Here is a 109994-nt window from a genome sequence, read left to right as displayed (position 1 = left end):
AGTGCCTCGGCCTGGTCGTGCGTCACATAGAGCGTCGGCACGCCGGCGCGGCGGTGCAATTCGACGATCTCGCCGCGCGCATGGACGCGCAGATTCGCATCGAGGTTGGAAAGCGGTTCGTCCATCAGGAAGATGCTGGGCTGCCGCACCATGGCGCGAGCCAGCGCTACGCGCTGCCGCTGGCCACCCGACATCTGCCCCGGCTTGCGGTCGAGCAGATGATCGATCTTCAAGACAGTCGCCATCTCGCGGACGTCGCGTGAAATACCGGCGCGAATATCCTTCTGGCCGGGCAGCAATGAGCCGATCACCGGCAAGCGCTGCGCCCCGCTCAGCCGCTTCATGGCCAAGGGAACCGCGATGTTCTGGCCGGCGGTGAGATGCGGATAGAGCGCGTAGGACTGGAACACCATGGCGATGTTGCGGTCGGCCGCGGCGACCGGCGACATGTCCTTGCCGCCGACGACGATTTCGCCGCTGTCGGCATGGTCGAGCCCTGCCAGAATCCGCAGCAAGGTGCTCTTGCCGCAGCCCGAAGGACCAACAAGAGCAATGAACTCGCCGGGTTCCACATCGAGGCTGATACCGTTCAGGATGGCGTTGCCGCCAAACGACTTCTTCAGGCCGCGAAGCGAGAGCGCGCTCATGATACGACCTTCTTGCGAACCTTGTGCGCCTCGTGCGGATAGACCTCCTCGACCACATCGTCGAGGACGTGAATGGTCATGCCTGGAATAGTGACGATCTCGCTGGAGATCGTGTCGCCGAAATCATGCACGACTGCACCAAGCAGCCGCTCGCCCGGCATATCGCGCTCCATGTCGCCGACGACGAAGGCCGCCGACGGGCCCCACACCAGCGACGTGTTATCGTATTTGCCTTGCCACGCCCGGTGCAGGTGACCGCTTGCAAACAGCGCGACATCGTGAGCGGCGATCAGATCGTAGAGGCGTTGGCGGTGTGCCGGGCGGATGCTCCAATAGCCGGTATCGCCCTCACCCGGTTCGTCGATAAAGAGCGGCTTGTGGGCGAAGAGCGCGACGCGCCGGTCGCCGCGGCTTTCCAGCACGGTCCGCAGCCATTCGAACTGCGCCTCTTCCTCGGCGTCGTCGAAACCCATCAGCAGGCTGTCGAGCCCGACGAGCCGCCAGCTTCCGGCGTCCTCAATCCAGTAGTCGGGGCCGACCAGCCGGCGCCAGCGCTCGAGCCGCCCGGCATTGACCGGCTGCAGCGAACCGGGCAGATGGCCGACATCGTGATTGCCGGGCACCAGCAGCATCGGCTTCGAGATTTCCTGCATCATATCCATGCAGAAGGCGATGTCGTCGTCCCTGTCGGCGCCGTCGACACTGAGGTCACCGGTGTGGATGACAAGGTCGGCGCCGCTCTGCTCGATCCAGGCGGCCAGCGGCTGCCAATTGCCGTTGAAGTGCGGCTTGGTTGGGCTGAAATGGGTGTCGGTGATCTGAACGATTTTCATGACGGCTCCACTGCGAGAGCCGACGCCGGAGAACCCCAGGCGACCAACTTCGCGTGGGGCTTCCATAGTGCCGTTACATGTCACTTCCTTAACAACATGGGGACAAATGTTCCCGCCATGCCTGCTGAACGCATAGCCTGTTTACAGCGGCCGGCCCAGAACCTGGACCATATGCCGTTTGGCACCGACAGTGACTGGCCCTGCCGTCCGCATCAGTTCGAAGCCTTGCCCATGCCAGAAGCGAAGAGCTTCTTCATTCTCGAAGAAAACGCCGAGTTCCACCCGTTCGACCTGCTGGGATTTCAGCCACCTGAAAAGATCGCGGCAGAGAACCCGCCCCAACCCTCCACCGCGAAGCCCTTTGTCGATCATGAGCAATGCGATCCACCAGCATCTCGTGCGCGGATAGTCGCGGTCGCAGGGCAGTAATCCGACGAGTGCGCCATCGATTGCTTTCAGCCCAAATATAAACTTGTCTGCTTCCGTCCGGTTTGGCGGAAAGTTCTCAAACTCCTCTTTTGCATTGGCCGCAGTGGGCGATTGACCTGTTTCCAGTATGACGTAGTCCGAGCAGGCCTGGTACAGCGGCACCAGTCTCGACGCGTCAATTCCAATCAGCCCTTCGATCTCGTATCCGCAGAGCGAAATTGGAAATGTTGTATTTTTGTCCATGAAGGTCTGCCCAGAAAGCTCGCTTACTTCACTTCGAATTGCGGATCGGTGCGGAATTCACCGCGTCGGCTGGAAATTCGATTTCAATTTGCTCGCCGCGTGGCCGGAAACCTCGGCACCCGCCCCCTGCGGCAGCACGAGGAAACGCAGCGCCGCCACCAGCCCGATGGCGCCGATCGCGAGGAAGGCGATTCGAAAATCGACGAGGCCGAGTGCTGGCCCACCCCTGGCGATCTGGGACAGGTTGAGGATCGCCGCCGCCACCGCGACGCCGAACAGCGTCGCCACCTGCTGCAGCATCGAGGACAGCGTCGCCGCCGAGCTGCGTTGCGCCGCGGCGATATCGGCGAAGGCCAGCGTGTTGAGCGCGGTGAACTGCATCGAACGCGACAGGCCGGCGATCAGCATCAACACGACAACCAGGGCCTGCGGCGTCTGCGGCGAGATCGCCGCGCAGGCCATGATCGAGGCCGAGGCGATGATGCCGTTGACGACCATCACCGAGCGAAAACCGAAACGCCGCAGCGTCGGCGTCGTCACCGTCTTCATGCCGAGATTGCCGAGAAAATAGGCCAGGATCATCATGCCGGCATCGACGGGCGAGAGGCCGAAGCCGACCTGGAACAAAAGCGGCAGCAGGAACGGCGTGGCGTTGAGCAATGGGTGCGGGGCGCGCCAGAGATGCCGCACCGCCAGCCAGCCGACGACGATCCCCGCCGCGATCAGCAGCACCGTTGGCAGCATGCCATCCTCGGGATGCGCGATGCGCTCGAGGCCGTAGAGCAGGCAGGCGAGCCCGAGCGAGGTCAGGAAAAATCCCGGCCAGTCGAGCGGCTTGGGATCGGCCTCCCGGTCGCCGGGGATGAAGCGGGCGACAAGCGCCAGCCCGACCAGCCCAAGCGGGATATTGATGAAGAAATTCCAGTGCCAGGACAAATAAGTCGTGATGAAGCAGCCGAGCACCGGCCCAACGACGGGCGCGAACAGCGCCGGCCAGGTGATCAGAGCGGTGGCGTTGAGCAGCTCGGACTTCGACGCATTGCGCAGGACGAGGATGCGCCCGACCGGCGTCATCAGCGCGCTGCCAAGGCCCTGCACGGCGCGCGCGGCGACGAATTCTGTCAGATTCTGCGAGAAGCCGCAGGCGAGCGAGGCGAGCGTGAACAGCGCGATCGCGACGAGGAAAATATTGCGCGCGCCGAACCGGTCGGCGAGCCAGCCCGACAGCGGCACGAACACCGCCATGGTCAGCATATAGACGGTGATGCCGATGCTCATCGCCACCGCCGGGACGCCGAAGGAGGCGCCCATCTGCGGCAGCGACGTCGAGATGATCGTCGAATCCAGCAGCTGCATGAAAAAGGCGATGGCGACGATCAGCGCCACGCGCCGCGCGTTTGTTGCTGCTGTCGTCGTCGGTTCGGAAGGGGCTTCGTCTTGGGAAAGAGCAGTCATGACGACCTGGTTTGAACAGCATCCGGCTGGCTCAGTCCATAGATTATCCAACAAACTTTCGTGCGGCCTGTTTGCCTGTTATGGAGGGAGTGGGGGCTCCCGAGGAACAGTGCGCGCATGAAGCCCATCTATATCGACTATCTCAATGCCCTCGACATCGACGCCCTTGCCATGACCGATGCGGAAATCATCGGCGCGGTCGAGGCCGGGCTCGTCGCGCAAGGCAAGGGCCAGACTGTGATCGAGCCGCGCGTCCATCTCGAACCCGACCCGTCCTTCCATGGTCATTTCAACGTACTGCGCGGCTATGTGGCGCCGCTCGATGCGGCGGGCGTGAAGATCGTCGGCGATTATGTCGACAACTATCTGCATGGACTGCCGTCCGAATTCGGCATCCTCAATCTGTTCGACCCGCGCACCGGCACGCCGCGCGCCATCCTCGACGCCACCGTCATCACCGACATGCGCACCGGAGCTGTCACCGCCATCGGCGCGAAGCATCTGGCGCGCAGGAATTCCAAGGTGCTGGCCCATATCGGCGCGCGCGGCACGGCCTATTGGAACGTGCGGCTGCTCGACCATCTCTTCGACTTCGACGAGATCCGCGTCCATTCGCGCCGCCCGGAAAGCCGCGACGGCTTTGCCGCCAAACTGTCGGCCGATCTCGGCAAGACGGTTACGGCGGTGGCCGATTGGGAAAGCTGCGTCAAGGGAGCCGACATCGTCGTCGAGGCCTCGCGGCTGCCGGAACCGCAGCCACTGCTCAAGACCGAATGGATAAAGCCCGGCGCGCTCGTGATACCCTACGGTACGATGAGCGCGGTGGAACTGTCGCTGACCGACATCATGCATAAGATGGTCGTCGACGACTGGGGCCAGTGCAAGAGCGGCAAGTTCGGCTCGCTGCGCGCCCATGTCGAGACCGGGCGGCTGAACGAAAAGACGCTGCATGCCGAGCTTGGCCAGATCGCCGCCGGCCTGAAGCCGGGACGGGAGAGAGACGACGAGACCATCCTGTTCTGGCATCGTGGCCTGTCGCTCTCCGACATTGCGCTCGGCAAGGCGATGCTGACCAAGGCGGGAGAAAAAGGCATCGGCCAAAGGCTGCGCTTCGCATGAGCGCGCTGGTCCTCACCGGGGCCGGTGTCGGCATTGCCGATGTCGCCACCGTCGCCCGTGCAGGGCGCAGGGTGGAAATCGGGTCGGATGTCATCGGCAGGCTGGAGAAGGCGCGAAAAGTGCTCGATCATGCCGCCGCCTCTGGCCAGCAGATCTATGGCCTGAACACCGGACTTGGCGCCAATCTCGGCACGACGGTCGAAGGCGATGCCAGCGTTTTCCAGCGCCAATTGCTGGAAGGGCGCAGCGGAGCGGTCGGCGAAAGGCTGCCGATCGAGACTGTCCGCGCCACCATGGTCGCGCGCGCAGCGATGCTTTCAGCCGGCGGCTCCGGCCTTTCGCCTGCCGTGTTCGTGGCTTTGGTCGACGTCCTCAACGCCGGCGTTCATCCGGTGATGCCATCGCTCGGTTCCATCGGCGCCGGCGACCTAGTGCTGATGACCGCGCTCGCCCGCCTGCTGATCGGCGAAGGCGAGGCCGACTATCAGGGCCGGCGCATGCCGGCGGCAAAGGCGCTGATGATGGCCCGCCTCGTCCCTGTCAGCCTGGCCCCCAAGGATGGGCTGTCGCTGATCAACGCCTCGGCGGTCTCCGCCGGCAGCGGCGCGCTCGTGGTGACGGATACGCTGTCAGCCCTTGTCCAGCAGCAGCAGGCCGGTGCGCTGACCATGGAAGGTATCGGCGCCAACCGCACCATCCTTGATCCGCGCTTGCACATGGCACGCCCGGCGGCTGGTCAGCAGGAAGCCGCAAAGGCGCTGCATGACCTTCTCGCCCGTGACGTGGCGCCCGCGCCCACCACCTTGCAGGACCCGCTATCGATCCGCTGCATGCCGTCGATCCATGGCGCACTGATCGAGGCGATAGGTCAGGCAAAGCGGGCCGTCGAGATCGAGCTCAACGCCGCTGCCGACAACCCGCTGGTGCTGGGTGATGACGGCGTGGTGATGTCTGCGGGCAATTTCCACACCGCCGCACTCTCGCTCGCCTTCGAGACACTCAGCCTGGCGATCGCGCAATGCGCCGCGGCGAGTGTGGCCCGCTTCATCCAGCTCACCGGTTCGGGCCGCAACGGCCTGCCCAAATATCTGTCGCCGGTGGGCGGCGCGTCGGCCGGTTTCGTGCCGCTGCAAAAGACGGCGACATCGATCCTGGCCGCCATCCGCCACAAGGCCAATCCGGTCATGCTCGATTTCCTGCCTGTCTCCGAAGGGGTCGAGGATCATGCGACCCAGTCACCCCTGACCGTTGCGAAATGCGCCGGGATGATCGCGCTGTGGCGGCGGCTGATCGCCTTCGAACTGATGGCCGCCGCTCAGGCCATCGACCTACGTGAAGGGTTGACGCTGGCACGACACACATCGGCCGTCCACACCGCGATCCGCAGGCTGGTTCCGGCGCTGAAGGAGGACAGGCCGCTCGGCATAGACGCCGAAGCGCTCCATGCCGCGCTCGCCGGCGGCTCCTGGCAGCCGAGCTTACGTCAGGCCGACCTTGTCCAGGAACAGGCGTAGCTCGGCCGGATCCATATGCACGATATGCCTGTCCTCGGGATAGGCACCGCTGTTGACGTCGGCGACATATTCGGAGAACGCCGCCACCCGCTCCGCTTGCAGCCGGTCATACTCGGCGGCGAAGTTGCGATAGACCTTGGAATGGCGGGGCATGTGACCACGGTTCTGGCCAAGAATATCGTCGGCGAACAGATATTGCGCGTCGCAGCCCGTGCCCGCTCCCATCGACAGCATGATGAGTGATGTCCGCTCAGAGATCGCCTTGGCCACCTCGGCCGGCACAACCTCGATCTCGGCGCCGACGGCGCCCGCCGCCTCAAGTTGCTTCACTGCTTCAAAGACCTGCATAGCGGTATCGGCGGTCTTGCCGACAGCCTTGAAGCCGCCTGTCCAGGTCGCGCGCGACGGGATGAGGCCAACATGGCCGATGACGGGAATAGCATCATCCGCCATGCGCTTGATGGTGGCATAGCCGGCGCTGCAATAGACCGCGTCGGCGCTGGCCTTGTAGAGGCGGAAGGCCCAGCGGACGAAATCATCCGCCGTGCCGATCTCGAAGAAATTCTCGCCCGGCATGGTGAACAGGCTGGGTGCCGCATCGCGGTATTGCCGGTTGAGCACCAGTTCGGGCGGCACCGAGACGATGTCGACCCCTGCCCGTTCGGCGGCCTCGGCCTCGTCCAGGGTCAGCACGCGCAGCATGGTCAGTTGGCGCTTACCCTTCATCGCGCGCAGATCGGCGACGGTCGGTCTCTTTCGGCTCATCGAACTTGTTCCTTCGTTGTGTGGGCGGGAGGCCATGTCGGCCGATCAGTCGATCTCGATCATCACCTTACCGGCCTCGATCTTTACCGGATAGGTCTTGAGATTGACGCAGACCGGCGCGCCCCTGGCGTGGCCGGTCTTGTAGTTGAAGCGACCATTGTGTTTGGGGCATTCGATGATGTCGTCCATCACCAGCCCGTCGGCCAGATGCGCCTTCTCATGCGTGCAGTAGCCGTCGGTGGCGAAGAACTCGTCATCCGGCGAACGGTAGACCGCAAAGGTACGGCCAACATGATCGAAGCGAATGACATCCTCTTCCTCGACGTCGTCCACAGCGCACGCTTCAACCCAATCGGCCATCTCGGTCTCCTCAGGACATTGGTGATCGCTACTCGGCCGCCGCCGACATATCGACCTCGTGGAACTCGCCGCGATAGGGCCTGGCCGTCGGTGGCAATTCGCGCTTGAGGTAATAGTCCTCGTATTTCAACTGCCTGAGCAGCACCGGCCAGACCTCGCGATAGGCGTGCCACATAGACGGGTTCGGCTCCGGCAAATCGTGCTTGATCAGCTCGTGCAGCCTGGGCAGCGCGTGGTACGGCACCATCGGGAACATGTGGTGTTCGACATGGTAGTTCATGTTCCAGTAGATGAACCGGCTGATCGGGTTCATGTAGACGGTGCGGGTGTTGAGTCGGTGATCGACGACATTGTCGGCAAGGCCGATATGCTGCAGCAGGCCGGTCAGCACCATGTGCCAGGTGCCGTGAAGGCGCGGCAGGCCGATCAGCACCAGCGGCACCCATGATCGCAGCGCGATCGCAAGAGCGATCGTCGCGACATAGATGGCGATATGCCAGCGGGCGGCCCCCACAGCTTTTGCCCATTCCATCTCAGGGATGTAGCTCTTCTCTTCATCGGACAGTCGGCCAAAGGCCTGACGCGCCAGCGTCGGCAGCGAATAGCGGAAGTCGAGAATGCCGGTGAAGGCCAGCGCCGCCTTCAGCAGGTCCGGCGGACGCATGACGGCGATCTCGGCGTCGCGGCCGACGATAATGGTGTCGGTATGGTGGCGGGCATGGCTCCAGCGCCATTGCACGGGATTGCGCATCAGCATGAAGGAGGCGATATGGTAGACGACGTCGTTCATCCAGCGCGTGCGAAAGGCCGTGCCGTGGCCGCATTCGTGCCAGCGCGAGTCGCTCGACGAGCCGTAGAGCACGCCGTAGACGAACAGGAACGGCACCACCCACCACGAGCCCCAGAACCAGACGATCCCGGCGGCGGAGCCCAGGATCGCCGCGAGCCAGATCGCCGTATCGCGGATCGCCGGTCCGTCGGAACGCTGCATCAATTCCTTTATCGCCTTGCGCGGGACGTCGGTGTGGTACCACTCGGCAGAGGCAAGCCCGGTCTCGATCGCCACCCTGGTGCTTTCGCCGACAAGGCTGTAATCGCGCTTCGCCATCGTCTTCTCCCGCTGGCCTCAAAGGCCGTTGGCGCGGAATTTCCCGTCCAGAAACGTCTTGGCGCGCGGCACGTCATCCTCGGTCAGATGCTCGATGATGACCGGGATGTTCGGGTGCTTTTCGCTGAGCCGCTTGAGATAGAGGTCGTAGTTGAGCGAGCCTAGACCAGGTGCGGGCAACTCGATCTCGCCGACACCACGGAATGTCAGCCCTTCATGGGCGTTCTCGTCGCCAATGTCGGCATGCTTCTCCGACTTGTCGCCGCCCGAGCGCTTGACGTCCTTGGCGTGCGCGATCCTGATCTTGTCCGCCAGCGTGTCGAACACCTGGTTCAGCACCTGGTCCATGCGATCGATGTTGTGCGCCTCGAAATAATTGGTCGGGTCCATCAACAGGCCGAGCCCGGGGTGATCGACCTGCGCGAACATTTTCACCGTCTCTTCGACCGAGCCGACGACATTGTTGACATAGGTTTCGAGCAGGAACACCGCGCCGTGGTCATAAGCCGTCCGGGCAAGGTCGGAGATCACCTTGCGGCATTCCTCGAAACCCTCTTCGGTCTTGTTCCTGGGATGATGCACCCAGTCGGATTCGGTGTTGTAGGTGCCGGTTTCGGAGATCACATAGGGCGAGCCGAAATCGCGCGCGTTGCGGATGATCTCCTTGATATAGCCGACGCGCCTTTCGCGCTCGGCTTTGTCGGGATGGATGATGTTGGTGTAGCCTGAAATGCAGCAGACCGGCAGATCGTGATCACGGAATGTATCGCGGACCTTTTTCGCCTTGTCCCCAGTGATCTGCCCGGCCGACAGGTCGATATCCCTGAAATGCAGGTCGAGTTGTACTGTGTTGAAACCGAGCGCGCGGATGCGCCTGGCGGCCTCATCCAGCTCGTAAGGGAAATAGCCTGTAAAGATACCTGCCTGCATCATGGGGTGAAGTCCTCCCGGTAAGCGATTCAGTGGCCACACCAATCCGTGGCCGGATGTTCAGTCGGCCGAGATTTCGGAGAGCCTGACAGTGCGACCTTCCGCCATCGAGCGATAACCGGCCTCGACCAGAGCCATGGTCTTGACGTTGTCGGCGACCGACAGTGCCGGTGGCGTGTCGGTCTTCACGGCATATTGAAGCTGCTCCATCACGCCGATGAAGGCGTGCGGGAACCACATCGTATCCCAGCTTGGGCTGACCCATTCACCGCCGGTCGTTTCGGTCGAGGCGTAGGTCAACGTCGAAGCCACGCCAGTCGGCCAGCCGATCGTGCCCTTGGCGACGCCCTTGGTGCCGTCGACACGCCAGTGGATGAGCTGATCGTCTCGATAGCCCTGCTGACGTGGCCCGGACCACACATCCTCCAGCGACACGGCCAGCACCCCGGAAGGGAACCGCAAGGTCGACACCGTGATGCCGTCGGAGTGCTCGAACGTCGTGCGCGGATCCTTGCGCGTCAGCGTCGTGATCTCCAAGGGATCACCGAACAGGAAGCGCAGCACGTCGAGATGATGCACGCTCATATTGGCAAGTGTAAGCCGGTCGTAATCGGCGAGGAAGGCCTGCCAGTGCGGGATCGCGTGCATGTCGATCTGCGCGAAGACGATGTCGCCGAGCGCGCCACTGTCGAGGATCTGCTTCAGCACGCGCATCGACTGGTCGTAACGCATGTTCTGGTTGACCGAGAGGATCTTGCCTGAAGTTGCCGCCTCATCGCGAAGTTTGACAGCTTCCTCGACCGAAAGCGCCAACGGCTTCTGCGCCAGGATCGCCTTGATGTGCTTCTGCTTCAGCGCATGACGGATCAACGCCGGCTGCTGGTCGGGAGGAAAGGCAAGGTCGACGATCTCGACATTATTGTCTTCGATCAGCTGCTCCGGCGTGTCGTGCACGGTCGGGATACCCCAGCGTGTGGCCACCTTCTCGGCGCTGGCCTTCGTCCGCGAGGCGATCGCCACCACTGGAAATTCGGCTTGCGCATAAGCGGCCAGGTGGCACTCGGCCATGATCATGCCGGCGCCGACGCAGCCGATCCGGTATTCCCTGACGCGCACCTTGACGTCCGGCTCGAATCCCATGCTCGCCATCCAGTCCTCCCGTCGAGGACTGGATATAACGCTATGGCCCCGGCATCGGCCAAGGCCTGCACCATCATTTCCCATCAGGACAATGGAGGTGAAAGCCGTGAAGGTTAAAAGCAAAAAGGCCGGCTCAGTTGGGCGCGGCGTCGAAAATCGCGAGGCGATGTTTGCCCTTATTGGACCGCTGCTCCCTCGGCAACCGCGGCATCGACAAAGCGGACGATCGCCTTGCCATCCTCATCAACACCGATGAAAATCCGCTCACCAGAAACAATGCCGGCAACATCACACACCACCAGCGGCATGCTGATCCCGTAAAGGAACTCCGCCACGATGGCGCCGACGGCCAGGATCGGGTCCTGCCGCTCAATGAGAATTCCGGCCGGCGCCGTGCCCCTGCGGATCGCCTCCGCCAGTACCGAGGATGAGGAGGATGAGCCCCGCCCGCTTGGCATGACCAGGATCTTGCCGGCGACATTCTGGCTGAGACCGGGATGGGAATGGTCGATGATATCGCCCGTCTCCGCATCGACGCCGCCCCAGAAGCTGAGCGGCTGCGAAAACACCAAGGCCTGCCCTTCCGCGGTGCCGGCCAGCTGAAATGTACCGGATCGCTCGACAACTTCCGTTTCCACCGGCAACGTCATAACACACTCCGCACGACATGCCCGACAGCGGCGGAACGGATGCAGTCCCTCATCTCGGCGAAAGCGACAGTCACGCCGATATTGCCCGGCGCGTAATGCGCCCACTTGCCCGAATTGGTCATCACCACGCCGTCGAGCCGTTCAAGAATCGCAGTGACATAGGTGCAGGTGTCGGCGACGGGGATCAGGCCGAACGCCTCCGTGCCATCAAGCGCGCCCTCCTCCTGCAGCCGCGTCAGCGTCGCGCGCCCGGTGTTGACATAGATCGGAATGCCCCTGCCCGGCGCGACCTCGCGCAGCATGGGCAACAGACGCGTCCATTCTTCGTGGGAGAAGTGCGGCGTGCCCAGCGACACGGCGGAGAGCGGCGCACCGTCGGCCACTCCAGACAGCCTGGCCAAAGCATGATCGATGTCGGCACGGCTGATGCGGATAGTCTCCTCGGGCGCCATGCCCTGGAATGCGTCATCAAGCGTTCCCGCTTCCGGCGTGATGCCGACCGCATGAAACAGCGCCACAGCACCTGTCGTTGCCGCCGCGGCACCCAGCGCCTTCAACTGGTCCTCGTCGCGCGGCCGCGGCAGGCCCGCGATCACCGGAATGCGGTCGCCGCTCGCTTGCCCGATGATCAGCCCGACGCCGACGAACAGGCTGTCGCTCGGTTCCGGATCGGCAACCGCCAGTTCGAACAGGATGCGGCCGCGCCGGTTTTCGCTCAGATGCAGGCCCCAGGCCGGCGCGCGTCCGGTCATGGCGCAGCACAGATCGATGAAGTCGCCATAGCGGTTGGTGCGCGCGCCGATCACCGAATTGGCGAAGACGATGGCGTTGGATTCACCCCAGGCGATCTGCTGGCCGAATCCAGGCCGAAAGCGCGTCTGATAGGGCGCGCAGGTGAAGGTCGCCTGACAGCCAAGCTCCAGATGCGCCTTCATCAGCCGCCGCGCTGGCACTTCCTCCGCTGCCGCCATCTTCACCATGCCTGGATGGATAAGGTCGAACGAGCCGACATTGAGCGTCGTCGGTACCAGCACGCGGCCGCCGCCCTCGACCAGCCGTTCGACGAAATCGAGCCCCGCCTTGCCGTGATAAAGGCAGCCATCGATGTGGGCGCCGGTGATATCGAGCAGGCTCTCGGCTCCAACCGCGTTGGAGAAGGCGACGAGGATTTTCATCGCGGCAGCGGCCGAAGGACCTTGCTCGCCGTCGAACATGGATTGATCTCCGACAGTCAATTCCAAAGTCATCGGTACTCCAGCAGCTGACTCGACAGCATGGCGGGACAGCGCCCTCCTCTGCCCTAGCGGCCATCTCCCCCACAAGGGGAGATGGGCAGCTTCGGCCTTATTGCACTTTTTGCAACGTGGAATTTCCGCGAAACCGGCGATAACAGCCGATCTCCCCCTTCGTGGGGGAGATCTCCGGCAGGACAGAGGGGGGCGCGAAGGAACGCCAATAGTTGCAGCTATTTACAGCGCCAACTATCCCGCCGCGATCAGCACCGTGCTCTCCGGCGACCAGCGCAGCACCACGTCCTGCCCTTCCGCCAGCCGGTCCATGCCGGTGTTCTGCACGATGACCTTCAGTGTCTGGCCGGCACGCTCGACGAAATAGGTGCTGTTATTGCCGGCAAAGATGCGCTTGGAGACCTGCCCTCGCAATTCGTTGGCGTTGGCGGCGTCCAGAACCCCGGCATCGGCCGCGATGCGCATGCGTTCGGGCCGCACGGCACAACTCGCCTTGGCACCGGCGGCAATCCTGTCTCCCACGCCAGCGGCGATCGCCGTCCCGTCCGGCAGGCGGATGCCGTTGCCGGTCGCGTCGCCGCGAAAGATGTTGGCGTCGCCGAGGAAAGTGGCGGCGAATTCGCTCTTTGGCCGGTCGTAGATCTCCTCCGGCGGCCCTTCCTGCACCAGCCGGCCGTCGCGCAGAATGCCTATGCGGTCGCTCATCGTCAGCGCTTCTTCCTGGTCGTGGGTGACGAAGATGGTGGTGATGCCGATCTCACGCTGGATGCGCTTCAACTCGATCTGCATGTCGACGCGCAGCGCCTTGTCGAGCGCGCCGAGCGGCTCGTCGAGCAAAAGCACGCGCGGCTTGGTGACGATCGCGCGCGCCAGCGCCACGCGCTGGCGCTGGCCGCCGGAGAGCTGGTGCGGGCGCCGGGCGCCAAGCTTGCCGAGCTGCACGAGGTCCAGTGCGCGCTGCACTTCCGTGGCGATCACAGCCTTCGCCGCGCCGCGCACCGACAGGCCGAAGGCGACATTGTCGGCAACGCTCATATTGGGAAACAGCGCATAGTTCTGGAACACCATGCCGATGCGCCGCTTCTCGACCGGTACCCGCTCGACGCTCTCGCCGCCGATGGAAATACGGCCCGAGTCGGGAAAGTCGAAACCGGCGATCTGGCGCAACAGCGTGGTCTTGCCGCTGCCCGATGGGCCAAGCAGCGCATAGAAGCCGCCATCGGCGAAATCGATGGACACATCGTCCAGCGCCTTGTGCGCGCCGAAGCTGCGCGAGACGTTCGATACCTGCACGCCGGCCATTATTTCTCTCCGCCGAATTTGAAGAAGCGCGCCGTGAGCAGCATCAGCGCCATCGACACGACAATGATGATGGTCGAGACCGCATTGATCTCGGGCGTGAAACCCTTGCGGATCGCGGCATAGATTTCGACCGGCAGCGTCGTCTGTCCCGGCGTCGACAGGAAGTAGGAGACGACGAACTGGTCGAACGAAACCGCAAAGGCGAACAGCCCGCCGGCGATGACGCCCGGCATGATCCAGGGCAGCGTGACGCGATTGGTCACCTGCCACTGGTTGGCGCCCAGCGAACGCGCCGCCTCTTCCAATTCCGGCGCGAAGGTCTGCAGCCGCGCCGAGACGACGACGATGACATAGGGCAGCGCCAGCGCGACATGGCCGAGCAGGATGGCGAACAGGCCGCGCCCGATGCCGACGCCGAAGAAGAAGATCAGCATCGCCGTGCCGGTGATCAGCCATGGAATGGCGATCGGCGGGAACAGCAGCGCCTGCAGCAATTTCTTGCCGCGAAATTCATAGCGAAAGAGTGCCAGCGACGCCGCCGTGCCGAGAACCACGCAGATGATGGTGGCGATGACGGCGATCTCGAGACTGTTCCAGGTGGCCGAGATCAGCTGGTCGTTCTGCCAGAGCGAGGCATACCAGTCCGTCGTCCACTCAAACGGCAGTTGGTAGAAGGGCGAGACATTGAACGACATCAGCGCCATGATGATGATGGGCAGATAGAGGAAGGCGAGCAGCATGAAGATGTAGAGCCGGCCGAGCCATTCCAGGATGCGGGTGGTCATCATCACGTGGCCCTCTTCAGCACCGGCGAGGCAACCGCCAGGATGACCAGCACGACGGCCAGCAGGATGAAGGAGAGAGCAGCCCCCAGCGGCCAGTTGAACACGGCGACGAACTGGTCCTCGATAACGGTGCCGTAAAAAGTGCCGGTGCGTCCGCCGAGGATGCGCGGCTCCATGAAGGAGCCGACGACCGGCACGAAGATCAGCGCGGCGCCCGCCACAAGACCGGGCATAGACAGCGGGATGATCACCCGCTTCAGCACCTGAAGCCGCGAGGCGCCGAGCGAACGCCCGGCCTCGATCAGCGAGTCGTCGATTGCCTGGAGGGTCAGGTAACAGGTCAGCACCATATAGGGCACATAGGAGTGCACCAGCCCGATGATGACCGCCGGATAGGAATACATGAGGTCGATGTTGATCTTGAACGGCAGCACGGCATTGAGCGCAGTGTCGAGGATGCCGCCCTCGCGCAAAACCATCGCCCAGGAGAAGATACGCACCAGCCCGTTCGACCAGAACGGCAGGATGACGAGCAGGAAAATCGCCTCGCGGCTTCTGCCCTTCAGTACCTTGGCCAGCACGTAGGCCGCCGGACAGCCGATGATGATGCACCACAGCGTCACCTCGAGACCGAGGCGCAGCGAGGCCAGCAGCAATGTCAGATAGAGGCTCTGCGAGAAGAAGGCGGCATAGTTGCCAAGCGTGAATGCCCATGGCTTTCCCGACAGCGGCAGGTCGGTCATGAACGAGAAGAAGACCATCGCCGAGAGCGGCAGGAAGATCGCCACGGTCAGCCAGAGATAGGCAGGCGCCAGCCACGGCAACGCCTTTCTCAGCCCGTTGCGCGATGCGATCGCACCCTGCGCTGCCATGAGAACCCTCCTCCCCAGGATTGAGGAACCAGCCGGCGCGAGCCGCCGGCTGGTCCAGACATGAACTTTACTTCACATCGACCTTGAGCTGCTGCCAAAGCGCCAGATAGGCTTCGCGCTGGGCGTCGGTGATCGGCGCCTGGAACTGGATGCGCTTGGCCACCGCAGGGTCGCCCATCACCTTGCGGTTGAAGGCATCCCCCGGCAGCGCTTCCACCGCCTTGGTGTTGGCCGAGACCGGAGCACCGACCTTGGTGACCCATTCGACATAGAATTTCGGGTCGATCATATAGTTGATGAAAGCCTCGGCGCCGGCGACATTCTTGGAGCCGACCGGAATGGAGAAGGCGTCGAGCCAGGCGACGGCGCCTTCCTGCGGGATGACCAGTGAGACCGGCAGCTTGAAGTGGGTCTTGGCGCGGTCGGCCGAGCCGCTCCAGTAAGTGCCGATGTCGATCTGGTTGGAGGCGACCATCTGGTTCCAGTCGTTCTCCGAACTCCAGAAGGTCTTGATCTGCGGCATCAGCGAGGTCAGTTTGGTCTTGACCGCATCCATATCCTTGATGTCGTTGATATTCTGGCCGGTGGCGATGGCGCCGAACTGCACCGCCTCGACAGCGTCGTCGCGGATGATGACGCGGCCCTTATGCGCCGGATTCCACATCTCGGCGATCGACGTCGGCGGCTTGTCGAAGGATTTTTCGTTGATGGCGAGCGCCGTCAGGCCCCAGACCCACGGCACGCCGTAGACCTTGCCGTCATGATCGAGCATCGGCGACCCGGCCTTGTCCTTGCTGATGTCGGCATAGTTCGGCAGCTTGGAGACATCGATCGGCTGGATCAGCTTTTCGGCCATTGCCTGGTCGTTGAAGGCGGCATTGATCATGACGACGTCGTAGAGGCCCGGATTGGTCCTGATCTTCGTCAGCATCTCCTGTTCGGAATTGAAGAAGTCGTTGACCACCTTGAAGCCGGTCGCCTTCTCGAAATTGGCGACCGCCCAGGGTTCATCGGCGCCGTAGCCTTTCCAATTGAGGACATGCACTTCTTCGGCGGCCTGGGCAGCGAAAGCAAGTGCGGAGGTGAAGACGGCGGTTGCCGTCAAGAGTGCAGTCAAGTCAGGCATGCGCATGGTTCGTTCCTCTCTGTGTTTGCCCGCTTCCGGGGCTTGTCAGGCTGTCTGATGGGCCTTCTTTGTCTGGCCAGGTGTGCCGGTCGAAGGACCGTCGACCTGGCTCAGGAAAATCTGGATCTCCGCGTCGGTCGGCGCTGACGAGCCACCATGGCGGGTAACCGAAATGGCGGCCGCCGCATTGGCGTAGCGCGCCGCCTCGAAGGGCGGCACGCCGCGCGCCAGCGCGCTGACGAAGGCGCCGATATGAGTGTCGCCGGCGCCATTGGTGTCCACCGCCGCCACCTTGAACCCGGGAATGGTCTCGGCGGAACCATCCGCCAACCGCATATGGCAGCCCTTGGCGGCGCTGCGGATGATGACGCCATCGGCTTTCGGGCAATGCTCCGCAAGCAGTTGTGCCGCAAGCGACTCGATGTCGCCGGGCCCGGCAATCTCTCGGGCTTCAGTCGTGTTGCAGCTTAGCCAGGTGGTACGAGCCAGAACACGCTTCAGGATGGGACGAGCGATGTCCGCAACGACGGGCGCCGGATCGAAGACGAAGGGAACGTCTTCCGGCAGCGCCTCGATCCAGTCGGTGAGCGCCTCGCGGCTCCCGGTATAGCTGAGCGTGTAGCCCGAGGCGAACACCCAGTCGCCCGGTAAGACAACCACGGGCGCCATCATGCCGAGGCTAAGAATGCTCTCCGCACCAGGCCAGGACACGAAGGTGCGTTCGGCATCGCTTGAGATCATCGCGACGCAATTGCCGCTGTCCATGGCAGGCGATGGCGGCGTCAGCGTCTCTATGCCCTCGGCGGCAAAGGCGGCGCGCAGGAAATCGCCATTCGACCCGCTGCCGAGCTGGCCGCCAAACACCACTGTCATGCCGGTCCGGCTGGCCGCGACCATCATGTTGAAGCCGCCGCCAGCGACTTGGGCATAGGTTGACGCCGTCTTCTCCGTGCCCGGCGCCGGCAAGGCGTCAATGCGGTAGACGTAGTCGACCACCGCGCTGCCGATATGGACGAGCCGCCCACTCATGCCGCCGCATCCTTGCCGGAGCCGGCTTTCGCCAATCGCGCCGCGACGAGGTCGCTGGCGAGTTCGCGAACTTGCTCGATGTCGATGCCGAGGAGGCGCGCGATGTGCTGTCGCGGCAACTTCGAAAGCCCGGTGCAGGCGCCGGCCATGCCGGCGGCGATGGCGCCGATCGTGTCGGTGTCGCCGCCGAGATTGGCGCTGATGACCGCCGCTTGCCAAGGATCGCCGCCCGCGACTTCCAGCACCGCGAAGGCGGCCGGAACGGACTCCTGGCTGGCGACGCCGGTGCCGACCAGGTCGGTGATCATCCGTATCGCGTCCGTCGTCGCTTTGCCCCGCACCAGATCCTGCGCCCAGACGATACGCGCGGCGATATCGCCGCCGGTCACCCAATAGCCGAGCGTCGTCCCTCGCCTCGCCGCCGCGACGGCACTGTCGGAGGCGGCGCGCCAGTCACCGCCGGAAACGCCGCGGCTGACAGCGGCCGCGACGGCAGCGGCAGAGGCAATGGCGATCGAGGTGTTGTGTGTCGCCCGGCAGGTCTCGGCCACCTTGGCGACCAAAGTCTCCAGCGCTTCGACCGGCATCATGATGCCGACCGGCGCGATGCGCATGGCCGCACCATTGGTGTCGCCGCCACGCCCCGCGTCCTCGGCTGGCACACCATTGTTGATGGCATCAATGGCGCGCTTGGTCGACGGCCCGAGCAGATCGTAGCTGCCGCGCGCCTTGACGTCACGCTCCCAGTCGAGCAGCGCATTGACCCAGCGCGTGTGGTCGAAGCGGTCGCCCGATTCGATGAGGATGCGGCCAAGCAGCAGCGCCTGTTCGGTATCGTCGGTGATGGTGCCGGCCGCCAGCCCCTTCGATACCGGATGGTCGGCAACGGGCGCGACGAAATCCTCGACATGACCGTAGAGCTCGGCGATCCGCGCCGGCGACAGAAGCTGTGTCGGCATGCCGAGCGCATCTCCCAGCGCTCCACCGATGAGAGCGCCCATGGCGCGGTCGATCATATCCGTGCGTTTGTCCGACATTGCTCAGAACCTCATATGCAGCGCGAAATGCGCGGGGTTGAGCAGACTGGTGACATATTCGATCGGCCGGTCATCAGCGGCGCGGGTCAACCTGCGACCACGCAGGAATGGCGTGCCCTCAGGGCAGCCGAGGATGGCCGCGTCCTCGGCATTCAGCATCTCGATCCCGATCCATTCCTCGCCATGATCGGGCACGAGTCCGGCGGCGCGCAGCGTCTGGTGCAGCGATCCCTCACGCAGGCCGCGCAGCGGAACGTCTTCGAGTTCCGGCGACAGCGGCAGTCGGCTGCGCTCGATCGAGATCGCATGACCGTCGCTGGCGTTGGTGCGTACACGATCGACGGCGATGAAGGACGGGCTTTCGATCTCAAGCAGCGCGGCAAGCTCCGCATCTTCGATCACCTCGAGCCGCAGCGTCCTTGTCTCGGCGTTGGCGCCGGCATTGGCCAGCGCCCGCGACCAGCCGATCGCGTCGTCGACCGGCTTGCCGTCGAAAGTCACGAAGGAGCCGATGCCGACCTTGGTGGTGATCAGCCCACGGCTCGACAGTTCCTCGAGGCCCTTGCGGACCGTGTTGCGACTGACGGAGAAGCGCTGGACCAGTTCATTCTCGCTTTGCAGGCGATCGCCGAAGCCGAGCACGCCCGAGCGGATTTCATGCTCCAGAACGGTGGCGATCTGCTCGGGCTTGCCCGTGCCGGGAGAGAGCTGAATCGCACCGCGCTTCATATGGGCACCTGTCCAGTGAACCTGTATAATCCTGTTCACTACGCTGACGCGACGGCTCTGTCAACGAGCAAGGGATGAATGCCCCGCATAACGCAGGCAAGCCGAGAGCACGGACTGGCAGGCAGCCACCGCCAAGCAGGCAACGCTCGGGCATCCCGCGGCGCCCAAGGCCGGCAAGGCGTCAACATGGTCGTCCGGAGAAAAAGAAAGCCCGCTCCGGGAAGCCGGGGCGGGCCTTGGAGGAGGATAAGGGGTGGGACCCTCTCCTCTTGTTTCCACGGGGGTGTGGACCGCCACTAGCATACCTGAATCTCGCGTGACACAGGATCACAAGCCGGCTTTTTTCATCACAATCCGGTGCGCAACGATATCAATACGATCACGAAATCGCGATCACCCACGGATCGCGCCCTTAGATGCGTCCGAGCACGACAAGGATGATGATGATCAGCAGCAGAAGCCCGAGTCCACCGCCGCCATAATAGCCGGTTCCATAGAACGGCCCGCCACCGAGCCCACTGAAGCCGCCAAGTAACGCAATGACTAGAAGGATGATGAGTATGGTGCCTAAGCTCATGATTCCCGCTCCTGTGTGCGCTCGTGCGCCGGTTAGACATCGCTTGCTGCGGTGTTCGAAGATGAGAACGCTTGAGCGGCCTTACCGTTCCGCCCCCGCGAGGCATCGCCAAGCAAGAAGGGTTCGTCGGCAAATGGCTAGCTCCACCCTCTTGGCGCTGTGATAGGCTGCGGATCGAAGGCGAGGAGCGATCATTCGGGGCGACCTGAGAAGACCCAATGACGCGGAAAGGCCGCCTGGAGCGGCGGGCTTTCCGACCGGCCGGAGGCCAGGAGAGTGCGCTTGAAAGCTCGGGCGACGGCTTCGCGGCGCGGATAGCGCCAAAACCGCGTGTCGGTCGCTGGAAGGCGACCAATCGATCCATTTCGGGCATGGCGGGGAAGCGCTGTTGGCCAATCCGACCCAACCAGGTCGGCTAACCCCTTCAGAATATCCGGTAGAACAGCCTGTAGCGTACACGTTCCATATAGGCGCGATACTCCGGCTCGGCGACCAGCAGGGCCTCCTCGCGCAGGATCCGATACAGCTGCATGTAGGTGATGACCGCATAGACCGCGAGATTGTGGAAGGAAAAGGCCGACAGCAGGTAGAGCACGTGTCCGGCAAGGTAGCCGGCATAGATCGGGTGCCGCACAAGCCTGTAGGCGCCGCCCGTCATCACGCCGCGATTGGCAGGCAGGATGGCAAAGGAGCGGCCCAGCGATATCTTGCCCCAGATGACAAACAACAACGCGATCAACTGCAGCGGTGCGGCGATGTAGACCGGAACAAGCGCCATGCCAGGTTTAAGGCTGATCAACGCTACCCCAAAACTTGCGGTTACGGAGACGATGACCGCAAGCGGATTCCAGTCACGCGTCACCGGACGTCGCGACAAAAGCAGCCAGGTGAAGGTGAGTATCTCGGAAATCGCAACCAGCGCGGTGTTGAGCCGGGTCGGATCCTCCAGGAGTTGATGGACGCCGCGATAGACAAACAGTCCCGCGCAGGCCAGGGCACAGGTGCGAAAGAAGCCTTCGCGCAGGTCGGTCAGGGTCTCGCGCTTGCGCGCCTCGGACAAAACCCCGTCCCGGTTGGCACGCGAGAGCGCTTCACTTTTTGACATAAGCAAGGCAAACACCCCGATGATCCCTCGGGGCGACCTTTGCACGCAACCATTGCCGGGCGGTTAACCGACAAGATCAGATCGGCAATAAGCGGGTCGCAATGCCCTCGACCAGCAAGCGAGCTGCGGGAACCACAATGCAAATTGTGTCCGCCATGTTGCAATTTATGCTTGCATTTCGGAACAAATAAAGAACAATAGGCGGATTACCGCTGAAGCGGACCAAGGGGTTTTCGGGGGAGGACCACCGAAATGGCGAGTTGGAAGGGCGCGGGGCTAGCCGCCGCCGCTATCATATCATTCGTGCAGGCGAAGACCTCCTCAAACCGGCGGCAGTTGGCTGGGCTTGCGGTCATCCTTGCGCTGAACGCACCGGCCCTCGCGTCAGAGAAGGACTATGCAACCTGCATTGGCGAGAGTGTCGAGCCGGACAAGCGCATAACCGCCTGCACGGCGATTGCGGAGGACACCGCGGAGCCGCCGAGCATCCGCGCCACCGCATACATCTATCGGACCGTCGCCCGGGACGACAAGCAGGATTACGATCGGTCGATCGCCGATTACAGCGAGGCGATTGCGCTCGATAACAAGCAGGCTTCGGCATACTTCAACCGCGGAGCCGATTGGTACAACAAGGGAGACAACGACCGCGCCATCGCGGATTTCAACATTGCCATCAGCCTGGAGCCGTCGGCCAGCGATGCCTATTCCAGCCGTGGCGCCGCTTTCCTGCGCAAAGGCAGCACCGATGCTGCCATTCTCGATTTCCAACAGGCGATCGAGGCCGATCCACGGAACGGCAAGGCCCATGCCGGACTCGGCACCGCCTGGGACAGGAAGGGTGATCTGACACGCGCCATAGCAGAATATGACGAGGCGATCCGCATCGATCCGAAGGACGCCGACGCCTATTTCGGCCGCAGCCGCGCCAGGACGCTCAAGGGAGACGGTGCCGGGTCGGCGGCCGATTGCCGGCGCGCCATCGAGCTCGACCCGAAGCGTGCGGGAAGCTGTGGCGAGCAGCATGCGGGGGCCGATAGCAAACCGCCCAATCCGGCGGATACGCCGAAACCGCGAGCCATTGTTCCTGATTTAAGGGCCACGCAAGACACGCTTGCCGCTAGGGCCTTGGCGGCGTCCGACCCGCGCGCGCTGGAAGCGACCCTTGGCGGCGATGCCTTTCTGGACATGGGCAAGTACGATCAGGCGATAGGCGCCTACAACCAGGCGATCTCGCTCGACCCAAACAACCGGTTCGCCTATTTTGGCCGTGGCAAGGCCTGGGCTGCCAAACGCGCTTATCAGCAGGCCATCGCCGACTACGACAGGGTTATCGAACTCGCCCCCAATTTTGCAGCGGCGCTTTTTCGCCGGGGCCTTGCAAAGGTCACGTTTGGCGACATCGATGGCGCTCTCGCCGATTGCGATCGCGCCGCCACGCTCGATCCACAGGCTCGCGACGCATTTTACTGCAAAGGCATGGCTTGGCATGCCAAAGGCGAAGCGGGAACCGCAATCATTGCCTATTCGGTGGCGATCCGGATCGATCCGAAAGATGACGCCAGCTATTACGGACGGGGCATGGCGTGGGCCGACCAGAAAGATTATGAAGGCGCCATCGCCGATTTCGACCAGGCACTCAAGCTCGATCCGGACAATGGCGACTACGCCGTAAGCCGCAAGGCGGCGGTGGCGTCACGGGAAGAACAGGCTGCCGAGCCCGCCGGCGGCACAGCCGAACCTGCCGATGTCGCTGACGTCATCAGGAATGCCGACCGGCTGACCAAAGAGCGCAACTATGACCGGGCGATCGCCGAATACGGCCGGGCCATCAAGCTCGATCCGGACAATTTGGTTGCCCATTACCGTCGCGGCGTCGCGCTGGCCAGCAAGGGCGACTATGACGGTGCCATCGCCGAGCATACACGGGCGCTCGCACTCAACCCGCAATATGGTGATGCGTATTTCAGCCGCGGCTGGGCCTGGAGTCGCAAGCACGACCCCAACCACGCCATTGCGGACTACAGCAAGGGTCTTCAATTCGATCCAACGAACGCCGCCGGTTTCTCGAGCCGCGCCGGAATGTGGATAGCCAAGGGCGACTACGACCGCGCGATTGCCGACCTCAATGTTGCGATCGCCATCGATCCGACGCTACCCGACGCGCACTTTGCCCGCGGTCTGGCCTGGGGAGACAAAGGCGATTTCGACCAGGCTCTCAGGGATTACAATCGGGCGGTTGAACTCAATCCCAAGGATCCCGAATTGCTGGCCGTGCGCGCCGCGGCGTTGTCGCTCAAAGGCGAAAAAGATCGCGCGATAGAGGGCTATACCCAAGCCCTGGCAATCAAGCCGCAGGATGTGACATCGTACGTTTCCAGGGGTATGCTCTGGGCCGACAAAAAAGACTACGACCGCGCAATTGCCGATTTCGACAAGGCGCTAAGCCTGCAGCCGGGCGATGCCGATGCCCGCAAGGGGCGCGATGCGGCGGTCGCGGCAAACAGACAAAGCGTAGAGGTCGACGAGAAGTCCGCCCCAGATCCGCGTGCGGTCTTAGCACTGTTGGAGAGCGGCGACGCCTTCTACAAGAAACGCAAATACGCTCGCGCCATCACCGAATACAGCCGTGCCGTGGCGCTCGCACCAAAGGAGGCGTCGACCTATTCGGCGCGCGCCCTGGCACGTTTGCAGAACGGCGAATACGACGGCGCATTGGCGGACTTCAGTCAGGCGCTCCAGCTCGATCCCGACTATGCTGAAGCTTACAACGGTCGCGCCCTTACTCTGGTGAAGAAGCGGGAGCCGGAAAAAGCCATCGCCGATCTTGACCGCGCGATCGCGATGAAACCGGACCATGCTCCGTATTATTTCGGACGCGGCAGCGCCTGGTACTACATGGGCGACTTCGACCGCGCCGTTGCCGATTTGGACCGGGCGATCAAGCTCGATCCCAAATACGACCTTGCTCGTCAGGGTCGAAAACTGGCGTTGGCGGCAAGGGAGAAAGCGTCTCGTTCCGACAAGCTCGCCAACGGGGCCGCCAAAGAGACGCACGATCAAGACAGCGCCCCACAAACCGACAATCAGGCAAGCGCCCTGTCGTTCTTCAAAAAAGGCCGCGCGCTGCATGAGAAGGGGGACTATGACGGCGCGATTACCGAATTCGACCAGGCGATTGCCCTCGCCCCAACATTCCATGACGCCTATTCCGGCCGCGCCTTGGCCCGATATGCCAAGCACGACTACGATCGCTCCATCGACGACTACAATCAGGCAATCGCCCTCGATCCGAATAACGCCGCAAGCTACTACGGCCGCGCTCAGAGCTTCACCATGAAGCAAGACTACGAACGGGCTCTTCCAGATTTCGACAAGGCCATCAGCCTCGCTCCGACCGAAGCGAAGATCTATGCCGATCGCGGCCTCGTTCGAATGGGCCAGCGCGACGACGCCGACGCCTACAGCGACTTCCAAAAGGCTCTCAGCCTCGATCCCAACAACCTCTACGGCTACTTTGGCCGAGGCGTCATCCGGAACAGCCGGGGAGATTATGAAGGCGCCATTGCCGACCTAAGCAAAGGCATCAAGCTCAATCCGAACTTCGACGGGCTCTATGAGGCGCGAAGCCGGGCATGGGAAGCCAAGGGCAACCACAAACGAGCCAAGGCTGACCGCAAGAAGGCGCTGAGCCTCGGGGCGAAGTGAACAAGATTGGGAGGCCGGCGGATGTCGCGGTGGAAATGGTTGCAAGTGGCGGCGGTCGTCCCGTTGAGTTTCTTTGAGGTGAAATTTCTGCCACCTCTGTTCGGCTCCGCCGGCGGCAGGTATCACCACGAGACGGTGGCGAGGCCGCCCCAGCCGATGACCACCGCCGACGTCGATGCCGAGATCCGGAAGCAGGGCCTCCAGATATTCAAGGCGATCGCCCGGGAATTTCCGGACGATTACGATGCGATGCTGCGCAAGATCACTGCCGCGGCCCAGACCGGAAGTGGAACAGAAGTGCGCAATGTCAGCAGACAGGCGGTCGCCGATCTGAGGCAAAGATATACACCGCTCCTGACTTCAGCGCCGGACAGCGAGGTCTCGCAAGCGCTTTCCGCGCAGCTCGACATGCTCAATCATGTCATGGCACGAGAAACGCCTGCCACGTGCAACAATTACCTGCGCAATGGGCCGGACGCGATCAGCGCGCCCGGCCACGATTTCCTGGCTCACCTGGACAAGATCGGTGCCACGCTGTTCAACGCCTTCGGCGCAGCCAAAAGAAGCGGTTTGCCCGCGGCCGTGCCCAGCGATCAGGACTGGTCGCTGGTCGCCGACGCCTTCATCAGAAGCGGCGGTGCGCCGGTCGAGATGGACGCCATCGCGAACGTAGACCAGGACTTTGAGGGTCTCTGCCCCGCCGTCGCGAAATTTTACGCCGCCGCCCTGTCGCTGCAAGGCGAGCCTGGGTGGCACATCAAACCGCCCTGCTCTACGCCATCGTGAAGAACTAGGCGCGGCGGCTGACGTGCCTTGACCGGACGCCGCGTTCCTTCGCTCAGGCGCCCACAAACTCGTTGGTGAAATACCCCTCGAAATCCGGCTTTTTCTTCAACGCCTTGCCATTGCCATCGAGCAGTATTCCCGACGAGAACAAATATCCGCCCATCGCCTCGACCTTGGCCTTGTCGATGGTGCCGATAGCGCCGGCGGCACTCTTCAGGAAATGACCGTCGTTCAGCGCCTTCAGCGAGGCGTGAATCAAAGCCGGATTGGTGAGCGTATCCTTGTTCGCGGCAATCAAGAGGTCGCCGGCCTCCTGCGGCTGGTCGACGGCGAACTCGTAGCCGAGCCGTGTCGCCTGGACGAAGGCGGCGGCCGGCTTTGGATTAGCCGACAGGAACGCATTGCTGGAAGCGATGAAGGTGGTGTGCTCGTCCGGCACGCCGTGGTCAGCGTAGCGGAAGCTGCGCTGCTTCAGGCCCTTGAGCCCAGCCTCCACGCCTTCCCAGGTCGAGACTTCCAGCGTGAAATCCACGGCGCTGCTCGCCAGCGCGTCATAAGCCGAGGTGCCGAGCGTCACCGTCTTGAAATCGCCCTTGCCGCCGTCATGGCGGATGATGGTCGAGATCAGCGCGTTCTCCCAGGCGCTGCCGAAACCGCCATAGGTCAGGCCGTCGAGATCCTTCGGGCTTTTGATCGCGGCGCGGTCGGCGTTGAAGACGACGCGGCCGGTCTCCGACTGGACGACGGCATAGACCGCCTTGAGATCCGCGCCCGCGCTCTTCTGCGTGAACAGGCCGAGCGCGCCGGAAATTCCGAAATCGGCGACGCGGTTGGCGACCAGCGTGCCCGAGCCGGTATCGCCATAGGGCAGGATTTCGACATCGAGCCCGGCATCGCGGTAGAAACCCTTGTCGCGAGCGACGAACAGGCCGATGTGGTTGGTGTTGACAGTCCAGTCGAGCGCGACGGTGATTTTTTGCGCTTCCGCCCTGGCGCGTGCGGCCCCGGCGAGCGGAGCCAGCGGCAGGCCGGCGGCCAAAGCCAGGAGCAGCGCCTGGCGGCGGTTGAGTTCAGTCATTTTTCTCTCCATCAAACAATCGGGCCATCAAACGATCGGGAATTCGGTTCGGCCTGCCCCAAGCAGCGTGTCGAGGATGCTGGCCTCGATTGCCGCCGCCTCGCGGGCGAGCGCTGCACTTTCGGTGCGCGGGCGCGGTAGCGGCACGGCCACTTCGGCAACGACACGCGCGGGCCGCGCCGACAGCACATAGATGCGGTCGGACAGAAGCACCGCCTCGCGCACGTCATGGGTGATGAGCAGCGCCGTCCAGCGGTGGCTCGCCCACATCTTCTCCAGCCAGCGCTGCATGGCCGTGCGGGTGAGCGCGTCGAGCGCGCCGAAAGGCTCGTCGAGCAGAAGCATGTCGCGCCGCTGCACCACGGTGCGCAGCAAGGCGGCGCGCTGGCGCATGCCGCCGGACAGTTCGGCCGGCCAGGCGCGCTCGAAGCCGGCAAGGCCGAACTCGGCGAACAGGGGCGCGACCCGCTCGCGCGCTGCCCGGCGCCTCACGCCCTGCACTTCCAGTCCAAGCGCGGCGTTGTCGATGACGCGCCGCCACGGCATCAGCGCGTCGCGCTGCGGCATGAAAGCGAAATGTCGGCCGTGATCGTCGAGCGGCGCGCCGTCGAAACGCATCTCGCCCTCGCCCGCAATCGCACCGGTCAGCAACTGGAGGAGCGTCGACTTGCCGGCGCCGGATGGCCCGAGGATAGAGACGAACTCGCCATCGTCCACGGTCATCGAGATGCCGGAGAGCACCTCGAGCGTGCCGAAGTTCTTGCGCACGTCGCGGAGTTCCAGCCGGGTCATGGCCGTTCCTCCTCTGTCGGCTCCGGCTTTGCATCGCGCCCAGCCCTTTCCCACGGCATGGCAAGGCGCTGAACGAGCACCGCCAGACCGAACAAGGCAAGCGTCAGCGCCGAACTGACGGCGACCGCGGCGAGCACCAGGTCGGGCCGGAAATTGTTCTTGGCGCTCAGCATGTAGATGCCCAGCCCCTTCGCCGCGCCGGCATATTCGGCGAAGATCGCGCCGACCACGGCATAGGTGATGGAAATGCGCAGGCCGGCAAAGAAATAGGGCAGCGCCGAAGGCAGGCGAGCCAGCCAGAAAATGCGCCATCGCCCCGCCCCCATGGCGGCGAGCATCTGGGCAATCTCTTTGCTGGTCGACACATAACCTTCGACCAGCGCCACCATCATCGGGAAGAAGGTGACCAGCGCGACGAGCAGAATCTTTGGCAGCAGCCCGAAGCCGAACCACAGCACCACCAGCGGCGCGATCGCCACCAGCGGCAAGGTCTGGCTGGCGATCAGGATCGGGAACAGCGCGCGGCGCAGCCTCGGCAGGAAATCGACCAGCGCCGAAAGCACGAAGGCGGCGACGACCGAGCAGGCAAAGCCGGCCAGCGTGGCGCGGATGGTGGGCAGCGTGTTGTCGGCCAGCGCTGCGCGATTTTCCCAGGCCTGCGCCAGCACGCGCGACGGCGCCGGCAGCACGGGCGCGACGCCGCCGAAGCGGGCGCAGAGTTCCCAGGCGGCAAGCAGCAGGGCGAAAGCGAGGGCCGCGGGGGCGGCCTTGGCGAGAGCTCGCGTGAAGGCTGATCTCCCCCCTTGTGGGGGAGATGGCCGGCAGGCCAGAGGGGGGCGCGAAGGATCGCCAACCTTCGAAACTTGTGCTGAAGGTGCTGAGCGTAACCACCTGATGGGTCGGCGGGACAGCGCCCCCCTCTGCCTTGCCAGGCATCTCCCCCACAAGGGGGGAGATAGGCCGTCACCGCCGCCTTCGCCAATCACCAAGGGCTTCGCTGCCCCCTGTGGGAGGCGGATGGGGGTAGGGACGCTTTCCCCAGGCGGATCAAACGAACCAACCACGACAATATCCTCGACGGCGCCAGCCGCCGCTCAACCCGCGGTCGGGCTGTTGGCCGAAATGGTGATGTCGAGGGTCACGTGGCCGGCGCCCGGACCGAAGCGGCAGAAGGCTTCGTTGAGCGTGGCGAAGATCGCGCCGGCATCGCCGCGCAGTTTGGTGCAGAAATGCTTTGAGCGTTCGAAGACGCCCGACTGCTTCAGGAAGTCGATGCAGCCATGGATCTCGTCCATGTGGTCGCCGGCGCCCATCACATAGAGCGAGAATTGGGCGGCCGCCGGCTGGTCGGTCGAAAGTGTCGACTGCACGGCGCGGATCGCGGCCAGCTTGCGCTCGTCGAGCGGGATTGTCGGGCCGCCGACCTCGTCGGAGCGGCAGATCGGGTCGTCCGGCTCGCCGGGGCAGCCGCGCGAGACGGCGGCCGACAGCACGCAATGCTTGCCGCTCCTCGCGGCCGCCACGAACAGGTCGCGCATGGCCGGGAACAGCACTTCGGGCGGCCCGACCAGCAGCGTCGCGATGTCGTCGGTCTCGATCCGCAGCCTGTCCCGGTAGGGATCGAGCGCGCCGAGCGCGCCCAGGATGACGCCGACGAAATCGTCGGCCATGGGATATAGGGAAATCTGTGCGCCTGAAAACATTGCCCGCCTCGCTCCGCTGGTATTACCCAGATCAGCTTCTAGGGTCTGTGGGCTTGCCGCCCCCGTCTCAGCCCCGACCGTACGGAGCACCCCTGTGGATGAGCGCGTTAAAGCACCATTCGATCGATTGGGGAAGCGGTTTTTTTCAGCGCGCTACGCCAAAAGCGTTGCGCCGGAGCAGTGGCAGCTGGCTGCGCCGGCGAGAAATTTTCCGGGAACCTTCACCTGGTCGAGAGATTGTCCCGCCAGTCGCTACGCGACGAGTTCAATGGAGACCAGCCATGTTCATGAAAATCCTCGCAGCTTCGGCGCTCACTGTCGCTCTTGCCAGTTCCGCGATGGCGCAAAGCAATAGCGCGAGCGGCAACGATGGCTCTGGCGGCAGCGGCAAGTCGGTCACTGTAGAACCGAGTACGCCAGCTTCGCCTGATGCGCTCGATCCGGCAATGACCAACAGCACGACCATCGCGCCGGGCGGATTCGACTCCAATGCGGACCAGAATTGCCCGACCAACCCGCAAGGTGCGCAGTCCGATGCCAATGGCAACGCCACGGCGCCGACCTTGAACGACAAGAACTGCGGCAAGTAAATCATTGCCAAAAACGGAGAAAGCCGCCGGGCGGACGCCTGGCGGCTTTCTCCGTTCGATATCGCTCCCAACGCTCCCGAAAGGGATTCGCACCGCATCAGGGATTTCGCCAGGTATCGGCCGAAGCGTCCTTCTGGACGCAACAAGGTTCGATGCTTTGTGCCGAAACGTTAGGACGCTGCCTTTTCGCGAACCGGCAGCCTCCAGCCGGGCCTGACGAAATGGCAGGTATAGCCGTTGGGATACTTCTCCAGATAGTCCTGATGCTCGGGTTCGGCCTCCCAGAAGGCACCGGCCGGCGCGACTTCGGTGACGACCTTGCCGGGCCACAGACCAGAAGCATTGACGTCGGCGATGGTGTCTTCAGCGACGCGCTTCTGCTCGTCGCTGGTATAGTAGATCGCCGAACGGTAGCTCATCCCGACATCGTTGCCCTGCCGGTTGCGCGTCGTCGGATCGTGGATCTGGAAGAAGAATTCCAGCAGCGTGCGGTAGCTGATCCTGGCCGGATCGAAATTGATCTCGATCGCCTCGGCGTGGGTACCATGATTGCGATAGGTGGCGTTCGGCACATCGCCGCCGCTGTAGCCAACCCGGGTGGAAAGGACACCCGGAAAGCGCCGGATCAGATCCTGCATGCCCCAGAAGCAGCCGCCGGCAAGTACCGCTCGTTCGCTCGAAGTCGCCATGTTTCGTCTCCCAAAAAGCAATTCCAGCTGTTTGACGGTTTCCCGTCAGGAATTGCGCAAAGAAAATTGAGTTGCCCCATAAATGGGCATTGCCGCCCGTTTCGTCCAGTCGCCTGGGAATGGGCGGCGGCCTCGGCCAGTGGGAACCGGACGACAGGCTTCAGCCGCGCGGATACCGCGTGCCGGGCGGAATGACAGCAAAGTTGATGGCTATTGGCGGCGCCCCGCGCGACCAGTTGAAAAGAACGGTCTTGACCGGGATGTTGTCCAGCCATGCCCGCAGCGGCAACGGTACGCCGCGACCCGACCAGACCATCAGCATGCCGTGGTCATGCAGCCGCTGGCTTGTGATCCAGGGCGCGAACTTCATATTCAGGTCAGTGAAGATCGAGGGCTTGTCATACGCGTTGAGGCCGGCCAGCATGGCCAGATTGGTATCGCCGCCGACAATGTCGAGCCGGCCAGGTGCCGCTGCGTGCCAGATCGCCTCCGCCTCGTCCGAGATCGGCTGCGCGGGCCAGCAGACAGCGTCCATGCGCCCCCTTATGTTGCAATCCGTCCAGCGAACGGCCGCATAGGCGCCTGACATGGTGACGATGCAGGTGAAGGCGCAGATCGCCAGCCTTCGCATCTGGACAGCGCCAAGCCGATGGCCAAGGAAAGCGAGCACCACGACGCCAATGAGATTGTACATCGGCGCCCCCCAGGATTCGCCGGTGCCGGTGAACAACGAGGCGACCATGATCAGCATCGCCGGCCCAAGCCCCATCCACACGAGATAGGCGAGCTTACCGCTCTCGACGGGCTCTTGCGGAGCTGGCGTGCGCCGCAGCAGCCCTGATATGGCCAGCACCAGGAGGAAACCGGAGAGCCCGGCCAGTTGGACACCGATATAGTAGAGGCGCGCACGGTGTTCGGTCACCCACGCGTCGCGGTCGGCGAAATAGGTCAGCGGCAAGAAATCGACGCGATAAAGCTCGACGGCCAGCGGCGCGGCCACGGCGAGAAAAACGGCAAGGCCAAGCCATGGCCAAGGCGTCGCCAATCGGCTGCGCGCGCGTGCGTCGGACAACAGCCAGAGTGCGCCGAAGGCAAGCAGCAGGCCGGTGGAGAACTTGGCATAGAGCCCGACGCCCGACACCAGTCCGAGCGCCAGCCACCAGCCCGGCCCGCCGCCGCGGCCGGCGCGCCAGAGCAGCCAGCAGATGGCCGCCCAGAACGGCATCTGCGCGTAGTCATGATTGAATTGCGGGGTTGGCCAGCCGAAGAAATAGACCGACGGCATCAGCAAGACTGCAGCCAGCGCACGGTTTCGCCCCAGCATGTCGCGGGCCAGCAGATAGACCAGGACGAAAGTCGTGGAGATCGTCAGCTGGGCAAGCAGATATTGCGGCCAGCGGAACGATCCGGTCAGAAGGTGGCTGGTCTCGAGCAGCCAGGCGGGCAGTTGCGGATGCTTATAGGTCAAAAGCACCCATTCGCGGCCCCACATGAAGCCTTCCACGACGTCGCCAGGCGGCGCGGGATCGACCAGCGATGGCACCACCGTCCAGCACAGGATCTGCGCCAGGCACAAAAGCGTCAGCAAATACCAGGGATGACGAAGCAGGCCACGCCAGACCGATGACGGGTCCAGGCCTGTGCCGGGCAGTCCTGCCGGCACCCAACGATCCATGGAGTCATCAATTCCCACCATGCGGCGCTTAAACCACATCGCCCAGTTTGCCGAACAGCCCTAACATCAAAGCTTACAAAAAAGTATAGCTGCGTGCCATTGCGACACCAAGATTGAGCAGGAATTTCGGCGTAACACCGCCTCCCCGAGCAAACAGCCCGCGCACCCGATCCCCTCTGAACCTCCCGGACACTCGATGCGTCACCAGCATGCCATCATCCACCACCGCGCGCTCGACTTCTGGCTGGCGCGTGCCGCGGTGCTTGTCATCATCTGCCTGCAGCTTCTGGTCATCAACGATCTTTCCTTCGGCCCGCGCTGGCTGGCGCCGGCCCTGGAAGCTGCCCTGCTGGTGCCCCTGTCGGTGGCCACTGCCTGGACGCAGGTCGCCACCCAGAAGGCGGTCGAGGAGGAGCACTGGTATCTGGTCGGCCGGTTTCGCGTCATGATCCGCAGGACGGCCCTGGTGATGACCGGCGTCGTCAGCGTCATGAATTGCGGTTCGCTGGTGTTCCTGGTGCGCGCGCTGCTGGCGGGCCATGCCGGCTCCAGCGGCCAGACGCTGTTGGTCGATGCGCTCAACATCTGGGTCACAAATGTCATCGTCTTTGCCTTGTGGTTCTGGAGCACCGACCGCGGCGGGCCGCCGACCTGCGGCCTCGTCGCACGCGCGCATTCCGATTTCCTGTTCCCGCAAATGGCCCTGAGCGACCGCGAGATCCGCGACTGGCTGCCGGGCTTCGTCGACTATTTCTTCCTGGCCTTCACTAATGCGACGGCGTTTTCGCCGACCGACACCTTGCCGCTCTCGCAACGCGCCAAGCTGCTGATGATGGCGGAGGCGACGATCTCGCTGCTGACGATCGCGCTGGTCGCGGCCCGCGCCGTCAATATTCTCGCCTGATGCATCTCGCCCAAAGCTGGCCACGGCTTTGGGCGTTCAAACGCGACGCGATCTAGGCGCAGAACACAAAATAGCCCGCCCGCGAGCCGGAGCGGGCTATTTTGGTTGTCTTGATAGTTGGAAGTGGGAATGGCACGCTGATGGTTGGCAACCATCCACTGCCTCAATCGGTGCCCAGATCAAGTTCGAAGACCACCTGGTCGCGCAGCGGAATGCCATCTATGAGCAAGCCTTCGGGATAGCCGGTGGCCGGCCCAAAGGCGTCCTTGACTATACTGGCCATCCGAAAGCCCAGGCGCTGATAAAATCGCAGATTGCCGATATCGGCGGTTGCCGTTGACACAATCAGGTGCCTGCCACCGCGCTCGCGGCAGTAGGTGATTGTCGCCGCGACAAGGGCCCGGCCCAGCCCTTCGCCCTGCCGCGCCTGGGTGATCGCAATGCTCTTGAGCTCGAAGGTGGCGGCATCGCCTGTATCGATGATCAGCGCATGGCCGACGATCTCGTCGCCCGCGCGAGCGACCACCACCTCGCCCTCTTCGATATAGCTTGCGACTTGCGTGGGTGAATCGTCGGCAAGGGCAAACAGCGGCAGCAACGCGTCGCGATTCCCGTCATATCGTTCGATGTGCATTCGCGGGCCTGTTCTGGATCAATGCCACTGCCAGTTCGGCAGCGTTGCGCGGGGATATAGCAGCGGCCGATCAGGAGCCACAAACGCAAAAAGGCCCGCCCCGGCGAACCGAGGCGGGCTTCAATCGACCGGGCCGTCAGACACGGTTATCGACGCTGGCAGAACCGGGGCTATTCCTCCGGGGCTGGCCTGAATTTCCGCACGATCACCTCGAACAAAATATCAGATATCCACATGGCGCAGACGCCGATAAGAAAAGCCGCCGCCAGCGTGGTCGTGTCATCATTGGCCAGCGGCAGGCCCGTGGCGCGGGAATACTGGACCACGGGCAGCGTGAGATAGGCGGCGGCGAGCGCGCCGCAAATGGGGGACGCCACCATCTCGCGCAGCTTGTACCGATGCCGTGACAGCGCGCGCAGCACGCCGCCGGCAAGACCGGCGGCGACGACCGGTCCCTTGATGCCGAGCAGGTCGAAGAAATCATGCATCATTTCATCGCCCTCGCGATGAGGAAGCCGAAGGCCATCCGGCGCCGAAAAAAGGCCAGCCCGCCGAGCAGCATGGCTGTATCCAGGGGAAGTGCCACGACCGTCATGGCTTCCACCCGCACAGTTTCTCGCCCTTGCGGTTGTGCGCCAGCAGCGCCCTGACCTCGGCGTCCGACAGCGCATCGACCGTGGATGCCGACAGGCGCAGCGGGCTGGATACCGCGCAGAACCCCACCTTGACGGTTGTGCAGCCGGCCATCACGGCCAGGACCGGCACCAGCATCAATCCCTTGCCCATGATTTGAGCTCCTTTCGCGCGGTGGCGGCCGGCAGCGCGCCGATATCGTTCTGGACCTGGTCGGCGATCTCGCGTGCCGCAGCCTCGGCTGCTGCCTGCCGGGCGCGCTCGCTGCGTTCGCCGGCCAGCCGCTGGCGAACACCCCAGCCGAATGCCGCGAGGATGGCGGCACCGATGCCCAGAATGGTTGGATTGCCGAGCAGAAAAGCCAGGAGCGCGCTCATTGGTTCGGTGCGTCCTTGACCAGATAGCCGACGGCAAAGACCGCGATCGGCAGAAGCGTGGCCCAGGTCTCGGCATCATACCAGGATGGCCAGATGTTGCGCACGAAGACGCCGGAAACCGAAACGGCCGCGGCGGCGATGGTCGCGGCCGTCAGCTTGTTGGTCGGACGGGTGGTCGGTTGGGTGACTGCTGCCATGATCAGAAAATCCCTTGCAGGGCGACGGCAATGTGGTGCCAGGCGGCATAGGCGAGCAGCAGGAAGCCGGCGATAGCTCCGCCTGCCTTGACGGCAACCGGAATCCCGGGGCGGTGCGGCGGCGCCGATGCCGGTCCGACCGCGGGCGGGTCACCGGAGGGCACTTCAACTCGAGGCGGCTGCCGGACCGGTCCAGGCGCGGGCGCGGGCTCTGCGGGCTGCGCCAGTGCGGGCACTGTCGCGGGAGCCGACATCAGCAGGGCCTGGGCCCGCACCGACCTGACGCGATCGGACCAGCCGCGCCCGAATGTAGCCCATGTCGGCAATCGCTGGAGAAACGCCAGCCGCGCATCGCAGAGTTGGTGGATGACGACGCCGGCCGGCCTTGCCCTGGCCGCGCCAACCGTGGCCGGACCGATGCGCCCGTCCTGGGAGACGCCTGTGGTCGCCTGCAGGTATTTGGTCGCCCTGCCCGGCCCGCTGTTCACGGCGAAATCGAAGACGGCATAGTCTATGCCGTCGGGCAGTTCCGCGCCGAGCACCGCGTCCCAGTAGAACCGCCGATACACCGTGGCGACCTGGGCATCGCTGATCTTCTTCAGATCAGCCTTGGTGGCGTCGGCCTTCACATAGCGCCGAAAATTCGCCAGCGTCACCCCCTTCATGGTGGCGCCACCCGGATCGGCCGGATTGTCCGACCAGCCACCCTCGGATTTCAAGACGAGCGCAAGCGCCCGCGCGAAATTGCGGTCCATGGGGATTCCTTCTATTCTCGGGGAATGGGGAATTTCAAAGTTTGAGCAGGTGCGCGACCGCGTGGCCGTGAAGCGCACCGAAGTTCAGGCAGAGACATTTGACGAAGCGGCAGCAACGCTCGGGCCGGTCAAGGTTGGGCTTGGCCGGGAGCCACCGTCAGGGGAATGGATCCGGGTGACGCAGTTCGTCAGCGGGCGGACGAAGTGGTTTCGGTCTGGCGGTTGACCTGAGCTTGCGCCGACTGCGGCGGAACGCTAATGGACTGCGGCATGAACGTAGAAGTTGCCGGGAAGCAGACCCAGACCACTGCGCGTATCGAGTTGCCGGGCCTCCTGGCGATGCGTTGTTATGCAGCTCTGGCGATCGTGCTCGTGCATTTGATAGCTTTGCCGAAGCTGCCATTGCCTGCCTATCTGAACTTCATTCCCATGAACTTCGGCTATGGCGTGCCGTTGTTTTACATTGTCAGCGCGTTCGGCCTGTTTGTCGGCTACGCCGGCGGCCTCGGGTCCCGTCTTGAATTGCGGGATTACTACGTGCGCCGCTTTCGCCGAATCGCCCCGCTTTTCTACTTCGTGATGCTGTTCTATATCCCGTTTTGCTGGCTTATGTGGGGGACGACAATCCCACTGTCTCAGTTCATCAGCTCCGGGCTTTTCATCTTCAATCTCATACCGCAGCACGTCACCGGCTTCGTCGCGGCTTCATGGTCGATCGGGGTGGAAATGGCGTTCTATGCCGTTCTGCCGGTCCTGGTTTTCGCCGTCACCGGCGTGACGCGCGCACTGCTTTTCTTCGCGGTCGCGGTGTTCGTCTCGATCAATTGGACGCTCGCTTTTCATGGCGCTCCGGAACTGACGCAATTTGCTCAGTCGTCGATCGTGGCCCACATGTTCAATTTTGCTGCCGGAATTGTCGGATACTACGTCTGGCTTATTCTGCGCCGGCGCTCGCCGGTGACAGGCGCGCTTCTCCTTGGCGCCGGTCTTCTGGCTATAATTTGTTTGATCTGCTTCCCGGCTTTGTTCGGCGCGCTCGGGCCGGGCGTGAGGACTGTTTGGGCGGCGGCTTTGGCTGCCGCGGTTGTTGGTGTTTCCGTGCATCCGGTGAGATGGTTCGTGAACCCTGCCGCGAAGCTCCTCGGCAATGCCAGCTTCAGCCTTTACCTGTGGCATCCGGTCATCATCACGATCTTCGATCGATGGGGTGTCTATCGCGCGATCTATACCGTTCGCAGCGAAGGGCTGGTGCCCTTCCTTGTCTCGTTGCTGGCGACGCTGGCCGTGTTGGTTCCGCTTGCTCTTGCGAGCTATCGATATATCGAGCGGCCAGGCATGCGTTGGGGCGCAGCCGAGCGCGCCCGCCCCGTTCCTACAGGCTCGCCCGCCAAAGCACACTGACCGTCGCGGCGACGTCGGCGTTTGTCGCCGGGTTCTTCAGCCGGACCTGAATATTGGTCGAACTCACCGACTGGACGTCGACCGATTGCGCCAGATCACCAAGCAGGTTGACCGAAACGCTATGCGGAGTCCCTGAGAGCCCGTGCGCGATGTTGGCGTTGCCGCTGGCATCTGTGGTCACGCTTTGAGTGCCATAGCCTTCGAACTGTCGGGAACCGTAGAACCGAGCCGAGCCGTCCGCGTCAGTGACCGTCCCGGTGACCGATCCGCCAATGAAGCTGTTGCCGACTGCGCCTGCCAGGTTGTTGATATCCCTGGTGACGGCGCCACTCATGGCGATGATGTCGAAGGTGTTCGAGGACCCTCCGGACCTGACGTTGAGATTGGTGCCGGCGCCCTTCAGATTGCAGCGGACGTATGAATGATCTGCCCACATGTCGATGCCGAAAAGCTGGCTCGCTTTGTTCGCAAGGGGATTGTAGTCGACGTGAACAACCGCATCCCACGTCGTGCCTTGCAGCGTGCATGCAACGGAAGCGTCCGGCGGATTGTAAACTTCCAGATAAAGCCGGTTGTCCTTTATGATGTGCGTCCCATCGGCCGTAGTGCCGAATGGCTGGGTGCCAGCATCCCGGCTGATTACTGAAAAATCACACTGATGAATGGTGCCAACAACACTCAAGGAGGCAGCGTATTTGCTGCCCTTGTCGATCACTCTGGCCTTGACGTTGTAGACGTCCAGCGTGCCCGTTGACCTGGTGTTAATACCCAGACCAGCGCCCTTGCAGGCCGCTGTCACCGCGTCAATCGAAATATTGTACATCGCGCGGTTGCTCGCGCCTGAATTGAATAGGGCGACGCCAACGCCGGAGACCGAGCCAATGTTTCCCACCACTGCTAAGCCGGTGACGGTGATGTCGTGCGAATCTGCGGTGTCGGACTGAATTACAAAAACGTCATCGCCGCCACAGTTCAGTCGCAGGTCCGAAAGTGTTCCGAACGAGCTATCCGCTATATGCAGAGCGTCGGTTGCGCTGCGGATGGCAGGGTTATAAACCTCAAGGTTCTGGATGCTGAAAGTGGTCACCAACTGGAGCCGCACGGACCATACGACCGATTGTACGCTGTGGATGTTGTTTATGCTAACTCCGGAGCAGTTGTAGAACCACAGGTTCATACCCAAGGCCTGGGTGACGATCGCAGCCTGGTTCCCGTCCAGCCCAAAGTCGGCAACCGAGATATTCGATGAAGCTGCCGCAAAACTCGTGGTCACGAGAACGCCGGTATTGGCATCCTTGGTCTTCAGCTTCGACACGTACATGCCATGGCCGGAGAGCTTCACGTTGCTTTTCAGCAGGATGCCGTAGGTATTGCCGCTGCTTGTCCCTCCGTTGCCGATAATCGACGTTCCAGGCGCCAGTTTGACTTCGCCGCCGCCGAGGAAGTTGGCCACGGAGATTGCCGCATTGATGGCCGTTTGGTCTTCAGTCACGCCATCGGCCACCTGACCGAACCACTTCGCCTGCAGCGGACCCGTGAAGCCGCGAACCCAGGCGCCAGCCGTAGCAAGGACAGCCGTCGCCTTGACGTAGATGCCTTCCTGGGTGTCGGCGGCGATGCGCGCGGAATAGTCACCGGAGAAAAAAGCCCATAGGCTGCCGTCGAATAGCGCCCATGTGTCTTTTGTCGTATCGAGCGCCTTCATGGCGGCGCGCGTTGTGACGTAGGGGACTACATCGAGCAGGTCCCGAACATCAGCGAAGCGCTTGGCGTCATATACCGTGTTGCCGGCATTGCGCACCAAAAGAGTGTTAGCTGCAGGCGACGGAAGATTGATGCTGGACGCCGAGGCCGCCGCCGCGCTGGCCGACCCGGCCGCCGCCGTCGCCGAGTTCCCGGCGTTGGTGGCGGATGTCGAAGCCGCCGTGGCGGAACCGGCCGCTGCCGTGGCGCTATTGCCGGCACTGGTCGCGCTGGTGGACGCGGCCGATGCGCTTCCGGCCGCCGCCGTTGCGGAGTTGCCGGCGTTGGTCGCCGACGTTGCGGCATTGGTCGCGCTCGCAGAGGCGGCGCTCGCCGATCCTGCCGCCGCTGTGGCGCTGGCCCCGGCAGATGTGGCGGCAGTCTGCGCGTCGGTCACAGCGGTATCGGAGAAGTAGAAGACAATCGAGATAGGCGTGTCGCCGATCACCGGGTCCAGCGTGTTGAAAACGAAGGTCTTCCCAGCGTTGGCCGTTCCTTCCTGGACGTGAACGGTGGTGCCCTTCTGCACGGTGCGCGCTGACCGCGCATCAGCAGCGCGGAACCACTGCCCCTCCGACACCGTGCGGATACCGTTTTCTGACCCATCGGCCTGGTCCTTGACCAAGATGCGATCTCCGACGGCGGTTTGCACGCCATCGATCACCAGTAGGCCGCCGGCGTCGACGTCGATGTTGGCCGTGGTCGCCAGGCGCACGGGTTCGCGTTCGCCGGTCAACAGGCGAACGGCGGCAGTTGCAGGTCGGGCCATAAGGCAATCTCCATGAAAAAAGCCTCGCGAAAGCGAGGCTTGGAAAGTTCTGGGTAAGGCGGCGCGCGCCGGCAATTTGTTAAAATGGAACGAGCGCGTTCATGGCCGAATTGTTGAATTTTCGTTGGACGCTTGGATGGTTTCGACTACAACCATATCGAGGTAGTTTGATCGACCCACAACCATAGGGGCGTCGTTGAGGTCGCTCATTCTCGCCGTGATGATGTTGTTCACGTTGCCATTTGGTCCGGCTCGGTCGGACGGCCTGGATCAGGCGGAGATCTGCCCCAAAGGTGTGCTCTTCAAATCACTTGAGTCCGGGGCAGTCGTAACCGTCATGCGACATGGGTTCGGCTACGCCTACTTCACGATGGAACGCGATCACTTGCAGCCAGCCATGGCGGCGGAGATCCTGACGAAGGAAGGCGAGCATCGATTCATCTATGGTCCGATGCGCTCTTATATGTTGCGGTGGACCCGGAAATCCTCAAAGACTTCACCTGGAGACCCGAAGACGGAGACGATCCCAATGCTTTCTACACAATCAGGGCCGATGACAGCGAGGAAACACTATTCACTCTCAGCTATATCGGCAGCGCTCCTTGGTTCAGAGCAAGCCAAAGATGGGCTCCAGGGCAGCGCTCGGCAGCGCCCGCATTAAATTGCGGCGGATCCTGACCCAACGTTCTTCCAGCGCCCCGCGAGGAACTCGCCACATGTTCGAGTTAGCCCTTAAGGGACCATATCAGCCACCCCTAAGGTTTACCGAAGCCCCGGGCGGAAGTCCCTTTACCTTGGCTATGACCTGCCCCATTATGTGCCAATAAACTTCCAAATCCGACAGTTCCTGGTTCGAGATGTCGTCTTCCCCACCGAGGAAAAGTGGCCTCTTATAGCCAATGCACTGGTCATAGCCAGGTTGCGCACCGCCGGCCGCCAGCCAATCCTCCAAATATATGTTGGCAGACAGCGCTGCGTCAGGATTTTCCACCACCAATACGTCATGGAAAGTCACGATATTGTTGGGAATTTCAAGCGCTTCGGCTGTACCTGGCTCAAACAGAACCACTCCAGGCTGTCCTTGCTCGAGTCTCTGAGAGTCGAGTGCAAACGCAGAGCCCTGCCAATCGTAGCCAAAGCAGGTTATCCGTCCAGTGAACCCGGGAAAGCCCAGGCAGACCCTCTCGTTCCATCGTGCCACGTCTTGCGCTCGGATTATCCTGTACAAGCCATGCCGGAACGACGCGCCGCCGAAATCTGCAAACAGTTCGTTCAATCCAGGCACTTTCGTATCGAGAGAAAAAGTGCCTGCATCGGCCGTCACCTTGCTGTCCGCCGGAAAGTTTTTTCGGAATGTCTCAAACATTGCGGTCTCCAATCGGTCCGGAACGGCGTCATTCACCAAGTTAGCTCACCAGGCAGGCGACGTCCCGCAAAGCTCAATTTCGCTATCCTCCATCGTCGACCCGTTTGATGGATGCGGAAGGGAGACCCAGCTCATCGAGCACATCGAAGGCACGCTCCGAGATCACGAGATTTAGCTTTTGGTTGATACCGAAATCGTCGTGACCTGCTCTACCGTCTACTTTGAGCCAGACGAACAGAGGGAGCTTAACGTCGGGCTGCAGCTCGTGAAACTCCTCTGATGTGGTAATTTCCGCATGAGCGAACGTGGCGCCAGTGACGCCGATAGCAAGCAACCCCCGTTTGGCTTCTTCGACAACGAGGAAACAAGGAAAAGAGGTAACAAGCGCGTCGCCGAACCACCCCTCAACTCGATAAATAAGCTTGCTTACGACAGGAGGGTGGACGCTGGTGTCCATGATAGTGCCCTCGCCCAGTCCGCCGGCGACGTCAGGCTTAACTTCATAATATCTCATCATTCACCTATTGGCGGGTCGAACAGATGCCCATACTTCTTGTCTAGCTGGGTTGCGTAGTCAAGCACTTGCTGGCGGGTTGCCGTCACGTGCGCTTTATAGAATTCGTTCCACTCAGATCGAATGACTTTCTGATGCAACTTCGCGTCGAATTCTTTACGGATACCGCGAAGATTTTCGACTGAATGCATCTCCTCATCCGTGAAAAGTCCGGGATATTTTTGAAGAACACCTTGCTCCACACTATGATGGACCACATAATCACTTATATCTAGTGTAGGATTCGCGTCAGAGAATGTTTTCCGATAATTTTTCGATTTGGACCATCCAACCTTGGCGCCGGCATACTTAATTGCGGAGGGGTCCCTAGCAAGTAACGAGGCCAGTAACGCAGTTTCAACAGCGCTTTCCGATATCTCACCGCGTTGCGTCCTACGGCGCGGAGCTTGTGGCGATGTCGACCGAGCGATGGCTTGCTGAAACCGAAGAGTTTCAGTGTCGACTCCTCGAACAAGAGCGTCGCCCCCTTCGACAAGCTCGGATGGGCGTTTCGAAAATATGGAGAGGCTCTCTGCCCAGGGTTTGGCAATCTTCCCCGCGCGTTGCAGGGCAGCGGCCGCCAACCTATCGGCAGGAAACGCTCCCGCAGCATTAAGCAGTGCTTGGCCGTAGTTGCCATCCAGCGCCGAATTCGCAGCTTTTTCCAGTGCGAACGACGCGCCTAATGGGGTGAAATCGGCTACAGAAATTCCGTCTTCGCCGAGCCCATCGGAGCCCACGAGCTTTTGCGCAAGGAAACGCCGCAAACTTCCGCGTTCGCTATCGCCGGCGATCAATCCTCCAAGCCACTCCTGACCGGTCGGGATGTAGCTGGTAAGTTCTGCCTTTGCTCCCGATTGCCCGGGCTCGACGGTGTTCGCCAAGTCGAGCAGGCCCATCGGGTCAACAACTGCAGCCCTAAATGAGCTGTTCGCGATGTCGCTATCTGCGTGCGGCGCGCCCGTTTGAATCAGATGGGCAAGCACCGCCTTGTGCGCTGCTTGATTCGGTAGTGCCGCGAACACGTTGCGTAGCTCTACGTCCTCGCCTTGCTGCGGCCAGGTCTTGTCTTTGAGTTTCCCGACAAGGCCTCCAGCCACGGAACTAGGCAACGGCTGAACGGTCTCGAAACCCAATTGCTGCTGGGCGGCGATCGAGCCGATGATTGCCGCCTGATAGTCTTCCGGCTTCGACAGATTGTTCCAAGCCGCATCGAGGTGCGCGAACGTCTTGCGGACATAGCCCCCGGGATCGCCTTGCCTGACCTTGAATGTCAGATCGGCGGCAGTGGCGATGGCATCATGACGTGCCTTGTCTTCCTCCGGGTTCGTGCTGTCCCCCCTTGGGGCAGAATCTCTGACCCTGGCTCGGATGGTCTCGTTCGACATCCAGCGCATGTCGTAGAATTGCCGACTGACATCGATCGCCCGATTGAAGCCCTGGAAGCGCCTGACGCCTTCGGTGGCGCCATAGAGAGCGACGAACTGCTCGGGGGTCGGTGTAGGGCCGGAATAGATTCCAGTGTCCCTGATGGCGGCCGGGGCGTTTTGCTCGGCCAGGCCGATGCTGGTGCGCATTTCGACTTGCTGGGCGGCGTCGGCAGCCTGGGCTTGCCGCGCCAAAGCCGGCCAGTCTTCAGGCGGAATGTCGTCTCGGAAAGCCTGCGCCACTCGCTCGTCTGGCGTAGGCTTGCCGAGGCGGTCGCCTTTTGACGCAGCAGAACTTGTGGCACTTGCCTGCTGACCACCAATCACCTCTGCCGTATCGTCCTTCGTCCGGCTTCCAGCCTGTGCCGCGCCCAGCATCTCGACGGCCCGCTTCGGATCCTGGGCGATGATCGCCTGGATCAGCGCCTTGGCCGTGTTGGTGCGCCAGGCGGCTTCCGCCGCTTGCCGGGCAAGCGGGTTGCCGATCTTGGCGATCAGGGCGGACCCGCTCCGCCGGATCGCCTCGAAGTTTGCAGTTTCGTTCGGGTCGCTTTTTGCGATGGCGCTGGTGGACATGGCGTCGACCTTGGCCCACTCGGCCAACTCATAATCGTCGCGCCGCTGAAGCTGCCGCTGCGCCATGCGGTCAGAGCCGGCCTCGCGCAGCGCTTCCTTCTGTTTGGCAAAGTTGGCTCGCTGGCTCTTGGGTATGTTGGGCAAGACGGCATCGAACAGCGTGTCGAACAGGCCTGTCTTCACCACGCGGCCGGTGCGCGGATCGACCTGGCCATACATGGCGTCGTGCAGGCCGGCGCCGTCGGCCGGCGCGTTGGCCGTCACCTCTTCTTCCGCCTGCGCGATCTGGCCGTTGAACCGGCGCCGCGCCAGTTCGGCGTCGAACGCCTCCTGCCGCTCCGTCATCTGCCGGTGGTGCTCGGCGAGAGCGGAAAGGCCGTCGCCAAAACCCTGCATGGCGGCGCCGACCGGCGAGCCCTGGGGGTATTGCGGCGCGTTGCCGGTATCGAGTCGGCGCTGGCCGACGGAGAGCGGAATGATGTGCACCATTTTAATAGAGTCCCGAATAACCGCCGACGATGGCCGCGCTCGCCCGAGGCGAAAGTGTCGAACCGCCGAGGGTCACTGCCTTGGCTGGATCGTAGATTTTGGAGAGGCCACCAACGAGCGCACTGCCGGCGTCAAAGATCGAGCCCGTCATCGCCTGCTTGCCCTGGAAGCGCGAGATGGCGGCCTGACTGTTGAGGTTGTTCTGGCGCAGCTGCGAGTTGTACTTGATCGAGCCGAGGTCCATCTGGCCTTGCCTGGCATTCGCCGCCAGCACCTCGGTCGGCGAGCCCGCGATGCCGACGCCGGAGGCGCCGGCCTGGGCGCGCGCCTGGGCTTGCAGAAGATCCTGCTTGTGGCGCTCCTGGCTCTGCTCGAAGGCAGCGCTTTGCGCCTCGGCCTGTGCCTGTTGCTCGTAGGCCTTGGCCTGGTAGTTGGCTAATTGCTGCTGCTGGACGCCTTGCATCAGGGCGCCGCCGGCCGAAATGGCCGTACCGAGAAGGGCTAATGTGCACATGGTCAGCCTCGTGTGGATGCGGGAACGGGTTTTCTCTTCGCGCCCGCCAGTGGCGCGCGAAGCGAGGGGCGCGGGTCGAGCGCGCCGCCGGGGCGGATCAGCGAAAGCAGGATCCGGTCGGCCTGCAGGCCGGCGCGGCTGAGCCGCGCCGGGGCCGCGGCGCGTGGGCCGGCCATGGCGGCGCGGCGCGTGGCCGCCAGATTGGCCTTGAGGTCGCAAAGCCCGGCGGCATCGAACAGGCCGTTGGCGGTGCCGATGGTGCGGATCAGCGCATCGGCCTCGAACAGCTCCTGGCGCAGTTCCTCGACCAGCCGGCGGACGGCGGACCAACGCTTGCCGAGCAATGCGGCCTTGGCGCCGGTCTCCCCGCCCAGCGCCTCGATGTCGGCGCGCGCCTCGGCGGCGGCAGCGGTATCGCGGCGCTCGTCCGCCGCGGCGATGGTCTTTTCCAGCACCGCGATCGCCTCGTTGTTGTCGTCCACGGCCGCGCGTGCCGCGGCGAGGTCGCCGTCGCCGAAAACGGCGCGGTCTTCCGCTTGCCGCAGGCTGGGCCGGTTGGCGATGGCAGCGCTGAGGTCGGTGTCGAGCAAGGCGATGACGGCCGCGAAATCGGCAGCCGTCCGCGCCCTGCCGAGCTGTTCGGCATGGGGAGATGTCATTGGGGTATCCTTTTTGGATGAGGCGTTATCTCCCCCCTCGAGGAGGAGATGGCCGGCAGGCCAGAGGGGGTCGCCTCGCGTGGAGAGCCGGCATCTTCTTTCAAGCTAAGAGGTCGCGTCTCGCCGCACCGGCCCCCTCTGTCGCCTTTGGCGACATCTCCCCCTCGAGGGTGGAGATCAGCAGCGCCGGCCGTTAGGGCTCCGCGTCAAATACCGGGGTGAAGGCACGGATAGTGCAGGGCGTCGGATTGACATGGCGGATCCGCACCTTGCCCTGCCCTTCCCAGCTGTCGTCGATCGGCACCTCGACATTGCCAGTGAACAGCGTCGCCCTGCCATCCGGCGCGACGATCGAGGGCATGCGCACCGGCTCCCAGCGGCCGCGCATGAAGGACTGCACCTGAAGCCCCGTGGTGTCGGTTTCGAGCAGCGACAGGATTGCCTTGGCCACCTTCTTGCGGCGGCCGATGATGGAGCCGTCGCGACCACCGACATCGAGTTCCAGCGTGTCGGCGCCCGCCGCATAGGGCAGGCCGAGCTGCCATTTGGCGGCGGTCGAGCCACCCGGTAGCGTCACGGTGCCGCCGCCGCTAACGGTGAGGCCACGGTAGACCTTGCCATCGGCCAGCACATCGACGGACTGGCCGGCGAGATGCGCCGCACCACCGACCATGGCCACCACGGCGCCCGTATAGGTGAGGCCGCAGTCGACCTCGAAGGCATCGCCGATGGCGCCGTATTCGAATGGCGTGGTCTTGATCTCGATATAGCGTTTCGTCACACCGCCGATGGTGCGCTTGACGACCAGCCAGAGATCGTCATTGCCATCCTGACCGGGCGTCACGGCGGCGCTTTCGACAACCGCCCATCCCGCACCACTGAAGGCACCGCCGAGCCGATGCCGGTGCATCCCCCTCACCTCCTGGCTGGGCTGGTGGGTGTAGCCGCCAAGCTCGCCATTATCGAGCGGGAACCACAGCAGCGGGTCGGGATCGGTCTGGAAGGCCAGTTCGACCACGCCCTGCTTCGGTATATGTTCGGAAATCTGGCCGACATCGTCCGAAGTGAAACGGCTCTGCGCGGTCTGCGTCAGCTCGGCGATCGATTTGCGCGAGCGCGTGACATAGAGGAACGACTGGCCGGCATCGACCGGGCGGATGCGGGCGCAGCCGAACGTGCGCGAGCGCCGGTTCTTGAACGAGGACGGCGTCAGCGCCTCGTCTATGCCCGAGCCCGACAGAGCGCGCACGCCGCCCGACGTGCCGATCAGCAGCGCGCCGTCGGAATCGGCGATCCAGACGATGTCGTTGGCCTGACCGCCGCCGGCCTGCACGAACTCCAGCGCATCGTCATCCTTCTCGCCAAGTGCGAAATTGTCGAAGTCGCCGGTGGCGGAGGCATAGACCGAGAACTTCCGGCTGAAGGCCAGGCGTTCTTCATAGAGCGAACCGCTCTCGACATATTTGCCGGGCACGAATGTGCCGAGCCGCCAGCGGGTTATCGGCGAGAGATCTGGAAGCGCATGGCCATAGAGCCTGATCTTGACCACCGTGGTGCTGGTGCGGCCGGTGATCTTGGCCCAGCGCCACACATTGTCGCCGCCGAGCAGCCGGATGGCGCGGCCGACGTCGGTCGATTGGAACCCTGCGTCGTCATTGATGCCGACGATCGATGACGCGGTCAGGTCGAAAGGTGTCATCGTATCGCCGTTTTCAGCCATGGCCAGTTCGGCCATGCTGGTGACGGTCGCGTCACCGCCGCCGCCACCCGAAAACTTGAACCGATAATACTGATAGGTGGTCGCGTTCTGGAAATCGAAGAAACGCACTTCCGATCCCGACCAACCGATCTCGCCGGCGCGACTATCGAGAGTTGTGTAGTTTATCCCGTCATTCGAGCCTGAGAGCACCCACGCAGTTGCCATGTCGCCATTGCTGGTGACATTGTCCGTGCACGCGATCCAATAGGCGTTGACCGCCTTTCCCTGGCCGGACGGGAATTGGTATTGGACAAAGCCGCTGCTTCCGTCCCCCACCTTCACATATTGGTTGAAGTCGCGATCGAAAATCTTCCAACTGCTCGCGCCGGTTCCATCGTCCGTCACCGTCCCGCTCGGCGCGGTCGCGGATGTCATCTTCGGGGTCGCGTGACCAGTGTTGGCCGGGGTCAGCGTGGTAGCCGTTGCGTTGATGTCGTCGTAGGGACCATCGAGGAACTCGAAATCCGTCAGCGCCCAACTTGTGTGCACGGTGCGCGTCAGCACCTTGAGCGGATGGTCGCGATGGCTGATCCACATCTGGTCGGCCGATTGGACAAAGGCGAGTTCGAACAGGTCCGCCTCCAGATAGGGCGAAGCGACCTCCACAGTGCCGACGCGCGCCCCATAGGCGTAGACGCGGATATACTGGTCGCCGAATTCGAGCGCGTAGGCCTGGTCGGCCGAGAAGATGAACGGGATCAGCCGCGTCTTCTTGGCCGATGTCTTGACCTCGCCGGCGAAATAGGTGCCCCCACGCTTGCGGATGCCGCCATGCGGCAGCGTGACGAAGTTCTCGCATCTGGCGAGTGCCGCCCGATAGAAATCGAGCGACGCGCGCGCATGCAGGCGTGGCGAGATCTCGCCACGGGTGAAGACGTCCTGGACCGGATAGAGCGCCGTCATCAGCGTGCAACCCTGGTGTCGCCGCGCTGGATGGACCAGGAGGCAGTGTAGAACCGGCCGCCGCGCTGGATCGCGTTGGCGTTGAGCGCGGCGTCCAGAGCCCGGTCGTAGGCCGAGCGGGCAATGTCGATCATGCCGGATTTGTGGGTCAGCGGATGCGCCACCTTGATGGCGAGGGCCGCCACCAGCACCTCGGTGAACAGCGCGTCCCAATCGTTGGGGTCGGTGAGATTGGCGACGTAGCGGACCGTCAGCGGACCCAGCTGGTCGCAATAGATAAGACCTGCTTCCTGCCGCCACGAGATCGGCACGCCGTCCGGCTCGCCATTGTGGGTCAGCGGCAGCGGCCGCAGGCAGTCGGCCGGCAATTCATAGGCGACGTTCAGGCCGCAATCGCCGCCGGCGGTGTTTGCTCCGGCCATCGTGGCGCGCAGGATCGCGAACACCCAGGCGCATTTGGCGAGTTCGGCTTCGCGCGTCAGGTCGAAATGCAGGTTGAGCAGCCGCGCCGCCTTGACGTCCTGATCGAGACTGTCGATCGGCGCCTCGTCGAGAACGGCGAGCGCCATGTTGGCGATGTCGAGTGGTGTGATGGCCATGGCTCAGCGCCTCGCCAGTTTGTTGGAAAGGGTCATGGTGCCTCCAGGCATGAAAAAAGCCGCTGCGAAGCGGCTTGGGGTTATGGGACGATGGAGCTGCCAATCTCTTCCCCTGCGGGGAGAGGACAGAGCGAGCAGGATCACCGCGCTTCAAGCTTGCGGCATCCCTCAATGTCCGTTTGCCAGCGGATGCTGTTCCTCAGGCGATCGGGCCTCAGTAGTCTACCACTTGCTCCAGATCGGGCTGGAGAATGCCGCCAGGACGATCAAGGTAACCATCAGGAGCACGACGCCGGCCAACAGTAACGCCCAGTAGGCGAGGCGATCGCCCTGATCGGCGCGCCGCTTTAGTGCGTCATACTTCGCAAAATTGGAAATCGCGTAGAGCGAAGAGGACTTCGTCCGCCCAGCCTTTATGTCCTCGTCGAGCAATTTTCCTCCATACCAACTGAATGGCGCCGCCAGCACGAGAGCGAGAATTACGAGGAGGAAGAACCAGCCGTCAAACATGACTTTGTCGCCCAAGGAGAAGCACTCGGTACACGAATGGGACCAAAGAACAGTTAGCAGGTCGAATACAACTCAAACATTTCTGCTTGAGGGCGGGAGCGCCATCGCCCCCGCCCCTTGCCTCGGCCCTGCTAAGCCTCGGTGGTCTTCAGCGCGATGAACGTCATGTTCTTCACGCTCGACGCGGTGCGGTCCCAGTTCGCCGCCAGCGCGAGCTCCGCGTCGGTGGCGAATTCGCCGGCCGAGGAGGCGTCGAGGAAGCGGGTGCCGGGAACATGCGGCACAAAGTGCCGGCGGCCGACCATTTCGGTGACGCCGCCGCCATGGCCCTGGCGCGGCTTGCGGTCGAACTCCAGCGGCCCGCCCTCGGTGTTGACCGGAAGCTCGTTCCACAGGATCGCCTTGTCCTTGAACATGAAGGCGGTGTAGACGCCCGCCGCGACCGGGATATCGTCGTCCACCACGCAGCGCAGTCCCATGTAATAGGGGATGAGCGGCCCGCCCTGCTCGGAGGACGGCACATAGTCGATGAGGTCGGCGAGCTTCAGCGCCTTCATCTGCTTGGAATGCATCCAGATCGTCTTGAACTTGTCCGCGCGGTCGCCCATCAGATAGGCGGCCTCGATGATGTCGGTGTCGACGATGGAGGCGCCGGTGGTGCGCACCAGGTCGCCGCCGTCATTGGCGATGTTGTCGGCTACGACGCCCTTGAGGATGCCGAGCAGGGTCAGCTTGTTGGCGCGCTGCCAGTACTCGGTCTGCCGCTTGACGATCAGCTTCTGCGGATCGTCGCCGGCCAGGATCGAGGTCAGGTCCGGAACGCCCCAGGCCTGGGCACGGACGTTGCGGGCGGCGACCTCGCGGCGCGAGCCGATCTTCTTCATCTCGATGGAATCGGCCGGATCGTCATTGACCGGTTCGGAGGGGTCGTTGCCGAGGTCCTTCCAGCCGGGCATGTCGACGGAGCGGCCGCCCATCGACAGTTTCGAGGAGATGGCGGGGTCGGAAAACAGGATTCCGGCCTGGTAGATTTCGAGCGACTGCACATGTTCCTCGAAAGCGTATTGCGCATAGACGGACGGAACGATCGCGTCCGCGATACGGGTATAGGCATCTGCCATTTTTGTCTTCCTTCAGGTTTGGTTTGGCGGTGGCTGCGCCCCTCACCCAGCCTCCGCTTCGCTCGGCAGACCTCTCCCCGGCGGGGAGAGGAGACCTGAGACGGCGGTGTCGGCCTCTTCTCCCCGTCGGGGAGAAGGTGGCCGCGAAGCGGCCGGATGAGGGGCATTCGGTTACGGCTGACCTCTCGTCAGAGCGGGTTGTTCGGCATCCAGCGGTCCGGGTTCTCCCCGGCCTCGCGAGCCAGCCGCCGGGCGCGGGCGGGGTCGCTTTTCACGAGGGCTGAAATCGCCGTCAGGTTGCGTTCGCCGGAAGCGTTGCGCTTGAACGGATTGCCTCCGGTCGAACGCGCGCCGGCGTCGATCGTGTCTTCGCGGAACATGGCGTCGCCGATGGCGTGGAACGCCCTGGCGATCTGCGGATCGGTCAGCGCCCCGTCAGGCAGAAGGATGCCCTTCGCCTTGTAGGCGTCGACCAAGCCGAGCTTCTTCATAGCCCGGTTGGCGACCTCCAGCTTTTGGCGGAAGCCGTCGCTGTTGGTCGGCCCCCACTCCCGGACAAGGTCGTCATGGGTGGCTTCCACCGAGCGGGCGAGCGCCGTCTCCTGAGCTTTCGCCTGCTCGGCCATGTAGCCGACGAACTTGTCGTGATAGGCCTGCGCGGTTCTTGGCGAAGCACCCGCTTCGACCGCCCAGGCCTTGGACGCCTGAGCGAGCTCGTCCGAATAGGCGAAGTTTTCCGGCAGGCCTTCCGGCCGGCGGTATTCGACTGTCTCGGACGAGGTGAGCGGCCGCATGGTCTCGGGCAGCCGGGCATGAAAACGCTCCCAGTCTTCCCGTGACGCATCCGGGCCGGGAACGCGCAGGCTCTCGCCCTGCTGCCGCTCCAGTTCCGCATAGGATGTGAAAACCCGATCGAGGCTTTCAGGCTTGGTCCAGCCCTTGGTTTCAGCGAGCTTGCGGTTGCCTTCGGAAAGACCGTCAAACCAACTTTTGGGGTCAGGCGCGGCGGACCCGTTTTCCGCGCCTGCCGTTGGCCGTACTGGGTTGCCCGCCGGCTGCGCGCGCGCCGCCACGGACCCGGCGTCTGCCAGATCTGTCATGAGTGAGATTCCTTTGTTGAGAGTTCAAAAGAGAGCCGACGGCGACGCTGCCGATCTCCCCCCTCGAGGGGGAGATGGCCGGCAGGCCAGAGGGGGTACCCGCGCGTGGAGCGCAGACCCAATCTGCCGCCGGAGGTCGAGCCCAGTCGCGCCGACCCCCTCTGTCGCCTTTGGCGACATCTTCCCCTCGAGGGGGGAGATTGGCGCCTAGACGTTATCGCCCCAATTCTCCCACAGCAGCGTTACCGTACCCGTCACGGCAATCGTCCCGTCCGCGTCGATGTCCGTGCCGGTGGCGAACGCCAGGTTGAGGTAGAGATCGGCCGGCGTCGTCGTGCCATCCAGCGTCGCGGCGGCGGCGACATCGGCGGTCGAGGCGGTCGACAGGGCCGCGCCGGGGCCATCCAGCGTCCGCGCCGTCGAGACCAGCACATTGGCCATGGTACCGGCCAGCGTCGCGCTCGACGCCGCGGCCGAACCCAGCGACCAGGTCAGTGCCGCACTGTCGTTGATGGTGGAGGCGCGGGCGGTCAGCACGGCAAACTGCAGCCTGGCCGTGCCGCCCTTGATGCGCACCTTGCCGTCGGAAAAATCGAAGATCTTTTGGCCTGCATAGGCCAGCGCGTCCGTGACCGGCACCTGCATGCCGGCGAAGGTGAACACGGTGCGGTAAGAGCCGCCCTGCCCGGTGGTCACGGCCTTCAGGCCGAGCTTGGGCGGGGCAAGGCCGGCCTCGCGGGCGGCGGCACGGGCAAGCGTGCGGGGAAGACCACGCGTCATTCTATGTCTCCATTCTTGGTGGGAATTCGAGGGGATGCCGTCGGTCACGGCAGCTTCAGCCGACAGGTAGGCACGGCGCGAACCGCCTGACTCAATTTGCCAGCCGGCACCGCTATCGCCTTGTTCGAAAGGCTTGTTTTCGGGATCACGGTCCATCAACGCCCGAGAAACCATGTCTCACTTCGTGACGAAGCACGCCGCCGTTCCGCCGCAATGCGACCGCACTTGGCTGGACGTCGGCCCGCGTGGCCTCAAAAGGAGGTTCTTCAGATGATCATCAAGAAAGCGATTTTGGCCGTCCTCATGACCGCGGCCCTTGCCGGCTGCGAAACGCAGACCGAAGGCCAGCAGCGTGCCACGACGGGCGCCCTGCTCGGTGGCGCCGGCGGTGCGCTGGTCGGCCAGGCCATCGGCGGCAACACCAAAAGCACGGTCATCGGCGCGGCCGGCGGCGCGCTGCTGGGCGCCGTCGTCGGCTCGGCCACCACCCCTCAGCCCCGCGGCCAACAGCTCTGCCGCTACCAGGACCGCTACGGCCGCATCTACACCGCGCCTTGCGACGACCGTTACTACAACGGCAATTATTGATTTTTAGCCGCCTTCTCCCCGTTCACGGGGAGAAGGTCCCGGCAGGGGGATGAGGGGCAGCGCCAACGTCTGAAAAGCTGGCGCTGCCGAACGCTCAAGCCGCGAAATTTTCGTCCACGAACATCTCGGCAAATTTCTGTGGTGTGAGAGTTACTTCATTGTCGCGGGCGATTTCCAGGTTCCTTGCCCACATATCCCGGATTGCTGCCGGCATTCCCTCAGGCATGTGCATGGACTGGGCTATTGCGTCATGCCATTGTCCATCATCGCCATAGATTGATTGCAGTTTGGGGCCCATCTTTTTCAAGCCATCCTCCGACTCTTGAGAAAGTTCTCCGATGGCCCAGAGCACATAAAGCTCCAGCAGCCTAGCAGCGGCTGTCCATCTAACGTGGGTTGGTCGACATATTACCTCTCATGCATCATAGGTGGCGTAGTAGATAAGCCTTTCACAAATGGCCGACAGACTGGGCTTTTCCTCCTGCGACGCGACCCAGCCCTTGATGACCTCGATCGCGATGTGGATTTCGAGAAAGTATGTCAGGCCCTCTTTGGCTGCCTCGGCTGGCACCAGTGCGTCTTGCGGCCCGGTTGCAACCATTGCATCTGAATCTTCGGTCCAAGGCTCCGACACATAAATCGTGTCCTCCTCGTCAAATTCCGGCAACCGTCCAACGATATCCAACAGCCTCATTTTTTGCCCCATAAAGAAAAACCTCCTCGGCCAAGGGTCTTCTGGAAGATAGTTCCACCATCATGTTGGGATCTAGGGACAAGTTGCATCACACCGGGTTCTGCGGCGTGGTGCCAGCTGAAGCCAGTAGGCGCGGTCCGGGGAGCGAGCGCAGACGGCGCTGCGGCTTGTTGATCGTTAGCCCCTTCGCCCCGTTCACGGGAGAAGGCCCCGGCAGGCGGTTGTGACCTTGGACAAGGCGGGCAAGGTCAAGTCGGTCGCCGTCGTATCATAGGAACCACATTCCGAAGCGGCGGCGGATACGGCCCGGCAACTTTCGATCTGTCCAGCGATGTTGGCCCGTGGATCTGAGCACGTTCTAGGCATCCCGGGTCACGGCCTCCGCAAAGTCAACGCACCCCGAGACACGGTGACAGTGCACTCTTTAACCGCATGACTCCGGAAACTTGGCTCGGGGCAGGAAATGCTTCATTGTCACGCCAATTCGGGAGGGATGATGTTATGAAAGCAATTGGCCTCGCACTTGGCTTCTTGATGTTGTCGGCACCGCCTGCTCCTGCCGAGGAACCCATCGAATGGACCGTTTCCACAAGCGGCGGAAGCAAAATCGAGATTCCCGTCTTCTTTGCCGACGGCGACGCTCGACTGCTCGGCGGATTTGCCGAAAACCTCGGCACAGCGTTCGAACCGAAGGAGTATCCAGGAGTCCAACTTCGTCAATATCGTGCCGGTACCAGGAAAAAAAGCCCGTTCGAGTACATCAGCGCGGAGCTTGTTGGCAATACTGACAATGTGACATATAAACTCGACAAGCCGTCGCTTGCCGCGATTTCCGGCACAGGAATCTTCTACGGCATGTGTCAAAAAACGCGTTATTGTCACCTGTTTCGACATGGCCTGGGGCAAGAAAGATCACGCGACGTTCAAGCCAATTGCCGAACGCATCGCCCGGTCATTTCGTAAAAATCGGTGATCCGTGGGCCTACCTTTTCCGGGCGTAAGAACTCGGGGAATGCGAGCCTTCGAACACATTTATCTTTAACGTTCGAAGGGTGGGTCGAGTTTGCGGAAGTCCTCTTCAAAGCGCTCGCGCCACTCCTCTTCATCGAGCAGGTCGCCATCACTTCCAAGACTTGCGGCACTAACGCGAACCCAGGGGGAATTGCCAACCGGGGCCAGTAGCGAAAGGAAATTGTTGCGTAATCTAATTGGTAGAATTAATCCCTTCATAAGGCTCAACAATTGCAGATGGGATTCCGAAATTTTCGAGCAAATCCAGCACGCGCGCCGAGACGACGAGACTCAAGTTTTGCGCGATGCCGAAATCGTCCTTGCCCGCTTTTCCGCCTACCTTCACCCACACAAAGCTCGGGAGTTCGACAGCAGGTTGCAACTCCAAAAAATCGTCCCTATCCCACCGGAGACATCAGGCTTAACGTAGAAATATCTCATCTATCACCTACCGGCGGCTCAAACAAACGCCCGTACTTCTTGTCTATTTCGGTGATTTTATCAAGCCATTGCTCACGTGTAAATTCAGAACGCTCAATTTGCGAAGTTGTTTCCCACGAATATCTTGGCACACTTGTTCTAATGACTTCTCCATAGCCCAAGCTTGCCGCGGCTCGCCCATCAGCTTTCAATCAGAGGCAGGATCTTCTCGTCGAGGAATTTGAGGCGACCCGCCAGCATTTCGGCGTTGGCGGGATTCGCATCGACATTGACTGGTATCAGCTTCGCTACCGATTTTCCCTGGCGCGCGGCCTCGACCCACTCCTCCATAGCGCCGATATATTCGTCCAGTGCCTGGTACGGTGTCTTGGATTCGTCGCCGGGTATAAAGGCGGAAGGCACATCACCCACAATTACCCATATCCATTGGAACACTTCAGGCCTGTCAGGTGAAATTTCGAAAAGAAAGATATATATTATTCCTTCTACACCGTATCCTAGATACTCACTCTTAATCGCCTTCCCCCAATCGTAAAAATTTATATATTCACGGGCATCAGAGAGAGCGGCCTCAAGGCTGTCATGTCTATCTGGATCACCTGCCCCAAGTGGCAAACGGCTGACTTTACTGAGATCCGGATCAATCGTGCTCACAGCTTATCTCCTCGATTCTTTTTGCGGGCCCTCTTAGCCCAACGCGGGAAATCCTTCGCTTCTTTGTGACGCCTTACGTGATCTTCTTTTGTGCGAGGCCAAACATTTGATACATGATCCAACCCTTCATCGGCGAGAGGTTTCTCATGCGACAGCTCCATATCTCGACCCGTCTTAGGATCCTTGGGCCACTCTCGACCATATAGAATCTCCCACTCTCTTTTAAGAGTTCTATTCGTTTTACTGCGCTCTGTAGGGACGAGTTTTAGATCGTCCTGGTCACTGATTTTGGGACCTTCGTTCTTCGCGGAAAACGGAGCTTCCGACCCCTTTGCTTGTGCCGCATTTGAGTCGGAATTTGTTGCCGCCGTTGCCTCGTCAATGACTCGGCTTTCCGAGAGCTCAGACGCAACATTGGAGCGTTTGGCGGCAGAGCCATTCGACCCTCCGAGCAGCTTCACCGCCACTCGCCTACCAATTGCGCTAAGCCCTTCGGCAAGAACACTGCCGCCTGCACCCCAAAACGCGCCGCTGAGTACACCCTCGGGAATGCTTTCATCGGTATTGTAGGCGTATGCGCCTCCGTAAGCGCCACCGGTCGCGGCTCCCACAGCTGTTCGCGTGCCGAAGCCGGCCAAGCCACCGCCTTCCGCCGCCGCGCCGATCCCTACTCGGCCAAGCAAACCAAATAAGCCTTGCGCAACGCCATATCCTGATAAGCCGGCGCCAAGGGCTTCTCCCGCCCAACCGGCCCAACCTGCCCGGTCCTCAGCATCCTCCGTCTCGGCCTGCTCACGGCTGAGACGCTCCTCATAGCTCTCGCCCGATCCCGAGGGAGCCAGCTTCGCGACGAGCTTGTCCGCACCTCCGGCGGTCGCACCCTTGGCAATAGTCCGGCCGATATCCCCAAATGCTATGGCAGGTTGCTGCAGCCATGACATGGTGCTGTATTGAGCTTGGGCAGGATGCTCTCCGATCCAAGCCAAACCGTTTTTGAGTGCCGCAACCTGCGCTTCCAACAACTCCGGCGTGATGCTCGGATCCTGGGCGGCTCTAGCTCGCCACCGGGCTTCTGCCACCATCGAGATTTGCTTGGAAATCTCCCGGCGCGCCCTCCGGTCGCGAACCGCCAGGACAATCGAGCTCAACTCGGCAAAACGCTGGTTGAACGGCTTGCTTGGGTCGATGTATTTTGCTGCTTCCCGGTCAACCACGGTCCAAGGCAACGGCAATCTTTTATTGAAACCTAACTGTTGTTGAGCTGTTCCAGCCCACGCAATGGCTGCGTGGAAATCCTCGGGCGTTTTGACCTTGCTCCAGTCCGGAGCCTTGCCGCGAAACAATTGGCTGACATAGGCGACGGGATCGGCGTCGCGGGCCGCCATGATCAGCTGCGCAGCGCCGGCCTTTACCTCGTACCGTTCACGCTCCTCGGGTGATCCCCCCGGTCCAGGTTCGAGATCCCGGAGCTCTGCATGTATCACCTGGTTCGACAGCGGATACATGTCGGAGTACGTCTTGGCGACGTCGGTCGTTATACGGAATTGTTCGAAACGGTTAGAGCCCTCGTCGGCACCGTAGACATTGACGAAATCCTGCGCGGTCGGCTGCTCCTCGGGGTATTTTCCGGTGGCGGCGATGACAGCCGGCGCGTTCTGCTCGGCAAGCATGACCCGCGCTTTAGCACCGATCAGTTGGGCCGCGGTGGCGTTGTTGGCCTGGTCCTTCAGCGCCGCAATATCACCTGGCTTTAGGTAGGTGAGCGCGTCGAGAGGCATGGCTGTCTCGCCATCTGGCGAAGTTGCTTCGCCGAATGCCTGGGCTACCGTTTCGTCCGGAGCTTTTTGCCCTTTCGCAGCCGCTTGCTCCCCTTGCCGCGCGGTCCCCAACTGCATCCGCACCGTCTCGCCCATGCCGTCGCTCGCCACCGGGATCGCGCTCAGCATCTCGGCCGCGCGGCGCGGGTCCTGCACGATCAGCGCTTGCATGCGCGCCTTGGCGGTGCTGGCGCGCCAGGCGGCTTCCGCCTGCAGCCTGATCTGCGGATCGAGGTTCATCTTGGCGAGAAGATCGAGACCGGTCTGGCGGGTGGCGTCGAAAGCGACGGTGTCGTTGGGATCGCTTTGCGCGATGGTGTTGAGCTCGGCGACTTCGACCTTAAACCACTGGTCCTGTTCATATTGCTTGCGGCGCTGGAGTTGCTGCATCGCCATGCGCGTGGAGCCCGCGTCGCGCAGCGCTTCCTTGCGGCCGGCGAGGCCGGCGCCCACTTCAGGCGGTGTCTGCTTCACGAAAGAGTCGAACAGCGTGTCGAATTGGCCGGTCTTCACCACCTGTCCGGTATGCGGATTGACCTGGCCGTAGACGGCGTCGTGCAGGCCGGCGCCATCGGACGGGGCATTGGCCACGGCCTCGGCCTCGGTCCTGGCGATCTCGCCGTTCAGCCTGCGGGCCGCGATTTCGGTATCGAAGGCCTGCTGCTGCGCCTGGCGCCGCTCATAGTGCTGGGCGACAGCCTGCCAATAGCTGTCGAGCGGAGGCGATGCCCCGCCCGCCGGCGGGGCGTCGGCATATGCCGTCGCGTTGCCCGTATCGCGCCGGCGTTGGCGAACGGAAAGAGGAATGATGTGTACCATTGGCGTTGCCTGCCCAAACTGGTTTGAAAAAGGGCGCGGCGCCGGCGATCGCGGCACGGCCGGATCGCGCACACGCCGGCGCTGCGTTGTCCGAGGTTTTGTCGGATCGGCGTTTCCTGGAAAACCGGTAGCAGCGGCGCTACTTGTGAGGTCAATGGGCCTGGGCGGTAGCGCTACGGAGTCGCGGAGGCGTAGCGATCGCATCTACACCGCGCCTTGTGACGACGGGGGCTACCACGGCAATTGTTGAGGCGCCGGCAGCGAAACTGCCAATCTCCCCACTTGTGGGGGAGATGTCCGGCAGGACAGAGGGGGGCGCCGTAGGGCGCCAAACCCGATAGAGGTTTGACGATGCCTCACACGCCGTTGCGCACTGAGCTTGGCGAGGGCTCTTGAACTGGTTCTCCGATGGGCGGACCGCAGATCTGCGGCAACGCCAGCGGGACAGCGCCCCCCTCTGCCCTGCCGGGCATCTCCCCCACAAGGGGGGAGATCAGCAGCTTCGACGCCTCACTATCCCTCCGCCCGCGCCGCCTTCTCCAGCGCCGCCAGCTGCGTCTCGTCCAGCGTCAGGAACCCCATGATGTGCTGCACCACCTCGGCGCGGGCATTGCTGAGCGCGCTGTGCAGCTCGAAGCCTTCGGGCGTCCTGGTGCGCGCCATCCACTCGCCATAGGAAGGCCGCCGGTAGTAGCCGACTGTCGCCGTGAGGTCGGCCAGCACCATCTCGCCGTCCTCGCCGGAAAAGACCCGCAGATAGGCCTTGGTCAGCGCGTCCCGTGCTCTGGCCGGGCCGCCGGCATGACTGGCGCGGGCGAAGCGTTTGCCGCTCATGCGCCGCCCGCCACTCTGGGGCCGCCAGCCTCGCCCGGCGCGCCTTGTGGCGGCGATCCGCCCACCTGGCCGCCCTGCAGCAGACCTTGTAGGCTGTCGAGCAAGCCGCTGTCGCGCGCCTGCACGGCCGCCGGTACGGCGTCCCTGGCCACCTTGCCGGCGCTGGCGATCGCGGCCATGCCGTCCTGCGCCTGCTGGGCCTGCGCCCTGGCACTGCGCATGCCGTCCACCTCTTCCTTGCGGCGGAAGATGCGCTGCGGGCTGCGGCCGGCGCTCTGCACGATCTTGATCGCCTCGTCGCTGTCGATATTGTCCATGACGCCGGGATCGAACTGCGCCATCTGCATGGCCGTCGTCACCACCTGGATGGTGTCGCGCGCCTCGGCCGAGCGCCTGAGCACGTCGAGCGGGCCGGTGAAGGTCGGCCGCACCGCCTTGCCGGCAAGACTTTCGGGCGGCGCGAAGCGGCTGTCCTCGTCATACAGCCCCTTGTCCTCGAGGATGCTGAGCTCGCGGTCGAGATTGGCGGCGAAGCCCGCCTGGATGATAGAGCCGGAAGGCCCGAGCAGCGCGCCCTTCTCTTCCTGCCTTATCAGCGCCTCGGTCGCCGTCATCTGCGGGTTCTGCACCAGCGTCTGGAACAGATTGACGAACATCATGTCGCGGATCTCGTCGGCGCGGCTCTGCGCGTAGTTGAAGGCATAGGTCGGGTTCTGGCCGGTGCTGATGGGCACGATCAGCGGCCGGCCATTATCGTCGATCAGGCCGGGATAATTCTCGCCCGGATTGAGCACCGGCACATAGTCGAGCCTGGCCTTGGAGGCGGTGGCCGGGTCGGTGATCTGCTGCAGCGCCCGCAAGCCGGAACGGCGCACCGCGTTCTCCTCGCGCACGGTCGTCAGCGCTTCGATGGCAGGCGAGATGCCGTAGGGATCGCCCTCGTAGCGGCGCCAGTTGAAGGTCGACACCGGGAAGGTGCGAAAACCGCTTTCCCGGACGATCTCCTCCTCGTCCTCGATGACGTGGTAGGAGGCGAAAGCCGTGTCGAGATATTGGTACTGGCCGCCAAGCCTGTACATCCGGCGCTCGTCGCGCGGCTGGATGCACTGGATCAGCGATATCTTCGTCTCGCACTTGGCCGGATCGTCGACCAGAACCTTGATGCGCGCCGGCAGCTTTTCGTAGCCGAGCAGCTGCGCCGCCTGCCGCGCCGTGCGCTCGTAGCGGCGATGGAAAATGTCGACCTGGCCCCAGCGGTTGCGCGACAGATAGCCCTCGACCACCGGGATCGAGGCATAGCGGATCAGCGTGCCGCCGAACCCTTCCTCGGCATAGAGATAGGCTGGGCCGTAGCGCACGACATTGCGCAGGCAGGCTTGCGTGGCCGGCACGAAATTCGAATTGGCGGAGTAGCGCAGCGAGAACAGGAAGTCGCGCAGCGCCTCCGCCCATTCCTTTTCCTCGTCGGTCTCCTCGTCGTTCATTTCCGCCGTCGACAGACCATGCCATTTTTCCGACTGCGGGATGATCAGGCTTTCGAGCCCGGCGGCGAGCCTGTTGGCGGCCGAGTTGATCGTATTGGCGTAGACGCGGCTGCCGCGCCGCTCCTGCGGCTCGGCCTGCGAATCCGGGCCGCCGGCCCGCCGGCCGCTCCAGACATCGGGCGCATCGGGGTCGCAGAACTCCGCCACCTGCTCCCACACCGCCTCATACTGGCTGCGTTCGGTCTCGAGTTCGGACTGGCGCGAAAGGATATCGCGGGCGCGGGAATCGGTCATGGGTGCCTCGTTGAAGCTGGGGGGTCTCCCCCCTCGCGGGGGAGATGTCGCCAAAAGGCGACAGACGGCTCGACTGGATGCGGCTCGCCGCGGCGGACGGAGGTTGGCGCTCCACGCGAGGCGACCTCTGACCTGCCGGCTATCTCCCCCTGGATGAGGAAGAACGGCTCGCTGTCATTTTTTGCCCATTTGCCTGGGCTAGGCTGTTTTTCACGGCGGGTTTTGGAGGAGGTCGAAGTGACGACGAGCCTTGCCGGCACCCTGAAAAACCGCGGCAAACAGGTGGTCAAACGCCTGCTTGGCTATGATTCCCGCAATTGGCTGCGCATCCGCCAGATCGAGGCGTTCACGCTTTTCCTGGAAGCCGGAAACCGCAAGGCCTCCGACGTCATCGAGATCTCGCCCGGCTGGAACCGCTATTGGCGGGCGATGTGTCCGAACTACCGGGCGGTCGATTTCCCCGCTTTCGACATCTGCAAGGACCGCACCGAGGAGCAATATTCCATCGTCATCGCCGACCAGGTGCTGGAACATGTGCGGCGGCCGCTGGCGGCAGCCCAAAATATCCACGCCATGACCAGACCCGGCGGCTGGGCGATGGTGGCGACACCCTTCCTGTTCCGGGTGCACGCCAGGCCCCACGACTACAGCAGATGGACCCCCGCCGGCCTGAAGCAGCTGATGGTCGAAGGCGGCTTCCCTGAAGCCAACGTCAAGGTCGATGGCTGGGGCAACAAGGCCTGCGCCAGGGCCCATATAGGCGGCCCCGTGCGCGCCTATGGCCTGTGGCGCGATCTCAGCAACGACGAGGAATACCCGCTTATGGTCTGGGCGTTCGCCAAGAAGGCCGCCGATCTCCCCCCTTGAGGGGGAGATGGCCGGCAGGCCAGAGGGGGTCGGTCCGACTGGGCGCGGCCTCTTGCGGCACATCAGGTTAGCGCTCCACGCGAGACGCCCCCTCTGCCGCCCTTGGCGACATCTCCCCGCGAGAGAAGATTACCCCCGTCTTTTCACCGCCCTGGCATGCCGGCGCCAGTACCACCAGTCCAGCACGCGCCGGCGAAAGCTTCGCTTCATCGCGGTCATGGTCAAAGCCCCAGGAGCACGCGGCGCTGGCCGGTGAGGCTGCTTGGCGCGAGGTCGGTCTTGATCGTGCTCAGCGTTCCCTGGCGCTGTTCGAGCTCAGCCCGCAGTGCCGCTTCGCGCGCCTGCACATCCTTGTCCTGCGCGGTCGGGGCCGGCGGCAGCGGCTTCAGTTCCGGTGGTTTTTGAAACAGACACATGGTTCCAGCCTTCTCTTGTCCAGTCATAGAGGAAAAAATCTTCGCCGTTCCTGCCATAGCCCGGCAGCAGGCAGCGCTGCGTGGCGCCGAGCCGGCCAAGCCAGCGCAGCGCCAGATGATTGGCGGCCAGGGCGCGGGCCTCGACCCGCCAGGCGCCCCGCGCCGCGACCTGCGGTCCGAGCACCGAGTGAAAGAACGCCGTGATCCGGGGCACGCAGCGCTTCATGCGGCGCGTCCCCCAGCTCCAGGCGATCCATAAGCCGCCGCGCTGCTCAGCGGCGCCAAAGCCGGCCTCGGGATTGCCGTCGAGCTCGGCGACATAGGCAAAGCCCTGCAGCGCCGTCAGCGCCAAGAGCGCCGGCGACCACTGATCAAGCTGGCAGTCGATCTCGGCGCGGTCTTCGGGGCGCAGATTGGCGGCGATGTAGGAGAGATCGCGGAGGTTGCCGCCGACAATTCGAACCGTCATCGCGCTGCTTCATTTCTACTCGCTCCGCAACCTGCTAATAGTCGAGCCAGGGGGATAGAGTGTTTTCAAGATTTCCTAACAACGTACAATGGCACAGCGACCGGAGGCAGCGGCTTCTTAGCCTCTGCGGAGCACTACTGTCGTTGTCGGTGCGGATGACGCTGTTGGCAATGACCGGCGCGATCGTCTGGCGAAGACTGGAGAATCCGCAGACTGCATTTGACCACGGGTTTAGAATTTTCGTCTCAATAATCCTCGTGACGAAAACCGCCTCCGCTCTGCTGGATTTGTGGCGGATATTTCTTTGGACCTGGAGGGCAATGTTTCCCTGCAAGGGAACACAGGACGCTCAGATGACCGCGGCGTCTGTTATGACTTTTCTCTGGATCTCGCTGATCGTCGCGACAGCACTGGTGTCTGCTGACCCTGTTTTTGAATTCTTCAAGAGGATGGGCATTTCGGTTCACGTGTAGAGCGCGGCGACGAAGTGGACCACCGATAGGAATTACGATGACGTGCATTATTCCAGGTTCCGGTTCACGTCAGCTACATAGAGTGCGGTCGTTAAAATGCACTCCGTAATTCCAGGGATCCTCGCCCCAAAAACAAAACCCGCCTCGAGGGCGGGTCGCTGGCGCAAATCAGCACCATGGACGAAAATGTACTATTGCTGCCCTCACGCCGTCAACAGGCCTACGAGAAAAAATTCCTATTTAATACGTTTCCCCGGTTAGCATGACGAGACCCTTTTTTCCTCCACTACGGCGACACGTTCTGCTGCCGCGTGTTCGCGAGCTTCAGTGGCGGACCAAGTCCTCCGTACTCATCCCTGAATTGGTCTCGCCATTCCTGTTCATCAGCCCCGGAGCTCGGGTAAAATCTTCTCGTCGAGAAATTTAAGACGGCCAGCCAGTATTTCAGCGTTGACGGGATTGGCATCGACATTGACCGGTATCAAATTCGCCACCGACTTCCCCTTGCGCGCTGCCTCGACCCATTCCTCAAGGGCGCCAATGTACCCATCAAGAGCCTCGAAGGGCGTCGTGGCGTCGTCAGCAGGGATATATGTCGGCGGCACGTCGCCAACGATGACCCAGATCCATTGGTTCACATCCGGTCGACCAGGTTCTGGAAGAGGAATATGTAGATTATTCTTTCGGCACCATATCCCAGATACTCGCCTTTTATGGACAAGACCCAGTTGTAGAATTTGAGATATTGACGCGCCTCGAACCGGGCACGATCGAGATCGTGTTCTCCGGTACTGGTATCGGCGGTAGGCAGGCGCGAGACGCTTTGGAGGTTCGGCACGGTATTGTCCTCCATCGGCATAATCAACTCCGCAGCCATCTTATCAGCGGCTCGACTAATGATTACAAAACCCCGATCTGTTAGGCCTTCGCTCTTTTATATCGAGGTGTTCTACAGTATACTGATAGTCTCTCAAAAATTCTTAATCAAAACCAACAGGTAACGATCGGATAAGCTAGCGCTCAAGACATATCTTGGACCAGATATCAGCCTCGCGGATCCCCTATGATCTGCTTCAAATCTAGGAGCGAGTTGCATCGCGCCGGCGGCTCGCCCGCTTGCACAATCGGCCGAAACGGGTCATCGATCCTCCCGCACCCTACTCATCCACCCGCCCCGCTTTCTCCTGCGCCGCCTTACGCAGAATCCTGATAGCTCGATTCCGGTAGCGCACCGCTTCAAAGTGCTCTTGTCTGGTCAACCAAGTCTTATTTTCTAAACTGACTGGATCGCCCCCAACGATAATCGGTGTAATCTCAAACAGCTCCATGCCCTTGGGGCGCGAATGTCCATCTTTGTCGCTCATTTTCAGTCCGCCAATTGAGCAAATAGATCGGCTAGGTCATGCGCTATTGTTTCAGCGTATTGCCGATCCATACCTATGAATGGGATGCGCACGATTGGCATGGCTGCATCTTCAGTGTCAAAGCCATAGCCTTCACCTCCGCCGTTCGATGCGAACAAGAGGATGCCTGGCGCATATTTTTCAACCTCATACTCTCGATTAAAGTCAAACAATTCTTCAGATTTAAAGAAAATAATGTAGTTATCGCCGATGAACCCTTCGCCTCCATTATGCTTCTTGAGGAAGTCGGTATAATCCTTGGGGAGATCGACTCCCAAGCGTGCAGCCAGTCCATCAACGACTGCGGGTTCAGCCGGCGCATCGAACTGTCCCTCGGTCAAGATATATCTCATTGCTATCCTCCCAAGTCTTTAAGCAACTGGTTCCACATGGCCTGTTATTGATGGACATTGCGAGGCGCTGGCAGAGGAACAAGGATGGCAGTGCGCTTTTTGCCCGCAAGACTCTGGGAACGTACCCGGGGAGAGGAAATTAGTGCACTTCACCGTTATTTAATACGATAAAGCCTGTGAATAAAGGGATGCCGCTGAAATTTGAAAGCAGTCCAGGGAAAACGGCTCAACTTGCGAAGTTGTTATCCACGAACATCTCGGCGAATTGCTGAGGCGTGAGCGTTACATTATTGTCGCGGGCGATTTTGAGATTCCTTGCCCACATATCGCGGATTGCCTCCGGCATCGTGTCGGGCATGTGCAGAGCCTTCGCAACTGCATCGTCCCATCCTCCGTCACCGCCATAAATAGCCCGCAGTTTGGGGCCCATGGCTTCGCACCGACAATGCTTGGAAACCTTTTCCATATCCGCCGCTCCGCAGCATGGTGTACGACAACTTCTCCTTCCAGATTCGGGTTCGCATCAGAAATGTTTTACGGTAATTTTTGGAAGCGGCCCTCCCCAACGATGCTCCTGGATCCTTTACCTTAGAAGGGTCCCTTGCAATCGACTTTATGATCTGAAGAAGCTCAGCCTTGTCGGGTTTGGCGCCTATGCTCACGCGGTAGGCGGCATCTTCTGCTGCTTTGACCAGAGACTTCGTCTCGGCGGCTTGGCGAGCCACCGTGCCCTCAGCGGCGAACTCTGATGTGGCGCGCGAACCACTTGTTGCAAACTCCTCCAGGGGCTTGGCAAACCTGCCCGCCCAAACGGTCACGGCAAGCCGCAGTCACGGCGCGCCCCTAACTCGCGTTGGGAGCCCTTCGGCGTCTACGCAGAGGTATGGAACTAACCATTGATTTTATTTATTTTATCAAATAGGAATGTAATTGAATATACGCTAAGAAATGCGTAATGAGTTATGAAGAAAATTACGAGAACCACCGCAATATGGTGCAATTTCCCGTACCAATCACCAGCAACATAGTCAAAATTTACATTATTGGCTATTATATATACTATAATAAATAAAACACCAATTGTGCACAGATAACCAAAAAGCAAACTTGCGTACTGTCTAAGAGACAGCGTCTTATAGAAATAGCCGTTATCCCTGTTGCTCCAAACCCTTATCTCTGCATTTGCACCTTCAAGATTGGAATCCAGACCAGCACGTTCAAATGTGGCAAACGCCCCCAAAGCAGCAAGGTGGAATGGAACCACAAAGACCATAAACTGGAATATACTTTCCGAGATCTTCGAGAGAAACTTACCTGAGAACGCCATCGGGTAACTCCAATAAAGGAAAAATATAATGGCAGTTGACACACAAGGAAGTACGAGTTCGTAAATACGCTTCGACTGCCAAAAAGATCTATCCCCACTAATCACCAGAAATCGTACAGAGGAGAATAACTCTTTTATCCACCACATATCTATTGCCAGTTCTTTTCTGCGTGGATTACCTTTTTACCAAATTGTAGGATGGGATCGTAAAACTTATCGTAACATTCCACTACGCCTGCACCCAAGCCATTGATGGCTACCGTTTTACAATATCGCATATCGCCATCGCCAAGATTATCCACGCTTAACATCTGCGTGCTTCCTATTGTGTCTCCACCCTCGTCAACCAACTCCAGCTTGAAGTCTTCGAATGAAATCGCATCGAGAGCTTTTCGAACGTGATTAATTAGCTTGGATACACGGTTAACATCCTCAGTAGGCGCAATTACTGCTCGCAATTGCACATCCATTCTCTCAATTTTTGGCTCGTTCGCCTCACCTTGAAAATCCGTCTTACCTCTGACGAGCTTGAAGCCACCTATGCGCCCACTTTCTAGATCATTTTTGAGCGAGGCGTTTTCATGAGGATTGAACCGAACGGTGGGGCGATATTGGACAGTCTCAGGCTTCTCCTTCTTCGACTTACGTTTCTTTTCGGCCGTAAAGCGATCAGGAAATTCCTCAGAGAATCTTCCCAGCAGGCTTGTAAGAAAATCCCGAGCTAGGGCTCTTCCTATTCCCCGAGTTCTCTCCATCGCGGTTCGATATCGCCCTTGATCTGGCCCAGCCGCGATCTCTTGTTTCGAGACAATGAGGTGGGACGATGCTCCAGGAACATCGCCCGGTTCGTTCGACTTAATAGTAGTAACAGTGCGCTTTTTGGGATTGACAAAGCTCGGCATCGCTCTCCCGGGATCGCCACGTACCAAAAGCATCGAGAACGAATCGCCTTCATCCCTCAAATCTGAGATGTAAATAGCATTCGATTCATCCACGTTCGCACTGGCATTAACCGTGCTTCCAGCTATCAGCGCGATTGCATCATTCTTTTTGTAATAATAATCGCATGCTTCAAACAGAACGCCGATCGGAACTTCTACATCGACCGTAGGATATCTGCCCATGCGCAGTTTCAGTAAGTTCATGTAGTGGTCCATAAAAGCTCCCGCCGTTTAGGCGAACAGAAGCATGTTTTTGGACTACAAGCGAATCGGGATCGCTCTTGAGTCTACCACCTTTCAGCTTGTCCACCGTTTTTCGAGATTGGTCACCCCTCACCGAAACGCCCCCAGCGGCTCGCTCTGCCCGGCGGCCGCCTAGCCGGCTTGAATTCCGCCGGGTCGACCACCGCTTCGCGCAGCATCATCACGCCGTAGCGTGTCGCGGCCATCAAATCGTCCCGCAGTTTTACAACCTGACCGTCCTTGCGATGGAAAAGCCTGAACTCCTCGAACCAGTCCATCAACGTGGAAAACACCTTGAAGCGGCCGGATTGCATGCGGTCGAGCATCTCCATCAGCCCGGCCTCGACCGAGACCGAGCCGGCGGCAAAGCGGGCGCGACCGGGCAGCATGTTGCTTGGCAAGCGCGGTGCCGTAATGGACGTGTCTAGCTTGGCTTAGTTCAAAAGCTTAATGCCAGATCTGAAATCGGATACGCCCCAGTGTCTGTTAGTGCCCGTATTGCGCCGACATGCGGGCGGCTTTCCGATGTACGGCTACAACGCGCTGCAAATCAAAACCACAGCAGGACTTTTCATGGGCCTGCGCAATAACGTCGAATTTCTCAGGAAGCAGTTTTGATCGCTCTGATCATTGCGCACGCCAAGGCATTTGAGACGTACGGCGGCACATCGAAGTCACGCTCTAGAACATAAATGGCATTCACGATGTCGCGTGCGCTCATGCCATTACACAACAAAACAGGACGAACCAGATAAGTATTCGAAACGCTTCGAATAGGGTCGAAGTTTCCTTACGTGGAGGTACCTACCCCGGGCCGCAGCCGGTCCCGAGGCAGGTCATTCCATATTCTCTCATCAGCCGCCGCGTGACCAGATCCCTGATCCGCTCCTTCTGTGCTTCGCTCAGACCCTCGGTTGGGCATTCGTCTACGGCATAGCCCGCCGCGACGTCGGGGTTACCGTGATTGCGCGCCTTGCTTAGAACGCAGGAAAACGCCTTCCATTCCTTGTTAGAGAGGGTGATTGCCCCCGCCGGCGCGACATAGAACAAGCTAGCGGAAAGGCAGACGGACAGGGCCAAACGCATTGGTTGCAAACCTCTTGAATTCGTGGCGATGGAACGTGAACCTCTGTTGCGCGATTAGGGCTCGGAAGGATAGTATTCCTTGGGCAGGTTGATGCCAAATTCCCCAGGGCGAAATTTCCGAAGCTCGTCAACGGTGCCATGCCAATGCTGTCCAAGCCTTGGGCCGTCCAACTTGTAGATCCAGACAAGATTGCTCGCATCCGAAACCTTGGGATTGGCGTAATTCAAGTTATCGCCGACCGTGGAGGGCGCACCGGCCGCGCGCCGCGATAAATAATCATCGACCATCTTCGATGCTTTCGCAAAGCGGGGGTCATTTGCGGATAGCTGATCTACATTATTTCTGCCATCTGGTAAGGTTCTCACGCTGTTGACATCGGAGAATTGGGCCCAGGAATTGACTACCTGGGATACATCGTTCCCCCAATGCTCCGAAGCAAGTCGGTTTAGAATTGTATCAATGATGCCTTTGGCTTCACCATCTCCATCCCTAACAAACCATTCCGTCATCAGGGTTTTCTTCAGCCGGAGAATGTCGGCTGGAGACAAGTCGATGGTCTTCGCGAACTGCTTGGTTGCGGCCTGCACGGGCTTGCCGGTTCCAGTATCGTTGGTGTTCGGCTCGCCGCCGGATTTGCCCGTTGGCGTCTCTGTCTGACTTGCTTTGACGCTGCCAAGTTGCTCGGCAACGGCGGCACGCTGTTTCGGATCGGATACCGCTTCAAGCAGCTTGCGCTCCGCCTCCTCGGCGTCCGGCGTCAGGCTGCTATCGCTCCAGATCTGGATGAGGTCTTGTGCGACAGACAAAGGGAGCGGTTGAACATTCTTGATACCCAATTGCCGTTGAGCCGCAATGGACTGCGCGACTGCCATTCCGTAGGCCTCTGGCTTCGTCAAATGGTTCCATGCGGCATCCACGCTCGGCAGAACCTGACGGACATAGCCCGCAGGGTCGACTTGCCTATCTTGCAAGATCAAGGCAGCAGCATCGGCGATCAGATCATACCGTGGCTTGTTCTGATTGTACCGCGCCATTTCCCGGTCATATCGGGCCTGATCCTGCTTATACCGCTCGGGAGCCTTCTTCGGACTGAACGGGTTCCGGGCAGGCATGGCGACGTCAAGCGTAGCGTCAATGTCGCTTGCCGGCATGACGCGCATGCTAGCGAGATACGGGCTGACATCAGCCCTCCATTTGAAGATCTTGAACTGTTTTCCGCCTTCTTCTGTACCGAAGACGGCGGCGAACTGCTCAGGGCCGGGCCTTGGGCCGGAATAGGCAGCCCTGTCGATAATCGCAGAGCGCGCATCCTGGGATGCGATGTCGATATTGGCCCTGGCGTGGATCAAGCTCTCGGCATTTGCGGCGTGTGCAGCTTGGACAAGGCCGTCGACAGTGCCAGGTGAAAGGTCCGCGAGCAGAGCGTCGGTCGGCTGGCCATCTTGAAACGCCTGCCTTATCCGTCCATCTGGCGTTCGTTGGCCGGTGTCCTCATCTTCGCCGGTCGACGCATTCGCATCGACCGGCGTAACCGAGCCGGTTATCGTGCTATCGATGCCCTCTCCCGGTCGGTCGCCATGGTCGCTGGAAAACGCGGTGATTCCAAGCAGATTGAGCGCTCTTTTCGGGTTTTCGGCTATCAGGGTCTCAATGCGTGTCTTTGCCGTGCTTTCGCGCCAGGCGGTTTCGGCCTGCAACTTGCCCTGTGGATCGAGGCCCATCTTGTTAAGTACATCAAGGCCGCGCTGGCGGGCGGAGTTGAACGCAACGGTGTCGTTCGGATCGCTCTGAGCGATGGCTTCGAGCTCGGCTTGTTGGACCTCGGACCACATATTCTGCTCGTAATCCTTGCGGCGCTGAAGCTGCCGCTGCGCCATGCGTAGCGAGCCGGCCTCACGCAATGCCTCCTTCTGCCCAGCGAAGTTGACGCGCTGGCTTTCGGGCACACCAGGCAAGGCGGCGTCGAACAGCGTGTCGAACAAGCCTGTCTTCGCCACGCGGCCGGTGCGCGGATCGACCTGCCCATACATGGCGTCGTGCAGGCCGGCGCCGTCGGCCGGCGCGTTGGCCGTCACCTCGTCTTCCGCCTGCGCGATCTGGCCATTGAAACGGCGGCGCGCCATCTCGGCGTCGAACGCCTCCTGCCGCTCCGTCATCTGCCGGTGGTGCTCGGCGAGAGCGGAAAGGCCGTCGCCAAAACCCTGCATGGCGGCGCCGACAGGCGATCCCTGCGGATATTGCGGCGCATTGCTGGCATCGAGCCGGCGCTGGCCAACGGAAAGGGGAATGATGTGGACCATTGGCTGCTTCCTGCTGGGCTGGCGTTGAAAAGGGCGCGCCTCGCCGGCGATCGCGGCACGACCGGCAACGCGCGCACGTCGGCTAAGGCGGTCGCGCGTTTTGAATTGAAGTTTTTGGAGAGGCGGCTGCTGCCGCGGGCAGTCAGGAGCGAAGGCGGCGGGCGCCTTGCCCTACCGAAACGCCCCCAGCGGATCGCTCTGCGCCGCCGGTCGCCGTGCGCTCTTGAACTCCGCAGGGTCGACCACCGCTTCGCGCAGCATCATCACGCCGTAGCGTGTCGCGGCCATCAGATCGTCGCGCAGCTTCACCACCTGACCGTCCTTGCGATGGAAAAGCCTGAACTCCTCGAACCAGTCCATCAGCGTGGAAAACACCTTGAAGCGGCCGGATTGCATGCGGTCGAGCATCTCCATGAGACCGGCCTCGACCGAGACCGAGCCGTCGGGAAAGCGGGCGTGGCCGGGCAGCATGTTGAGCCCATGAGCGGCATATTGCTTGGCCAGCGCGGTGCCCGCGCCCTCCAGCGTTTCGCGGCGGCCGTCGCGCGGCCAAGCCCAGGGCAGCCATTCGCCCCAAGGCTTCAGCGTCAGCGTCTGCATGGCCGGTGTTTGCTGCGAGGCCCTGGCGGCCTTGGTGACATAGACGACATCGGCCTCTGTGTCCCAGGCGAGCTCGACCGCGGCCGAGGGATGGTCCCAGCCGAAATCGAGCGCCCCGATGCGCGGCCAGTAGCGCGGCAGCCGGAACGGCTCGCAGGCGATCAGCACCTCGGCCACCGGGAAGATGCGCCCCGAGCCCAGCACCGGAACACCCCGGGCGCGGGCCTCGCGCTCATGTTCGGGATACGCGGCGACAATCGCGGCGCGCTGCTCGGCGCTGTAGTGAGCGGCGTCGTCAATGGTCATGAAGGTGACGTGACGGGACATGGGGAGTTCCGGAATCAGCTTGCTAAGCCTTGGCTGTATCGCTCCGTGAAGGCGTTATTTTTTGCGGTTGGAGCGGCAGCACTTTGCCTTCTCCCCTTGTGGGAGAAGGTGGATCGGCGCGCAGCGCCGAGACGGATGAGGGGTGGGTGACGGATCGCCGTCCTTGCCAAGCTGGAACACCCCTCATCCGACCTCGCTTCGCGAGGCCACCTTCTCCCACAAGGGGAGAAGGAAGCGTTCATCCCTTCCCCATCCCCTCCACCTCACCCGCCGATAAAAACAGCAGCACCACGTCGCTCATGCCGAGCAGCGGGGTGAAGGTGACGATGGTGATGCCGCCGGTCGCATTGGTGCGGGTCAGACCTTCGGAATAGATGTCGAGCGGCGGTTCCTCGTCGAACCAGACGCCGTGCAGCGTCTCGCCCTGCCATTTCTCGCGGCCCTTCTCGAAGCTCTTGAACGACAGCACGCTCTCGCCCGCCTGCAAATCGCCGCCGCCGCCATGGCGCACCACGACACTGTCGAGCGCGCCCGGCGCGCCGCGGCCCATGATGGTGTCGACGATGGCATCGGCCGGGATCATGCCGGTGCCCCAGGCCGCCTGCTGCTGCGGCGGACCGACAAGCACGCGCTGCGGGTTGTCGCGCGTGCCTTCGCCGGTCACGCCGGCGGCCCATAGGCGGACCGGCGTATCGAAGACCTTGCCTTGCCACCACCGGGGATAACGGCCGGTCAGGTGCATCGCCCATTCCGCGCCCCCGGCCCGGGTCTTGCCGAGCTGGTTGCCGGCCATGAACAGTCTTTCTCGGTTTTGGGCGCCGGCAGCATGAAATTCCGCTTGGCGGCGATACGGCTTATAGGCCGCCAGTTGGTTCGCGCGGCGACGGCGGTCAAGCTCCGCCAGCAGCGCCAGATATTCCGTCCGGGCCGAGATCAGTTGGCTCATCGAGGAACGGTTTGACGACGGCCTCGAGGGCGCGGATGCGGTTGCGGATCTCCTCATCGCTCAGGGCATCCAGTTGGTTGATGGCGACATCGAAATCCTTGGGCAGCACGGAAAGCACGATCTTCAGATACTGGTCCGGCTTGTCGGCCCGCACCTCGGCGATGACGCCGGCGCCATGCGCGCGGAAATCGGCCCGCACCGCGGTCAGGAAATCATCGCCGAGCGTTTTCTTCGTCCGCTTCGGACGGGGCTTTGGGGCAGAGGCCGGGTTGGCGACGGGTTTGCGCCTTGCCTTGCGCTGTGCCGGCCTGCCGGCGACTTCATCAGCCATTGGCCTCGCCCATCGCCTTTACGGCGGTATCGCTGGCGGAGACCGCCCTGCCCGCCTTCGGCACCCGCCTTGCCGGTTTCCTCGAGCGGGCGGCTTTCTTCCTGGGCTTCCTGGGCTTTGCCGTCCCGGCAGGCTTCGTCGCCTTGGTTCGGGCCTTGAGCCCCACCAGGGTAAGGCCAGCAAGGCGCGCGCCGCTGCCCGGTTGCGGAAAGCAAAAGCCACCGGCCGCGTCCCGCACCATGCCGATCAGCACGCCGGATGCGACTTGCTCGATCCGCCACAGGCGCGCTTGCGGCGCCGCGCCCTCGAACTCGCCGATGGCACTGACGACCTCGCGGCCGTCATCGTCGGTGATGATGGTGGCATAACGTGGCATGAGGTTTCTCACATTTCGCGGAAGTCGCGTTCTGTCGCGCCCCCTGTTCTGCCTCCCCATCTGGGGGAGATTGTGGTTCGGGCGCGTCGCCCGATCTGGCGGCTTGGGCGATTGGCGAAAGCGGGGAGGACGGCCAATCTCCCCACCTGTGGGGGAGATGTCCGGCAGGACAGAGGGGGGCCGTGGAGCGCTGGCGCACAAGTTGCAGCCGAGGTCCCAAAGCGCCAGAAACACAAAACCCGCCTCGGCGGCGGGTCATTGGCGCAAATCAGCACCATGGCCAAATATGTAGCATGGCTGCCCTCAGCCGGTCAACGATTTCCTAGGAAAAAATTCACATCACGTCGAAACGGCGGGATCCGAGTCCGACATGCATGCCGCTTTTCAGCAGCCCGGGAAAAGTGCGCGGCCGGTTTCCGCCCGGATTGCGTCAAACCGGCGAGATGGCGCGCGATCCCGAATGGTGTATCCGGCCCCATCGACGCCGTTGCACCCCAGTGTCACGGAAAACGCTTTCGCGCCTTCGCCGTGGCGAGGATCTTACCTGTGCTATCGAGCGCCCTCACCGAGATCTCGTAAGTGTGCGGTTTGGGCGGGCATGGCCCGCGATAGCTGAAGGTTCCATAGGGCAAGGTTTTCTGGCCGGCGAAGGCCACCGTTCCACCGCCATGCTTGAAGTCGGGCGCGTCCAGGTCGGTCATCCTGAACGCCAGGGTCTTCGTCCCGGCGGGAACGCCCGAGAGTGTTATCGGCGGCGATTTCGGATCAAAACACTTGGCCGTCGGCCCCCATTCGAACGTCATCGTCATGCCGGCGGACGCGGCCGTCGTCATCGCCATGATAAAACCAAAGGCTAGAGCAAGTCGCATACAGACCTCCTGCTTCCTACCCGGCCCGCGCCAGTATAGTCTCTTTTCCCGCACAAGGCATCGCGGACACGCGGCTCCATCGCGGCGCGCCCGATGGAGCGTCAGCCGCCCGATCAAGGGGCATCGCACCGTCATCCGGATCGGAATAGGCCTTCATGCGTTTGGAATCCATCGAATGGGAGCAAAACCATGAACGTCGCCAATCTGCAAATCGAAGGTCTGCTGATGGCCATCGCCGCCATCAACCACGCCCTTGTCCGAAAGGGGGTGCTGTCGGCCGAGGAGATCGACATCGCCTTGCGCAAAGCCGAAGCCAGCGAGACCAGCGAGGAACGATCCGAAGGCATGTCGTCGTCGAGCAGGGACGCCGTCAATTTTCCCATCAGGCTGCTGGAGCTGGCCAACCAGTGTCAGCCGGAGGCGGACATACCCTCCTTTTCGAAACTGGCCCGCATGGTGGGCCAGATGAAAGAGGCCTATAACGACCAGATGTGAACCCAGGCCGGCCTGGGCCGCATCGGCCGGGACAGCGGTCTCGGTCTCACGCCCTGCCCGGCCATCCCAGGTTCAGCGCCAGCATCCTTCCCGGTCCGTGCACCGCCGCGAACAGCAGGCCGGCCAGGAAGGAAAAATGGTCGACGAAAAAGCCGAACTCGGCCTGGTTGCCGGCCCAGTGGCTGGGGCCGTGGAAGGCAAAGCCCAGGAGCAGCACATAGGCCGCGGCGACAAGGGCCGCCTGCGAGAAGAAGGCTCCGCTGAGGAAACACAGCACCAGCGCAACCTCCAGGATCGCCGCGCACCAGGCAAGCAAGAGCGGAAACGGAAAACCGGCGGCGGCGATGTAGCCCGCGGTGGCACCCATGCCCATGAACTTGAAGGTGACCGCCATGAGGAAGACGGCGGCAAAGATCAGGCGGGCAATGAGAAGGGCCGCGGTCTGCCACGGCGATTGAGCGATTTGCGAGGGCATGGTCGTTCTCCAGTTTGGTTCGCCCACAGGACGTGCCGTCAGGCACCGATCCGACAGGCCTCGGCAAATTTTTCCCCGGCTGTCCCCGCCCCTGGCTAATCCGGCACAACTGATCCCGGTTTGCCAGCTGATGTACCCAGCGTTCAAGGGAAGGATCAAGCCTGGCCAAGGCCTTGACCATCGGCGCGCCGCGGCATGCGGCGCCGACGAAATCACGAACTTGTTCGTAACCATGATCGTGCTATCGTCAAGGCGGGGCTAATGCACGGGCATGACCGGTGCGGTGTTGGGTGGGCAAAAAAATTGGGCGCGAGCGTCAGATTGGGGACGGTGTCCCATCTGGTCCGGTCACCGGTTCTGGAGTGCAGCGGCTGCGGTGGCACCGGGCAGGTTTTCCAATGCCCGCGCTGGACGAGTTCCAACGGCCTTTGCTGCCCGGCCGGCACGCACCAGCGCGGCTGCCCCGGCACCAGCGCGCCTTGCGCCGAATGCGGCGACGCCAGCCGGCACGACGCTGACCCCGTCTGCCCCTCGGCCTGAACCGACCGCTTGCGACCGGCGCCGGGCAGGCCTTATCCGGTCCGTCCGCCGCCTTCCATGGAACCAGCGGCGTCGATCGCTGTTATGTCTGACCGCGGCATTGCGTGGCGAACCGGGGAATTCGACGCCTTCGCGACCGGCCGCTGACGGAAAGCGAGGCCTGGCATGCCCGACGACAAATCGAAGATCAAACAGGACCGCAGGCTGGTTTCGAGCGAGGAGACCTACGAGGTCGCCGCCTTCGCCCGCAAATACGGCATCCCGCAGAGCGAAGCGCAGACCATCATCAAGCGCTATGGCCCCTCGAGGAAGAAGCTTGACAATCACATGGCCGCGCGCGGATAGCCGGTGACATGGCAGACTGACGAAGGGAGGCCGCCACCATGTCCGACACCACACGCAGGACCGGCAGTTGCCTGTGCGGCGGCGTGCAGTTCGTCGTCACCGGCCAGCCGTCGCGGGTCGGTCTTTGCCACTGCAAGGACTGCCGCAAGGCGGGCGGCTCGGTCTATTCGGCCTTTGCCATCTGGCCGCGTGACGCTTTCGAGACATCGGGCGAAGTCGCCTCCTATGGCACGCGCAGCTTTTGCCCGACCTGCGGCGGCCGCGTTGCCTGGGTCGGCGACAATGAGGCCGAGGTGATGCTTGGCAGCCTCGACGTCGCGCCGACCGACCTTACTCCCGAATATGAATTGTGGATCGGCCGGCGCGAGGCCTGGCTGCATGCCTTGCCCGGCACCGAACAATTCGAACATGACCGGCCGGAGGCGCCAGACGCCGATTTGCCGGCGGCGAGACCTCTGTCGGACGCCGTCGCGCACGACTGAAAATTGATTTTTCGGATTGGAACCCTCCGTTGTCGGCGGCGTTATCCGCCGCCCTTGCTGCATTGCGCTGTCCAAAAAACGCTGCTCGGCCGGGCGACATTACCAGTCACGGAGACCACCGTTGAACGACAAGATGTTTCCCCGACCAATCCGCCTGAAATTCGCCCCCGAGCGGGAGCGCGTGGTGCGCAGCGCCTGGGAGGGTCTGGAATGCCTCGGCGACTGGCCGGCCGGCCGGGGCCGGCGATACCGGGCGGCGTGGCGCAGCTGCCGCGATGCATTGGATGGCTGGACGGCGCCGGAAAAGGCGATGGAGGCAATGATCGACGCCGCGCGCGAAGCGCGGATCCTGCAATAGCGGGCAAAACCAATGGCCGATTTGATGCTGCCGACCCCGATGCGGGTCAAGCCCCATGGCTCGGACACGATCCGTGAGGTGACCACGCTTCAGGACGCCAGTGAAATCCTGATCGACTGGCCGCATGCCAAGCGCGGTCCCTTCTATCAGGCCGCGCGCGAAAAGATCGAGGCGGCACTCGAAAGCAATGCCGGCGCGGCTCAGGCACAGGAGGCCTTCACGGCGCTGTGCGATCACGCCGGCCTTCTCATTCGTTAGAGCAGTTCCGGTAGAATCGCGTAGCGGTTTTCCGTCCGCAATCGCGCCAGGACAAAGAAACAGTCCGGTTTCAAACAGAAGGGCAGGCGAAATTCCCGCCTGCCTTTCTGTTGCCGAACCGCTCCTGACTATGGGGTAGGCAAATCGCCGCTCACGATCGGATGGGAAGTCTCGAACCCGAAACTCTTCGGCGCCATCAGCATCAAAACGATCACGATGGCTATGGAAGCAAGAAACGTGGCGGTGACGACAATATCTCTCACGATCCGTTCCTTTCAAATCCAACTGTCAAAAGAAACGTTTGGCGTTGTACGAGGTTCCTCTGCCCAGCAACGCGGACGAATTGGCTTTTACTTCTGTGGCGGCTGCGCCGGCACTTCGCCCGGCTTGATGATCGGTGTATTGCCTTCGTCAGGCGCCGGCGCGGCCATGCCCTGGTCGCCGGTGGGCGGCGGCTTCAGCACGCCGCCGCAATCATTGAGTTTTTCGGTCAAATTGCCGCCGCCAAGCGGCTGTTTGCCGCCTTGATCCGTCTGTGCACGGCACTTGTCGGTCTGTTTCGCCTGGCTGTCGGTATTCGGCTGCGTCTGCGCCGCCGCCGGCACTGCCAGCGCCAACATCAGGGACGCGATGGCGAGAGGTTTCATCCCGGCCTCCTTTCTTGCGCGGCCGCCCACGGCGGCCTTCCCTTCGCAGGAACAACGTCCATCGGCCGAAAAGGTTGGCCACTTCCCTCCCGCCAGCTGGAAGCGTCGCTGGCGCAACGCACAGCCTGTCGCGGAACTGGCGGACAGATAATGGGTTTTGTGCGACAATGCATGTCCGCTCGGGCAACTCCCGCAAAGGTGTGAAGCGGTCGTCCGCCCACGGTTGCCTCGAGAGCCTGGCACCGCATCAAAAACCAAGAGAAACCGCCATGTCCGCTCGCGTTCGAATCCTGTTGATGACCCTGGTCCCCATGCTCGCGGCGACCGGTCTGGCCGAGGCCCGGCCCGACAGCCGCGGCATGAGCTGCGCCGAGATCCGGGCCATGATCCAGAGCCAACGCGCCGTGGTGCTGACCACCGGCCCGAACACCTATGACCGCTATGTCAGGCAGTTCGGCAATGAATGCGACTGGCCGGAAGTGCCGATGTCGGCCTATATCCCGTCCCGCGACGGGCATTGCCCGGTCTATCGTTGCGAAGAGCCGGTCAACAACTTCCCGAATTGACGCTCCGCCGCGCCGGCGTCATAACCATTCTCGCTTCTCCCGCTTCGTCTAATGGTAGGACAGCGCCCTTTGAAGGCGTGAATCGTGGTTCGAGCCCATGAGCGGGAACCAATACATTCAATCACTTAGCTTGCTTTTTGATCCGATGCATCGAATATGTATCGAATAAACGTTCGCGAGGGGTTCCGGGTGGCAAAGACCGTTAACGTCAAAAATTCCATCGTTGAACTAATATCGGTCGGCTTCTTCGGCGCGCTTGCAGGCGGAGCATTTATTCTGTTCATCGCAGATAAGGTTGCGTCGATCGCCGAATATGCAACGCTCTTGGCGGGATTCGGCGGCGCAGTTTTAGGTTCTGTGATCAGTGCGTTTGTAGCTTTCCTCCTCGCGAAGCAGACTTCCCGCGAAACGCTGGAGCGTGATGAACATGCCAGGGTTGCAGAGCAGCAATCTTACGCCCTGCGACTAATGGTGAAATCGTCGCTGATTCTCAGTGACGTCGTTGCCCTAAAGAAGCTCATTGACGAATCACTTTCCAACGCCAACGATCGCGGTTTAACGGGCCTGCCGCTTTGGAAGAGAGTGCTGCCAATCGTGGGCAGCTACCAGCTGTACGATGTCGATGCTGCCGAATTGTCACCGCTGATCGCGGCAAAGGACAGCGATTTGATGCAGACTGCGGTTACGCTATTCATGCAACACCGGAACCTGGTCGAGGTTGTGAGGCTGTACTCTGAAAAGCGAGACGGTGTTAAAGATATCATCAAGAACCATCTCGCAGTCGAAGAAGGGGTGATAACCTCTGGTCTAACCAAGGAAGAGCACTCCCGGATGGTCCCGCTGGAGATCGAGCTAGAGAGCCTCATAAAGAGCATCCGCGTCATGGTGTCCGACCTAACTGAAATGGGAGAGAAGGTTACATTCGGTATCGGACCGGCGATGAGGAAATTTTTCGGCACCGATGATTTCCCGGTGTTTGAAAAGGAAAAAGGCCCGGAAGCCAAAGCCGTCGGGTCAAAAAACTGATTCGGCTAGGCTCGAGTTAATTGACTGTCGCCCCGCCAGCGGTTCGAGCCCATGAGCGGGAACCAGCCCTTCATCAGGGCAGGACCGGTTTTGCGCCGCCCCTCCTGAAACCATTTGATGGACCCGGCGTTGACGATTGGGGGCATGGCCAGACAGGAGACATTCCATGACCGTCAACTGCCGTATATCCATCGATAACCGGCCGGACGCCACCAACGCCATTTTCCAGGCGGTGCCGCGGATTGGAGAAAGCGTTTCCCTGTCGGTCGACGGAAGTCCCCAGGACCTGCGGGTCTCGCGCGTCGTGCACGTCCCCGACGGCAAACTGGAAGGTGCCGCGATCATCGTCGAGGTGACGACCAACATCCTTTGAAGCATTCCAGGAAAAGCGTGAAACGGTTTCGCGGCCGCAATTGCGTCTAACCAGGCCTTGGGCCATGCCACGGGCCGGTGCTCCCTGGCCTCACGCTAGAGTGATTGGCAGGCATGAAACCACGCGCGGCGGCACGCGTTCTAAGCCCGCAACCTTGTCGAGGTTCCAATGCAAACTGCGTGGTTCTCCAAGCCCGTGGTGGTTTCGGTCGGCGTCACCGGGGCCACCCGCAACCTGTCCAATACACAGCAGGCCATCGAATTGCTGACCACACATTGGCGCGACGCCGGCAGCCTGAAGCATCAGTCGGCACTGCGCGCCTGCCGCCGTGCGACCAGCGGCGACGTCTCTCCCGATACCGCCAGGGAGGCCTTCGTCGAGGCCGCGCGCGAGGCGCATATCCTGGTTGAGTGAGTTGCCCCGCCGCTCGTCCTGGCGCCGGGGCGGGCTGTTGGAACGCCTTTCGAACGGCCCGTCCCACCCCGTCGGCCTGGTTTCGCGAGGCACCCACGGATCGTTGCCATCGTTCACAATGTCGTGACCAATGGAACCGCCTGAAACCACAGGCGTTTTTTTCGCAGACGTTTGTCAGGCAACATCAGGAGGCGTCTATGCGTGTCATGAACCTCGTCACTCTCGCCCTCATCATCCTTGGCGGTCTCAACTGGCTGGTCATGGGGTTGACGGGCCATGACGTGATCGGCATGGTTTTCGGGGGGGCCACCCTGGCTCGCCTGGCCTATGTAATCATCGGCCTTGCCGCCATATGGCAGTTGATGCCGGGATTCCAGAGCTTCACGGTTGGAGAAGTCGATGCCGAAAGGCATCTCCATCATCCGTGACCGGTAAAGGCGGGGTGGTGGGAAGCCCGCCGCCCCGCCCGGTACAAGGCCGCTCAAGCGGCACTGAACCAAACCGTGGTCGCCGACCAACACGGCTCCCGACGGCCAGACCAGCGTCAACCGGGACGCTCTTCAGGGGCCGAAGCCCACCGCGGCCTCGTTGTCGGAGCCGACTTGCGGCACGATAATCGATGTCAGCGGCGCGTTGAGGCGCCAACTGAGATGACCGGGCAACCGTTCCAGGATGGCGGAGCCGCCGAGTGACTGCGGCGCCACCCGTTGCAGCACGACCGTGCCGAAACCCTTGCGCGCGGTCTCGTCGCGCCTGGTTCCTGGGCGGGGCTTGGATGTCTCCTCCCACAACAGCTGGAATTCCCGTTCGCCTGAAGCACGCGAACCTTGGCCCCCCGAGCCGATCGTCCAGGTGATCTCGACCCGGCCGTCTTCGGTGCCCAGCGCGCCGTATTTGGACGAATTCGTGCCAAGCTCATGGAACGCCATGCCGAGATTCTGCACCGCGTTCGACTGCAGCGTCAGAACCGGGCCGGAGAGCGTTATCTGTTCCTCGCGGCCGAAAGGCTTCAAATGTTCCTGGATCAAGTCGAAGAGGCTGGCGCCCGCCCATTCCGAGGTCACAAGCAGGTCATGTGAGCGCGACAGCGCCATGATGCGGGCACGGATCAGTTCCTCGAACTCACGCGGATCGCTCGAACGCTTGCTCGTCTCCCTCACCATCGACAGAATGACGGCGAACTGGTTCTTGACGCGATGGTTGACCTCGCGCATCAGCAGCCTGATCCGGCGCTCGCTCTCCTTGGCGGCGGAAATGTCGCGCGCGATCTTCGAGGCGCCGACGATCTCGCCACGCGCGTTCTTGATCGGCGACACGGTCAGCGAGACGGCGATGAGCACGCCGTCCTTGCGCCGTCGCGTCGTCTCATAGCTTGCCACCTGTCCGCCATTGCGAATCCGGCTGATGATCTCGGTTTCCTCGCTCTTGAGGTGATCGGGGATCAGCATGAGGATCGATTGGCCGACCGCTTCCTCGGCGCTGTAGCCGAACATGCGCTCGGCCGCCGAGTTCCAGCTGGTGATGATGCTGTTGAGATCCTTGCTGATGATGGCGTCGAACGAGGAATCGACAATGGCCGCGAGACGCGCATCGGCGGTCGCGTCCTGCCTCTCATCGTCCATAATGCCGGTTACCGCCGCCACGACTTCGCTCATTGCCATGAGGTAGCGCGCAAACGGATCAAGGCAATCGCTCCCCGTGCATTTGGCGCATCCCAGCCAAAGCGCCCCTCACTCCGACGACCGATCGGCCGCTTTACCGGGCTGACCGTTTACCTTGCCGTTCCCGCTATCGGGCATGAGAACGCCGAATTCCTGTGACTTGACGCCATGCTCCGCCGTCAGGAAGCCTTCGGAGGCAAGACCGCGCCGCAGCAATTCCCTGACCGCCGCCGAACGGCTCGGCATGCGCCTTTCGAAGCGCCAGTTTTCCAGGGCCGCCAGCTCGTCCGCGGTGAGCATGATCTGCAATCGTTCCGGGCGTTCCAGTTCAGCCATGCGCGTTTCCTCGCTCAAGACTAAAATACGGTGAGTTAGTATTTATCTCACTCAACTCATAGTTAGGATTGCTTTCATCATCCGTCAAGCTCTGCCAATGGGTGAACGGCGCAACCCGCGCGTGATGGGGATCCGGCGTTGGTCGCACGTTTGCATAACTATGCTAACTAATTGATTTAGTTTAATATTTTCAAATTTCCACTTGTCATACGCCGGCCATGGGTGCATGCTCCTACCAAAATAGAAACCGTTCGCCTGTGGGAGGCTTCGATGCGGTACAACTTCTCCACGCGCCTGCGCGATGACGTCAATTCGGCCGTCCAGACGGCATTCCACAAGGGCATCGTCAACATCGCGGCGGTGGCTGAGCAGGTCAGGGTCAGGAACCTTGTGGAAAACGTCGCCCTCGAGGACATCGAATATCTGGTCCTGCGGGCCGCCCAACTGCTTGGCGCGCCGATAGAATTCGACGCTCGGAGCAACGGATTGGCTTTGCCTGGAAATGGTTTCGTCGCGGATGGTGGCGAGGACGCGATGATCCCGCCCGATCTTCGTCAACATGCCTCGATGCAATAGCCCGGCGACGCCAAACCGGGCGGCGGGTCAAGGCGCCGGGCAAATGGACGCCGCCGCTGCCGGCCTACCACTTCTATTGCCCCAGCCGGCGGCACGCCTCCCTGGCCTTCAAACTGCTGGTCGATACCTTGCGCTACCAGCCATGACGGGGAGAACATGCTCCCGAACGGGATCGACCTTCAGCGCGTCGCATACCTGGCCAGCGCGTGCTCGATCAGCACGTCGATGACCTGGCTGTAGCCGATGCCCGTCGCCGCCAGCGCCTTGGCGTACATCGAAATGTCGGTGAAGCCGGGAAGCGTGTTGACCTCGTTGACCAGCAGCGAACCGTCAGCGCGCAGGAAGAAATCGACGCGTGCCATGGCCTCGCAGCCGAGCGCCCGGAAAGCCCGCGCGGCCATCTCCTTGGCCTTGTCGGCAATCGCGGCCGGCACATCGGCGGGCACCTTGACCACCGCGCCGTCGGCGTCGAGATATTTGGCCTCATAGGTGTAGAAGCCATGCTTGCCGGCCGGGATGATCTCGCCGGGCAGCGACACGGTGAGCGAGCCGTCGGCCCGCTCCAGCACCGAACACTCGATCTCGCGCCCGTCGACGAACTCCTCGACCAGCACCTTGCCGTCGTAGCGGAAAGCCGTTTCGACGGCCTCGTCGAAACCGTCCCTGTCATTCACCTTGCTCACCCCGAAGGACGAGCCCTGGCGTGCCGGCTTGGCGAAGAACGGCAACCCGAGCGCCCCGGCGATCTCCTGGAACGAACCGACATCGTTTCGATGCACGGTAACGGAGCGGGCAACGGCGAGCCCGGCCTCGCGCATGAGCCGCTTGGCGACATCCTTGTCCATGGCGGCGGCCGAGGCGAGGATGCCGCAGCCGACATAGGCGACATCGGCAACCTCTGCGTAGCCCTGCACCGAGCCGTCCTCGCCGAACGGACCGTGCAGGACGGGAAAGACGACATCGACCGGCGGCAGTTCAGGCTGGGCGCCGCCTTTCGACACCGCCACCAGCCGGCCCTTGCCGCCGGGCAACAGCGCGACCTCGGCGCCATCCGCCGACAGCGGAGCCCCTGCCCCGTCGCCGATGGCGTCGGACGACGGTTGCAGCAGCCATTTGCCCTCCCTGGAGATGGCGATCGGCACCACCTCGTAGCGCGTCCGGTCGATCGCCTTCAGCACATTGGCGGCCGACAGGCGCGAGACGTCATGCTCGGCTGAGCGCCCGCCATAAAGGATGGCGACCCTGATCTTGTCCTTCATGGAAATTCCCTCGAACTCAAATGGCGACGGCAGTGCCGCGATTGGCAAAGAACCGATCGAAATCGGACGGCGCCAACACTGCGTTTGCCTGTGTGGCGCTGGTATGGCCGGACGGGTTGTGGAAGCAAAAACCCTGATCGGATGCCGAAGTGACCAGCACCAGGTGACCGCCCTTCGATGGCGGCTCGCGCTCGGGCCAGCGGATGGAGCTGCTGACCGAGGCGATGAAGAAGCGCGACCGGGTAAGGATCGCCGGAATGTCCGCTGTCGCGACACCGGTCATCACCTCGGCGTCCAGGCCGAACTCCGCCTTCACGAAGGTGACGAAGGGCGCATAGATCAGCCCCTTGATCGAGCCTCCGCTGACGACATAGCCGCCATATCCAGTGCATCGTCTCGCCAGCATGATCGTCGGCACGATCTCGCCGCGTGTCGCCAGGATCATCTTGAGACACGCCATGCCGCAGATGTTGGCGGCCCAGAGAGCGTATTCGTCGAGCGTCTCGGCACCCGAACCCCGCCACAACGGATCCCGCCGCAACGCCGCCTCGGCGCCGTCGGCGAGCACGGCCAGCGTCATGTCAGGCGTTTCCCATTGGCTGAAAAACGGCACGGTTTCAGGCGGTGGACTCATGCGACGCCTCAGGGCTCAGTTCAATTTCGCATACGAGAATACGAGATTGATGAAAACCGATCTGCGGACATTTGGCGCGCGAGCATCCGGCCATGCTTGGGGAAGGCTCTTCGCGAACGACGATCGGATACATTCAGATACATAAGACTTGGCGCGCCGTCGCATGTCGGAAAGTCATTTCCATGCGTTCGCGCCGAGAACGCGGCAAGTCTGGTCTACGTCACTCGAGAGTGCCGGCATCGTAGTACACGATAGCGGTTGTTCAGTAGAGGCCGTCTAGAGAAAAAGTAGTGCCCTGTCCACCTATCGCGACAAGTAGTGATATTAGACTTTTCTAATTAGCTCATTTTGCAAATATAAAGGTTTGCCAAATTCAATTAAGAAAGCCGTAACGCGGTGCGTATACTGATTGCGCGTCCGGGTGGCTATAGGGGATGGGTCATGGTCGAAGACAATATCTGGGCGGCTTCACTCGAAGTTTATATCCGCAACCGTAGATGGGTTCTTGGATACATCGTTTTGGCTGGCGCGCTGGCGGTGCTTGAAAGCTTCGTGAAAGTCAATTCGGGAACTTCAATCTTCGTCGGCGTAATGACGTCGACCTTCTTGGCTATTCCTGCTCACATCGCGGTTTTGACGCAGCTAGATACCGACCAGGTATCCAATTGGCTGAAGGAAAGGCCTAAGGCTTTTTTCAGTTTCGTAAGACGTTGCCTCTTGCTCGGCTTTCTCGGCGCGATAGCTCCCTTTGCGGTCGGGATTGCCATGGTCATCGGCGGCGTTCATGCGTCAGTCGCCCTGTTGGCGGCAATTCTTGTCTGGGTTTTTTCCGGCATCGCTGCGTTCGCAAAATGGGGTACGATGTTGCCTGCGGTCATTGCCGACGATGATCAAACACTTGCGGCTGCCGGCAAGCGTGGTTCCAAGGTGTTCGGCTATGCGTTTCCGCGTCTGCTCATCTCGTTCGGCCTGATCACTCTTCTATTCATAGTGGCGTTGATGCTGCTGTTCACTCTGCTGGGCATCGATCCCAAAAATCCAGGATCCCTGTCTCTGGTTCTGCCTGTCGTCGGCGCCACCATTACCGCCTATCAAATCGTCATGACGTCCCTCGTGTTGTCGCGCTCCTACCTCAGGGCGCAACCACCTGCGCCATCTACACGCCGGATGGCATTTGTGGTTGGCAGATAAGACCTCTCCATACACGCGCGCGCACCGGAGCATCGACCACCTCCAACTCATGGTCAGCGATCTCCATGTCAGCCGGCGGTTCTACAAGGGCCGCGATGCAGTTCCTGGATTTCCATGAAGACACCTCCTCGCAAGGCTCCGAATTTAAATTCGGACCGGGCGTCGTCAATACGCGCGGCGGTGTCAACTGACATGCCTTGCCCGGCTCCGCCGGATCTCTGGCAAGTTGGCCCTGCGCGGCGGCTGGCAAATTTCCGGACAGTGTCCGCCGCGCAGCGCCAGCCGCCTCACTTGGTGTTGGTCACCGAGGCGGGCCGGTAGTGTCCATGGTGGCGCGTTCAGGCACGAGCAAACCCCGGCGCGAGGGAAATGGCGGCACGCTGTCCTTCGTGCCATTCACCAGGCTCGAAGGCGGCAGCATCAAGGGCTCGCATAACGGCCCCTGAGGCCTCGGGCGCGGCGGGATTACCCCTTCAGCAGGGCCGCCAACCTTGGAATGCCCTCGGTCACCGCGCGGCGGTCGGCCAGCGTGAACGACAGCCGCAGCGTGTTGCGCCCGGTGCCGTCGGCATAAAAGGCGTTACCGGGCACGAAGGCGACGCGCGCCTCCTTCACCGACCGCGCCAGGAGCTCGGTGGCGTCGGCCCCCTCCGGCAGCGTCACCCAGACGAACATGCCGCCTTCCGGCCGGCTCCAGGTCACACCGTCGGGCATATTGGCCTCGAGCGCGGCAAGCAGGCCGTCGCGGCGCTCGCGATAGGCGCCGATCAGCTTTTCCACCTGGCCGTCGAACACGGATTCGGCGACGCGGTGCATGACCAGCTGGTTGATCGACGGGCTGTGCAGGTCCGACGCCTGCTTCATCAGCACCAGCTTCTCCACCACATGGCGCGGCGCGCACACCCAGCCGACGCGCATGCCCGGCGACAGGATCTTCGAGAACGAGCCGCAATAGAGCGTGCGCGCCTTGTCGATGCCGCCAGAGCGGGCGCAGTCGAGCGCCAGGATCGGCGGCACGCCCTCGCCGTCATAGCGCAGCGCGCGATAGGCGGCGTCCTCGATGACGGCGATGTCGAGTTCGCCGGCAAGGTCGAGCACGGCCTCGCGTTGCTTCCGGTCCAGCGTATTGCCGGTCGGGTTGGCGAAGTCGGGCACCAGATAGGCGAACTTGACCTTGCCGCCATTCGCGGCGGCCGCCGCGCGGTAGGCATCGGGCGTCATGTTGCCGCCTTCCGGCCGCAGCCGGTCATAGCGCGGCTCGTAGGCGTTGAAGGCCTGCAGCGCGCCGAGATAAGTCGGCCATGTCACCAGTGCGGTGTCGCCGGGCGACAGGAACAGTTTGCCGAGATAATCCAGCGCTTGCTGCGAGCCGGAGGTGATGAAGATGTTGGCCTCGTCGCAGGCGACGCCGAGCTTGCCCATCTGCCCGGCGAGCCAGCGCCGCAGCGGCAGATAGCCTTCCGAGACCTGGTATTGCAGCGCCGCCCCCGCCTCCGCGCCGCTGAGCACTTCGGCATAGGCATCGCGGATGGCATCGGCCGGAAACAGCGACGGATCGGGGATGCCGCCGGCGAAGGAGATGATATCAGGCTGGTCGAGCAGCTTCAGCAGTTCGCGGATTTCGGAAGCCTTCATGCGCGAGGAGCGCGAAGCCAAGAGGTTCAAAAGGGTCAAGACACGCCTCCCCGGACGTTTCGAATATAGGTCAACTTAGCTGACCTATATCCGCTCTTGCCGGCAAATTGAATAGAGCCTGAAAGAATTCCCGCATGCGCCAGTTGCGGTCGGCGCTGATGGCGGCGAAGGCATCGCGATAGCCCTGCGGCAGCGGCAACGACGCGTCCTCACGGGCAGCGCCCAGCGGGTCGTCGGCAAGCATGGCGACAATGGCTGGCAGGTCGGAGGCTTGCGCCTTGCGGAACTGGATGTCGGTCATGGTGGTGAGATACGGCCAGGTGGCGGCAACGGCAAGCGGAAGAGGGTTGGAGATCAAGGGCAAAGGCTTGCGCCGCCCCTCATCCGCCTGCCGGTACCTTCTCCCCGTATAGTGCCGGGGAGAAGGACGCTCTCGCCGCTGATTTCGCCAATTATCGACGCTGCGGAAAGGACACCGGGGTCGCGGCCGGCGTCTTTCTCCCCGTCACTATACGGGGAGAAATGTCCGGCAGGACAATGAGGGGCGGCGCGACTTTTCAGACTCAATCCGCGTCATCGGGCGGCTTGGCCTTGCCGCACTGCGCCAGCACCTTGCCTATTGCCCCGCCCGAGCCCTTCAGCGGAAAACTGTTCGCACCATACTTGTCCGCGCTCACGCTCACCTCGCCCTTCCCGCGCAACAGGTCGAGCAGCGGATCGGCCTTGGCCAGGTCCGCCACGAAATAATTGTACATGGCTTCGAGCTGCAGCGTCTTCGTCACCGTCTTGCCGTCGGCCTTGAAATCGAAGGCGGCGCTGATGCCGGGCTCCAGTTGCTGGCCGCTGGCGCCCAGATCATAGCTCAGCACCGGATTGTCGAAGCAGGTCAGCATCAGGCGCGCATCGCCTTTCGGCCCGCCGCAGACCGAGGCTGTCAGCACGCTGCCGCCCTCGTCTTCCTCCATCTTCGCGCTCCAGCCGCTGCACGGCGCGGCAAGAACCGGCTGCGCGGCCTGCAATACGGTCATGGCACAAACGAAGAAGAAATATCCTGCTCTCATGACTCCCTCCAAACATTTGCAGCACCCGCCGGCAGCATATAGGAAAAGCGGTCCGGTGACATTGGTTGTTGGGCAAGCCGTCCGGGCCGATTTGGAGAGAGTGGTGCCGACAAACCGTGTTCGTCTGCGTCTTTTGCCGGTCGCGCTGATGGCCTGGCCCCTGGCAGCCGCAGCGGCCGGCTGGAAGCCGGTCGAGAAGGTGGAGACGTATGCCATATCGGGCCAGTCGGGGCTGGAGCTCTACCGGTCGATCGGCGAGAACGGGCCGAATGTCGGCATTGCCCACGCCATCGCCCACACAAATTTCAAACTGACCTGGACCAGGGACTATCAGGCGCGTGGCGGGGCCTGCGTGCTGGTGTCGGCCAAGCCGAAGCTGATCATCACCTACACCTTGCCCAGTCCCACCGCGCCGCTGCCCTCAGCCGTCCAGAAGAACTGGGAGGTTTTCCTCGCCGGCGTCAGTGCCCATGAGAAGGTGCATGGCGCCAGCATTGTCGACATGGTGCGCAAGATCGAGGCGGCCACTGTCGGCCTCACGGTGCCGGATGATCCCCAATGCAGCAAGATCCGGACGGAGATGACCAGGCGCCTGTCCGAACTCTCGCAGGCGCAGCGGCAGTCCAGCCGCGATTTCGACCGCGTCGAACTCGGTCAGGGCGGCAATCTGCAGAAGCTCATTCTTGCCTTGGTCAATGGCGGCTGAGAGGGACCTTCGCGGCGCGATGGCCCCTTTTGCCTCGGCCGCCTCTACCGACTCAGGTCAAGCGCCGCGCTCAGATCACCCATCGGCGGCTCGCCATTCACGGCAAGCGCCTTGTCACGGGCGACGATACCGGAGAGCACCGGCAGGTCGTAGCGCGCCGTGATGAAGCGCAGGATCGACGTCGTGTCATACTGCGTGTGGTCGACCGTGCCCATCTTCGCATAGGGCGAGATGATGAAGGCCGGGACGCGGTTGCCCGGGCCCCAGCGATCGGCCTTGGGCGGCGCGACATGATCCCAGAAGCCGCCATTCTCGTCATAGGTGATGACCACCAGCATGTGGCTCCATTGCGGGCTCTTCTCCAGATGCGAAACGAGATCGGCAAGGTGCTGGTCGCCGCTCGCCACATCGGTGTAGCCGCCATGCTCGTTGAGGTTGCCCTGCGGCTTGTAGAAGGCGACGGCCGGCAGCTTGCCCTCGTCGATCGCCTTGATGAACTCGGCGCCCTCCATGCCGCCGTCCTTGAGATGCTCGGTCCGTGCCGCGGTGCCGGGCGCGTAGGCCGCGAAATAATTGAACGGCTGATGGTGGAACTGGAAATTCGGCACCGGCGTCGCGTTCTTGCCGTCGAGCGCTAGCTGCCAGGCACCGGCATACCAGGCCCAGTCGACGCCCTTCAGCGACAGGAGGTCGCCGATGGTGATGTCGTGCTGCGGCGGCAGCGTGGTCGGCTGCGCCGGGTCGGCAAGCGCCTTGTCGCCGCCTTCGACCGGCTTGTTGGCGCTCGGCTGATAGGGCGGCTGCATGGTGTTGACGGCATAAGAATCCGGCGTGATGGCGCCGTCATTGACGAATTTAGGCGCCCCGCCAAGCGCCGAGGCCGGTGAGTCGTCGGCGACCTTCAGTGTCTTGCCGTCGGCATCGACCACGGCGATCAGCCCCTTTCCCGGGCTGGTGTCGGCGTGAGGATAGAACGGCGCACAGGCGCAGGCGAGCTGGAAGTGGTTGAGGAAGGAGCCGCCGAAAGCGCCCTGGAAGAAATTGTCGGCGAGCACGTATTTCTTCGCCACCGCCCACATCGGCAGGCTGGAGCCGTCATAATGGCCCATCACAAGGCCGCCGGAATCGGCCCAGGCGGCGAACTTGTCGTTCTTGCCGCCATCGATCTGCATCTGCTCCTGATAAAAGCGGTGCCAGAGGTCGCGTGTGACGACCCCCATATTCTCGTTGAAGCCCTTGGGATCGTCGATCGAGAAGACGGCATTCGCGAGATGGGCGGTCTGGGCCTCCGTCATCGCCGGCGTCACGCCCTTGCCGGTCAGCCCGCCCCAGGCCGGCGGCAGTTCCGCGAGCGGCTTGCCGTCACGATCGAGCTGGCGCGCCTGGTCAGCCGAGACGTTGGCTAGCCCATCGGCGCCGGGAAAGCCACCATAAAGATTATCGAAGCTGCGGTTCTCGGCATAGATGACGACGACGGTGTCGATCTTGTCGTAGCCGGGAGGGGCGGCGTGGGCCGCGCCAGCGAACGATGCCAACGCCGTCGAGGTGAGGCAGAGCGAGAGGAAGGACCTGATCATGGAGACGCCTCGTGGCTGGAGAATGGCTGGAGGAATTCTTCGACGCTAGGACCGGTGCTTGTCAGCTTTGTGACAGGGCAAGGATCATGCAAGGAGGCACGAAGAAGCTGGCGGGACAGCGCCCCTCTATTCTGCCGGACATCTTCCCGCAGGGGCACGGCAATCGCATATGGAAAGCCGAGGCTTTCGCCCTACGAGTACCCCTACCCCTAAGCCTCCCCACCGAGTGCAGGGCTATCGCATATGGGGCCAAGGCTTTCGCCCTACGAGTACCCCCACCCCTAACTTGCCGGGGCGAGCCACGGGTCTCGCCCGTCCTTCGGACCCCCACAAGGGGGAGGGAGACTTCCGTTGACGCCGATCCTGGCAAATTGAGCATGTTTTCGATCCCAAGGCGTAGGTAAAGGTGCGCGCGGCAGCATTCCCTCCCCCTTGTGGGGAGGGAATGCTGCCGCGTGGCTAGTTGATCATATTCAGCGCCGAACTTGGAAGTTGTCGAGATCGGCGTTTACGAGATTCCCCTCCCCTTGTGGGGAGGGGTTAGGGGTGGGGGTATTCGTAGGGCGACGCCATATGCGATTGCCCTGCTTGCGGGGGAGATGCCCGGCAGGACAGAGGGGAAGGAACGCTACCGATAGGCGCGCACGGTCATCAAGCCGTAGCAATGCCGATCCCAGATTGACGGACCAGAAACGGACCAGCCGAGATGCCAGTCGCACAATGGAAGAACCGCGCCGTCGCCGCTTCGCTATTGGCCATCGCCGCGATCTCCTCCGCAAACATCGTCCGCGCTGGCGCCGGCAGCGTCCACCCCGGTCCATTGTCACGCGCCGAGGCGTTCCAACGAGCCAACGCGCTGACCGCGCTTGGTCGGAAGATGTTCTTCGACCCATCGCTGTCGGCGTCGGGCAAGCAGGCCTGCTCGTCCTGCCATGACCCGCGCCACGCCTTCGGCCCGGCCTCGGCCGCGCCGATCGAGATGGGCGGGCCGAACTTGGACCGGCCGGGCGTCCGCGCCGTGCCGTCGCTGCGCTACCTGCAGGCGGCGCCCGCCTTCACCGCGCATTTCCACGATTCCGAGGATGAGGGCGACGAGAGCGTCGACAATGGTCCAACCGGCGGCCTGACCTGGGACGGCCGCACCGATCACGGCGAGGATCAGGCGAAGATCCCCCTGCTCTCGCCTTTCGAGATGGCCAACAAGGATGAAGCCGCCATCACCGCCGCCTTGCGCAAGGCCGCCTATGCCGCCGAATTCGAGGCCGCCTTCGGCAACGATGTGTTCGACCATCCCGGCGATGCCTTCGCCGCCGCCGCCGAGGCGCTCGGCACTTTCGAGCAGAGTGCCGCCGACTTCTATCCCTATTCCAGCCGCTACGACGCCTTCCTCGCCGGCAAGGCGCGGCTCACGGCGCAGGAACTGCGCGGCCGGGCACTGTTCGAGGACGAGGCCAAGGGCAATTGCGCCAGCTGCCATCTCAGCGAGCCCGCCAATAACGGCGAGCCGCCGCAATTCACCGATTTCGGCCTGATCGCCATAGCCGTGCCGCGCAATCCGACCATTCCGGCGAATGCCGACCCCGCCTACGCCGATCTCGGCCTGTGCGGCCCGCTGCGCACCGATTTCAAGGGCCGGACGGAGTATTGCGGCCTGTTCGAGACGCCGACGCTGCGCAATGTCGCGCTGCGCCAGAGCTTCTTCCACAATGGCCGTTTCCACACGCTGCGCGAAGCGGTGGCCTTCTACGCCAGCCGCGACACCGATCCGGGCCGCTGGTATCCAAGGAACGCCGACGGGACCGTCAACAAATATGACGACCTGCCAAAGGTTTATTGGCCAAACCTCAACCAGGATCCGCCCTTCAACGGCAAAATGCCCGGCGACAAGCCGGCGCTGACCGATGCCGAGATCGACGACATCGTCGCCTTTCTCGGCACGCTGACCGACGCCGACCAGCGGTGACGCCCTTGCCTTCTCCCCTTGAGGGAGAGGAGATCCCTACTGCCCTACTGCCCTACTGCCCTACTGCCCTACTGCCCTACTGCCCTACCGCCCTGCCGTCACAGCGCCCGAATAATACCCCCATCCACGCGGATGTTCTGGCCGGTGATGTAGCCGGCGCCGTCCGAGGCGAGGAAGGCGATGGTCGCGGCGATCTCTTCCGACGTGCCGTAGCGCTGCATCGGCACGCTGTCGCGGCGCTCCTCGGTGGCCGGCAGACTGTCGATCCAGCCGGGCAGCACATTGTTCATGCGCACATTGTCGGCGGCATAGGTGTTGGCGAAGATCTTGGTGTAGGCGGCAAGGCCGGCGCGGAACACGGCGGAGGTCGGGAACATCGCGTTCGGCTCGGCGACCCAGGCCGTCGAGATGTTGATGATGGCGCCGCCCTTCTGCTTGACCATGTGTGGCGCCACGATGCGCACCGGCCTGATGACGTTGAGCAGATAGACATCCATGCCGGTGTGCCATTGCTCGTCGGTGATGTCCAGGATCGGCGCGCGCGGGCCGTGGCCGCCGCTGTTGACCAGCACGTCGATGCGGCCGTAGCGCTCCAGCGTCAGGTCGGCGAGGCGCCGCAGATCGTCGTTCGACTGGTTGGAACCGGTGACGCCGAGCCCGCCCAACTCCTTGGCCAGCGCCTCGCCCTTGCCCGACGACGACAGGATGGCGACCTTGAACCCGTCGGCCGCCAGCCGCTTCGCCGCCGCCGCCCCCATGCCGCTGCCGCCAGCCACCACAACAGCCACTTTTTCTACGCTCATCCTGTTTCCTCTCGGGTTGGATACTGCAACCGGCATTGCCGGCGGCAAGGGCACGGGTATAGCCGGTTTCGCCGGCCAGTTCGAACCGGAAAGACTGAATTCAGGCTGCAGAAAAACTCAACACATCCGGCGCCACCGGCCAGCCCTGAGCGAGCCGGGCAACAACAGCCTTTATTGCTGATCTCCGGGGCCGCCCTATCTTTGCCCTCGCCGATTCCCGAACTCACCCGGCCAGGCACCAATCGTTGTCCCAGCTTGCGGAGGACTATCCGATGAATGAAGACGAGAAAGCCATCAGGCAGGTGGTCGACACCTGGATGACGGCCAGCAAGAACGGTGACACGACGACCGTTCTCTCGCTCATGACCGATGACGTGGTCTTCATGGTTCCCGGCCGGGAGCCGTTCGGCAAGGCGGCTTTCGCCAAGGCCTCGCAAGGCATGGCCGACGCGAAGATCGACGGGACGAGCGAGATCCTCGAACTGCAATTGCTCGGGGACTGGGCCTTTATCCGCAACCGCATCGAAATGAGCATCACCTCGCCGGATGGCAGCGCCCATCGGTCGGGATACACCCTGACGCTGCTGCGCAAGGAGAAGGACGGCCAATGGCGTCTCGCGCGCGATGCGAACCTTCTTGCGACGAAAAAGGAATAGTCCAGCATCGACAAGCACGTATCCGGCATCGATAGCCGGATCACCTCCGCTGAAATGTCAGCGCCGGCCGCTGTCGGTGTCCAGCAGCAAGGCCAGATGACGCGCCGCCGCGCTCTCGAGGATCAATTCTTCAAGTTCGAAGTCGGTCAGTCCGGTCTGTACCAGCTTGCGAATGGCCTCGATTGCACACGAGAGCGAGACGGGTGCCACCTTGCCCTGATCGTCCAGGTAGCGACCGATTTCGATGACTGCGTCGGCATCGACATTCCTGGGCAATTCTCGCACAGCCACCCCCATTCGGTTCGCCGACGAAATAATAGCGCCGATTCGTTGTCCGCCGCATCATCCGTATGAATTCCAAAATGCCGCCCCCCCGAATAGGAAGCCCCTACCCATCCACCGTCTCCAGCACGCTCAGCAGCGTGCCTTCCATGTCCGGCTCTTCGCCGGAGCAAACGCACAACACTTCGGCGTCCTCCTCACTGACCGACAGGTAGGCATGCCCCATGGTGGAATCGATGTAGACGCTCTCGCCTTGCTTGAGCCGCACCGGCGCATACTGGTCGGTGTGCAGTTCGATCTCGCCCTTGAGCACGATCAGGAATTCCTCGCCGGCATGCCGGGTCAGCGGCCCGAACTCTTCGGGCGTGCGGGCGCGCGCATAGGCATGGATCGGCACCATGCGTTTGCGCACCAGGTCGGTGGCGAGATAGCGGTAGTCGTAGTTGCGGGTGAGTTGGCGCAGCGTGTTGGACTGTGACGTCACCGAGCGGCGGGTGCGCGCCGCCGGTTGCTTGCGGTCGCCGCTGAGCAGCTCCGTCACATGGATGCCGAGCCCCTCGCAGATCTGCAAGAGCTTGTCATAGCTGAGCGACATCTGGTCGTTCTCGACCTTGGACAGCGTCGACACCGCGACGCCGGTCAGCGCGCTGACTTCCTGCAAGGTCCAGCCATGCGTTTTCCTCAAGGCGCGCAGACAATCACCGAGGTTCGGTTGCTCCGACATTGTCAGCTCCATGGCGCGGCCACGAGGCCGCCTGTTCACCCTAGGTAGTCCAACTCCCCGCCACCATCAACAATGCCAACAATTTTCTTATACGCTAAATATTGACTGGATACGAAATTATTTTTACGACTGGTGGATGCAGTCGAATTCTCGCAGAAAGATCGTCGTTATCGGCGGCGGCATCGCCGGCCTGTCAGTGGCTGCCGCGGTGGCGGACTGGGCCGATGTTACCGTCATCGAGCGCGAGCCGCATCTCGGCTACCACGCCAGCGGCCGCTCCGCCGCTTTGTTCACCGAGACCTACGGCAACCGGGTCGTGCGCGGGCTGACGCTCGCCAGCCGGCAGCGAATAGTCGAGGGCGGCTTCGTCGCCCATCGGCGCGGCGCGCTGCATGTCGGCTGGAGCGGCGACGGCGACGCCATCGACAGGCTGGCCGGCGAATTACAGGCGCTGGTGCCAAGCGTGCGCCGCCTGTCGGCGGCCGAACTCCACGCGCTGGTTCCGGTCATTGCCGCCGAGGCCACCTGCGGCGGCGTCTACGAGCCGGACGCGGTGGATGTCGACACGGGCAAGATGCTGGGGTCAAGCGCCTCGGCGCTGAAAGCCGGCGGCGGCATCATCCGCACCGGCGAGGAGGTCCGCGCCATCTCGCCCGACGGCGGCGGCCTGCGGGTGGAGACGAATGCCGGTGTCTATACGGCCGAGATCGTCGTCAACGCCGCCGGCGCCTGGGTCGATGTCGTCGCCGGCATGGCGGGGCTCTCCGGCCTCGGTTTCCAGCCGAAACGGCGCACCGCCTTCCTGTTCGACCCGCCCGCCGGCATGGACATATCCGGCTGGCCGCTGGTGGTCGACCTGCACGAGCAGTTCTACTTCAAGCCCGACGCCGGCAGGCTGATCGGCTCGCTCGCCGATGAAACCGATAGCGAGCCTTGCGACGCCTACCCTGAAGACATCGACGTCGCCATCGCCGTCGACCGCATCGAGCAGGCGACGTCGATGCGCATCGGCCGCCCGTCGACGCCGTGGGCGGGCCTGCGCACCTTCGCGCCCGACCGCACGCCGGTCGCCGGCTTCGACCCGCGCCTGCCCGGCTTCTTCTGGCTCGGCGGCCAGGGCGGCTATGGCTTCCAGGTATCGCTGACGCTGGCGAGGCTGAGCTCGGCGCTGATGCGCGGCCAACCCTTGCCGGGGGATGTCACGGCCCTTGGCGTCACCGCGGCCGCGCTGGCGCCCGACCGCTTCCTTGTTCCGGCGGCGACCCCATGAAGTTCAAGCCCTTCCCTCAACCCGTAAAGTGTCATCAGGAGCGTTTGCGATGAAATCCACCGTTCTGCGCGCAGTCCTTCTTGCCTCGTCGGTTCTGGCCGCCTCGATGCTTGCCGGGCAAGCCGATGCCAAGACGCTCGTCTATTGCTCCGAAGCAAATCCCGAGACCTTCAACCCGGCGATCGGCATCGCCGATTCCACCATGGACGCCGCCGCCAAGACGATCTTCAATCGGCTGGTCGAGTTCAAGCCGGGCACGACCGAGGTCGGGCCGGCGCTGGCCGAAAGCTGGGATGTCTCGCCCGACGGCAAGACCTACACCTTCCACCTTCGCCACGGCGTGAAGTTCCAGTCGAACGAGCACTTTACGCCGACGCGCGACTTCAACGCCGACGACGTGCTCTACACGTTCAACCGCCAGCGCGATGCCGCCAATCCCTATCACAAGCTCGGCGGCGGCGCTTACGAGTATTTCAACGCACTCGGCATGGGCACGCTGATCGACAAGATAGACAAGGTCGACGAATATACCGTGCGCTTCACGCTGACCGCGCCCAACGTCACCTTCCTGGCCGGGCTGGCGCTCGACTATCTCTCCATTCTGTCGCTGGAGCAGACGCAGAAGATGGTCGCGGCCGGCACGCCGGAGCTGATCGACAGCATGCCGGTCGGCACCGGGCCGTTCGTGCTTCAGGCCTATGTGCCCGACAGCCAGGTCCGCTACGCCGCCAACCAGGACTACTGGCGCGGCGCGCCGAAGATCGACACACTGGTCTTCGCCATCACGCCGGAGCCGACAACCCGCGTCGAGCGCATCAAGGCCAACGAATGCCAGGTTGCCGCCCCGCCGCCGCCAAGCGCTGTCGCCGACCTGCGCAATGATCCCGACATCACGGTGCTCGACCTCAAGGGCCAGAACATCGGCATCCTCGGCTTCAATGTCGAACACCAGCCGCTGGGCGACAAGCGCGTGCGCACCGCACTGGCCAAGGCCATCGACCGCAAGGCGATCGTCGAGGCCGTCTATGCCGGCGCCGGCACCGTGGCCGGCAGCGTCGTGCCGCCGGCGCAGCTCGGCGCCGTCACCGATGCCGGCATCGACTATGATCCCGACGGCGCCAAAAAACTGCTGAAGGAAGCCGGCCACGAGAGCGGCCTCAAGGTCAGCCTCTGGGCGATGCCTGTGTCGCGCCCCTACAATCCCAACGCCAAGCGCATGGCCGAGATGATCCAGTCCGACTGGGCGAAAATCGGTGTCCAGTCCGAGATCGTCAGCTTCGAATGGGGCGAGTATCTGAAGCGCACCGCGGCGGGCGAACAGGACGCGTTCCTGCTCGGTGGCAGCAGCGACAATGGCGATCCCGACAACATGCTGAGCTATCTCCTGTCCTGCGACGGCGTGAAGGGCGGCTCCAACCGCTCGCGCTGGTGCGACAAGGATTTCGAGAAACTGCTCGACGAAGGCCGCGTCGCCGCCGACCCGAAAGAGCGCGCCGCGATTTACGAGAAGGCGCAGGCGATCCTCAAGGAAGAAGTGCCGGTGGCGCCGATCGCCCATTCGGTGGTGGCGATCCCGATCCGCAAGAGCGTGCTCAACTACGTGCTCGACCCCTTCGGCCGGCAGAATTTCGCCGCCGTCGACATGGCGGAGTAGGTTCTGGCTCCCCTTCTCCCCCTCAGGGAGAAGGTGTCGCCGAAGGCGACGGATGAGGGGTGTTCCAGCTTGGCACCACCCGCACTCCGTCCAGCACCTCTCAACCGTCTCGGCGCTGCCCGCCGATCCACCTTCTCCCACAGGGGGAGAAGGAAGAAAGGTGAACCATGCGTGAAAATCTGACCGCCCTCCTTGACACCTACCTCGCCGATGGCGCCGTGGGTGCCTCCCTGGCTTTCGCCCTCGACGGCGCGGCGCCGACCGCCCTCACCGCCGGCCTCGCCGATCGGGAGCACAATGTCGCCGTCGCGCCAAACCAGCTGTTCAAGATCGGCAGTTGCACGAAGACCTTCGTCGCCGCGGCTTTGATCAAGCTCGCTCAAGACGGCAAGCTCGATCTCGGCGCGCCGATCTCCGCCTGGTTCCCGGACCTGCCGGGGGCGAAAGACATTTCCGCGCGCCAGCTGATCAACCATCGCAGCGGCCTGCCGGAATTCGAATACTACATTCCGATGGATCCGAGGCGGCGGTGGACGCCCGGGCAACTGGTCGATATCGCCTTCGCCTCCGACAAGCAGAAGGCGCCTGGCGGTCCGGCGGTCTACAACAACACCGGCTATGTCCTGGCCGGCATGGTGATCGAGGCCGTCTCCGGCCAGTCGCTCGGCGCCTACGTCAGGAGCGCGGTCCTGCAGCCGCTCGGCCTGGACAACACCTGGTCACCGGCGACCGAAGCCTTTCCGGAAAACTTGATGGTGCGAGGCTACTACCACCGCCCGCCGCCGGCGCCGGACGCGCCCACCGACATCGCCTCGGGCGGCGAGATGTGGCGCATGGACGGCGTCCTTCCCTATTCGGATGACTTGCAGGATTCTTCGGACTCGTTCCCGTTCTCCGCCGCCTATGGCTGCGGCGACATGGTGTCGACGCCGTCCGACATGGTGGGTTTCATGCGCGGCCTGTTCTCTGGCAGGCTGCTGTCGCCGCCTTTCTTCGCGGAGATGTTCGAACACCGCGTTCCCGCAAGCTTCCCCGGCACCCGCATGCGCGAGACCGGCGCCGGCATGTTCCAGAGCGCCTATGCCGACCGCGCCTTCTACGGCCACCAGGGCAGCATTCCCGGCTACGTCGCCGTCATGCTGCACGATCCCGCGTCAGGCCTCACCATCGCCATGACCAGCAATGTCGGCTCCGGCAACCGCCTCTCCTTCCAGGCGAGCGGCATGCACCCCGTGGTCGATCAGGCGATCCGGATCATTCTCGATTGACCGCGTTCAGCCACTTCTGCCCGGACGATGGATCGGGCAGGCCCGGCACCATCTGGCTCAGCACGCGATCGCGCAGGAAGACGTGATGGAAGATGGCCGCGGCCGCGTGCAGGCCGGCGAGCCACATGATGATATCGCCAAGCGTGCCATGGATCTCCGCCAGCGGAGCGCCCCAGGTGCCGGAAAACGGACCGATCGCTCCCAGGCCGTAGACCGTCACCGGGTGGCCGTCGAACCATGCACCGAGCATGGCGGTCGCCGGGACCGCGAACAACAGCGCGTAGAGCGCCCAGTGCGTTGCCTTCGAGGTAACCTCTATCCAGGTGGGCATGGCCGGGGCTTCGGGAATACGGTCGAACACGCGCCAGACCAGGCGAATGACCAGCAGACAGAAAACGGCGAAGCCGAGCGACTCGTGCAGCTGCAGCGTCGACGCCCTGGCCGCTGAGTAGACGCGCTCCGGGGGGCCACCAGCCGAGACCAGGAAGGCAATGAGCACCAGTAATGCCGTCAGCCAGTGCAATGCCTGGGCGAGGCCTCCGTAGCGGGTTGTCGTGCCGGACAGCGACATGCGAGAGCTCCGAAACAGTTGGACACGTTCCTCCCGCACCCCACCCTGAACGTGCCCTCATTTCAATTGTTCCTCAAGTTACATCCAATTAATTTTGTGCCGCGCCCCGCGCCGGTCGCCCGCCCGCGGCGTGGCGGCGACGGCCCCCGTGTTCGCCGGCGGCCGCCACGTCGCGATAGCCGAGGCGAGTCTCAGGCTACCGGTCTTCAACTCCGCCGCGAAACATCGCCACCGCAGCAGCAACGATCTCCGCATTGTCCTTCGCCACCGATCCATCTGCCAGGGTCTTGCCGTCCTCCAGCCCGACGCGCGTCGACCAGCGCTTCCGGCGCGCAAGCTCGACGAACGGCCAGACCGTGGCATCGGCGCCATGCAGCAGGATCGGCCGCCGCACTTCGGCGCGCTCGAGCACGGCCGCGATGGCGTGTGCTTCGGCGAGCGCCGCCGCCAGGTCCTGCATGTCGATCTCGATCAGGATGCGCAGCACCCGGCTGTGGCCCGCAAGCGCCACAAACCGTTCCGCATCGATTGTCGTGGCAAGCCCCGCCTCGATACCGACACCGCGTTGGCGCAACAGCTCCATCACGGCCGGCGCGTCGGCCTCCGACAGATTGACCGAGGCATAATCGGGCAGTTCGCGCCAGCCGGCGATCGCCTCGCGGGTGCGCGCGACGTCGTTCTCGATCCAGGCGCCGGTCGACACACCTATAAGCGTGCCGGGACAGGCGCCGCGCACCGCAAGAACCGTCGCGTCGACGGCGGCCAGGCTTTCGCGCCCGTCGCCGCCGCGCGGATGGATGTGCAGTTCGGCCGCACCGGCGGCAACGCAGGCCGCGGCGTCGCTGGCCATCGCCCGCGCCGTCAGCGGCAGCGCCGGATGGAAGTCACGCGGACGCGCGCCGTTGATGCAGGCCTGGACGATCATGGGCACCACCTCGGGCAGCAAGAGCCGCAGTCTAGCCGTGCATGAAGCGGTCGCAAAGAGTCGGGCAATGTCACTCCTGACAGCTTACCGCCGAAGCTGCCGTGCCCTCCCAAAGCGCTCCCGCATTTGAATAAAAACCGTCTGTGGATATTTACCCCGCGTTCCACCAGTTGGGGCAAGGTATATTAGGGCGAGGTAATGGAGGAACCATTGACCAGCGATTTTCCGGCCGCCCGTATCCATCTCGAACGCGCCTACCACTATCTGCGCGGCAATGACGGGACGAGCCGCTCGGCATGCGAGGCCCTCGACCTGCTGATCGAGATGGTGGCTGAAGCCCAGCACAAGCGGCCCGAGGCTGGCGTGCTGGAGTTACCGCAAACGACCGTGCGGCAACCCTTACGATCATGACGCCTTGCGGACGGGCGCTCCGCTTGCCGGCCTGGTCGCGCGGATAACGATCTGCTCCAGCGGTTCAGGCCGGTGCAGCAGGAACCCCTGGCCGAAATCGACCCCCATGGCCTGCAGGACGTCGAGCGTCTCCGGTTGCTCGATCTTCTCGGCCACGACGCCGCAGCCGACGCTGCGGGCAATGCCCGCTATGGCCGAGACGATCTCGCGGTCGAAGCGGCTCTCGGCGATATGCTCGATGAAGGAGCCGTCGATCTTGATGGCATCGACCGGAAAACGCCTGAGATACTCGAACGAGCTCATGCCGGCGCCGAAATCGTCGAGGCTGACCCGGCATCGCCGCTCGCGCGCCTTGCGCACGAACGCCTCGGCGGCGTCGAAATTGGTGACGGCCGCGGTTTCGGTGATCTCGAAGCCGATGCCGGAATGCGGCGCGCCGGTTTCCTCGATGATGCTGTCGACGAAGTCCCACAGACCGGGGTCGCTCAGCGTCTGCGCCGACAGGTTGAAGCCGAGCGTGATCGCGCCGGACTTCATCGCCGCGCCATGCAGCGAGAGCGCCGTGCGGATGATCCAGCGATCGAGCCTGGCGGCAATGCCGAAGCGCTCGGCCGCCGGGATGAATTCACTGGGTGGAATGAGCTTGCCGCCGCGCCCGGCCAGCCGCGCCAGCACCTCGACATGGCGGCTTTCCTGCCAGGGCCGGCCCAGCCGGTGGATCTCCTGGCCGAACAGTTTCAGCCGGCCGTCATCCATGGCGTCGACCGTGTCGGCGGCGAGCCGCGCCGCGTTGAGGCCGCCCGAGGCCGCCTCGGCCGAAAACACCGCGAAGCGATCGCGCCCCGCGGCCTTGGCCGCGTAGCAAGCGTCGTCGGCGCAGGCCAGCGCGTCGGCCACCGTGGTGGCCCGATCGTCGACGATGGCAATGCCGATGCTTGCCGCGAGCCGCCGCGAGGTCGCGGCAAGACCGAGATCGGCGCCGCGCACGGCCGCCAGGATGGCGACGGCCAATGGTTCGGCTTGCGCCGCGTCGCAATTGGGCACCAGCAAGGCAAACTCGTCGCCGCCGAGCCGCGCCGCATGCGCCGAGGGCGGCAAGCAGCGGCCAATGCCCGCCGCGACGCTCTTCAGCGCCAGATCACCAGCCGCGTGGCCAGCGAAGTCGTTGAGCGCCTTGAAGTAGTCGAGATCGACATAAAACACCGCCAGCGGCACGCCCGAGGCGATGTTGTCGGCGAGCAGCCTGTCGAAGGCGGCGCGGTTCCACAGGCCGGTCAGCGCGTCGTGACGGGCGGCGAAGGCAAGCTCCTGTTCGCGCAGCTTGTCCTCGGTGATGTCGCGCACCGTGCCGAGGATCTGGCCGGCGGCACCCGCGGCGGCAATGAACCGCACCAGCGATTCGATATGACGGATCTCACCGTCGCGCCTGATGATGCGGTATTGATTGGCGATGACGCCGTCCGTTTCGACCGGTGCCCGGTGGGCGCGCTCGGTGGCTTCCTTGTCGTCGGGGTGCAGATAGCTGTGCCAGAGGGCGCCCGGCACCTCGTCGGTATCGGCGACAAGGCCGAATATGTCCCTGGTGCGGGCGTCCCAATAGCTCTTGTTGGTAGCGATGTCGAAGTGCCAGATGCCGGTGCCGCTGGCGGCGAGCGCCAGGCGGAAGCGCACATTGACCTGTTCGAGCGCGGCTTCGGCCGCTTTCTGCTTCGAGATGTCGGTCTGCACGCCCATCAGCCGCAGCGGCTGCCCGTCCGCGCCGCGCTCGACGATGCCGCCGCGGTCGAGCACCCACACCCAATGGCCCTGCTTGTGCTTCAGCCTGAGTTCGGTCTCGATGGCGTCGGTCAGCCCGGCAATGTGGCGGTCACCGCTGGCCAGCGCCCGCTCGCGGTCGTCGGGATGGGTGAGTTGCAGCCACAGGTCGCTGGTGTTGGCCAGTTCGCCCTCGTCATAGCCGAGCATGCGCGCCCAGGTCGCCGAATAGAAGCAGTCGCCGGCGCGAAGATCCCAGTCCCAGACGCCAAGATCGGCGCGCTCCAGCGCCTTGGCCCAGAATAGTCCGTTGCGATTTTTCTTGCCCTGACGCGCCATGTCCTGCTTCGTCCGCCCCCACCATCGGACAATCTGCCGCAGAACCAGAGAAGAAAGCGTTACTCGGCCTCGCGGGAGATGGAAATGGGCGCCTCGCCCTCCGCCGGCCGCCGCCATCGGCTTTCGATTGGCGGGCAAGAACCGGAGTTTTGCGGATCCGGGATGCTCCTATCGCTTGTCCCGGGTCGTCGGCCAAGCCCGCCGATCCCAGCCAAGCAACAAAGAGGACCCTCGCAATGACCAAACAGGAAGACAACAAGGCGGTCGTCGTCCGCTGGTTCACCGACTTCTGGGGTGAAACCTGCGATCTCTCCGTCGTCGACGACATCGCGGCACCCGACATGCTGCTCAAATATTCCTTGCATGAGCCGCGCCGGGGCCGCGACGACATCAAGGCCTTCATGACCGATTTCCGCGCCGCCTTCCCGGACCTGAACTTCTGGGCGACCGCCGATCTCATCGCCGAGGGCGATTATGTTGTCGGCCAGTGGGAGGGCGGCGGTACGCATACCGGCCCGGCCTTCGGCGATTTCCTCGCCGGCTCGCTGCCCGCCGCCACCGGCCGCGCCATGCGTTTCACCGGCACCACCGTGCTGAAGGTGATCGACGGCAGGATCGTCGAGGAAATCGGCCTCGACGACGGCGTCGCCGCCCTCACCCAACTCGGCCTCATCAAGCCCGCCTGATCGATGGGGCCATCGCCTTCGCGGCGGCGGCCCGCCTTCCCAGGTGAAGCGGACGCGGCGCATCTTGGTCAACAAATCCTTGCAAACAAACAAGGTATTATAAAATATAATATTTCGACGATTTACTTCGAGCGAAGTGTAAGAAACCGGTAATACATGGTATGCAGAATAGTGATCGGGTGTTTAAGCGGCTGGCGGGATGTCTTTCGATGAGCGTGCAGACCGGGCGGAGGGGCGAGGATCGTCGCTCCGGTGTCCTTCTCCTTGGCCTGGATATCGCGGCAACCAGCAGCGGCTGGCTGTTGACGGCCTTGTGTCTGGCCTATGTTCTGACGGCGCTTTGCCTTCATCCGGATCAGTACCTGCGGCTGTCGGAATCCTACGCCAGGCCGTTCGTCTTCTTCCTGCCCATGCTTCTTGCGGCGGGCCTCGGGCTGCTGGCCTTGACATTTTCCAGGCACAACCCGACCAGGTTCATGCTCGACACGCTCAGGCAGCGTTGGCAGGCTGCCACGCCCGTGGTCGTCCTGTTCTTTCTCGGCATCACCGCCTTCACCACCTTGAAGGTGACGATCCCGCAGGTCATTCCATTCTATGCGGACCGCATGCTGGCGGAGCTGGATTTCCGGCTGCACGGCACGGATCCCTGGGCATGGGCGCACAGCGTCGTTCCCGAACCGGTTTCGGCCATCATTTACGCCGCCTACGGCTATGGCTGGCTCGTGCAGTGGTTCGGCACCTTGCTGTTCGTCGCCTTCTGGAACAGCCCGGTCAGGCGTCTGCGTTATCTCTGGGCGTTCGCGCTGACCATCACCCTGTGCGGCACGGTGCTGGCGACTGTTTTGTCGTCGACAGGTCCCATATTCTATGACGAGTTCTATGGTGGTGATCGGTTTGCCGGGTTGCAAATCGCCCTGGCGGGGGATGCCCACGCCGCATCGGTCCATGCCTATGCCAATTACCTGCTTCAAACCTACGAAAGCGGCCGTCCGGAACTGGGCGGCGGCATCTCCGCCATGCCGAGCATGCATGTCGCCATCGCCACGCTCAACGCCTTCTTCCTCAGCGGTTTCGGCCGCCGCTGGGCCGTCGCCGGCTGGTGCTTTGCGGCACTCATCCTGTTCGGCTCGGTCTACACCGGCTGGCATTATGCCGTGGATGGCTATCTCTCGATCCTGGTCGTGTCCATGCTCTGGTACCTGACCGGGCGTTTCGTTCTGCCGCAAGTGAACCAGGACAGGCTGGAGATAGGACTGCCGGTTCCCGATCCTGCGCCACAATGACCGGGCGCCGCTGACATCGCCGGGCAGCGAAGCACGCCGTGCTTCACAAGCATCGATGATGCCGAGACGACCGGCGGAAGCTCGGGAAATGGCCAGGCGGCATTGGCGCCGCCCGGCCCTGCCGGCTTACTGGCTTGGCGCCATCGCGTGTTCGCACGACACTTTCGGGTTCATGTCGGCGAAGGTGCCGGTCGGGTTGCCTTTCCAGGCCCAGACATGCAGTTCGTAGAATTCACCCAGGCCATAGCGGTTGGGCGCGCTGTTGAAGTTGAACAGCTGTCCCTCCAGCGACGCCGGCCCCTTGGAGGTGATGTATTCGACAGCCACCAGCTTCAGCGTGCCGTCGGCCATCGGCTCGTACATCACCGCTTCAGGACGGGCGATGTCGATCTTGTCGTCCTTCAGATACTGGCCGTTGACGTAGTGGATGCCCATGGCGCCGCCGGTGATGCCGCTGGCGCAGGGAATGGGCGCGTAGCCCTCGGCCGTAGCCGCCCTGACGTCAAGAAACCGGCTGTTCGCGGCCCGCACCTTGTCGGCCAGCGGATTGGGACCGGACGCGGCTTCAGCCGCCTGCTGATGCGACCGCGCGATGCCGGTGCAGGCGCACAGCACGGCCGCGGCCATGAAGAGCCTGTTGCGAAAGTTCATTGTCATACTCATTCCATTCTTCTTGAAAATGCACAGCGGGCCGGCCTCCGGAAATACGGAGGCCCGACAGGCAAGCGCTGTGGCTGTTGTTGCTTGGTGATCCCGGATAGGGTGCAAGAAATACCGGGAAGGATCATCCCTTCGGCAGATACGGGATCGTTCCAGCCAGATCGGTGTTGTCGATCAGTTGGAAGCGGCTGTCGCTGCCGTCCTGACGCGCCGAGACGAAGGGCGCATAGGCAGGATCGTTGGCGAAGGCGCGTGCCGCCGCTTCCGACGGGAAGGCCATCAGCGCGATCAGCGTGGTGTCGAGCGGCTTGCCTTCGAGCGTCTTCACATTGCCGCTGCGCGACAGATATCTGCCGCCATGCTTGTGGACGAGGTCGTGCACCGAGGCGGCGTAGGCCGGCACCCACTTCGGGTCCTTCACCTTGATGTCTGCAATGACGTATGCGGTCATGATTAGTCTCCTGGTTGCGGTGCACAGGGGGATCCCGTGCAACCGGCCAAAGGGCTCGCATGACAGGGCCCGCGCCAACCAGTCCGCGATCTGTACCGTGCCAGTACAGTTTCCGTACTGGCCGCTTCGTTCATGAAAGCCTAATGTTCCGCCCAGATCGAGGGAGGGACGTCAGCCATGGCCCAGCACGGATACAAGCAGTTCTGCCCGCTATCGATGGCCGCCGAGGTGCTGTGCACTCGCTGGACGATGGTGCTGATGCGCGAACTGGTGGCGGGTTCCACCCGTTTCAACGATCTGCGCCGCGGCGTCCCCAAAATGTCGCCAACCCTTCTGTCGCAACGGCTGAAAGAGCTTGAACTCGCCGGCATCGTCGAGCGCAAGGAGGTCCAGGGCGAGAAGGGAATTTTCGATTATCGGCTGACCGAAGCCGGCCGGGATTTGCGCCCGGTCGTCGAGGCGATGGGGTTCTGGGGGCAGAAATGGGTGGAGTCCCGGCTGTCGCTCAAGAACCTCGATCCGTCGCTGCTGATGTGGGACATGCGGCGCAACCTGAACCCCTCGCCGCTGCCCGAGGGGCGCACGGTGATACAATTCCTGTATCAGGAACTCCCGGCATCCAAACGCTCGTGGTGGCTGATCGTCGAGAAGCATGGGGAGGTCGATCTGTGCTGGTACGATCCGGGTTTCGAGGTCGACCTCTATGTCTCCACGGACCTGCACACGATGACGGCGATCTGGATGGGGCTGCTCACCGTCGAGAAGGCCGGCGGGAAGGTTGCCCTGACCGGCGACCAGGCGATCGGCAGGAAAATGCAGGCATGGCTCGGGCTAAGCCCGTTCGCGGTGGAGCCCAAGCGGGCGGCATAGGCGGCGAAAAACGAAAGAATATTTGCCGTTGCCCTGTCGATCCGGGACGGCTTAGGCGCGCTTTCTGTGCAGCACCTCAGATCGGGTAGTGCTTATGCTCATAAGCCTCGATCAGGATTGCGAGAACATCGAAGCGGTCACCATCGAGAGAGCCGACCTCCGGCCCGTTCTCGAAATAGCTGGTTATTTCGGCGATTGCCCACTCGTAATCGGCTTGGGTCTTAATGGGTCGAATATTTTCCACCACACCCTCTCGGCATCAATCTCGTCATAAGGGGATTTCCAAATCGGGAAAAACAGGCGCGAGTCCTCCCGACACTTGGCAGGAAACGGGTGGCGGAGCCGGCCCTTGGCGGCTTCAATGGCGCCATGTTCATCACGCTTCAAAGAGAGCTGAAATCCGCGCCGTTGCCGGTGGCCGAAGATCCGCGCTGGGCGCGCGTCGTGGCGCGCGACAAATCGGCCGACGGAGACTTCTGGTATTCCGTGGCGACGACCGGCGTCTATTGCCGGCCCTCCTGTCCGTCGCGGCGTGCCAACCCCACGAATGTGCAGCTGCACGACACGCTGGCTCAGGCCAAGGCGACCGGTTTTCGCCCCTGCCGCCGCTGCAACCCGGATGGCCCGTCGATCGATGCCGGCAACGCCGCGATGGTCGCCAGGGCCTGCCGCATGATCGAGGACAGCGAGGAAGAACCCTCGCTTGACCAGCTGGCGGTAGCGGCCGGCCGCAGCCCCGGCTACTTCCATCGCGTCTTCAGGGCGATCACCGGACTGACGCCGAAGGACTATGCCGCCGCGCACCGTGCCGCCCGGGTCCGCCAAAGCCTGGAGGACGGCGTCAGCGTGACAACCGCGATCTACGATGCCGGTTTCAATTCGAGCGGGCGCTTCTACGAGAAATCGACCGGCATGCTCGGCATGACGCCGACGCGCTACCGTGCCGGCGGCGCCAACGAAGACATCCGCTTCGCCGTCGGCGAATCCTCGCTCGGCGCCATCCTGGTCGCGTCGAGCAAAAAGGGCGTCGCCGCGATCCTGCTCGGCGACGACCCGGACGCGCTGGTGCGCGACCTGCAGGACCGTTTCCCCAAGGCACGGCTGATCGGCGGCGACCGTGACTACGAGGCGCTGGTCGCCCGCGTCGTCGGTTTCGTCGAGGCACCGAGGCTCGGTATCCATCTGCCGCTCGACGTGCGCGGCACCGCCTTCCAGCAGCGCGTCTGGCAGGCCTTGCGGGAAATCCCGGTCGGCGGCACCGTCTCCTACGCCGAGATGGCACAGCGCATCGGTGTGCCGAAAGCGACCCGTGCCATCGCGGCCGCCTGCGCCGCCAACGCGCATGCCATAGCCATTCCTTGCCATCGCGTGATCCGCAAGGACGGCGCCCTGTCAGGCTACGCCTGGGGCGCCGAGCGCAAACGCGTGCTGCTTGAGCGGGAGGCCGGCGGCTCGGCGAAGGCAGCCGACAACGCCCGCCGGTCTTCGCGGGGCTGACGACCGGCGATGCGCACGATGGCAAGGTCTTCCACCGCCGGTGCGAATATCCAGCCTCCCGGCAGCGCTGCCGTTGGCCGCGAGGAAGCGAAATCACAGGTGTTGGCCGCCATCGGCGAGCTTGTCGATGCCGGCAAGGCCGAGTTCCGCCACGGGCCGAAAGGCGAGACCGAATTGCGGCTGCTGTCAGGCGAGGTTTTCGTGCTCGGCGAAGTCGCCGTCACGCGTGTCGCGTGAATGCACTCACCACTCGTCCTCAGACCCCGAGATTCGAATTTGAAAGCAAGCATCGGAGTGAGGGACGCAAAGCAGATGTCTAGGGTCAGCCACACAGAAGGAGTGAAGGCAATGAACCTCATGCAAACCAACATGCCGGCGGCACCCTTTAACGCCGCCACCCTCGACACCATCATCTATGCCATCGGCCAATCCGCGATCGGCAGGATCCTGGCGGCGCGCAGCCCCGTCGGCGTCTGCGCCATCCTGATCGGCTCCGACACCGAAACCTTGGAGCAGGACCTTGCCGACCGCTTCCCCGGCAGGGTGCTGGCCGAGGACGGAGCCGCCCTGCACGACGATCTCGCGGCAATAGCGCGCTTCGTCGAGACGCCGGCCGCCGGCCTCGACCTGCCGCTCGACATGCGCCACGGCACGCCTTTCCAGCAAAGGGTGTGGGGGGTGCTGCGCACCATCCCGTGCGGCGCCACCATCACCTATACGGCCCTCGCCCGGCGTCTCGGCCTGCCCGATGGCGCCCGCGCCGTGGCGACGGCCTGCGCCGCCAACGCGATCGCGCTCGGCATTCCCTGCCACCGCGTCCTGCGCGCCGACGGCACGCTGTCCGGCTACCGCTGGGGCGTCGAGCGCAAGCGCGCTTTGCTCGACAGGGAGGCCGCGATATGAACGCCCACGCCAAGGTTGCCACAGCCGCGGTCGAAGCGGCGCAGACACGCATCGCCGGCTACGACTGGCCGGCCTTGGCCGCCGAACTCGACGGTTTCGGCTGCGCGGTTATGGAAAAGCTGCTGTCGCCGCAGGAGTGCCGGCAGATCGCCGGCCTCTATCCGCGGGAAGAACATTTCCGCAGTCACATCCACATGGCCAGGCACGGTTTCGGCAAGGGCGAATACCGCTACTTCCGCTATCCCCTGCCGGACCTGATCGGCGGCCTGCGCACCGCACTCTACCCAAGGCTGGCCGAAGTCGCCAACCGGTGGAACGAGCGCATGGGGATCGCCATGCGCTATCCCGCGACGCATGCCGAGTTTCTCGACGAGTGCCATGCCGCCGGACAGGTCAGGCCGACGCCGCTTCTGCTGCAATATGTGCCTGGCGACTTCAATTGCCTGCACCAGGACCTCTACGGCGATCTTGCCTTTCCGCTGCAGGTCGCGATCCTGCTTTCGGAGCCGGGCAAGGATTTCACCGGCGGCGAGTTCGCGCTGACCGAGCAGCGGCCGCGCATGCAGAGCCGGGTCGAGGTGGTGCCGCTGCGGCAGGGCGACGCCGTCGCCTTCGCCGTCCACAACCGGCCGGTGCAGGGGACCAAGGGCAA

At 62.7% G+C, this 109994-nt stretch carries 121 protein-coding genes, 1 tRNA gene, 3 pseudogenes and 1 riboswitch (2 of these 126 running past the window's edge); of the genes and pseudogenes, 38 read left to right on the top strand and 87 right to left on the bottom strand.

The annotated features are described in order from the left end of the window. The 4 genes from FJ958_RS09290 to FJ958_RS09275 all read right to left on the bottom strand — a co-directional run. Positions 1-647, bottom strand: partial view of an ABC transporter ATP-binding protein gene (locus tag FJ958_RS09290; RefSeq protein WP_140741746.1) — the 5' portion only. The gene continues 511 nt to the left of window position 1, outside the view; only the first 647 of its 1158 coding nucleotides appear in the window; the start codon lies at positions 645-647; its stop codon lies beyond the left edge, outside the window. Continuing rightward, positions 644-1480, bottom strand: a complete 837-nt coding sequence (locus FJ958_RS09285) for a metallophosphoesterase (RefSeq protein WP_140741744.1) — start codon at positions 1478-1480, stop codon at positions 644-646. The genes FJ958_RS09290 and FJ958_RS09285 overlap by 4 nt, the downstream gene beginning before the upstream one ends. A 141-nt stretch (positions 1481-1621) precedes the next feature. After that, a complete protein-coding gene (locus FJ958_RS09280) occupies positions 1622-2152 on the bottom strand; it encodes a GNAT family N-acetyltransferase (protein WP_140741742.1) in 531 nt (176 codons plus the stop codon). A 57-nt stretch (positions 2153-2209) separates the two neighbouring features. Continuing rightward, positions 2210-3607 carry an MFS transporter gene (locus FJ958_RS09275; protein ID WP_140741740.1) on the bottom strand — a complete coding sequence of 466 codons (1398 nt, stop codon included), beginning with the start codon at positions 3605-3607 and terminating at the stop codon, positions 2210-2212. Positions 3608-3724: 117 nt separating this feature from the next. On the opposite strand from FJ958_RS09275, the gene FJ958_RS09270 reads away from it, so the two are divergent. Together FJ958_RS09270 and hutH are read left to right on the top strand one after the other, a co-directional pair. Further along, positions 3725-4726, top strand: coding sequence for an ornithine cyclodeaminase family protein (locus FJ958_RS09270; protein WP_140741738.1), 1002 nt, complete (start codon positions 3725-3727; stop codon positions 4724-4726). Further along, positions 4723-6240 carry a histidine ammonia-lyase gene (gene hutH / locus FJ958_RS09265; RefSeq protein ID WP_140741736.1) on the top strand — a complete coding sequence of 506 codons (1518 nt, stop codon included), beginning with the start codon at positions 4723-4725 and terminating at the stop codon, positions 6238-6240. The genes FJ958_RS09270 and hutH overlap by 4 nt, the downstream gene beginning before the upstream one ends. On the opposite strand, the gene FJ958_RS09260 is transcribed toward hutH, so the two are convergent. From FJ958_RS09260 to FJ958_RS09180, 16 genes are all read right to left on the bottom strand, one after another. Next, complete coding sequence (locus FJ958_RS09260; protein ID WP_140741734.1) at positions 6205-7005, bottom strand: 3-methyl-2-oxobutanoate hydroxymethyltransferase; 801 nt, start codon at positions 7003-7005, stop codon at positions 6205-6207. The genes hutH and FJ958_RS09260 overlap by 36 nt on opposite strands. A gap of 45 nt (positions 7006-7050) precedes the next feature. Beyond that, entirely contained in the window at positions 7051-7365 is a 315-nt protein-coding gene (locus tag FJ958_RS09255; protein WP_140741732.1) for a MocE family 2Fe-2S type ferredoxin, read from the bottom strand. 28 nt (positions 7366-7393) lie between these two features. Then, positions 7394-8473, bottom strand: a complete 1080-nt coding sequence (locus FJ958_RS09250; protein WP_140741730.1) for a fatty acid desaturase family protein — start codon at positions 8471-8473, stop codon at positions 7394-7396. A gap of 18 nt (positions 8474-8491) precedes the next feature. Beyond that, on the bottom strand, positions 8492-9406 hold the full coding sequence (locus FJ958_RS09245) for a sugar phosphate isomerase/epimerase (RefSeq protein ID WP_140741729.1): 915 nt from the start codon (positions 9404-9406) through the stop codon (positions 8492-8494). A 57-nt stretch (positions 9407-9463) separates the two neighbouring features. Then, on the bottom strand, positions 9464-10552 hold the full coding sequence (locus tag FJ958_RS09240; protein ID WP_140741727.1) for a Gfo/Idh/MocA family oxidoreductase: 1089 nt from the start codon (positions 10550-10552) through the stop codon (positions 9464-9466). Positions 10553-10719: 167 nt separating this feature from the next. Further along, a complete protein-coding gene (locus FJ958_RS09235) occupies positions 10720-11193 on the bottom strand; it encodes a DUF126 domain-containing protein (RefSeq protein WP_140741725.1) in 474 nt (157 codons plus the stop codon). Further along, positions 11190-12440 carry an aconitase X gene (locus FJ958_RS09230; protein WP_140741723.1) on the bottom strand — a complete coding sequence of 417 codons (1251 nt, stop codon included), beginning with the start codon at positions 12438-12440 and terminating at the stop codon, positions 11190-11192. Before FJ958_RS09230 ends, FJ958_RS09235 begins: the two co-directional genes overlap by 4 nt. 234 nt (positions 12441-12674) lie before the next feature. Further along, on the bottom strand, positions 12675-13742 hold the full coding sequence (locus FJ958_RS09220) for an ABC transporter ATP-binding protein (RefSeq protein WP_140741721.1): 1068 nt from the start codon (positions 13740-13742) through the stop codon (positions 12675-12677). After that, entirely contained in the window at positions 13742-14530 is a 789-nt protein-coding gene (locus FJ958_RS09215) for an ABC transporter permease (protein WP_140741809.1), read from the bottom strand. Before FJ958_RS09215 ends, FJ958_RS09220 begins: the two co-directional genes overlap by 1 nt. After that, entirely contained in the window at positions 14530-15399 is an 870-nt protein-coding gene (locus FJ958_RS09210) for an ABC transporter permease (RefSeq protein ID WP_140741719.1), read from the bottom strand. The genes FJ958_RS09215 and FJ958_RS09210 overlap by 1 nt, the downstream gene beginning before the upstream one ends. A gap of 67 nt (positions 15400-15466) precedes the next feature. After that, entirely contained in the window at positions 15467-16531 is a 1065-nt protein-coding gene (locus FJ958_RS09205; protein ID WP_140741717.1) for an ABC transporter substrate-binding protein, read from the bottom strand. A 39-nt stretch (positions 16532-16570) separates the two neighbouring features. After that, the gene (locus tag FJ958_RS09200; RefSeq protein WP_140741715.1) at positions 16571-17554 is read right to left on the bottom strand and encodes a PfkB family carbohydrate kinase; all 984 of its coding nucleotides are present in this window, start codon (positions 17552-17554) and stop codon (positions 16571-16573) included. Next, complete coding sequence (locus FJ958_RS09195) at positions 17551-18591, bottom strand: ADP-ribosylglycohydrolase family protein (protein WP_140741713.1); 1041 nt, start codon at positions 18589-18591, stop codon at positions 17551-17553. Before FJ958_RS09195 ends, FJ958_RS09200 begins: the two co-directional genes overlap by 4 nt. 3 nt (positions 18592-18594) lie before the next feature. Beyond that, positions 18595-19320: a GntR family transcriptional regulator gene (locus FJ958_RS09190; protein ID WP_140741711.1), complete on the bottom strand. Its 726-nt coding sequence runs from the start codon at positions 19318-19320 to the stop codon at positions 18595-18597. Positions 19321-19732: 412 nt separating this feature from the next. Continuing rightward, positions 19733-19897, bottom strand: coding sequence for a DUF3309 family protein (locus tag FJ958_RS09185; protein WP_140741709.1), 165 nt, complete (start codon positions 19895-19897; stop codon positions 19733-19735). A 424-nt stretch (positions 19898-20321) separates the two neighbouring features. Beyond that, positions 20322-21002: an isoprenylcysteine carboxylmethyltransferase family protein gene (locus tag FJ958_RS09180; protein WP_246679561.1), complete on the bottom strand. Its 681-nt coding sequence runs from the start codon at positions 21000-21002 to the stop codon at positions 20322-20324. 252 nt (positions 21003-21254) lie between these two features. Here FJ958_RS09180 and FJ958_RS09175 point away from each other — a divergent pair, with 252 nt between their 5' ends. Both FJ958_RS09175 and FJ958_RS09170 read left to right on the top strand, forming a co-directional pair. Then, on the top strand, positions 21255-24710 hold the full coding sequence (locus tag FJ958_RS09175; protein ID WP_140741705.1) for a tetratricopeptide repeat protein: 3456 nt from the start codon (positions 21255-21257) through the stop codon (positions 24708-24710). A gap of 21 nt (positions 24711-24731) precedes the next feature. Beyond that, a complete protein-coding gene (locus FJ958_RS09170; protein ID WP_246679560.1) occupies positions 24732-25496 on the top strand; it encodes a hypothetical protein in 765 nt (254 codons plus the stop codon). A 52-nt stretch (positions 25497-25548) separates the two neighbouring features. On the opposite strand, the gene FJ958_RS09165 is transcribed toward FJ958_RS09170, so the two are convergent. The 4 genes from FJ958_RS09165 to FJ958_RS09150 all read right to left on the bottom strand — a co-directional run bounded on the left by FJ958_RS09165 (position 25549) and on the right by FJ958_RS09150 (position 29069). Beyond that, the gene (locus FJ958_RS09165; RefSeq protein ID WP_140741703.1) at positions 25549-26574 is read right to left on the bottom strand and encodes an ABC transporter substrate-binding protein; all 1026 of its coding nucleotides are present in this window, start codon (positions 26572-26574) and stop codon (positions 25549-25551) included. 27 nt (positions 26575-26601) lie between these two features. Beyond that, a complete protein-coding gene (locus FJ958_RS09160) occupies positions 26602-27366 on the bottom strand; it encodes an ABC transporter ATP-binding protein (RefSeq protein WP_140741701.1) in 765 nt (254 codons plus the stop codon). After that, positions 27363-28106 (bottom strand): ABC transporter permease, encoded by a 744-nt coding sequence (locus FJ958_RS09155; RefSeq protein WP_246676974.1) that lies wholly within the window; start codon positions 28104-28106, stop codon positions 27363-27365. Before FJ958_RS09155 ends, FJ958_RS09160 begins: the two co-directional genes overlap by 4 nt. Positions 28107-28460: 354 nt before the next feature. Then, positions 28461-29069: a YkoF family thiamine/hydroxymethylpyrimidine-binding protein gene (locus FJ958_RS09150; protein ID WP_140741699.1), complete on the bottom strand. Its 609-nt coding sequence runs from the start codon at positions 29067-29069 to the stop codon at positions 28461-28463. After that, a riboswitch (TPP riboswitch) is annotated at positions 29060-29173 on the bottom strand. (Overlaps the previous gene by 10 nt.) Before the next feature lie 177 nt (positions 29174-29350). Here FJ958_RS09150 and FJ958_RS09145 point away from each other — a divergent pair. Next, the gene (locus FJ958_RS09145) at positions 29351-29659 is read left to right on the top strand and encodes a hypothetical protein (RefSeq protein ID WP_140741697.1); all 309 of its coding nucleotides are present in this window, start codon (positions 29351-29353) and stop codon (positions 29657-29659) included. Positions 29660-29829: 170 nt separating this feature from the next. Here the strand turns inward: FJ958_RS09145 and msrA are convergent, their stop codons facing one another. Both msrA and FJ958_RS09135 read right to left on the bottom strand, forming a co-directional pair. Then, complete coding sequence (gene msrA, locus FJ958_RS09140) at positions 29830-30348, bottom strand: peptide-methionine (S)-S-oxide reductase MsrA (RefSeq protein ID WP_140741695.1); 519 nt, start codon at positions 30346-30348, stop codon at positions 29830-29832. 160 nt (positions 30349-30508) lie between these two features. Then, a complete protein-coding gene (locus FJ958_RS09135) occupies positions 30509-32023 on the bottom strand; it encodes a glycosyltransferase family 39 protein (protein WP_140741693.1) in 1515 nt (504 codons plus the stop codon). A 196-nt stretch (positions 32024-32219) separates the two neighbouring features. On the opposite strand from FJ958_RS09135, the gene FJ958_RS09130 reads away from it, so the two are divergent. After that, positions 32220-32927, top strand: a complete 708-nt coding sequence (locus tag FJ958_RS09130; protein WP_140741691.1) for a hypothetical protein — start codon at positions 32220-32222, stop codon at positions 32925-32927. Between the two features lie 163 nt (positions 32928-33090). Here the strand turns inward: FJ958_RS09130 and FJ958_RS09125 are convergent, their stop codons facing one another. The 6 genes from FJ958_RS09125 to FJ958_RS09100 all read right to left on the bottom strand — a co-directional run bounded on the left by FJ958_RS09125 (position 33091) and on the right by FJ958_RS09100 (position 35523). Beyond that, complete coding sequence (locus tag FJ958_RS09125) at positions 33091-33561, bottom strand: GNAT family N-acetyltransferase (protein ID WP_140741689.1); 471 nt, start codon at positions 33559-33561, stop codon at positions 33091-33093. Between the two features lie 170 nt (positions 33562-33731). Continuing rightward, complete coding sequence (locus FJ958_RS09120) at positions 33732-34049, bottom strand: hypothetical protein (protein WP_140741805.1); 318 nt, start codon at positions 34047-34049, stop codon at positions 33732-33734. 103 nt (positions 34050-34152) lie between these two features. Continuing rightward, positions 34153-34347 (bottom strand): hypothetical protein, encoded by a 195-nt coding sequence (locus tag FJ958_RS09115; protein WP_140741687.1) that lies wholly within the window; start codon positions 34345-34347, stop codon positions 34153-34155. After that, on the bottom strand, positions 34332-34571 hold the full coding sequence (locus tag FJ958_RS09110; protein ID WP_140741685.1) for an ABC transporter permease: 240 nt from the start codon (positions 34569-34571) through the stop codon (positions 34332-34334). The genes FJ958_RS09115 and FJ958_RS09110 overlap by 16 nt, the downstream gene beginning before the upstream one ends. Further along, positions 34568-34768 (bottom strand): hypothetical protein, encoded by a 201-nt coding sequence (locus tag FJ958_RS09105; RefSeq protein WP_140741683.1) that lies wholly within the window; start codon positions 34766-34768, stop codon positions 34568-34570. Before FJ958_RS09105 ends, FJ958_RS09110 begins: the two co-directional genes overlap by 4 nt. Before the next feature lie 2 nt (positions 34769-34770). Next, a complete protein-coding gene (locus tag FJ958_RS09100) occupies positions 34771-35523 on the bottom strand; it encodes a glycosyl hydrolase 108 family protein (protein ID WP_246679559.1) in 753 nt (250 codons plus the stop codon). 270 nt (positions 35524-35793) lie between these two features. On the opposite strand from FJ958_RS09100, the gene FJ958_RS09095 reads away from it, so the two are divergent. Then, a complete protein-coding gene (locus tag FJ958_RS09095) occupies positions 35794-36924 on the top strand; it encodes an acyltransferase (protein ID WP_181176339.1) in 1131 nt (376 codons plus the stop codon). On the opposite strand, the gene FJ958_RS09090 is transcribed toward FJ958_RS09095, so the two are convergent. The 12 genes from FJ958_RS09090 to FJ958_RS09035 all read right to left on the bottom strand — a co-directional run bounded on the left by FJ958_RS09090 (position 36896) and on the right by FJ958_RS09035 (position 51792). Beyond that, the gene (locus FJ958_RS09090; protein ID WP_140741679.1) at positions 36896-39436 is read right to left on the bottom strand and encodes a hypothetical protein; all 2541 of its coding nucleotides are present in this window, start codon (positions 39434-39436) and stop codon (positions 36896-36898) included. The genes FJ958_RS09095 and FJ958_RS09090 overlap by 29 nt on opposite strands. Before the next feature lie 745 nt (positions 39437-40181). Next, positions 40182-40802, bottom strand: coding sequence for a T6SS immunity protein Tdi1 domain-containing protein (locus FJ958_RS09085; RefSeq protein WP_140741677.1), 621 nt, complete (start codon positions 40800-40802; stop codon positions 40182-40184). Positions 40803-40884: 82 nt separating this feature from the next. Continuing rightward, entirely contained in the window at positions 40885-41259 is a 375-nt protein-coding gene (locus tag FJ958_RS09080; protein ID WP_246679558.1) for a hypothetical protein, read from the bottom strand. Between the two features lie 56 nt (positions 41260-41315). Beyond that, on the bottom strand, positions 41316-43847 hold the full coding sequence (locus tag FJ958_RS31550) for a hypothetical protein (protein WP_181176338.1): 2532 nt from the start codon (positions 43845-43847) through the stop codon (positions 41316-41318). A gap of 1 nt (position 43848) precedes the next feature. Continuing rightward, a complete protein-coding gene (locus FJ958_RS09070) occupies positions 43849-44361 on the bottom strand; it encodes a hypothetical protein (RefSeq protein ID WP_246679557.1) in 513 nt (170 codons plus the stop codon). A gap of 2 nt (positions 44362-44363) precedes the next feature. Beyond that, the gene (locus FJ958_RS09065) at positions 44364-45020 is read right to left on the bottom strand and encodes a hypothetical protein (protein ID WP_140741673.1); all 657 of its coding nucleotides are present in this window, start codon (positions 45018-45020) and stop codon (positions 44364-44366) included. Between the two features lie 193 nt (positions 45021-45213). Continuing rightward, complete coding sequence (locus tag FJ958_RS09060; RefSeq protein ID WP_140741671.1) at positions 45214-47682, bottom strand: hypothetical protein; 2469 nt, start codon at positions 47680-47682, stop codon at positions 45214-45216. Further along, positions 47682-48281, bottom strand: coding sequence for a hypothetical protein (locus FJ958_RS09055; RefSeq protein WP_140741669.1), 600 nt, complete (start codon positions 48279-48281; stop codon positions 47682-47684). The genes FJ958_RS09060 and FJ958_RS09055 overlap by 1 nt, the downstream gene beginning before the upstream one ends. A 222-nt stretch (positions 48282-48503) precedes the next feature. Beyond that, positions 48504-48806, bottom strand: a complete 303-nt coding sequence (locus FJ958_RS09050) for a hypothetical protein (protein ID WP_140741667.1) — start codon at positions 48804-48806, stop codon at positions 48504-48506. Between the two features lie 116 nt (positions 48807-48922). Then, complete coding sequence (locus FJ958_RS09045) at positions 48923-49912, bottom strand: Coat protein (RefSeq protein WP_140741665.1); 990 nt, start codon at positions 49910-49912, stop codon at positions 48923-48925. 188 nt (positions 49913-50100) lie between these two features. After that, positions 50101-51012, bottom strand: coding sequence for a hypothetical protein (locus tag FJ958_RS09040; RefSeq protein WP_140741663.1), 912 nt, complete (start codon positions 51010-51012; stop codon positions 50101-50103). Between the two features lie 207 nt (positions 51013-51219). Continuing rightward, positions 51220-51792, bottom strand: coding sequence for a hypothetical protein (locus FJ958_RS09035; RefSeq protein WP_140741661.1), 573 nt, complete (start codon positions 51790-51792; stop codon positions 51220-51222). 270 nt (positions 51793-52062) lie between these two features. On the opposite strand from FJ958_RS09035, the gene FJ958_RS09030 reads away from it, so the two are divergent. Next, the gene (locus FJ958_RS09030) at positions 52063-52380 is read left to right on the top strand and encodes a YMGG-like glycine zipper-containing protein (RefSeq protein WP_140609100.1); all 318 of its coding nucleotides are present in this window, start codon (positions 52063-52065) and stop codon (positions 52378-52380) included. 94 nt (positions 52381-52474) lie between these two features. On the opposite strand, the gene FJ958_RS09025 is transcribed toward FJ958_RS09030, so the two are convergent. Together FJ958_RS09025 and FJ958_RS09020 are read right to left on the bottom strand one after the other, a co-directional pair. After that, positions 52475-52732 carry a hypothetical protein gene (locus FJ958_RS09025; RefSeq protein WP_140741659.1) on the bottom strand — a complete coding sequence of 86 codons (258 nt, stop codon included), beginning with the start codon at positions 52730-52732 and terminating at the stop codon, positions 52475-52477. Positions 52733-52795: 63 nt separating this feature from the next. Continuing rightward, the gene (locus FJ958_RS09020) at positions 52796-53074 is read right to left on the bottom strand and encodes a hypothetical protein (protein WP_140741657.1); all 279 of its coding nucleotides are present in this window, start codon (positions 53072-53074) and stop codon (positions 52796-52798) included. A gap of 501 nt (positions 53075-53575) precedes the next feature. Here FJ958_RS09020 and FJ958_RS09010 point away from each other — a divergent pair. Continuing rightward, positions 53576-54037 (top strand): hypothetical protein, encoded by a 462-nt coding sequence (locus tag FJ958_RS09010; RefSeq protein ID WP_140741655.1) that lies wholly within the window; start codon positions 53576-53578, stop codon positions 54035-54037. 241 nt (positions 54038-54278) lie between these two features. On the opposite strand, the gene FJ958_RS09005 is transcribed toward FJ958_RS09010, so the two are convergent. From FJ958_RS09005 to FJ958_RS08980, 5 genes are all read right to left on the bottom strand, one after another. Next, complete coding sequence (locus FJ958_RS09005) at positions 54279-54473, bottom strand: hypothetical protein (RefSeq protein ID WP_140741653.1); 195 nt, start codon at positions 54471-54473, stop codon at positions 54279-54281. A 233-nt stretch (positions 54474-54706) separates the two neighbouring features. Beyond that, complete coding sequence (locus FJ958_RS09000) at positions 54707-55180, bottom strand: hypothetical protein (RefSeq protein WP_140741651.1); 474 nt, start codon at positions 55178-55180, stop codon at positions 54707-54709. Beyond that, on the bottom strand, positions 55177-57816 hold the full coding sequence (locus FJ958_RS31545) for a hypothetical protein (RefSeq protein ID WP_181176335.1): 2640 nt from the start codon (positions 57814-57816) through the stop codon (positions 55177-55179). The genes FJ958_RS09000 and FJ958_RS31545 overlap by 4 nt, the downstream gene beginning before the upstream one ends. 513 nt (positions 57817-58329) lie before the next feature. Continuing rightward, the gene (locus FJ958_RS08985; RefSeq protein WP_140741647.1) at positions 58330-58650 is read right to left on the bottom strand and encodes a hypothetical protein; all 321 of its coding nucleotides are present in this window, start codon (positions 58648-58650) and stop codon (positions 58330-58332) included. Further along, positions 58647-60428, bottom strand: coding sequence for a portal protein (locus FJ958_RS08980; RefSeq protein WP_246679556.1), 1782 nt, complete (start codon positions 60426-60428; stop codon positions 58647-58649). The genes FJ958_RS08985 and FJ958_RS08980 overlap by 4 nt, the downstream gene beginning before the upstream one ends. 237 nt (positions 60429-60665) lie before the next feature. Between FJ958_RS08980 and FJ958_RS08975 the strand changes: the two genes are divergently transcribed. Beyond that, entirely contained in the window at positions 60666-61295 is a 630-nt protein-coding gene (locus tag FJ958_RS08975) for a methyltransferase domain-containing protein (protein WP_140741645.1), read from the top strand. Positions 61296-61610: 315 nt separating this feature from the next. Here the strand turns inward: FJ958_RS08975 and FJ958_RS08970 are convergent, their stop codons facing one another. After that, entirely contained in the window at positions 61611-62180 is a 570-nt protein-coding gene (locus FJ958_RS08970; protein WP_140741643.1) for a hypothetical protein, read from the bottom strand. Between the two features lie 143 nt (positions 62181-62323). On the opposite strand from FJ958_RS08970, the gene FJ958_RS08965 reads away from it, so the two are divergent. Beyond that, positions 62324-62653: a hypothetical protein gene (locus tag FJ958_RS08965; protein ID WP_140741641.1), complete on the top strand. Its 330-nt coding sequence runs from the start codon at positions 62324-62326 to the stop codon at positions 62651-62653. A 383-nt stretch (positions 62654-63036) separates the two neighbouring features. Here the strand turns inward: FJ958_RS08965 and FJ958_RS08960 are convergent, their stop codons facing one another. The 15 genes and pseudogenes from FJ958_RS08960 to FJ958_RS08885 all read right to left on the bottom strand — a co-directional run bounded on the left by FJ958_RS08960 (position 63037) and on the right by FJ958_RS08885 (position 73756). Next, positions 63037-63291 carry a hypothetical protein gene (locus FJ958_RS08960; protein ID WP_140741639.1) on the bottom strand — a complete coding sequence of 85 codons (255 nt, stop codon included), beginning with the start codon at positions 63289-63291 and terminating at the stop codon, positions 63037-63039. After that, positions 63288-63512: a hypothetical protein gene (locus tag FJ958_RS08955; protein WP_140741637.1), complete on the bottom strand. Its 225-nt coding sequence runs from the start codon at positions 63510-63512 to the stop codon at positions 63288-63290. The genes FJ958_RS08960 and FJ958_RS08955 overlap by 4 nt, the downstream gene beginning before the upstream one ends. Before the next feature lie 298 nt (positions 63513-63810). Further along, the gene (locus FJ958_RS08950; RefSeq protein ID WP_140741635.1) at positions 63811-64017 is read right to left on the bottom strand and encodes a hypothetical protein; all 207 of its coding nucleotides are present in this window, start codon (positions 64015-64017) and stop codon (positions 63811-63813) included. A gap of 2 nt (positions 64018-64019) precedes the next feature. Further along, positions 64020-64409, bottom strand: a complete 390-nt coding sequence (locus tag FJ958_RS08945; protein WP_140741633.1) for an SMI1/KNR4 family protein — start codon at positions 64407-64409, stop codon at positions 64020-64022. Positions 64410-64635: 226 nt separating this feature from the next. Next, on the bottom strand, positions 64636-64875 hold the full coding sequence (locus FJ958_RS08940; RefSeq protein ID WP_140741631.1) for a hypothetical protein: 240 nt from the start codon (positions 64873-64875) through the stop codon (positions 64636-64638). Between the two features lie 423 nt (positions 64876-65298). Then, positions 65299-65736: a hypothetical protein gene (locus FJ958_RS08935; protein ID WP_140741629.1), complete on the bottom strand. Its 438-nt coding sequence runs from the start codon at positions 65734-65736 to the stop codon at positions 65299-65301. A 149-nt stretch (positions 65737-65885) separates the two neighbouring features. Beyond that, positions 65886-66893 carry a hypothetical protein gene (locus FJ958_RS08930; protein ID WP_140741627.1) on the bottom strand — a complete coding sequence of 336 codons (1008 nt, stop codon included), beginning with the start codon at positions 66891-66893 and terminating at the stop codon, positions 65886-65888. Positions 66894-67003: 110 nt separating this feature from the next. Beyond that, a pseudogene (locus FJ958_RS08925) lies at positions 67004-67309 on the bottom strand (terminase); the annotation flags it as partial. A gap of 415 nt (positions 67310-67724) precedes the next feature. Beyond that, complete coding sequence (locus FJ958_RS08920) at positions 67725-68006, bottom strand: hypothetical protein (RefSeq protein WP_140741625.1); 282 nt, start codon at positions 68004-68006, stop codon at positions 67725-67727. Positions 68007-68060: 54 nt separating this feature from the next. After that, positions 68061-70307 carry a cell wall hydrolase gene (locus FJ958_RS08915; RefSeq protein WP_140741623.1) on the bottom strand — a complete coding sequence of 749 codons (2247 nt, stop codon included), beginning with the start codon at positions 70305-70307 and terminating at the stop codon, positions 68061-68063. Positions 70308-70478: 171 nt separating this feature from the next. Then, entirely contained in the window at positions 70479-71234 is a 756-nt protein-coding gene (locus FJ958_RS08910) for a terminase family protein (RefSeq protein WP_140741621.1), read from the bottom strand. A 274-nt stretch (positions 71235-71508) separates the two neighbouring features. Then, a pseudogene (locus tag FJ958_RS08905) lies at positions 71509-72180 on the bottom strand (terminase family protein); the annotation flags it as partial. After that, positions 72125-72511, bottom strand: coding sequence for a hypothetical protein (locus tag FJ958_RS08900; protein WP_140741617.1), 387 nt, complete (start codon positions 72509-72511; stop codon positions 72125-72127). The gene FJ958_RS08900 and the pseudogene FJ958_RS08905, both read right to left, overlap by 56 nt. Next, a complete protein-coding gene (locus FJ958_RS08895) occupies positions 72504-72887 on the bottom strand; it encodes a hypothetical protein (protein ID WP_140741615.1) in 384 nt (127 codons plus the stop codon). Before FJ958_RS08895 ends, FJ958_RS08900 begins: the two co-directional genes overlap by 8 nt. A 500-nt stretch (positions 72888-73387) precedes the next feature. Continuing rightward, entirely contained in the window at positions 73388-73756 is a 369-nt protein-coding gene (locus tag FJ958_RS08885) for a phospholipid-binding protein (RefSeq protein ID WP_140741613.1), read from the bottom strand. A 189-nt stretch (positions 73757-73945) separates the two neighbouring features. Here FJ958_RS08885 and FJ958_RS08880 point away from each other — a divergent pair, with 189 nt between their 5' ends. Continuing rightward, a complete protein-coding gene (locus tag FJ958_RS08880) occupies positions 73946-74251 on the top strand; it encodes a hypothetical protein (protein WP_140613187.1) in 306 nt (101 codons plus the stop codon). A gap of 46 nt (positions 74252-74297) precedes the next feature. On the opposite strand, the gene FJ958_RS08875 is transcribed toward FJ958_RS08880, so the two are convergent. Beyond that, positions 74298-74726 carry a DoxX family protein gene (locus FJ958_RS08875; protein WP_140741611.1) on the bottom strand — a complete coding sequence of 143 codons (429 nt, stop codon included), beginning with the start codon at positions 74724-74726 and terminating at the stop codon, positions 74298-74300. A gap of 705 nt (positions 74727-75431) precedes the next feature. Between FJ958_RS08875 and FJ958_RS08870 the strand changes: the two genes are divergently transcribed. The 4 genes from FJ958_RS08870 to FJ958_RS08855 all read left to right on the top strand — a co-directional run bounded on the left by FJ958_RS08870 (position 75432) and on the right by FJ958_RS08855 (position 76709). After that, complete coding sequence (locus FJ958_RS08870; RefSeq protein ID WP_140741609.1) at positions 75432-75611, top strand: DUF3606 domain-containing protein; 180 nt, start codon at positions 75432-75434, stop codon at positions 75609-75611. A 38-nt stretch (positions 75612-75649) separates the two neighbouring features. Continuing rightward, positions 75650-76093, top strand: a complete 444-nt coding sequence (locus FJ958_RS08865) for a GFA family protein (protein WP_140741607.1) — start codon at positions 75650-75652, stop codon at positions 76091-76093. A 121-nt stretch (positions 76094-76214) separates the two neighbouring features. Then, positions 76215-76451, top strand: coding sequence for a DUF982 domain-containing protein (locus tag FJ958_RS08860; protein WP_140613191.1), 237 nt, complete (start codon positions 76215-76217; stop codon positions 76449-76451). A 12-nt stretch (positions 76452-76463) separates the two neighbouring features. Next, a complete protein-coding gene (locus tag FJ958_RS08855) occupies positions 76464-76709 on the top strand; it encodes a DUF982 domain-containing protein (protein ID WP_140741605.1) in 246 nt (81 codons plus the stop codon). 128 nt (positions 76710-76837) lie between these two features. On the opposite strand, the gene FJ958_RS32415 is transcribed toward FJ958_RS08855, so the two are convergent. Further along, positions 76838-76972 (bottom strand): hypothetical protein, encoded by a 135-nt coding sequence (locus FJ958_RS32415; protein WP_281406653.1) that lies wholly within the window; start codon positions 76970-76972, stop codon positions 76838-76840. 87 nt (positions 76973-77059) lie between these two features. Continuing rightward, complete coding sequence (locus tag FJ958_RS08850) at positions 77060-77356, bottom strand: hypothetical protein (protein ID WP_140741603.1); 297 nt, start codon at positions 77354-77356, stop codon at positions 77060-77062. A gap of 269 nt (positions 77357-77625) precedes the next feature. Here FJ958_RS08850 and FJ958_RS08845 point away from each other — a divergent pair, with 269 nt between their 5' ends. From FJ958_RS08845 to FJ958_RS08820, 6 genes are all read left to right on the top strand, one after another. Next, entirely contained in the window at positions 77626-77922 is a 297-nt protein-coding gene (locus tag FJ958_RS08845) for a hypothetical protein (protein WP_181176334.1), read from the top strand. Between the two features lie 37 nt (positions 77923-77959). Further along, a tRNA-Gln gene (locus tag FJ958_RS08840) sits at positions 77960-78033 on the top strand. A 78-nt stretch (positions 78034-78111) separates the two neighbouring features. Next, a complete protein-coding gene (locus tag FJ958_RS08835) occupies positions 78112-78948 on the top strand; it encodes a hypothetical protein (RefSeq protein ID WP_140741601.1) in 837 nt (278 codons plus the stop codon). Positions 78949-79114: 166 nt separating this feature from the next. Continuing rightward, entirely contained in the window at positions 79115-79321 is a 207-nt protein-coding gene (locus FJ958_RS08830; protein WP_140741599.1) for a hypothetical protein, read from the top strand. A 168-nt stretch (positions 79322-79489) separates the two neighbouring features. After that, complete coding sequence (locus FJ958_RS08825; RefSeq protein ID WP_140741597.1) at positions 79490-79735, top strand: DUF982 domain-containing protein; 246 nt, start codon at positions 79490-79492, stop codon at positions 79733-79735. Positions 79736-79932: 197 nt separating this feature from the next. Further along, positions 79933-80163, top strand: a complete 231-nt coding sequence (locus FJ958_RS08820; protein ID WP_140741595.1) for a DUF378 domain-containing protein — start codon at positions 79933-79935, stop codon at positions 80161-80163. 132 nt (positions 80164-80295) lie between these two features. Here the strand turns inward: FJ958_RS08820 and FJ958_RS08815 are convergent, their stop codons facing one another. Further along, complete coding sequence (locus FJ958_RS08815) at positions 80296-81396, bottom strand: PAS domain S-box protein (protein WP_181176333.1); 1101 nt, start codon at positions 81394-81396, stop codon at positions 80296-80298. A 69-nt stretch (positions 81397-81465) separates the two neighbouring features. Continuing rightward, positions 81466-81732, bottom strand: coding sequence for a hypothetical protein (locus FJ958_RS08810; RefSeq protein ID WP_140741593.1), 267 nt, complete (start codon positions 81730-81732; stop codon positions 81466-81468). 270 nt (positions 81733-82002) lie between these two features. Here FJ958_RS08810 and FJ958_RS08805 point away from each other — a divergent pair, with 270 nt between their 5' ends. Continuing rightward, positions 82003-82308 carry a hypothetical protein gene (locus FJ958_RS08805; RefSeq protein ID WP_140741591.1) on the top strand — a complete coding sequence of 102 codons (306 nt, stop codon included), beginning with the start codon at positions 82003-82005 and terminating at the stop codon, positions 82306-82308. 179 nt (positions 82309-82487) lie between these two features. On the opposite strand, the gene FJ958_RS08795 is transcribed toward FJ958_RS08805, so the two are convergent. Both FJ958_RS08795 and FJ958_RS31955 read right to left on the bottom strand, forming a co-directional pair. After that, on the bottom strand, positions 82488-83567 hold the full coding sequence (locus FJ958_RS08795; protein WP_140741589.1) for a D-alanine--D-alanine ligase family protein: 1080 nt from the start codon (positions 83565-83567) through the stop codon (positions 82488-82490). Between the two features lie 16 nt (positions 83568-83583). Continuing rightward, entirely contained in the window at positions 83584-84201 is a 618-nt protein-coding gene (locus FJ958_RS31955; RefSeq protein WP_246679554.1) for a C39 family peptidase, read from the bottom strand. A gap of 441 nt (positions 84202-84642) precedes the next feature. On the opposite strand from FJ958_RS31955, the gene FJ958_RS08785 reads away from it, so the two are divergent. Continuing rightward, positions 84643-85392 carry a hypothetical protein gene (locus FJ958_RS08785; RefSeq protein WP_140741587.1) on the top strand — a complete coding sequence of 250 codons (750 nt, stop codon included), beginning with the start codon at positions 84643-84645 and terminating at the stop codon, positions 85390-85392. 465 nt (positions 85393-85857) lie between these two features. On the opposite strand, the gene FJ958_RS08780 is transcribed toward FJ958_RS08785, so the two are convergent. From FJ958_RS08780 to FJ958_RS08765, 3 genes and pseudogenes are all read right to left on the bottom strand, one after another. Next, positions 85858-87027: a PLP-dependent aminotransferase family protein gene (locus tag FJ958_RS08780; protein ID WP_181176343.1), complete on the bottom strand. Its 1170-nt coding sequence runs from the start codon at positions 87025-87027 to the stop codon at positions 85858-85860. Positions 87028-87169: 142 nt separating this feature from the next. Further along, positions 87170-87328 (bottom strand): annotated as a pseudogene (locus FJ958_RS08775) (GNAT family N-acetyltransferase); the annotation flags it as partial. A gap of 262 nt (positions 87329-87590) precedes the next feature. Beyond that, positions 87591-88088, bottom strand: coding sequence for a hypothetical protein (locus FJ958_RS08765; protein WP_246679553.1), 498 nt, complete (start codon positions 88086-88088; stop codon positions 87591-87593). A 148-nt stretch (positions 88089-88236) separates the two neighbouring features. Between FJ958_RS08765 and FJ958_RS08760 the strand changes: the two genes are divergently transcribed. Continuing rightward, the gene (locus tag FJ958_RS08760; RefSeq protein WP_140741795.1) at positions 88237-88794 is read left to right on the top strand and encodes a DUF922 domain-containing Zn-dependent protease; all 558 of its coding nucleotides are present in this window, start codon (positions 88237-88239) and stop codon (positions 88792-88794) included. Between the two features lie 44 nt (positions 88795-88838). On the opposite strand, the gene FJ958_RS08755 is transcribed toward FJ958_RS08760, so the two are convergent. Beyond that, positions 88839-90371, bottom strand: a complete 1533-nt coding sequence (locus tag FJ958_RS08755) for an acid phosphatase (protein WP_140741583.1) — start codon at positions 90369-90371, stop codon at positions 88839-88841. Between the two features lie 706 nt (positions 90372-91077). On the opposite strand from FJ958_RS08755, the gene FJ958_RS08750 reads away from it, so the two are divergent. Further along, a complete protein-coding gene (locus FJ958_RS08750; protein ID WP_140741581.1) occupies positions 91078-92334 on the top strand; it encodes a cytochrome c peroxidase in 1257 nt (418 codons plus the stop codon). A 98-nt stretch (positions 92335-92432) separates the two neighbouring features. Here the strand turns inward: FJ958_RS08750 and FJ958_RS08745 are convergent, their stop codons facing one another. Next, positions 92433-93137 carry an SDR family oxidoreductase gene (locus FJ958_RS08745; RefSeq protein ID WP_140741579.1) on the bottom strand — a complete coding sequence of 235 codons (705 nt, stop codon included), beginning with the start codon at positions 93135-93137 and terminating at the stop codon, positions 92433-92435. 245 nt (positions 93138-93382) lie between these two features. Between FJ958_RS08745 and FJ958_RS08740 the strand changes: the two genes are divergently transcribed. Further along, positions 93383-93793, top strand: coding sequence for an SgcJ/EcaC family oxidoreductase (locus FJ958_RS08740; RefSeq protein WP_246679552.1), 411 nt, complete (start codon positions 93383-93385; stop codon positions 93791-93793). Between the two features lie 57 nt (positions 93794-93850). On the opposite strand, the gene FJ958_RS08735 is transcribed toward FJ958_RS08740, so the two are convergent. Further along, positions 93851-94090: a hypothetical protein gene (locus FJ958_RS08735; RefSeq protein WP_140741577.1), complete on the bottom strand. Its 240-nt coding sequence runs from the start codon at positions 94088-94090 to the stop codon at positions 93851-93853. 91 nt (positions 94091-94181) lie between these two features. Further along, positions 94182-94799 carry an XRE family transcriptional regulator gene (locus FJ958_RS08730; protein WP_140741575.1) on the bottom strand — a complete coding sequence of 206 codons (618 nt, stop codon included), beginning with the start codon at positions 94797-94799 and terminating at the stop codon, positions 94182-94184. A gap of 136 nt (positions 94800-94935) precedes the next feature. On the opposite strand from FJ958_RS08730, the gene FJ958_RS08725 reads away from it, so the two are divergent. From FJ958_RS08725 to FJ958_RS08715, 3 genes are all read left to right on the top strand, one after another. Further along, on the top strand, positions 94936-96069 hold the full coding sequence (locus tag FJ958_RS08725; protein ID WP_140741573.1) for an FAD-binding oxidoreductase: 1134 nt from the start codon (positions 94936-94938) through the stop codon (positions 96067-96069). 49 nt (positions 96070-96118) lie between these two features. Then, complete coding sequence (locus tag FJ958_RS08720) at positions 96119-97723, top strand: ABC transporter substrate-binding protein (RefSeq protein ID WP_140741571.1); 1605 nt, start codon at positions 96119-96121, stop codon at positions 97721-97723. Between the two features lie 167 nt (positions 97724-97890). Beyond that, positions 97891-98991: a serine hydrolase domain-containing protein gene (locus FJ958_RS08715; RefSeq protein WP_140741569.1), complete on the top strand. Its 1101-nt coding sequence runs from the start codon at positions 97891-97893 to the stop codon at positions 98989-98991. Here FJ958_RS08715 and FJ958_RS08710 read toward each other — a convergent pair. Both FJ958_RS08710 and FJ958_RS08705 read right to left on the bottom strand, forming a co-directional pair. After that, entirely contained in the window at positions 98978-99562 is a 585-nt protein-coding gene (locus FJ958_RS08710; RefSeq protein ID WP_140741567.1) for a cytochrome b, read from the bottom strand. The genes FJ958_RS08715 and FJ958_RS08710 overlap by 14 nt on opposite strands. Positions 99563-99758: 196 nt before the next feature. Next, the gene (locus FJ958_RS08705; RefSeq protein WP_140741565.1) at positions 99759-100487 is read right to left on the bottom strand and encodes a 3-keto-5-aminohexanoate cleavage protein; all 729 of its coding nucleotides are present in this window, start codon (positions 100485-100487) and stop codon (positions 99759-99761) included. A gap of 210 nt (positions 100488-100697) precedes the next feature. Here FJ958_RS08705 and FJ958_RS08700 point away from each other — a divergent pair, with 210 nt between their 5' ends. Next, on the top strand, positions 100698-100898 hold the full coding sequence (locus FJ958_RS08700) for a hypothetical protein (protein ID WP_181176332.1): 201 nt from the start codon (positions 100698-100700) through the stop codon (positions 100896-100898). Here the strand turns inward: FJ958_RS08700 and FJ958_RS08695 are convergent. After that, positions 100893-102992 carry an EAL domain-containing protein gene (locus tag FJ958_RS08695; protein ID WP_140741561.1) on the bottom strand — a complete coding sequence of 700 codons (2100 nt, stop codon included), beginning with the start codon at positions 102990-102992 and terminating at the stop codon, positions 100893-100895. The two genes, FJ958_RS08700 and FJ958_RS08695, sit on opposite strands and share 6 nt — an antisense overlap. Before the next feature lie 236 nt (positions 102993-103228). Between FJ958_RS08695 and FJ958_RS08690 the strand changes: the two genes are divergently transcribed. Both FJ958_RS08690 and FJ958_RS08685 read left to right on the top strand, forming a co-directional pair. After that, positions 103229-103678, top strand: a complete 450-nt coding sequence (locus FJ958_RS08690) for an ester cyclase (RefSeq protein ID WP_140612927.1) — start codon at positions 103229-103231, stop codon at positions 103676-103678. 209 nt (positions 103679-103887) lie between these two features. Beyond that, a complete protein-coding gene (locus FJ958_RS08685) occupies positions 103888-104961 on the top strand; it encodes a phosphatase PAP2 family protein (RefSeq protein WP_140741559.1) in 1074 nt (357 codons plus the stop codon). Between the two features lie 126 nt (positions 104962-105087). Here FJ958_RS08685 and FJ958_RS08680 read toward each other — a convergent pair whose 3' ends face one another. Continuing rightward, positions 105088-105624, bottom strand: coding sequence for a hypothetical protein (locus FJ958_RS08680; protein WP_181176331.1), 537 nt, complete (start codon positions 105622-105624; stop codon positions 105088-105090). 121 nt (positions 105625-105745) lie between these two features. Continuing rightward, positions 105746-106072, bottom strand: a complete 327-nt coding sequence (locus tag FJ958_RS08675; RefSeq protein WP_140612929.1) for a DUF1330 domain-containing protein — start codon at positions 106070-106072, stop codon at positions 105746-105748. 177 nt (positions 106073-106249) lie between these two features. Between FJ958_RS08675 and FJ958_RS08670 the strand changes: the two genes are divergently transcribed. After that, complete coding sequence (locus FJ958_RS08670; protein ID WP_140741557.1) at positions 106250-106942, top strand: helix-turn-helix domain-containing protein; 693 nt, start codon at positions 106250-106252, stop codon at positions 106940-106942. A gap of 76 nt (positions 106943-107018) precedes the next feature. Here the strand turns inward: FJ958_RS08670 and FJ958_RS08665 are convergent, their stop codons facing one another. Continuing rightward, positions 107019-107186 carry a transcriptional regulator gene (locus tag FJ958_RS08665; RefSeq protein WP_140741555.1) on the bottom strand — a complete coding sequence of 56 codons (168 nt, stop codon included), beginning with the start codon at positions 107184-107186 and terminating at the stop codon, positions 107019-107021. 125 nt (positions 107187-107311) lie between these two features. On the opposite strand from FJ958_RS08665, the gene ada reads away from it, so the two are divergent. The 4 genes from ada to FJ958_RS08645 all read left to right on the top strand — a co-directional run. Then, on the top strand, positions 107312-108439 hold the full coding sequence (ada, locus tag FJ958_RS08660) for a bifunctional DNA-binding transcriptional regulator/O6-methylguanine-DNA methyltransferase Ada (RefSeq protein ID WP_181176342.1): 1128 nt from the start codon (positions 107312-107314) through the stop codon (positions 108437-108439). A gap of 18 nt (positions 108440-108457) precedes the next feature. Further along, complete coding sequence (locus tag FJ958_RS08655) at positions 108458-108676, top strand: hypothetical protein (protein ID WP_246679551.1); 219 nt, start codon at positions 108458-108460, stop codon at positions 108674-108676. A 111-nt stretch (positions 108677-108787) separates the two neighbouring features. Further along, positions 108788-109342, top strand: a complete 555-nt coding sequence (locus FJ958_RS08650; RefSeq protein WP_140741549.1) for a methylated-DNA--[protein]-cysteine S-methyltransferase — start codon at positions 108788-108790, stop codon at positions 109340-109342. Continuing rightward, a protein-coding gene (locus tag FJ958_RS08645) for a 2OG-Fe(II) oxygenase (RefSeq protein ID WP_140741547.1) crosses the window boundary here: on the top strand, positions 109339-109994 show its 5' portion. The gene runs 88 nt beyond the window's last position; only the first 656 of its 744 coding nucleotides appear in the window; it begins with the start codon at positions 109339-109341; its stop codon lies off the right edge, out of view. The genes FJ958_RS08650 and FJ958_RS08645 overlap by 4 nt, the downstream gene beginning before the upstream one ends.

Origin of the sequence: Mesorhizobium sp. B2-3-5, from assembly GCF_006442395.1 — a bacterium.
GTDB lineage: Bacteria > Pseudomonadota > Alphaproteobacteria > Rhizobiales > Rhizobiaceae > Mesorhizobium.
The sequence above is the reverse complement of the archived record's forward strand: the minus strand, read 5'-3'. Positions and strand labels throughout refer to the sequence as shown.

Bases quoted from the DNA above. Each gene is read 5' to 3' on its own strand.
- FJ958_RS09285 (WP_140741744.1), bottom strand. From the start codon at position 1,480: ATGAAAATCGTTCAGATCACCGACACCCATTTCAGCCCAACCAAGCCG.
- FJ958_RS09280 (WP_140741742.1), bottom strand. From the start codon at position 2,152: ATGGACAAAAATACAACATTTCCAATTTCGCTCTGCGGATACGAGATC.
- FJ958_RS09275 (WP_140741740.1), bottom strand. From the start codon at position 3,607: ATGACTGCTCTTTCCCAAGACGAAGCCCCTTCCGAACCGACGACGACA.
- FJ958_RS09270 (WP_140741738.1), top strand. From the start codon at position 3,725: ATGAAGCCCATCTATATCGACTATCTCAATGCCCTCGACATCGACGCC.
- hutH (WP_140741736.1), top strand. From the start codon at position 4,723: ATGAGCGCGCTGGTCCTCACCGGGGCCGGTGTCGGCATTGCCGATGTC.
- FJ958_RS09260 (WP_140741734.1), bottom strand. From the start codon at position 7,005: ATGAGCCGAAAGAGACCGACCGTCGCCGATCTGCGCGCGATGAAGGGT.
- FJ958_RS09255 (WP_140741732.1), bottom strand. From the start codon at position 7,365: ATGGCCGATTGGGTTGAAGCGTGCGCTGTGGACGACGTCGAGGAAGAG.
- FJ958_RS09250 (WP_140741730.1), bottom strand. From the start codon at position 8,473: ATGGCGAAGCGCGATTACAGCCTTGTCGGCGAAAGCACCAGGGTGGCG.
- FJ958_RS09245 (WP_140741729.1), bottom strand. From the start codon at position 9,406: ATGATGCAGGCAGGTATCTTTACAGGCTATTTCCCTTACGAGCTGGAT.
- FJ958_RS09240 (WP_140741727.1), bottom strand. From the start codon at position 10,552: ATGGCGAGCATGGGATTCGAGCCGGACGTCAAGGTGCGCGTCAGGGAA.
- FJ958_RS09235 (WP_140741725.1), bottom strand. From the start codon at position 11,193: ATGACGTTGCCGGTGGAAACGGAAGTTGTCGAGCGATCCGGTACATTT.
- FJ958_RS09230 (WP_140741723.1), bottom strand. From the start codon at position 12,440: ATGACTTTGGAATTGACTGTCGGAGATCAATCCATGTTCGACGGCGAG.
- FJ958_RS09220 (WP_140741721.1), bottom strand. From the start codon at position 13,742: ATGGCCGGCGTGCAGGTATCGAACGTCTCGCGCAGCTTCGGCGCGCAC.
- FJ958_RS09215 (WP_140741809.1), bottom strand. From the start codon at position 14,530: ATGATGACCACCCGCATCCTGGAATGGCTCGGCCGGCTCTACATCTTC.
- FJ958_RS09210 (WP_140741719.1), bottom strand. From the start codon at position 15,399: ATGGCAGCGCAGGGTGCGATCGCATCGCGCAACGGGCTGAGAAAGGCG.
- FJ958_RS09205 (WP_140741717.1), bottom strand. From the start codon at position 16,531: ATGCGCATGCCTGACTTGACTGCACTCTTGACGGCAACCGCCGTCTTC.
- FJ958_RS09200 (WP_140741715.1), bottom strand. From the start codon at position 17,554: ATGAGTGGGCGGCTCGTCCATATCGGCAGCGCGGTGGTCGACTACGTC.
- FJ958_RS09195 (WP_140741713.1), bottom strand. From the start codon at position 18,591: ATGTCGGACAAACGCACGGATATGATCGACCGCGCCATGGGCGCTCTC.
- FJ958_RS09190 (WP_140741711.1), bottom strand. From the start codon at position 19,320: ATGAAGCGCGGTGCGATTCAGCTCTCTCCCGGCACGGGCAAGCCCGAG.
- FJ958_RS09185 (WP_140741709.1), bottom strand. From the start codon at position 19,897: ATGAGCTTAGGCACCATACTCATCATCCTTCTAGTCATTGCGTTACTT.
- FJ958_RS09180 (WP_246679561.1), bottom strand. From the start codon at position 21,002: ATGTCAAAAAGTGAAGCGCTCTCGCGTGCCAACCGGGACGGGGTTTTG.
- FJ958_RS09175 (WP_140741705.1), top strand. From the start codon at position 21,255: ATGGCGAGTTGGAAGGGCGCGGGGCTAGCCGCCGCCGCTATCATATCA.
- FJ958_RS09170 (WP_246679560.1), top strand. From the start codon at position 24,732: ATGTCGCGGTGGAAATGGTTGCAAGTGGCGGCGGTCGTCCCGTTGAGT.
- FJ958_RS09165 (WP_140741703.1), bottom strand. From the start codon at position 26,574: ATGACTGAACTCAACCGCCGCCAGGCGCTGCTCCTGGCTTTGGCCGCC.
- FJ958_RS09160 (WP_140741701.1), bottom strand. From the start codon at position 27,366: ATGACCCGGCTGGAACTCCGCGACGTGCGCAAGAACTTCGGCACGCTC.
- FJ958_RS09150 (WP_140741699.1), bottom strand. From the start codon at position 29,069: ATGTTTTCAGGCGCACAGATTTCCCTATATCCCATGGCCGACGATTTC.
- FJ958_RS09145 (WP_140741697.1), top strand. From the start codon at position 29,351: ATGTTCATGAAAATCCTCGCAGCTTCGGCGCTCACTGTCGCTCTTGCC.
- msrA (WP_140741695.1), bottom strand. From the start codon at position 30,348: ATGGCGACTTCGAGCGAACGAGCGGTACTTGCCGGCGGCTGCTTCTGG.
- FJ958_RS09135 (WP_140741693.1), bottom strand. From the start codon at position 32,023: ATGGATCGTTGGGTGCCGGCAGGACTGCCCGGCACAGGCCTGGACCCG.
- FJ958_RS09130 (WP_140741691.1), top strand. From the start codon at position 32,220: ATGCGTCACCAGCATGCCATCATCCACCACCGCGCGCTCGACTTCTGG.
- FJ958_RS09125 (WP_140741689.1), bottom strand. From the start codon at position 33,561: ATGCACATCGAACGATATGACGGGAATCGCGACGCGTTGCTGCCGCTG.
- FJ958_RS09120 (WP_140741805.1), bottom strand. From the start codon at position 34,049: ATGCATGATTTCTTCGACCTGCTCGGCATCAAGGGACCGGTCGTCGCC.
- FJ958_RS09115 (WP_140741687.1), bottom strand. From the start codon at position 34,347: ATGGGCAAGGGATTGATGCTGGTGCCGGTCCTGGCCGTGATGGCCGGC.
- FJ958_RS09110 (WP_140741685.1), bottom strand. From the start codon at position 34,571: ATGAGCGCGCTCCTGGCTTTTCTGCTCGGCAATCCAACCATTCTGGGC.
- FJ958_RS09105 (WP_140741683.1), bottom strand. From the start codon at position 34,768: ATGGCAGCAGTCACCCAACCGACCACCCGTCCGACCAACAAGCTGACG.
- FJ958_RS09100 (WP_246679559.1), bottom strand. From the start codon at position 35,523: ATGGACCGCAATTTCGCGCGGGCGCTTGCGCTCGTCTTGAAATCCGAG.
- FJ958_RS09095 (WP_181176339.1), top strand. From the start codon at position 35,794: ATGAACGTAGAAGTTGCCGGGAAGCAGACCCAGACCACTGCGCGTATC.
- FJ958_RS09090 (WP_140741679.1), bottom strand. From the start codon at position 39,436: ATGGCCCGACCTGCAACTGCCGCCGTTCGCCTGTTGACCGGCGAACGC.
- FJ958_RS09085 (WP_140741677.1), bottom strand. From the start codon at position 40,802: ATGTTTGAGACATTCCGAAAAAACTTTCCGGCGGACAGCAAGGTGACG.
- FJ958_RS09080 (WP_246679558.1), bottom strand. From the start codon at position 41,259: ATGGACACCAGCGTCCACCCTCCTGTCGTAAGCAAGCTTATTTATCGA.
- FJ958_RS31550 (WP_181176338.1), bottom strand. From the start codon at position 43,847: ATGGTGCACATCATTCCGCTCTCCGTCGGCCAGCGCCGACTCGATACC.
- FJ958_RS09070 (WP_246679557.1), bottom strand. From the start codon at position 44,361: ATGTGCACATTAGCCCTTCTCGGTACGGCCATTTCGGCCGGCGGCGCC.
- FJ958_RS09065 (WP_140741673.1), bottom strand. From the start codon at position 45,020: ATGACATCTCCCCATGCCGAACAGCTCGGCAGGGCGCGGACGGCTGCC.
- FJ958_RS09060 (WP_140741671.1), bottom strand. From the start codon at position 47,682: ATGACGGCGCTCTATCCGGTCCAGGACGTCTTCACCCGTGGCGAGATC.
- FJ958_RS09055 (WP_140741669.1), bottom strand. From the start codon at position 48,281: ATGGCCATCACACCACTCGACATCGCCAACATGGCGCTCGCCGTTCTC.
- FJ958_RS09045 (WP_140741665.1), bottom strand. From the start codon at position 49,912: ATGGCAGATGCCTATACCCGTATCGCGGACGCGATCGTTCCGTCCGTC.
- FJ958_RS09040 (WP_140741663.1), bottom strand. From the start codon at position 51,012: ATGACAGATCTGGCAGACGCCGGGTCCGTGGCGGCGCGCGCGCAGCCG.
- FJ958_RS09035 (WP_140741661.1), bottom strand. From the start codon at position 51,792: ATGACGCGTGGTCTTCCCCGCACGCTTGCCCGTGCCGCCGCCCGCGAG.
- FJ958_RS09030 (WP_140609100.1), top strand. From the start codon at position 52,063: ATGATCATCAAGAAAGCGATTTTGGCCGTCCTCATGACCGCGGCCCTT.
- FJ958_RS09020 (WP_140741657.1), bottom strand. From the start codon at position 53,074: ATGAGGCTGTTGGATATCGTTGGACGGTTGCCGGAATTTGACGAGGAG.
- FJ958_RS09010 (WP_140741655.1), top strand. From the start codon at position 53,576: ATGAAAGCAATTGGCCTCGCACTTGGCTTCTTGATGTTGTCGGCACCG.
- FJ958_RS31545 (WP_181176335.1), bottom strand. From the start codon at position 57,816: ATGGTACACATCATTCCTCTTTCCGTTCGCCAACGCCGGCGCGATACG.
- FJ958_RS08985 (WP_140741647.1), bottom strand. From the start codon at position 58,650: ATGAGCGGCAAACGCTTCGCCCGCGCCAGTCATGCCGGCGGCCCGGCC.
- FJ958_RS08980 (WP_246679556.1), bottom strand. From the start codon at position 60,428: ATGACCGATTCCCGCGCCCGCGATATCCTTTCGCGCCAGTCCGAACTC.
- FJ958_RS08970 (WP_140741643.1), bottom strand. From the start codon at position 62,180: ATGACGGTTCGAATTGTCGGCGGCAACCTCCGCGATCTCTCCTACATC.
- FJ958_RS08955 (WP_140741637.1), bottom strand. From the start codon at position 63,512: ATGCCGATGGAGGACAATACCGTGCCGAACCTCCAAAGCGTCTCGCGC.
- FJ958_RS08950 (WP_140741635.1), bottom strand. From the start codon at position 64,017: ATGAGCGACAAAGATGGACATTCGCGCCCCAAGGGCATGGAGCTGTTT.
- FJ958_RS08945 (WP_140741633.1), bottom strand. From the start codon at position 64,409: ATGAGATATATCTTGACCGAGGGACAGTTCGATGCGCCGGCTGAACCC.
- FJ958_RS08940 (WP_140741631.1), bottom strand. From the start codon at position 64,875: ATGGAAAAGGTTTCCAAGCATTGTCGGTGCGAAGCCATGGGCCCCAAA.
- FJ958_RS08935 (WP_140741629.1), bottom strand. From the start codon at position 65,736: ATGGCGTTCTCAGGTAAGTTTCTCTCGAAGATCTCGGAAAGTATATTC.
- FJ958_RS08930 (WP_140741627.1), bottom strand. From the start codon at position 66,893: ATGGACCACTACATGAACTTACTGAAACTGCGCATGGGCAGATATCCT.
- FJ958_RS08920 (WP_140741625.1), bottom strand. From the start codon at position 68,006: ATGCGTTTGGCCCTGTCCGTCTGCCTTTCCGCTAGCTTGTTCTATGTC.
- FJ958_RS08915 (WP_140741623.1), bottom strand. From the start codon at position 70,307: ATGGTCCACATCATTCCCCTTTCCGTTGGCCAGCGCCGGCTCGATGCC.
- FJ958_RS08910 (WP_140741621.1), bottom strand. From the start codon at position 71,234: ATGTCCCGTCACGTCACCTTCATGACCATTGACGACGCCGCTCACTAC.
- FJ958_RS08900 (WP_140741617.1), bottom strand. From the start codon at position 72,511: ATGGCTGATGAAGTCGCCGGCAGGCCGGCACAGCGCAAGGCAAGGCGC.
- FJ958_RS08895 (WP_140741615.1), bottom strand. From the start codon at position 72,887: ATGCCACGTTATGCCACCATCATCACCGACGATGACGGCCGCGAGGTC.
- FJ958_RS08885 (WP_140741613.1), bottom strand. From the start codon at position 73,756: ATGCGACTTGCTCTAGCCTTTGGTTTTATCATGGCGATGACGACGGCC.
- FJ958_RS08880 (WP_140613187.1), top strand. From the start codon at position 73,946: ATGAACGTCGCCAATCTGCAAATCGAAGGTCTGCTGATGGCCATCGCC.
- FJ958_RS08875 (WP_140741611.1), bottom strand. From the start codon at position 74,726: ATGCCCTCGCAAATCGCTCAATCGCCGTGGCAGACCGCGGCCCTTCTC.
- FJ958_RS08870 (WP_140741609.1), top strand. From the start codon at position 75,432: ATGCCCGACGACAAATCGAAGATCAAACAGGACCGCAGGCTGGTTTCG.
- FJ958_RS08865 (WP_140741607.1), top strand. From the start codon at position 75,650: ATGTCCGACACCACACGCAGGACCGGCAGTTGCCTGTGCGGCGGCGTG.
- FJ958_RS08855 (WP_140741605.1), top strand. From the start codon at position 76,464: ATGGCCGATTTGATGCTGCCGACCCCGATGCGGGTCAAGCCCCATGGC.
- FJ958_RS08850 (WP_140741603.1), bottom strand. From the start codon at position 77,356: ATGAAACCTCTCGCCATCGCGTCCCTGATGTTGGCGCTGGCAGTGCCG.
- FJ958_RS08845 (WP_181176334.1), top strand. From the start codon at position 77,626: ATGTCCGCTCGCGTTCGAATCCTGTTGATGACCCTGGTCCCCATGCTC.
- FJ958_RS08830 (WP_140741599.1), top strand. From the start codon at position 79,115: ATGACCGTCAACTGCCGTATATCCATCGATAACCGGCCGGACGCCACC.
- FJ958_RS08825 (WP_140741597.1), top strand. From the start codon at position 79,490: ATGCAAACTGCGTGGTTCTCCAAGCCCGTGGTGGTTTCGGTCGGCGTC.
- FJ958_RS08820 (WP_140741595.1), top strand. From the start codon at position 79,933: ATGCGTGTCATGAACCTCGTCACTCTCGCCCTCATCATCCTTGGCGGT.
- FJ958_RS08815 (WP_181176333.1), bottom strand. From the start codon at position 81,396: ATGGCAATGAGCGAAGTCGTGGCGGCGGTAACCGGCATTATGGACGAT.
- FJ958_RS08810 (WP_140741593.1), bottom strand. From the start codon at position 81,732: ATGGCTGAACTGGAACGCCCGGAACGATTGCAGATCATGCTCACCGCG.
- FJ958_RS08805 (WP_140741591.1), top strand. From the start codon at position 82,003: ATGCGGTACAACTTCTCCACGCGCCTGCGCGATGACGTCAATTCGGCC.
- FJ958_RS08795 (WP_140741589.1), bottom strand. From the start codon at position 83,567: ATGAAGGACAAGATCAGGGTCGCCATCCTTTATGGCGGGCGCTCAGCC.
- FJ958_RS31955 (WP_246679554.1), bottom strand. From the start codon at position 84,201: ATGAGTCCACCGCCTGAAACCGTGCCGTTTTTCAGCCAATGGGAAACG.
- FJ958_RS08785 (WP_140741587.1), top strand. From the start codon at position 84,643: ATGGTCGAAGACAATATCTGGGCGGCTTCACTCGAAGTTTATATCCGC.
- FJ958_RS08780 (WP_181176343.1), bottom strand. From the start codon at position 87,027: ATGAAGGCTTCCGAAATCCGCGAACTGCTGAAGCTGCTCGACCAGCCT.
- FJ958_RS08765 (WP_246679553.1), bottom strand. From the start codon at position 88,088: ATGAGAGCAGGATATTTCTTCTTCGTTTGTGCCATGACCGTATTGCAG.
- FJ958_RS08760 (WP_140741795.1), top strand. From the start codon at position 88,237: ATGGCCTGGCCCCTGGCAGCCGCAGCGGCCGGCTGGAAGCCGGTCGAG.
- FJ958_RS08755 (WP_140741583.1), bottom strand. From the start codon at position 90,371: ATGATCAGGTCCTTCCTCTCGCTCTGCCTCACCTCGACGGCGTTGGCA.
- FJ958_RS08750 (WP_140741581.1), top strand. From the start codon at position 91,078: ATGCCAGTCGCACAATGGAAGAACCGCGCCGTCGCCGCTTCGCTATTG.
- FJ958_RS08745 (WP_140741579.1), bottom strand. From the start codon at position 93,137: ATGAGCGTAGAAAAAGTGGCTGTTGTGGTGGCTGGCGGCAGCGGCATG.
- FJ958_RS08735 (WP_140741577.1), bottom strand. From the start codon at position 94,090: ATGGGGGTGGCTGTGCGAGAATTGCCCAGGAATGTCGATGCCGACGCA.
- FJ958_RS08730 (WP_140741575.1), bottom strand. From the start codon at position 94,799: ATGTCGGAGCAACCGAACCTCGGTGATTGTCTGCGCGCCTTGAGGAAA.
- FJ958_RS08725 (WP_140741573.1), top strand. From the start codon at position 94,936: ATGCAGTCGAATTCTCGCAGAAAGATCGTCGTTATCGGCGGCGGCATC.
- FJ958_RS08720 (WP_140741571.1), top strand. From the start codon at position 96,119: ATGAAATCCACCGTTCTGCGCGCAGTCCTTCTTGCCTCGTCGGTTCTG.
- FJ958_RS08715 (WP_140741569.1), top strand. From the start codon at position 97,891: ATGCGTGAAAATCTGACCGCCCTCCTTGACACCTACCTCGCCGATGGC.
- FJ958_RS08710 (WP_140741567.1), bottom strand. From the start codon at position 99,562: ATGTCGCTGTCCGGCACGACAACCCGCTACGGAGGCCTCGCCCAGGCA.
- FJ958_RS08705 (WP_140741565.1), bottom strand. From the start codon at position 100,487: ATGATCGTCCAGGCCTGCATCAACGGCGCGCGTCCGCGTGACTTCCAT.
- FJ958_RS08695 (WP_140741561.1), bottom strand. From the start codon at position 102,992: ATGGCGCGTCAGGGCAAGAAAAATCGCAACGGACTATTCTGGGCCAAG.
- FJ958_RS08690 (WP_140612927.1), top strand. From the start codon at position 103,229: ATGACCAAACAGGAAGACAACAAGGCGGTCGTCGTCCGCTGGTTCACC.
- FJ958_RS08685 (WP_140741559.1), top strand. From the start codon at position 103,888: ATGAGCGTGCAGACCGGGCGGAGGGGCGAGGATCGTCGCTCCGGTGTC.
- FJ958_RS08680 (WP_181176331.1), bottom strand. From the start codon at position 105,624: ATGAGTATGACAATGAACTTTCGCAACAGGCTCTTCATGGCCGCGGCC.
- FJ958_RS08675 (WP_140612929.1), bottom strand. From the start codon at position 106,072: ATGACCGCATACGTCATTGCAGACATCAAGGTGAAGGACCCGAAGTGG.
- FJ958_RS08670 (WP_140741557.1), top strand. From the start codon at position 106,250: ATGGCCCAGCACGGATACAAGCAGTTCTGCCCGCTATCGATGGCCGCC.
- ada (WP_181176342.1), top strand. From the start codon at position 107,312: ATGTTCATCACGCTTCAAAGAGAGCTGAAATCCGCGCCGTTGCCGGTG.
- FJ958_RS08655 (WP_246679551.1), top strand. From the start codon at position 108,458: ATGGCAAGGTCTTCCACCGCCGGTGCGAATATCCAGCCTCCCGGCAGC.
- FJ958_RS08650 (WP_140741549.1), top strand. From the start codon at position 108,788: ATGAACCTCATGCAAACCAACATGCCGGCGGCACCCTTTAACGCCGCC.